The sequence below is a fragment of the Sphingomonas caseinilytica genome (assembly GCF_023516455.1).
GTDB lineage: Bacteria > Pseudomonadota > Alphaproteobacteria > Sphingomonadales > Sphingomonadaceae > Sphingomicrobium > Sphingomicrobium caseinilyticum.
Map to the genome: position 1 here is coordinate 272,501 of NZ_JAMGBA010000002.1, position 111,187 is coordinate 383,687.

Annotated in this window: 120 protein-coding genes and 1 tRNA gene (2 of these 121 cut by a window edge); 66 read left to right on the forward strand and 55 right to left on the reverse strand. The window is 63.3% G+C overall.

The features are described 5' to 3' along the window. From LZ496_RS07900 to aqpZ, 7 genes are all read right to left on the reverse strand, one after another. Positions 1-800 carry the 5' portion of a porin gene (locus tag LZ496_RS07900; protein WP_249904093.1) on the reverse strand. 793 nt of this gene lie to the left of the window's left edge, so the window shows 800 of its 1,593 coding nt (coding positions 1-800); the start codon lies at positions 798-800; the stop codon falls past the left edge of the window. 97 nt (positions 801-897) lie between these two features. Further along, positions 898-1,932 carry a substrate-binding domain-containing protein gene (locus tag LZ496_RS07905; RefSeq protein WP_249904094.1) on the reverse strand — a complete coding sequence of 345 codons (1,035 nt, stop codon included), beginning with the start codon at positions 1,930-1,932 and terminating at the stop codon, positions 898-900. A gap of 166 nt (positions 1,933-2,098) precedes the next feature. Then, positions 2,099-2,740: a DUF4167 domain-containing protein gene (locus LZ496_RS07910; protein WP_249904095.1), complete on the reverse strand. Its 642-nt coding sequence runs from the start codon at positions 2,738-2,740 to the stop codon at positions 2,099-2,101. A 266-nt stretch (positions 2,741-3,006) separates the two neighbouring features. Next, positions 3,007-3,831, reverse strand: coding sequence for a peptide chain release factor N(5)-glutamine methyltransferase (gene prmC, locus LZ496_RS07915; protein ID WP_249904096.1), 825 nt, complete (start codon positions 3,829-3,831; stop codon positions 3,007-3,009). Beyond that, positions 3,828-4,913, reverse strand: a complete 1,086-nt coding sequence (gene prfA / locus LZ496_RS07920; RefSeq protein ID WP_249904097.1) for a peptide chain release factor 1 — start codon at positions 4,911-4,913, stop codon at positions 3,828-3,830. Before prfA ends, prmC begins: the two co-directional genes overlap by 4 nt. After that, positions 4,910-6,118, reverse strand: coding sequence for a histidine--tRNA ligase (gene hisS / locus LZ496_RS07925; RefSeq protein WP_249904098.1), 1,209 nt, complete (start codon positions 6,116-6,118; stop codon positions 4,910-4,912). Before hisS ends, prfA begins: the two co-directional genes overlap by 4 nt. A 92-nt stretch (positions 6,119-6,210) precedes the next feature. Then, the gene (gene aqpZ / locus LZ496_RS07930) at positions 6,211-6,939 is read right to left on the reverse strand and encodes an aquaporin Z (RefSeq protein ID WP_249904099.1); all 729 of its coding nucleotides are present in this window, start codon (positions 6,937-6,939) and stop codon (positions 6,211-6,213) included. Between the two features lie 115 nt (positions 6,940-7,054). Here aqpZ and ppa point away from each other — a divergent pair, with 115 nt between their 5' ends. Further along, entirely contained in the window at positions 7,055-7,597 is a 543-nt protein-coding gene (gene ppa / locus LZ496_RS07935; protein WP_249904100.1) for an inorganic diphosphatase, read from the forward strand. Here the strand turns inward: ppa and LZ496_RS07940 are convergent. From LZ496_RS07940 to LZ496_RS07955, 4 genes are all read right to left on the reverse strand, one after another. Further along, a complete protein-coding gene (locus LZ496_RS07940; protein WP_249904101.1) occupies positions 7,594-10,212 on the reverse strand; it encodes a TonB-dependent receptor in 2,619 nt (872 codons plus the stop codon). The genes ppa and LZ496_RS07940 overlap by 4 nt on opposite strands. Positions 10,213-10,392: 180 nt before the next feature. After that, a complete protein-coding gene (locus tag LZ496_RS07945; protein WP_249904102.1) occupies positions 10,393-10,704 on the reverse strand; it encodes a hypothetical protein in 312 nt (103 codons plus the stop codon). A 146-nt stretch (positions 10,705-10,850) separates the two neighbouring features. Further along, positions 10,851-12,386, reverse strand: a complete 1,536-nt coding sequence (locus LZ496_RS07950) for a winged helix-turn-helix domain-containing protein (RefSeq protein ID WP_249904103.1) — start codon at positions 12,384-12,386, stop codon at positions 10,851-10,853. 103 nt (positions 12,387-12,489) lie between these two features. Next, positions 12,490-12,804 (reverse strand): DMT family transporter, encoded by a 315-nt coding sequence (locus LZ496_RS07955; RefSeq protein ID WP_249904104.1) that lies wholly within the window; start codon positions 12,802-12,804, stop codon positions 12,490-12,492. Positions 12,805-12,841: 37 nt separating this feature from the next. On the opposite strand from LZ496_RS07955, the gene LZ496_RS07960 reads away from it, so the two are divergent. Beyond that, on the forward strand, positions 12,842-13,486 hold the full coding sequence (locus tag LZ496_RS07960) for a DUF1345 domain-containing protein (protein ID WP_249904105.1): 645 nt from the start codon (positions 12,842-12,844) through the stop codon (positions 13,484-13,486). On the opposite strand, the gene LZ496_RS07965 is transcribed toward LZ496_RS07960, so the two are convergent. From LZ496_RS07965 to ispG, 3 genes are read right to left on the reverse strand one after another with little or no spacing between them, the layout of a single operon-like run. Then, the gene (locus LZ496_RS07965) at positions 13,483-14,385 is read right to left on the reverse strand and encodes a DMT family transporter (RefSeq protein WP_249904106.1); all 903 of its coding nucleotides are present in this window, start codon (positions 14,383-14,385) and stop codon (positions 13,483-13,485) included. The genes LZ496_RS07960 and LZ496_RS07965 overlap by 4 nt on opposite strands. Positions 14,386-14,430: 45 nt before the next feature. Beyond that, positions 14,431-14,688 (reverse strand): hypothetical protein, encoded by a 258-nt coding sequence (locus tag LZ496_RS07970; RefSeq protein WP_249904107.1) that lies wholly within the window; start codon positions 14,686-14,688, stop codon positions 14,431-14,433. Continuing rightward, the gene (gene ispG, locus LZ496_RS07975; protein ID WP_249904108.1) at positions 14,685-15,809 is read right to left on the reverse strand and encodes a flavodoxin-dependent (E)-4-hydroxy-3-methylbut-2-enyl-diphosphate synthase; all 1,125 of its coding nucleotides are present in this window, start codon (positions 15,807-15,809) and stop codon (positions 14,685-14,687) included. The genes LZ496_RS07970 and ispG overlap by 4 nt, the downstream gene beginning before the upstream one ends. 111 nt (positions 15,810-15,920) lie before the next feature. Here ispG and LZ496_RS07980 point away from each other — a divergent pair, with 111 nt between their 5' ends. The 3 genes from LZ496_RS07980 (at position 15,921) to LZ496_RS07990 (ending at position 19,514) form a co-directional block, all read left to right on the forward strand. Beyond that, entirely contained in the window at positions 15,921-18,071 is a 2,151-nt protein-coding gene (locus LZ496_RS07980) for a TIR domain-containing protein (protein WP_249904109.1), read from the forward strand. A gap of 23 nt (positions 18,072-18,094) precedes the next feature. Continuing rightward, positions 18,095-18,511 carry a hypothetical protein gene (locus tag LZ496_RS07985; protein WP_249904110.1) on the forward strand — a complete coding sequence of 139 codons (417 nt, stop codon included), beginning with the start codon at positions 18,095-18,097 and terminating at the stop codon, positions 18,509-18,511. Between the two features lie 112 nt (positions 18,512-18,623). After that, the gene (locus tag LZ496_RS07990; RefSeq protein ID WP_249904111.1) at positions 18,624-19,514 is read left to right on the forward strand and encodes a S1/P1 nuclease; all 891 of its coding nucleotides are present in this window, start codon (positions 18,624-18,626) and stop codon (positions 19,512-19,514) included. On the opposite strand, the gene LZ496_RS07995 is transcribed toward LZ496_RS07990, so the two are convergent. From LZ496_RS07995 to LZ496_RS08005, 3 genes are read right to left on the reverse strand one after another with little or no spacing between them, the layout of a single operon-like run. Beyond that, positions 19,511-19,759: a hypothetical protein gene (locus LZ496_RS07995; protein WP_249904112.1), complete on the reverse strand. Its 249-nt coding sequence runs from the start codon at positions 19,757-19,759 to the stop codon at positions 19,511-19,513. The genes LZ496_RS07990 and LZ496_RS07995 overlap by 4 nt on opposite strands. After that, positions 19,752-19,961 carry a type II toxin-antitoxin system antitoxin gene (locus LZ496_RS08000; protein WP_249904113.1) on the reverse strand — a complete coding sequence of 70 codons (210 nt, stop codon included), beginning with the start codon at positions 19,959-19,961 and terminating at the stop codon, positions 19,752-19,754. The genes LZ496_RS07995 and LZ496_RS08000 overlap by 8 nt, the downstream gene beginning before the upstream one ends. Positions 19,962-19,967: 6 nt before the next feature. Continuing rightward, a complete protein-coding gene (locus tag LZ496_RS08005; RefSeq protein ID WP_249904114.1) occupies positions 19,968-20,870 on the reverse strand; it encodes an SPFH domain-containing protein in 903 nt (300 codons plus the stop codon). A gap of 90 nt (positions 20,871-20,960) precedes the next feature. Between LZ496_RS08005 and LZ496_RS08010 the strand changes: the two genes are divergently transcribed. After that, positions 20,961-21,884 (forward strand): isoaspartyl peptidase/L-asparaginase family protein, encoded by a 924-nt coding sequence (locus LZ496_RS08010; RefSeq protein WP_249904115.1) that lies wholly within the window; start codon positions 20,961-20,963, stop codon positions 21,882-21,884. Here the strand turns inward: LZ496_RS08010 and LZ496_RS08015 are convergent. The 6 genes from LZ496_RS08015 to LZ496_RS08040 all read right to left on the reverse strand — a co-directional run bounded on the left by LZ496_RS08015 (position 21,860) and on the right by LZ496_RS08040 (position 25,905). After that, the gene (locus LZ496_RS08015) at positions 21,860-22,999 is read right to left on the reverse strand and encodes a GNAT family N-acetyltransferase (protein WP_249904921.1); all 1,140 of its coding nucleotides are present in this window, start codon (positions 22,997-22,999) and stop codon (positions 21,860-21,862) included. The genes LZ496_RS08010 and LZ496_RS08015 overlap by 25 nt on opposite strands. Then, complete coding sequence (locus LZ496_RS08020; RefSeq protein WP_249904116.1) at positions 22,980-23,657, reverse strand: glycerophosphodiester phosphodiesterase family protein; 678 nt, start codon at positions 23,655-23,657, stop codon at positions 22,980-22,982. The genes LZ496_RS08015 and LZ496_RS08020 overlap by 20 nt, the downstream gene beginning before the upstream one ends. Positions 23,658-23,676: 19 nt before the next feature. Then, positions 23,677-24,138 carry a RidA family protein gene (locus LZ496_RS08025; protein ID WP_249904117.1) on the reverse strand — a complete coding sequence of 154 codons (462 nt, stop codon included), beginning with the start codon at positions 24,136-24,138 and terminating at the stop codon, positions 23,677-23,679. A gap of 116 nt (positions 24,139-24,254) precedes the next feature. Continuing rightward, complete coding sequence (locus LZ496_RS08030; RefSeq protein ID WP_249904118.1) at positions 24,255-25,004, reverse strand: SDR family NAD(P)-dependent oxidoreductase; 750 nt, start codon at positions 25,002-25,004, stop codon at positions 24,255-24,257. Further along, complete coding sequence (locus tag LZ496_RS08035; RefSeq protein ID WP_249904119.1) at positions 25,001-25,627, reverse strand: HAD family hydrolase; 627 nt, start codon at positions 25,625-25,627, stop codon at positions 25,001-25,003. The genes LZ496_RS08030 and LZ496_RS08035 overlap by 4 nt, the downstream gene beginning before the upstream one ends. Beyond that, positions 25,627-25,905 carry a DUF3572 family protein gene (locus LZ496_RS08040; protein WP_249904120.1) on the reverse strand — a complete coding sequence of 93 codons (279 nt, stop codon included), beginning with the start codon at positions 25,903-25,905 and terminating at the stop codon, positions 25,627-25,629. Before LZ496_RS08040 ends, LZ496_RS08035 begins: the two co-directional genes overlap by 1 nt. A 50-nt stretch (positions 25,906-25,955) precedes the next feature. Here LZ496_RS08040 and LZ496_RS08045 point away from each other — a divergent pair, with 50 nt between their 5' ends. After that, entirely contained in the window at positions 25,956-26,348 is a 393-nt protein-coding gene (locus LZ496_RS08045) for a response regulator (protein ID WP_249904922.1), read from the forward strand. Here the strand turns inward: LZ496_RS08045 and LZ496_RS08050 are convergent. After that, complete coding sequence (locus LZ496_RS08050; RefSeq protein ID WP_249904121.1) at positions 26,246-26,830, reverse strand: SOS response-associated peptidase family protein; 585 nt, start codon at positions 26,828-26,830, stop codon at positions 26,246-26,248. The genes LZ496_RS08045 and LZ496_RS08050 overlap by 103 nt on opposite strands. Positions 26,831-26,847: 17 nt before the next feature. After that, the gene (locus LZ496_RS08055) at positions 26,848-27,780 is read right to left on the reverse strand and encodes a ribose-phosphate pyrophosphokinase (protein ID WP_249904122.1); all 933 of its coding nucleotides are present in this window, start codon (positions 27,778-27,780) and stop codon (positions 26,848-26,850) included. 101 nt (positions 27,781-27,881) lie between these two features. Here LZ496_RS08055 and LZ496_RS08060 point away from each other — a divergent pair, with 101 nt between their 5' ends. The 7 genes from LZ496_RS08060 to LZ496_RS08090 all read left to right on the forward strand — a co-directional run bounded on the left by LZ496_RS08060 (position 27,882) and on the right by LZ496_RS08090 (position 34,115). Next, complete coding sequence (locus LZ496_RS08060) at positions 27,882-29,543, forward strand: NAD+ synthase (RefSeq protein WP_249904123.1); 1,662 nt, start codon at positions 27,882-27,884, stop codon at positions 29,541-29,543. 13 nt (positions 29,544-29,556) lie between these two features. Beyond that, positions 29,557-30,009, forward strand: coding sequence for an META domain-containing protein (locus LZ496_RS08065; RefSeq protein WP_249904124.1), 453 nt, complete (start codon positions 29,557-29,559; stop codon positions 30,007-30,009). Positions 30,010-30,042: 33 nt separating this feature from the next. Then, the gene (gene gltX, locus LZ496_RS08070) at positions 30,043-31,362 is read left to right on the forward strand and encodes a glutamate--tRNA ligase (protein ID WP_249904125.1); all 1,320 of its coding nucleotides are present in this window, start codon (positions 30,043-30,045) and stop codon (positions 31,360-31,362) included. A 78-nt stretch (positions 31,363-31,440) separates the two neighbouring features. Next, entirely contained in the window at positions 31,441-32,112 is a 672-nt protein-coding gene (locus tag LZ496_RS08075) for an energy transducer TonB (RefSeq protein WP_249904126.1), read from the forward strand. Positions 32,113-32,198: 86 nt separating this feature from the next. After that, positions 32,199-32,522 (forward strand): hypothetical protein, encoded by a 324-nt coding sequence (locus LZ496_RS08080; protein ID WP_249904127.1) that lies wholly within the window; start codon positions 32,199-32,201, stop codon positions 32,520-32,522. 24 nt (positions 32,523-32,546) lie between these two features. Next, a complete protein-coding gene (ribD, locus tag LZ496_RS08085; RefSeq protein ID WP_249904923.1) occupies positions 32,547-33,497 on the forward strand; it encodes a bifunctional diaminohydroxyphosphoribosylaminopyrimidine deaminase/5-amino-6-(5-phosphoribosylamino)uracil reductase RibD in 951 nt (316 codons plus the stop codon). Between the two features lie 15 nt (positions 33,498-33,512). Next, positions 33,513-34,115 carry a riboflavin synthase gene (locus LZ496_RS08090; protein WP_249904128.1) on the forward strand — a complete coding sequence of 201 codons (603 nt, stop codon included), beginning with the start codon at positions 33,513-33,515 and terminating at the stop codon, positions 34,113-34,115. 5 nt (positions 34,116-34,120) lie between these two features. On the opposite strand, the gene LZ496_RS08095 is transcribed toward LZ496_RS08090, so the two are convergent. Beyond that, complete coding sequence (locus LZ496_RS08095) at positions 34,121-35,989, reverse strand: ABC-F family ATP-binding cassette domain-containing protein (RefSeq protein WP_249904129.1); 1,869 nt, start codon at positions 35,987-35,989, stop codon at positions 34,121-34,123. A 112-nt stretch (positions 35,990-36,101) separates the two neighbouring features. On the opposite strand from LZ496_RS08095, the gene LZ496_RS08100 reads away from it, so the two are divergent. The 3 genes from LZ496_RS08100 to ribH all read left to right on the forward strand — a co-directional run bounded on the left by LZ496_RS08100 (position 36,102) and on the right by ribH (position 38,347). After that, entirely contained in the window at positions 36,102-36,569 is a 468-nt protein-coding gene (locus tag LZ496_RS08100; protein ID WP_249904130.1) for a GreA/GreB family elongation factor, read from the forward strand. A gap of 70 nt (positions 36,570-36,639) precedes the next feature. Continuing rightward, entirely contained in the window at positions 36,640-37,926 is a 1,287-nt protein-coding gene (gene ribB, locus LZ496_RS08105) for a 3,4-dihydroxy-2-butanone-4-phosphate synthase (protein WP_249904131.1), read from the forward strand. Between the two features lies 1 nt (position 37,927). Continuing rightward, complete coding sequence (gene ribH / locus LZ496_RS08110) at positions 37,928-38,347, forward strand: 6,7-dimethyl-8-ribityllumazine synthase (RefSeq protein ID WP_249904132.1); 420 nt, start codon at positions 37,928-37,930, stop codon at positions 38,345-38,347. Here ribH and LZ496_RS08115 read toward each other — a convergent pair. Together LZ496_RS08115 and LZ496_RS08120 are read right to left on the reverse strand one after the other, a co-directional pair. Continuing rightward, the gene (locus tag LZ496_RS08115; protein ID WP_249904133.1) at positions 38,340-38,966 is read right to left on the reverse strand and encodes an SOUL family heme-binding protein; all 627 of its coding nucleotides are present in this window, start codon (positions 38,964-38,966) and stop codon (positions 38,340-38,342) included. The genes ribH and LZ496_RS08115 overlap by 8 nt on opposite strands. A gap of 32 nt (positions 38,967-38,998) precedes the next feature. Beyond that, on the reverse strand, positions 38,999-40,087 hold the full coding sequence (locus LZ496_RS08120; protein WP_249904134.1) for an alkene reductase: 1,089 nt from the start codon (positions 40,085-40,087) through the stop codon (positions 38,999-39,001). Positions 40,088-40,256: 169 nt separating this feature from the next. On the opposite strand from LZ496_RS08120, the gene LZ496_RS08125 reads away from it, so the two are divergent. From LZ496_RS08125 to ssb, 5 genes are read left to right on the forward strand one after another with little or no spacing between them, the layout of a single operon-like run. After that, positions 40,257-41,159 carry a DMT family transporter gene (locus LZ496_RS08125; protein ID WP_249904135.1) on the forward strand — a complete coding sequence of 301 codons (903 nt, stop codon included), beginning with the start codon at positions 40,257-40,259 and terminating at the stop codon, positions 41,157-41,159. A 5-nt stretch (positions 41,160-41,164) separates the two neighbouring features. Further along, positions 41,165-41,824, forward strand: a complete 660-nt coding sequence (locus LZ496_RS08130; protein ID WP_249904136.1) for a COQ9 family protein — start codon at positions 41,165-41,167, stop codon at positions 41,822-41,824. A 45-nt stretch (positions 41,825-41,869) separates the two neighbouring features. After that, a complete protein-coding gene (locus LZ496_RS08135; protein ID WP_249904137.1) occupies positions 41,870-42,127 on the forward strand; it encodes a FeoA family protein in 258 nt (85 codons plus the stop codon). Next, positions 42,124-43,974, forward strand: coding sequence for a ferrous iron transporter B (feoB, locus tag LZ496_RS08140; RefSeq protein WP_249904138.1), 1,851 nt, complete (start codon positions 42,124-42,126; stop codon positions 43,972-43,974). The genes LZ496_RS08135 and feoB overlap by 4 nt, the downstream gene beginning before the upstream one ends. A gap of 51 nt (positions 43,975-44,025) precedes the next feature. After that, complete coding sequence (ssb, locus tag LZ496_RS08145) at positions 44,026-44,520, forward strand: single-stranded DNA-binding protein (RefSeq protein WP_249904139.1); 495 nt, start codon at positions 44,026-44,028, stop codon at positions 44,518-44,520. 104 nt (positions 44,521-44,624) lie between these two features. Here ssb and LZ496_RS08150 read toward each other — a convergent pair whose 3' ends face one another. Together LZ496_RS08150 and LZ496_RS08155 are read right to left on the reverse strand one after the other, a co-directional pair. Then, positions 44,625-45,143: a YceD family protein gene (locus LZ496_RS08150; protein WP_249904140.1), complete on the reverse strand. Its 519-nt coding sequence runs from the start codon at positions 45,141-45,143 to the stop codon at positions 44,625-44,627. Continuing rightward, positions 45,140-45,655, reverse strand: coding sequence for a ubiquinol-cytochrome C chaperone family protein (locus LZ496_RS08155; RefSeq protein ID WP_249904141.1), 516 nt, complete (start codon positions 45,653-45,655; stop codon positions 45,140-45,142). Before LZ496_RS08155 ends, LZ496_RS08150 begins: the two co-directional genes overlap by 4 nt. Before the next feature lie 107 nt (positions 45,656-45,762). On the opposite strand from LZ496_RS08155, the gene LZ496_RS08160 reads away from it, so the two are divergent. From LZ496_RS08160 to LZ496_RS08170, 3 genes are all read left to right on the forward strand, one after another. Next, on the forward strand, positions 45,763-46,218 hold the full coding sequence (locus tag LZ496_RS08160) for an outer membrane protein assembly factor BamE (RefSeq protein ID WP_249904142.1): 456 nt from the start codon (positions 45,763-45,765) through the stop codon (positions 46,216-46,218). 134 nt (positions 46,219-46,352) lie between these two features. Further along, positions 46,353-47,120: a tryptophan 2,3-dioxygenase gene (locus LZ496_RS08165; protein WP_249904143.1), complete on the forward strand. Its 768-nt coding sequence runs from the start codon at positions 46,353-46,355 to the stop codon at positions 47,118-47,120. A 28-nt stretch (positions 47,121-47,148) separates the two neighbouring features. Continuing rightward, positions 47,149-48,300 (forward strand): aminotransferase class V-fold PLP-dependent enzyme, encoded by a 1,152-nt coding sequence (locus LZ496_RS08170; RefSeq protein WP_249904144.1) that lies wholly within the window; start codon positions 47,149-47,151, stop codon positions 48,298-48,300. Here the strand turns inward: LZ496_RS08170 and LZ496_RS08175 are convergent. After that, the gene (locus tag LZ496_RS08175) at positions 48,297-48,914 is read right to left on the reverse strand and encodes a TetR/AcrR family transcriptional regulator (RefSeq protein ID WP_249904145.1); all 618 of its coding nucleotides are present in this window, start codon (positions 48,912-48,914) and stop codon (positions 48,297-48,299) included. The genes LZ496_RS08170 and LZ496_RS08175 overlap by 4 nt on opposite strands. A 172-nt stretch (positions 48,915-49,086) precedes the next feature. Here LZ496_RS08175 and LZ496_RS08180 point away from each other — a divergent pair, with 172 nt between their 5' ends. The 12 genes from LZ496_RS08180 (at position 49,087) to LZ496_RS08235 (ending at position 64,541) form a co-directional block, all read left to right on the forward strand. Further along, entirely contained in the window at positions 49,087-51,579 is a 2,493-nt protein-coding gene (locus LZ496_RS08180) for a TonB-dependent receptor (protein WP_249904146.1), read from the forward strand. 28 nt (positions 51,580-51,607) lie between these two features. Then, entirely contained in the window at positions 51,608-52,477 is an 870-nt protein-coding gene (locus LZ496_RS08185) for an alpha/beta fold hydrolase (protein ID WP_249904147.1), read from the forward strand. A gap of 37 nt (positions 52,478-52,514) precedes the next feature. Beyond that, on the forward strand, positions 52,515-53,786 hold the full coding sequence (locus tag LZ496_RS08190; RefSeq protein ID WP_249904148.1) for a spinster family MFS transporter: 1,272 nt from the start codon (positions 52,515-52,517) through the stop codon (positions 53,784-53,786). An 85-nt stretch (positions 53,787-53,871) separates the two neighbouring features. Beyond that, the gene (locus tag LZ496_RS08195) at positions 53,872-55,263 is read left to right on the forward strand and encodes a hypothetical protein (protein WP_249904149.1); all 1,392 of its coding nucleotides are present in this window, start codon (positions 53,872-53,874) and stop codon (positions 55,261-55,263) included. 72 nt (positions 55,264-55,335) lie between these two features. Further along, positions 55,336-55,902 (forward strand): fasciclin domain-containing protein, encoded by a 567-nt coding sequence (locus tag LZ496_RS08200; protein WP_249904150.1) that lies wholly within the window; start codon positions 55,336-55,338, stop codon positions 55,900-55,902. A 147-nt stretch (positions 55,903-56,049) separates the two neighbouring features. Next, entirely contained in the window at positions 56,050-57,153 is a 1,104-nt protein-coding gene (dnaN, locus tag LZ496_RS08205) for a DNA polymerase III subunit beta (RefSeq protein WP_249904151.1), read from the forward strand. 25 nt (positions 57,154-57,178) lie between these two features. Then, positions 57,179-57,928 (forward strand): DUF2059 domain-containing protein, encoded by a 750-nt coding sequence (locus LZ496_RS08210; protein WP_249904152.1) that lies wholly within the window; start codon positions 57,179-57,181, stop codon positions 57,926-57,928. 7 nt (positions 57,929-57,935) lie between these two features. Then, positions 57,936-58,259, forward strand: coding sequence for an antibiotic biosynthesis monooxygenase family protein (locus LZ496_RS08215; RefSeq protein ID WP_249904153.1), 324 nt, complete (start codon positions 57,936-57,938; stop codon positions 58,257-58,259). Positions 58,260-58,271: 12 nt separating this feature from the next. Beyond that, positions 58,272-59,339, forward strand: coding sequence for a DNA replication/repair protein RecF (gene recF / locus LZ496_RS08220; protein WP_249904154.1), 1,068 nt, complete (start codon positions 58,272-58,274; stop codon positions 59,337-59,339). A 213-nt stretch (positions 59,340-59,552) separates the two neighbouring features. Beyond that, positions 59,553-61,151 (forward strand): DEAD/DEAH box helicase, encoded by a 1,599-nt coding sequence (locus LZ496_RS08225; protein ID WP_249904155.1) that lies wholly within the window; start codon positions 59,553-59,555, stop codon positions 61,149-61,151. An 89-nt stretch (positions 61,152-61,240) separates the two neighbouring features. Further along, complete coding sequence (gene gyrB / locus LZ496_RS08230; protein WP_249904156.1) at positions 61,241-63,736, forward strand: DNA topoisomerase (ATP-hydrolyzing) subunit B; 2,496 nt, start codon at positions 61,241-61,243, stop codon at positions 63,734-63,736. Positions 63,737-63,770: 34 nt separating this feature from the next. Then, positions 63,771-64,541 carry an endonuclease/exonuclease/phosphatase family protein gene (locus tag LZ496_RS08235; RefSeq protein WP_249904157.1) on the forward strand — a complete coding sequence of 257 codons (771 nt, stop codon included), beginning with the start codon at positions 63,771-63,773 and terminating at the stop codon, positions 64,539-64,541. An 80-nt stretch (positions 64,542-64,621) separates the two neighbouring features. On the opposite strand, the gene rpoN is transcribed toward LZ496_RS08235, so the two are convergent. From rpoN to LZ496_RS08260, 5 genes are read right to left on the reverse strand one after another with little or no spacing between them, the layout of a single operon-like run. Beyond that, positions 64,622-66,082 carry an RNA polymerase factor sigma-54 gene (gene rpoN / locus LZ496_RS08240; RefSeq protein ID WP_249904158.1) on the reverse strand — a complete coding sequence of 487 codons (1,461 nt, stop codon included), beginning with the start codon at positions 66,080-66,082 and terminating at the stop codon, positions 64,622-64,624. 18 nt (positions 66,083-66,100) lie between these two features. Then, positions 66,101-66,874, reverse strand: a complete 774-nt coding sequence (gene lptB, locus LZ496_RS08245) for an LPS export ABC transporter ATP-binding protein (RefSeq protein WP_249904159.1) — start codon at positions 66,872-66,874, stop codon at positions 66,101-66,103. Between the two features lie 2 nt (positions 66,875-66,876). Next, on the reverse strand, positions 66,877-67,407 hold the full coding sequence (locus tag LZ496_RS08250; RefSeq protein ID WP_249904160.1) for an LptA/OstA family protein: 531 nt from the start codon (positions 67,405-67,407) through the stop codon (positions 66,877-66,879). Positions 67,408-67,418: 11 nt separating this feature from the next. Beyond that, positions 67,419-68,057: an LPS export ABC transporter periplasmic protein LptC gene (lptC, locus tag LZ496_RS08255; RefSeq protein WP_249904161.1), complete on the reverse strand. Its 639-nt coding sequence runs from the start codon at positions 68,055-68,057 to the stop codon at positions 67,419-67,421. A 2-nt stretch (positions 68,058-68,059) separates the two neighbouring features. Continuing rightward, a complete protein-coding gene (locus tag LZ496_RS08260; RefSeq protein ID WP_249904162.1) occupies positions 68,060-68,686 on the reverse strand; it encodes a ribonuclease D in 627 nt (208 codons plus the stop codon). A 246-nt stretch (positions 68,687-68,932) separates the two neighbouring features. On the opposite strand from LZ496_RS08260, the gene LZ496_RS13935 reads away from it, so the two are divergent. Continuing rightward, complete coding sequence (locus LZ496_RS13935) at positions 68,933-69,748, forward strand: cold-shock protein (protein ID WP_283937985.1); 816 nt, start codon at positions 68,933-68,935, stop codon at positions 69,746-69,748. A gap of 64 nt (positions 69,749-69,812) precedes the next feature. Here LZ496_RS13935 and LZ496_RS08280 read toward each other — a convergent pair whose 3' ends face one another. Together LZ496_RS08280 and LZ496_RS08285 are read right to left on the reverse strand one after the other, a co-directional pair. Next, entirely contained in the window at positions 69,813-71,396 is a 1,584-nt protein-coding gene (locus tag LZ496_RS08280) for a cisplatin damage response ATP-dependent DNA ligase (protein ID WP_249904164.1), read from the reverse strand. Positions 71,397-71,432: 36 nt separating this feature from the next. Then, positions 71,433-71,759 carry a hypothetical protein gene (locus LZ496_RS08285; protein WP_249904165.1) on the reverse strand — a complete coding sequence of 109 codons (327 nt, stop codon included), beginning with the start codon at positions 71,757-71,759 and terminating at the stop codon, positions 71,433-71,435. Between the two features lie 171 nt (positions 71,760-71,930). Here LZ496_RS08285 and rpmG point away from each other — a divergent pair, with 171 nt between their 5' ends. Next, positions 71,931-72,098 (forward strand): 50S ribosomal protein L33, encoded by a 168-nt coding sequence (gene rpmG / locus LZ496_RS08290; protein ID WP_037498456.1) that lies wholly within the window; start codon positions 71,931-71,933, stop codon positions 72,096-72,098. A gap of 326 nt (positions 72,099-72,424) precedes the next feature. On the opposite strand, the gene LZ496_RS08295 is transcribed toward rpmG, so the two are convergent. Then, positions 72,425-72,499: transfer RNA gene (locus tag LZ496_RS08295), tRNA-Gly, on the reverse strand. 156 nt (positions 72,500-72,655) lie between these two features. Between LZ496_RS08295 and LZ496_RS08300 the strand changes: the two genes are divergently transcribed. Together LZ496_RS08300 and LZ496_RS08305 are read left to right on the forward strand one after the other, a co-directional pair. Further along, entirely contained in the window at positions 72,656-73,561 is a 906-nt protein-coding gene (locus LZ496_RS08300) for a tetratricopeptide repeat protein (RefSeq protein ID WP_249904166.1), read from the forward strand. Further along, positions 73,558-74,190 carry an LON peptidase substrate-binding domain-containing protein gene (locus LZ496_RS08305; protein ID WP_436286464.1) on the forward strand — a complete coding sequence of 211 codons (633 nt, stop codon included), beginning with the start codon at positions 73,558-73,560 and terminating at the stop codon, positions 74,188-74,190. The genes LZ496_RS08300 and LZ496_RS08305 overlap by 4 nt, the downstream gene beginning before the upstream one ends. Positions 74,191-74,291: 101 nt before the next feature. On the opposite strand, the gene LZ496_RS08310 is transcribed toward LZ496_RS08305, so the two are convergent. Beyond that, positions 74,292-75,509, reverse strand: coding sequence for an FAD-dependent monooxygenase (locus LZ496_RS08310; RefSeq protein ID WP_249904167.1), 1,218 nt, complete (start codon positions 75,507-75,509; stop codon positions 74,292-74,294). Between the two features lie 100 nt (positions 75,510-75,609). Between LZ496_RS08310 and LZ496_RS08315 the strand changes: the two genes are divergently transcribed. The 4 genes from LZ496_RS08315 (at position 75,610) to ribA (ending at position 80,722) form a co-directional block, all read left to right on the forward strand. Then, positions 75,610-77,949, forward strand: a complete 2,340-nt coding sequence (locus tag LZ496_RS08315; RefSeq protein ID WP_249904168.1) for an FtsK/SpoIIIE family DNA translocase — start codon at positions 75,610-75,612, stop codon at positions 77,947-77,949. 81 nt (positions 77,950-78,030) lie between these two features. After that, on the forward strand, positions 78,031-78,651 hold the full coding sequence (locus LZ496_RS08320) for a LolA family protein (RefSeq protein WP_249904169.1): 621 nt from the start codon (positions 78,031-78,033) through the stop codon (positions 78,649-78,651). Between the two features lie 185 nt (positions 78,652-78,836). Continuing rightward, the gene (xth, locus tag LZ496_RS08325; RefSeq protein WP_249904170.1) at positions 78,837-79,679 is read left to right on the forward strand and encodes an exodeoxyribonuclease III; all 843 of its coding nucleotides are present in this window, start codon (positions 78,837-78,839) and stop codon (positions 79,677-79,679) included. Further along, on the forward strand, positions 79,676-80,722 hold the full coding sequence (ribA, locus tag LZ496_RS08330; protein ID WP_249904171.1) for a GTP cyclohydrolase II: 1,047 nt from the start codon (positions 79,676-79,678) through the stop codon (positions 80,720-80,722). The genes xth and ribA overlap by 4 nt, the downstream gene beginning before the upstream one ends. Before the next feature lie 39 nt (positions 80,723-80,761). Here ribA and LZ496_RS08335 read toward each other — a convergent pair whose 3' ends face one another. After that, the gene (locus LZ496_RS08335) at positions 80,762-81,418 is read right to left on the reverse strand and encodes a YggS family pyridoxal phosphate-dependent enzyme (protein ID WP_249904172.1); all 657 of its coding nucleotides are present in this window, start codon (positions 81,416-81,418) and stop codon (positions 80,762-80,764) included. Positions 81,419-81,440: 22 nt separating this feature from the next. On the opposite strand from LZ496_RS08335, the gene LZ496_RS08340 reads away from it, so the two are divergent. Continuing rightward, positions 81,441-82,001, forward strand: coding sequence for a thiamine phosphate synthase (locus LZ496_RS08340; RefSeq protein WP_249904173.1), 561 nt, complete (start codon positions 81,441-81,443; stop codon positions 81,999-82,001). Between the two features lie 105 nt (positions 82,002-82,106). Here LZ496_RS08340 and LZ496_RS08345 read toward each other — a convergent pair whose 3' ends face one another. Continuing rightward, positions 82,107-82,757 carry a hypothetical protein gene (locus tag LZ496_RS08345; protein WP_249904174.1) on the reverse strand — a complete coding sequence of 217 codons (651 nt, stop codon included), beginning with the start codon at positions 82,755-82,757 and terminating at the stop codon, positions 82,107-82,109. Positions 82,758-83,016: 259 nt separating this feature from the next. Between LZ496_RS08345 and LZ496_RS08350 the strand changes: the two genes are divergently transcribed. Genes LZ496_RS08350 through holA form a run of 4 tightly spaced genes read left to right on the forward strand, consistent with a single transcriptional unit; the run spans position 83,017 to position 87,490 of the window. Further along, on the forward strand, positions 83,017-83,451 hold the full coding sequence (locus LZ496_RS08350; RefSeq protein WP_249904175.1) for a DUF3576 domain-containing protein: 435 nt from the start codon (positions 83,017-83,019) through the stop codon (positions 83,449-83,451). 12 nt (positions 83,452-83,463) lie between these two features. Continuing rightward, positions 83,464-85,986 carry a leucine--tRNA ligase gene (gene leuS / locus LZ496_RS08355; protein WP_249904176.1) on the forward strand — a complete coding sequence of 841 codons (2,523 nt, stop codon included), beginning with the start codon at positions 83,464-83,466 and terminating at the stop codon, positions 85,984-85,986. Next, the gene (gene lptE / locus LZ496_RS08360) at positions 85,983-86,474 is read left to right on the forward strand and encodes an LPS assembly lipoprotein LptE (protein ID WP_249904177.1); all 492 of its coding nucleotides are present in this window, start codon (positions 85,983-85,985) and stop codon (positions 86,472-86,474) included. Before leuS ends, lptE begins: the two co-directional genes overlap by 4 nt. After that, a complete protein-coding gene (gene holA / locus LZ496_RS08365; RefSeq protein ID WP_249904178.1) occupies positions 86,471-87,490 on the forward strand; it encodes a DNA polymerase III subunit delta in 1,020 nt (339 codons plus the stop codon). Before lptE ends, holA begins: the two co-directional genes overlap by 4 nt. On the opposite strand, the gene LZ496_RS08370 is transcribed toward holA, so the two are convergent. The 11 genes from LZ496_RS08370 to hemE all read right to left on the reverse strand — a co-directional run bounded on the left by LZ496_RS08370 (position 87,487) and on the right by hemE (position 97,857). Continuing rightward, entirely contained in the window at positions 87,487-88,368 is an 882-nt protein-coding gene (locus LZ496_RS08370; RefSeq protein WP_249904179.1) for a ParB/RepB/Spo0J family partition protein, read from the reverse strand. The genes holA and LZ496_RS08370 overlap by 4 nt on opposite strands. Further along, positions 88,365-89,150, reverse strand: a complete 786-nt coding sequence (locus LZ496_RS08375) for a ParA family protein (RefSeq protein WP_249904180.1) — start codon at positions 89,148-89,150, stop codon at positions 88,365-88,367. The genes LZ496_RS08370 and LZ496_RS08375 overlap by 4 nt, the downstream gene beginning before the upstream one ends. Next, a complete protein-coding gene (rsmG, locus tag LZ496_RS08380) occupies positions 89,147-89,788 on the reverse strand; it encodes a 16S rRNA (guanine(527)-N(7))-methyltransferase RsmG (RefSeq protein ID WP_249904181.1) in 642 nt (213 codons plus the stop codon). The genes LZ496_RS08375 and rsmG overlap by 4 nt, the downstream gene beginning before the upstream one ends. Then, positions 89,785-91,587, reverse strand: a complete 1,803-nt coding sequence (mnmG, locus tag LZ496_RS08385; RefSeq protein ID WP_249904182.1) for a tRNA uridine-5-carboxymethylaminomethyl(34) synthesis enzyme MnmG — start codon at positions 91,585-91,587, stop codon at positions 89,785-89,787. Before mnmG ends, rsmG begins: the two co-directional genes overlap by 4 nt. Before the next feature lie 68 nt (positions 91,588-91,655). Then, a complete protein-coding gene (mnmE, locus tag LZ496_RS08390) occupies positions 91,656-92,933 on the reverse strand; it encodes a tRNA uridine-5-carboxymethylaminomethyl(34) synthesis GTPase MnmE (protein ID WP_249904183.1) in 1,278 nt (425 codons plus the stop codon). Beyond that, on the reverse strand, positions 92,933-93,688 hold the full coding sequence (locus tag LZ496_RS08395) for a TerC family protein (RefSeq protein WP_436286473.1): 756 nt from the start codon (positions 93,686-93,688) through the stop codon (positions 92,933-92,935). The genes mnmE and LZ496_RS08395 overlap by 1 nt, the downstream gene beginning before the upstream one ends. Positions 93,689-93,721: 33 nt before the next feature. Next, a complete protein-coding gene (locus tag LZ496_RS08400; RefSeq protein ID WP_249904184.1) occupies positions 93,722-94,387 on the reverse strand; it encodes a YjbE family putative metal transport protein in 666 nt (221 codons plus the stop codon). A gap of 24 nt (positions 94,388-94,411) precedes the next feature. Further along, complete coding sequence (gene rho, locus LZ496_RS08405; protein ID WP_249904185.1) at positions 94,412-95,668, reverse strand: transcription termination factor Rho; 1,257 nt, start codon at positions 95,666-95,668, stop codon at positions 94,412-94,414. Between the two features lie 128 nt (positions 95,669-95,796). Beyond that, positions 95,797-96,342: a metal-dependent hydrolase gene (locus LZ496_RS08410; RefSeq protein ID WP_249904186.1), complete on the reverse strand. Its 546-nt coding sequence runs from the start codon at positions 96,340-96,342 to the stop codon at positions 95,797-95,799. 4 nt (positions 96,343-96,346) lie between these two features. After that, entirely contained in the window at positions 96,347-96,808 is a 462-nt protein-coding gene (locus tag LZ496_RS08415) for a CopD family protein (RefSeq protein WP_249904187.1), read from the reverse strand. Next, positions 96,808-97,857: a uroporphyrinogen decarboxylase gene (gene hemE / locus LZ496_RS08420; protein ID WP_366516712.1), complete on the reverse strand. Its 1,050-nt coding sequence runs from the start codon at positions 97,855-97,857 to the stop codon at positions 96,808-96,810. Before hemE ends, LZ496_RS08415 begins: the two co-directional genes overlap by 1 nt. Before the next feature lie 345 nt (positions 97,858-98,202). On the opposite strand from hemE, the gene LZ496_RS08425 reads away from it, so the two are divergent. The 10 genes from LZ496_RS08425 (at position 98,203) to LZ496_RS08470 (ending at position 104,225) form a co-directional block, all read left to right on the forward strand. Beyond that, entirely contained in the window at positions 98,203-98,742 is a 540-nt protein-coding gene (locus tag LZ496_RS08425) for a Maf family protein (RefSeq protein WP_249904188.1), read from the forward strand. Then, the gene (locus LZ496_RS08430; RefSeq protein WP_249904189.1) at positions 98,739-99,557 is read left to right on the forward strand and encodes a shikimate dehydrogenase family protein; all 819 of its coding nucleotides are present in this window, start codon (positions 98,739-98,741) and stop codon (positions 99,555-99,557) included. The genes LZ496_RS08425 and LZ496_RS08430 overlap by 4 nt, the downstream gene beginning before the upstream one ends. Further along, positions 99,554-100,147 (forward strand): dephospho-CoA kinase, encoded by a 594-nt coding sequence (gene coaE / locus LZ496_RS08435; protein WP_249904190.1) that lies wholly within the window; start codon positions 99,554-99,556, stop codon positions 100,145-100,147. Before LZ496_RS08430 ends, coaE begins: the two co-directional genes overlap by 4 nt. A 7-nt stretch (positions 100,148-100,154) precedes the next feature. Continuing rightward, complete coding sequence (gene dnaQ / locus LZ496_RS08440) at positions 100,155-100,874, forward strand: DNA polymerase III subunit epsilon (protein ID WP_249904191.1); 720 nt, start codon at positions 100,155-100,157, stop codon at positions 100,872-100,874. 46 nt (positions 100,875-100,920) lie between these two features. Beyond that, positions 100,921-101,490, forward strand: coding sequence for a ribosome hibernation-promoting factor, HPF/YfiA family (hpf, locus tag LZ496_RS08445; RefSeq protein ID WP_249904192.1), 570 nt, complete (start codon positions 100,921-100,923; stop codon positions 101,488-101,490). Between the two features lie 75 nt (positions 101,491-101,565). Next, positions 101,566-102,030 carry a PTS sugar transporter subunit IIA gene (locus tag LZ496_RS08450; RefSeq protein WP_249904193.1) on the forward strand — a complete coding sequence of 155 codons (465 nt, stop codon included), beginning with the start codon at positions 101,566-101,568 and terminating at the stop codon, positions 102,028-102,030. Continuing rightward, positions 102,020-102,493 carry a PaaI family thioesterase gene (locus LZ496_RS08455; protein ID WP_249904194.1) on the forward strand — a complete coding sequence of 158 codons (474 nt, stop codon included), beginning with the start codon at positions 102,020-102,022 and terminating at the stop codon, positions 102,491-102,493. Before LZ496_RS08450 ends, LZ496_RS08455 begins: the two co-directional genes overlap by 11 nt. Then, entirely contained in the window at positions 102,493-102,834 is a 342-nt protein-coding gene (locus LZ496_RS08460) for a DUF1491 family protein (protein WP_249904195.1), read from the forward strand. The genes LZ496_RS08455 and LZ496_RS08460 overlap by 1 nt, the downstream gene beginning before the upstream one ends. 170 nt (positions 102,835-103,004) lie before the next feature. Then, positions 103,005-103,634 carry a cell wall hydrolase gene (locus tag LZ496_RS08465; protein ID WP_249904196.1) on the forward strand — a complete coding sequence of 210 codons (630 nt, stop codon included), beginning with the start codon at positions 103,005-103,007 and terminating at the stop codon, positions 103,632-103,634. A gap of 105 nt (positions 103,635-103,739) precedes the next feature. Further along, entirely contained in the window at positions 103,740-104,225 is a 486-nt protein-coding gene (locus LZ496_RS08470) for an MmcB family DNA repair protein (protein WP_249904197.1), read from the forward strand. On the opposite strand, the gene LZ496_RS08475 is transcribed toward LZ496_RS08470, so the two are convergent. Further along, positions 104,222-104,839 carry an ankyrin repeat domain-containing protein gene (locus LZ496_RS08475; protein ID WP_249904198.1) on the reverse strand — a complete coding sequence of 206 codons (618 nt, stop codon included), beginning with the start codon at positions 104,837-104,839 and terminating at the stop codon, positions 104,222-104,224. The two genes, LZ496_RS08470 and LZ496_RS08475, sit on opposite strands and share 4 nt — an antisense overlap. Positions 104,840-104,894: 55 nt before the next feature. Here LZ496_RS08475 and LZ496_RS08480 point away from each other — a divergent pair, with 55 nt between their 5' ends. After that, positions 104,895-105,332 (forward strand): YcgN family cysteine cluster protein, encoded by a 438-nt coding sequence (locus LZ496_RS08480; RefSeq protein WP_249904199.1) that lies wholly within the window; start codon positions 104,895-104,897, stop codon positions 105,330-105,332. After that, the gene (locus LZ496_RS08485) at positions 105,289-106,038 is read left to right on the forward strand and encodes a M48 family metallopeptidase (protein WP_249904200.1); all 750 of its coding nucleotides are present in this window, start codon (positions 105,289-105,291) and stop codon (positions 106,036-106,038) included. The genes LZ496_RS08480 and LZ496_RS08485 overlap by 44 nt, the downstream gene beginning before the upstream one ends. Here LZ496_RS08485 and LZ496_RS08490 read toward each other — a convergent pair. Further along, on the reverse strand, positions 106,000-108,105 hold the full coding sequence (locus tag LZ496_RS08490) for a transglycosylase domain-containing protein (RefSeq protein ID WP_249904201.1): 2,106 nt from the start codon (positions 108,103-108,105) through the stop codon (positions 106,000-106,002). The two genes, LZ496_RS08485 and LZ496_RS08490, sit on opposite strands and share 39 nt — an antisense overlap. A 206-nt stretch (positions 108,106-108,311) precedes the next feature. Between LZ496_RS08490 and LZ496_RS08495 the strand changes: the two genes are divergently transcribed. The 4 genes from LZ496_RS08495 to LZ496_RS08510 form a co-directional block, all read left to right on the forward strand. Then, positions 108,312-108,776: a DUF4402 domain-containing protein gene (locus LZ496_RS08495; protein WP_249904202.1), complete on the forward strand. Its 465-nt coding sequence runs from the start codon at positions 108,312-108,314 to the stop codon at positions 108,774-108,776. A gap of 162 nt (positions 108,777-108,938) precedes the next feature. After that, on the forward strand, positions 108,939-109,445 hold the full coding sequence (locus LZ496_RS08500) for a DUF4402 domain-containing protein (protein WP_249904203.1): 507 nt from the start codon (positions 108,939-108,941) through the stop codon (positions 109,443-109,445). A 144-nt stretch (positions 109,446-109,589) separates the two neighbouring features. Further along, on the forward strand, positions 109,590-110,414 hold the full coding sequence (locus LZ496_RS08505; RefSeq protein WP_249904204.1) for a fimbrial biogenesis chaperone: 825 nt from the start codon (positions 109,590-109,592) through the stop codon (positions 110,412-110,414). A 36-nt stretch (positions 110,415-110,450) separates the two neighbouring features. Next, positions 110,451-111,187, forward strand: partial view of an MSCRAMM family protein gene (locus LZ496_RS08510; protein WP_249904205.1) — the 5' portion only. Its footprint extends 1,993 nt past the window's final position; the window shows 737 of its 2,730 coding nt (coding positions 1-737); its start codon is at positions 110,451-110,453; its stop codon lies beyond the right edge, outside the window.

Consider the following 111,187-nt stretch of genomic DNA (forward strand, 5'->3'; position numbering starts at 1 on the left):
CCGAAGTGCAGCTGATTACCGTCCATCAGCGGCGAGTAGACGACGCGCGCTGCGCCGATCCAGCCGTCGTTGTCGAGGCTGGCGTCAATGGAGTGGGCCGCCCAAAGGCCGGCCTTCGCCCGGAAATCGCCTGCGCTATTCACATAGCCGAGGTTGATGCCGAGGCGGCGCGTGTTGATGAACGCGTCGTCAAATGCTGCACGCTCGACAAAGCTGCTGAAACGCGAGCTGGTGATCTGCTCCAGGCCGTTGTTGGTTTCCTGGTTGCCGATGTCGACGCTGAACGGCTTGCCGGCCGGCGCATAGCTCATGATACAGTCGCCAAAGCCGGTCGTGCCGTTGGCGAAGTCCATTTCGCACTTGTAGCCGAAGCCGCCCGGAATGGTGCCCTCGCCGCCAAGGCGGATACGGCGCGCGCGGGCGTTGAAGCCCAGGTTGCGGGTGATGACGGCATCGTCCGGGTTGGAAACGAAGCCAACGTCATACTGGACGCGGCCGCGGACCTTGAAGCTCCATCCGGCTTCCTTGTCTTCCAGTTGTGGCGTGCCCTTCCATACCGGCGTGACCTTGGCCTGAGCGGCCTGGATCTGGGCGATCGATTCCTGCAGCGCCTCGACCTGGGCCTGGAGCAATTCGATCTTCGCTTGCGCATCGTCGAGCGCCTGGGCCTCGGCGATGGCCGCGTCGGCGGTCGCGTCGGACGTATCGGGCTGCGCCTCGGTCTCTTGCGCCAAGGCGCCGCTGCTCATGAACATGGCGCTACCGGCGAGCAGTGCGCGAACCAAATGACTACGCTTCATCTTATTCCCTTTCCCCCCAACCCCGCTGCTTATTTTGCGGGGTGGTTGCGCGCCGTCACCGACGGCACGCATGTTCCTTGCGTGACTTGAATTTCGACTATTTCAGCTCGGCGAACTTGACTGGGGTCAGCGTCCGCGCTGCCTGCTGGGCCTTTGCCCGGACCGGTCCCGGAGCGGCCACCAGGCCGCCGCTGCGCATGTAGCCGTTGGGCCCGATCGCGCTTTCCTTCGTCATCTCGGCAACGAATGCGCGGATGGCGGGGATCGCCTTCACATGCGCATTCTTGACGTAGATGTAGAGCGGGCGAGCGCCCGGATACTGGAAGGCCGCGATGGTCTGGTAGGTCGGCTGGACGCCGTTGATCGAGACGCCCTTCAGCTTGGCGGTGTTCTCTTCCAGGAAGCTGTAGCCGAAGATCCCAAGGGTGTTCGGGTTGGCCGCGAGCTTCTGGACAATCAGATTGTCATTTTCGCCGGCTTCGATGAAGGCGCCGTCCTCGCGGACCGCGGTGCAGACCGCCTTATGCTTGTCGGCATTGGCCTTCTTCAATGCGACCATGCCGGGGTTGGTTTCGCAACCGGCGGTCATGATCAGTTCGCCAAAGGCATCGCGCGTGCCGCTCGTCGGCGGCGGACCATAGACGCGGATCGGGATGGCCGGCAGCTTGCCGTTCACATCCTTCCAGGTCTTCGCCTTGTTCGGCTTACCGAACGGCGTCTTGGCCAATGCCATGTAGATGTCCTTGGTCGTCACTCCGCTCAGTGGCGTCGCCTTGGCGGTCGCAAACGCGATGCCGTCGATGCCGATCTGGATTTCGGTGACGTCCTTGACGCCGTTGCCGGCGCATTGCTTGGCTTCCGACGCCTTCATCCGGCGCGACGCATTGGAGATGTCCGGGAAGCGCTCGCCAACGCCCGAGCAGAACAGCTTGAAACCGGCGCCGGTGCCTGTCGACTCGATGATCGGAGTGCCAAGCTTCGGATTGGCGCGAGCGACTCGCTCAGCCGCCATCTTGGCGAAGGGGTAGACGGTCGAGCTGCCGACAGCGCGGAGGCTGCGGGCGTCGGCCATCGCTGGGATGGAGAGCATCGTCGCCGCCGCGGCGGCATAGAGAGAAACTTTGGAGGTCATGGTTCACGTCCCTTTGGGCGGACAAACGGGGCCGCCGACAGGGATGGAACTAGCCACGCGTCGAGACGCGATGGTGACGCTCCTGTTACAGTCTTGTTACGCCGGAAAAAGGAAAAGGCGGCGGATTCTCACCCGCCGCCTTTCATTTTTCCCCGTTTACCGCGGTTCAGGCGGCAGGAGCGATTTCCTCGTCACCTTCCTCGGCGCGGGGCTTGCGGGCCCGGCGGCGCGGCTTCGGCGCTTCCTGTTGCTCTTCAGCCTCACCGACGCCGATCGCCGGCGGAAGGACGCCAAGCGGAATGCGCTCGTCGACCTGAGCTTCGGATTCCTCATCGTCGGCCTGGGCCGGCGCATTGGTCCGGTACTGGGGTCGATCACGGCGCTCAAAGCGATCGCGTCCACGGTCCCGATCACGACCGCGCTCGCGGTTGCCGCGCTGACGGTCCTCGACTTCGACTTCGTCGTCGCCCGAGTCCGCCTCGGCGGTCAGTTCCTCATCTCCGTCCGAATCCGACTCATATTCATCATCATCGCGGCGCGGGCGGCGTTGCGCCTGCTGTTCTTCGAACCGCGACCGATTCTCTTCCAGGACCCGGAAATAATGATCCGCATATTGCAGATAATATTCGGTCTGGACCCGATCGCCGGCCAGCTGCGCGTCGCGCGCCAGCGTCTTGTATTTTTCAAGGAGCTGCGCCGCATTGCCGCGCTGGCGGTTATCCTGGCGGTTGCCGGCATTGCCGGACATGCCCTGAGGGCGCGGTCCACCGCGGCCACGACGACGGCCGCCCTGACGATTATTGATCAACTGGTTGTTTCCCTGTCGCACTGGCGCCGGTCTAACCGGTCGCCTTGGTCTTCCCTTCAACGGAAGTGTTGCCCCTGACGCCAGTGGATCGGCCCGCGCCCCTACGAAGCGCAAGTCGACCTCCCTTTGCCGTCAACCGCTTGCTGGGCGGGAGCGCGGCGATTTCGTCGGGGGTCGGTGGCGGGGGTGCGTCATTTTCGTGAGAGCAGCCCCGTCCCTGCGGACTGATGTAATGGCCGATGTCGAAAAATCCAAGTGTTTTTACATTAGCCCTTGATACAGAGCGCGCGCGGTCTTCCGCCGAGATCGCGGACAAGCGTTGCGTTATGCCCTTCCTGCTCAAGCAGCCCGGCTACCGCATCCGCCTGGTCGAATCCGATCTCGATACCCGCAATCCCGCCGGGCGCCAGCAATCCGCCGATGACGGGCGCCAACCTGCGATAATCGTCCAGCCCATCGGGTCCGGCGAACAGCGCCTCGTGCGGCTCATATTCGAGCACGCCGGCCCCCGTTTCGGCACCCTCTGCCACATAAGGCGGATTGCACAGGATGAGGTCGAATTTCTCTTCGATTCCGTCCGCCCAATCGCCGATCCGAAACTCCGCACGGCGGTACATTCCGAGCCGCTCGGCGTTCCGGCGCCCATAGGCCAGGGCCGCTTCCGAGGCATCCACGCCAAGCCCGGTCGCTTTCGGCCATTCGTCGAGCGCGGCAAGCAACAGCGTCCCCGGGCCAGTCCCAAGGTCGAGGACGCGCCTTGGCCCCGCAGTTCCGGAAAAATATTCAACGGCGAATGCGATCAGCGTTTCGCTGTCCGGCCTCGGCACCAGCGCGCCCGGGCCAACCTCCAGGTCGATCGTCCAGAAGGCCCGGTGACCGGTAATGTAGGCGATCGGTTCGCCCTTTGCCCGGCGCTCGACGAACTCGACAAAACCCGCGGGCGCTTCGCCGCGAGGATCATCGAGGATCAGCCGGTCCCGACCGATGCCCAGCGCGGCGGCCATCAGCAGTTCGGCATCAAGCCTCGGCGTGTCGCTGGACTTGCTGAGCTGTTCGGTGGCCCGGCTCAGCGCTCTTGGGATGCTGGTCACGCCTCTTCGAGGCCGGCAAGCCGTTCGGCCTCGTCCTCCGCAACCAGTGCATTGACGAGCTCGTTCAGGCCCGGCCCCTCGAGGATCGCATCGAGCTTATGGAGCGTCAGGTTGATGCGATGGTCCGTCACCCGTCCTTGCGGGAAATTATAGGTGCGGATCCGCTCCGACCGGTCGCCGGAGCCGACCATCGACTTGCGCGCGCCGGCCCGTTCCGAAGCCAGCCGTTCGCGCTCCATTTCGAACAGCCTCGTGCGCAGCACCTTCAGCGCCTTGGCCTTGTTCTTGTGCTGCGACTTCTCGTCCTGCTGGATGACGACCAGCCCCGTCGGCAAGTGCGTAATCCGAACCGCGCTGTCGGTCGTGTTGACCGACTGGCCGCCCGGACCGGACGAGCGATAGACGTCGATCCGGAGATCCTTGTCGTCGATCTGGACGTCGACATCCTCCGCCTCGGGAAGCACCGCAACGGTCGCCGCCGAGGTGTGGATGCGCCCGCCGCTCTCGGTCACCGGCACGCGCTGGACGCGGTGGACGCCGCTTTCGAATTTCAGCTTGGCGAAGACTCCGGCGCCGCTGATCGAGGCAACTGCTTCCTTATATCCGCCGACATCCGCCGACGACGCATTGATCAGCTCGAACTTCCAGCCCTGCTCCTCGGCATAGCGCTGGTACATGCGCAGGAGGTCCCCGGCGAACAGCGCTGCTTCGTCGCCACCCGTACCGGCCCGGACTTCGAGCATCGCCGCACGCTCGTCGGCCGCATCCTTGGGCAGCAATTTGACTGCAAGCGCGCGCTCGGCTTCCGGCAGCTTGTCCTTGATCTCCTCGGCCTCGACCGCGGCCATTTCCTTGAGCTCGGGCTCGGCGCTGCTGTCGGCGGCGAGGCCGGTCAGCACTTCCAGCTCCGCGCGCAGGCGACGGACCTCGCGGGCGGCGGCCGCAACCGGCTCTATCTGCGCATATTCCTTGGACAGCCGGACAAAGTCGTCGGGTGCAAGATTGGGCGAGGCCATGGCCTCCGCCAGCTCATGCTTCTTCGTCTCGATCGAGACGATCCGGTCGAGCGAAATACTCTTCACGCCAGCAACGCCTCCACCCGGGGCACATCGTTCGATTTCACGCGCCGGGTTACCTCGCCATCTGCAGCGCCGAGGACGATGATTTCCCTGGCGCCCTTCTTCACGGCGCGGTCGAACCGCTTGCGAGGGCTACCCGAGGCGACGATTTCGACCGACAGGCCGGCTTTGCGGAGCCGGGTCGCGGCAGCCCAGGCGCTGTCCATCGCGACATCGTCCTCGACTACAATCGCGGCGTCGATCAATTCGATCGCCGGCGCATCGATCATCATCGCCAGCCGCTCGATACCCGCTGCCCAGCCGACCGCCGGCGTATGCGGCCCGCCCAATTGCTCGACCAGCCCGTCGTACCGGCCGCCGGCGATGACCGTCCCCTGCGCACCCAGCTGATCGGTGACGAATTCGAACGCGGTGTGGCGATAATAGTCGAGCCCGCGCACCAGATGCGGGTCCAGCTCATAGGCCACGCCCGCTGCGTCCAGGCCCTGGCGCACCTTCCCGAAGAAATCCTCGGCCTCGGCGGACGGGGTCATCACCGGCGCCGTTTCCACGAACTTCCGGTCGCGCGGATCCTTGCTGTCGAGGATCCGCAGCGGGTTCTTCTCCAGCCGCTCCTGGCTATCCTCGGACAGTTCGCCCCGATGTGCCGCGAAATGCTCGACAAGCTGCGACCGCCAACTGTCCCGGCTCTCCGCATCGCCCAAGGTGTTGAGCTTCAGCGTTACCGCGCCGATCCCAAGCTCGGCCAGAAGCTGCGAGCCCAGCGCAAGCAGTTCGACATCGGCTTGAGGCTCGGCCGCGCCGATGATCTCCGCATCGAGCTGATGGAATTGCCGGTAGCGCCCCTTTTGCGGGCGTTCGTAGCGAAAGGCGGCGCCATGCGTCGCGACCTTCAATGGCACGAACCGCTGCCAGCCCTCGCTGAGATAAGCGCGGCAAATTCCGGCGGTGAATTCCGGCCGCAAGGTGATCGAATCGCCCGACCGATCGTCGAACGAATACATTTCCTTCGATACGACATCGGTGGTCTCGCCCATCGTCCGGGCAAACACCTGGGTCGGTTCGATCAGCGGCACCTCGACCCGCTTGAAGCCATAGAGCCGGCGCACGCGATCGAAGGCAGCGACCACTTCATGAAAGCGGTCTGCCTCTTCGCCAAGCAGGCTTTGGGCGCCCCTAATGGGCTGCGGTGTCTCGATCTTCGCCATCTTTGTCCGGCGCGATAGCGGCAAGCAGGGCGTTCGCCAACTGCCGGCCCGGTCCGGCGGGAAACCGGACCGGGAAGCATTCGTCGATCAGCTCAGTCGCCCTTGATGTCCGGACGCTCACCGGCTTCCGGCGAAAGCCAGCGATAAACGCCTCCGCCGATCACCGCGCCGACGATCGGCGCGACCCAGAAAATCCACAGCTGCTGCAAGGCGAGGCCACCGACGACCAGCGCAGGGCCGGTGCTTCGCGCCGGATTGACCGAGGTATTGGTGACCGGGATCGAAATCAGGTGGATCAAGGTGAGGCCGAGGCCGATCGCTAGCGGTGCAAACCCGGCCGGGGCGCGACTATGCGTCGATCCCATGATGATCAGCAGGAAGAAGCAGGTCATCACGATCTCGATGAGGACGCCGGCGAACATCGAGTAGCCGCCGGGAGAGTGAGACTCGACGCCGTTCACCGCTAGCCCGTTGGGCTCGAGTATATAGCCCGGCTGTCCGCTGGCGATGACGTAGAGCGTATAGGCTGCCGCGATTGCGCCGACGACTTGGGCGATGACGTAGACCGGGATATCCTTCGCATCGAACCTGCCGCCTGCCCATAGGCCGACCGTAACGGCCGGATTAAGATGGCAGCCGCTGATATGACCGATGGCATAGGCCATGGTGACGACGGTCAGGCCGAACGCTAGCGAGACGCCGACGAGGCCAATGCCGACCTCCGGAAAGGCGGCGGCAAGTACCGCGCTTCCGCACCCGCCAAGCACCAGCCAGTAAGTACCGATCAGTTCCGCAACCGCCTTGTTAACAGTGCTGCTCATGGTCCCACTCCCAAATCTAAGGGCACTAGGTTCGCAGGGCGATCGGACCCTGAACACCGGGACAATTGCTGAGGGGTGGTCATCGCCGGTCATCGCCGCTAGAGGCGCCGCCATCATGAATATCGAACTGATTCCCGCTGGGTCTGACGCCCCGCACAGCGTCAACGTGCTTATCGAAGTCCCGATCGGCGGCGAGCCGGTCAAATATGAATTCGACAAGAAAAGCGGCGCGATGGTCGTCGATCGCATCCTGCATACGCCGATGCGCTATCCGACCAACTATGGCTTCATTCCGCAGACGCTATGCGACGACGGCGATCCGCTCGACTGCCTGGTGATGACCCGCTGGACCCTGCAGCCCGGCGTCGTGATCGCCTGCCGACCGGTTGGAGTCCTCTACCTGGAAGACGAGGCTGGCGGCGACGAGAAGATCCTGGCGGTGCCGGTCACCAAGATCTCGCCTTATTACAAGGACGTCGCGAACTACACCGACCTGCCGCCGATCGTGGTCGAGCAGATCGAGCATTTCTTCACCCACTATAAGGACCTGGAACCCGAGAAGTGGGTGCGCGTCGGAACCTGGGGCGATGCCGCGGCGGCTCGTCAGGTCGTGCTTGATTCCATCGCCAAGGCGAACGCCGGAAAAGTCCCGGCCTAACTCGACGGCGTTTGTGCCCGCCGCTGGAAGAAGCGGCGGGGTATGAACAGTTTCCGGAAGGTGATCCCGACCGTCCGCCCGATCGGCTCCAGCAGGTCGGGCTGGTAGCTTAGCGGCGTCAACCCCGCCTCATCCCGAACCTTGGGCCGGTTGTTGAAGATGTTGTTGACGTCGAATCGAACCGACGTGCCGCGGAAGAAGGGGTGCTTGGACACCAGGTCGAAATTCTCGCTGAGGTTCGCGAACAACCTCAGGTCCAGGTCGAAATAGGGCGAGAATTTGAGGTCACCCGACGAACTGTCGACTTCCGTCCCGCTCCGCCAATTGCCCTGAAGACGGGCACCATAGCCATTGTTGTAATAGCCCGTTTCGAACTGGACCTCGTGCCTTGGCCGGCCGCCGGTCTGGCCAATCGGTTCCCCATGTAGATAGTCCAGTTCAGGAACGCCGTCCGCGATCGTCACTTCGTCGACCAGGTTGAGCTGGTGGGTGAGCGAGAAAGTCAGGCGCCCGCCTTGGCGGCCGCCGCCGAAACGCCCGCCGCCGAACCCGCGGGGACCGCCTTCGCCGCCGCCCGGTCCAGCCCCTGATGGCGGACCGCCCTCGGAAGGCGGGGGCGGCTGGTCGCCCTGTCCGCCGCGTTGACCGGCGAATCGCTCGCGGAAAGCGGCCCTTGCCGCTTCGGACGGCGGGCGGCTGGTCAGCGGCTTGGTGAAGTCGAACCCCCAGCGGAAGGTGTCGCGACGCGATTCCTGGAAGTTCACGGGACGAAGGTCGACCGCGACCAGGGTGCCGCTCTCGTCCCGGACGAAGCGGTCGGGGAATGCAGCCTCCAGCGTTTCGCTGGCTCCCGAGACATTGCCCTGCGGATCGTCGATCGTCTGGCGGACATATTCGGCGCGCAAACGAAGGTCGGTTTCTTCGAACGGTTTCCAGTTGCCGCCGATCTTCAGCACGTTGCGGGTATCGGCCAGTAAATCCGGATTGCCGCCGGTGAAGGTCGTTATCAGAACTGTCTCGCCGGTCGAGAAGTCGAAGAAGCTGACGTTCGGCGTTTCAATCAGCGGATCGCCGAGCTGCTGAAGGCTCGGCGGACCTTCTTCGCGATTCCAGCTGACGGTGAGGTTGAGCCGTTCCGCCGGTGCCCAGCTTAGCCCCGCGCCCACGGTGGTGATCGTACCGAAATCGCTGAGATGCGTCGCCGACCCATTGAGATTCGCCGTCAGCCGACCGATCGACGAGCTTCGCTTGGTGACCGGCAGATCGATATTGGCGGCGCCAAGCAAGGCCGATCGGCTGAGGTCGGATTCGGTAAAGAAGCCGTCGGTGGTGGCTTCGCTGTCGATCCCCGTATTGCCGACACTCGCCCGGAAGGTCGCCGTCGCATCGCCCGCGGGAAGCGACAGCAGGGGTCCGGTCGCGGTCCCGTCCAGCGCCAACGAATAGCGGTTCGACCGGCTTCGATCGCGCGGAAGGAGGCCGAAGGAGCCAAGGTCGCCGAGCGGATCAAAGGTGGGATCGGTATCGAGCAACGACTGCGCATTGCCAAGGTCGGGGCCATTGTCGGTGTTGCTGACGCTATGGCTGTAATCTGCACTGCCGGTCGACGACCAGCGCCACTTGCCGCTGTCCCAGTTGAGCGCCGTACCCAGGCTTAGCGATTCCGTTTTGGAATCGCGCGTTAGGGCTCCCAGTTCGGGAAATGCGCGGAGGATCTCATCCCCGTCGTCATCGAGCGTCGCTGTCGGAACGCCGAAGCGCGACTTGCCCGTCGTCCGCTCCGCCTCGCCGTTGATGGTGGCGGAGACGTCGCCAAGGATCGTGCGGTTATGGGTGGCAGTAAGGCGCAAGTCGTTGCTGGACCCAACCAGTGTTCGGAATGGGCGTGGATCGACCGGCTCCGGCTGGCTTTCGACGGGTTGCAACGCGATGTCACGCTCGTCTTCGAACAGGGAGGAGTTTCCTTCCGCCCTGAAGCTGATCGAGGTCCGACTGCCGTCGGCGACGATCAGGCGGCCAGTCTCTACCCGGCCATTCAGATAACCGCCTTCGGTCGCGGCCTGGCCGCGTAGTTCGACATTGGTCGAGTTGAAGCGGCGGCGAAGGACGATGTTCACCACCCGCTGGTCGGCGGAATAGCCGTACTTCAGCGCGACTTCCTCGGGCAGGATCTCCATCCGCTCGATCGCCTCGGGCGGAAGATCGCGGATTTCCCGGAAGCCGGAAATGCGCCTCCCGTTTAGCAGCGTTATTGGGCGGCCGGACGAGCGGCCGCGAGCGCTACCGATCTGCGACGCGAGGGAATCCAATAGCTCGTTGATGCTCGTCGCGCCGGTTGCCCGAATATCGCGAGGATCCAGCACATTTTCGGGCGGGATGTCGCCGACCACTGAGCCGCGCGGCTTCTGACCCATGACGACGATGTCCTCGCCGCCATATTCGTCGATCGTTTCGTCCGAAGCTTGGCCGTTGGTCGCTTCGGGTTCTTCGACCGTTGCAGCAGGTCCGGCCGTTTCCTCGTTCGACGGGTTGGGTTGCGCTTCCTGGGCGGAAAGCGCCCCGGGTAGGAAAGCAAATGCGATGGCAGTTCCCGAAAGCAGGGTCAGGCGAGACATTATTGCGTACAACTCCGCAGCACCAAATTCGTGCCTTTGCCTGCAAATCGCGCCTGAATGGCATATTGCCAACCGGAAAACTCTTCGACCAACGGCCGGCTGGGCCCGGCAGTCGGCGGCTGCGCGGGCCGAGGCGGGAAGCCTCCCCGGCCCGCTAGCTGCCCCTCGACAGCTCCCTCGTTACTCGTCGTTCAAATCCCGTCCGCGATTGGGATTACATGCAAACCCCGGGATCGGAACGAACGGCACGTCCGCATTGGGATCCAACGTGCTTGGATCCAAAGGGGTCAGCCGCACATTTTGACCGTATGATTGGGTCTTGAAGCCTGGATCGCGTGGATCTCCATCAAGGTCGTTCTGGCCAGAGAAAGCGCATTCCGACCGCCCATTGATCGTTATCGACTTGCCGTTGCCGGTGACTTCGCCGGCCTGGGCCGGATAGGCGATCGCCACCAGCGCGGTCGCAAGGGCGAGCTTCTTGAAGGTCTGCATGGATTGCTCCTGTAGATTGCGTCTGGAGCCCCCCAACGGGACGGGAGGGCGGCTCCTGTCCATTGTCGCGAGACCATGCGGCCAGGCGCCATGACCTTGGACTGACCAAATGCCGATTTTTTGCCGATGATTTCAACGGGGCCACTTCAGCGGCGGCGATAATCCGGCAGCTTCCCGGTCGAGCGCCAATATTGTTCGATCCCGATTCCCTCGAGGATTCGTCCGAACCTGACCTCGTTCCAGAGCGTCCGCGCCTGGGGCTGGAACAGCGGATGCGCGGCACCGCCGCTCGGATCGGCGGGCCTCTTCGAACCCCAGCTTCCAACACCGAGATAACATCCCTCAAGAACGTCGAGTGCGGTTTCCCGATCGCCTAGCATCGCGATCTGGAAGGCCTGCGGAACGGGAACATGGTCCTGCCTCGCATATTGCACCAGCCCCGCCAGCGCCTTGCCCACATCGTCCGGCGCCCTGCTGATTAGGGACGTGATAAACAGGCGCCAGCGCCTGAGTTGGTCGTCCGTCGTGCCGGCGGGCCGGACTGCCACGTCATTCAGGACCGCCAGCGCGGCTTGGGGCCGGCCGGTCATCGCCAGGAGCTTGATCTTGGTCTGCCAGATGGCGCTGTGCATCGACCAGCGGAGCGCATCGTCGATTTCATGTTCTGCGTCGCTGATGTGGCCCGCACTCCATAGAGCGACGGTAAGCTTGTACCGTATCATTGGCGAATGGGCGTTCCGGTCCTTGGCGGCTTGAAGCGCAACGATGGCATCTTTCCACCGGCCAACGTCCATCAGAAGGGTGCCAAGCAGGTAGTGGCCGACCGGATGCTTCGGATATTGCCTTGCGAGGTCGCGGTAGACTGGCTCCATGTCGGACCAACGTCCGAAATAACCTCCGCCGAGCCGCCGAGCGAATGCGGCATCGGCATTGCCTGGATCGTAACGGTCGGCCTGGCGAATGGCTTCCTGCATCCGGTCCGCATAGCCGGCGACCTCCGCGGGGTCGGCATCGACGCCCAATGCTCCGCGATAGGCAAAGGCAAGCGCGCCCCAGGCTTCGCCAAAGTCGGGCGCTATCCGGACCGCCTCGCGCAAATAGGCGATAACCTGCCGATTTTCGGCATCGGTTGATGAAATGCGAAGCCCAAGCGCGCGCTGATAAAGTTCTTCTGCCTGCGGTGGCCTCCGGTTGGAACCGAACATTTGCCAGGCCAATGTGCCGCCCGCTGCGACAACGGCGCCTGCCCCCACCAGCGACCCCATCAGCTTGCGGCGGCTAGCCCTGACGGGCCCGCCAGCCGGAACGCCATGGGCCGGGGCATCGCCATCTGCATGAAGCCGGTAGCCGACCTTGGTGATGGTCTCGACCGAAAAGCTATCTTGTCCGATCTCCGCAGCGATGTGCCGGATCCGCGAAAGCACCCGGTTGATCGCATCGTCGCCGACCACCCGGCCGTCCCAGCAGCGAGCGATCAGTTCTTCTCGCGTGACGATTGTTCCGGCCCGGAAAAGGGCCACCAGTACCTGCATGACGCGAGGTTCGATCGTCTCGCTGCGGCTCCCCGATTTCAGCTGCCGGGTCGCGGGCTCGACATCGAGGATGCCAAGGTGAAACGGCGGCTCGTGAGCAAGCTCGACCCTGCCCGGTACAGCCAGACCATCATGACCGATCGCCCCCAATTGGCGCTCCAGTCTGTTTCACCCGCCTCGACTATGCATGAAGAGGCGCGCCTGTCCATGCGCGCACGCCATTCGTATCAATTTGATGCGGGGGCCAAATCGATCATGCCGTCAGCTTCAGCGCCGCGATGCAGGCGACGATGCCAAGGATAAGCAGAATTCTGATGGTGGTGGTCGGCTCGTCGAAATAGGCCATTCCGACGATGACGGTACCCACCGCGCCGATCCCTCCCCAAACCGCATAGGCAGTGCCCATTGGAATGGTCCGTGCCGCATATTCCAGCAGCCCCATGCTGAGCGCCACGGATACCAGGAACGCCAGCGTCCATGGGATGTTGCGAAAGCCCTCGACATAGCGGAGCGCCGTGGTGAACCCGACTTCGAAGAAGCCTCCAAGGATGAGGTAGAACCAGGCCATGTTTCAAACTCCGCTCGAGCTGTTGTAGGCTCCCCTCATGGCCAAGGCGGCAGACAAGCTCAATCGGGTAGCGCCGTGGCGCTTCATTCTGTTCTTCGCATTGCTCGCTGCCGGCAGCTGGATCGGCGCGCTGCTGCTGGGCCTGGTGCCGGGGCTGCTGACCGGGTTCAACATTGCCGCGACGGTATTCCTCATCACCTGCATCCCGACGCTCCGGGACGAACCCGGCCAGATGCGGGAGCTTGCAGCGAAGAGCGACGCAAATCGCGTCGTCCTCCTGGTCGTCAGCGCGCTCCTGACCCTGGTCATCTTTGCCGCGATCGTTGCCGAGCTCGGCCTTCGCGACCAGTTGACCCTGATCGACAAGCTGTTGGTCGTCGCCAGCCTGATCCTCGTCTGGACCTTCGGGAACGCGGTCTACGCTTTCCACTATGCCCACCTTTTCTACACCAGCGACGCGCAGGGCCGCGATCAGGCCGGCCTGCTCTTCCCGGGCACCAAGGAGCCGGTGATGAGCGATTTCGCCTATTTCGCCTTCACGCTGGGCGTCGCGGTCCAGACGTCCGACGTGCAGGTCACGTCCCAGCACCTGAGGAAGCTGGTGACCATCCACTGCGTCATCGGTTTCTTCTTCAACCTTGGGGTTTTGGCGCTGACCATCAACGTGCTCGGCGCGGGCTAGGCGAGCGCTTCCATCTCCGGTTCGGGACGCGGCTTGTCGCGCGCGGCGAAAATGCAGCCGGCAACGATCATCGAGGCACCCAGCAGGGTGTAGGGCGAGACGGGCTCGGAGAAGATCAGCCACCCCAGCACCGCCGCCCAAATGAATCCCGAATATTCGGTCACGGCGAGATAGCTCGCCTCGCCCCGCGCATAGGCGACAGCGAACAGCAGGACGCCGGTGAACGACATCGCCGCGACGGCGAAGATCCCCGGCCAATGATCCCCGGGCCATGCCGGCAGACCGATTATCGGGATCGAGGCGACCATGAGGGTCGCGATTGTGACGTTCTGGAAGAAGCCGATCTCCAGCGGTTTCGCCGCAAGACTCTGCCGGCGCATCATGACGATGTTTACGGCGTAGCAGACGGCAGAACCGAGAATGGCGAACGTACCCACCAAGACGCCTTCGCCGAGCTCGTTGCGCACCTGACCGCCGACGATCACCAGCACTCCGGCGAACGCCAGCAGCGAGGCGCCAAGGGTACGGCGCCTGATATGTTCGCCCAAGGTCAATGAAGCGAGAAAAAGCGCGATCAGCGGCGCGATGAAAGTAAGCGCGATCGCTTGTGCCATCGGCACTCTGGCCAGGCCGAAGAAGAACAGCAGTCCCATGACGGTCACGACCGCGCCCCTCAGCACATGCAGCCGAACGACCTTAGGGGATGGCCATGCCCGGCGCTGCGGCAGGTACAGGACCGAAGACAGGCCGACGCCGACCAATGCCCGCCAGACGCTGGTGGCATAAAGGCCAATGGAAAGGACCAGCCCCTTCATCACGGCATCCATCACCGACAGGACGGCAACCGCCGCCAGGGCGACTGCAAAGGCCAGGACGGGTTGCTGTCGCGGCGGGCTCATCCGGCCCGCCTTTAACGGGTCAGACTTAATTGGGAACCATCTTGATTATTTCGCGGACTCGGCCGCGCCAGGCTTCAAGCCCGTATCGTCCAAAATGGTCACCCGCCCAACTTCAAGCTCGTCGATCCTGAGCTTGCGGATATGCGCCTTGCCGATCCACAGCCGCCCGACCGCCAATGCTCCAAGCGCGAAAGCGCCCAGTGCCAGCGCACCAAGTGCCGCCGATCCCATGATCGCGGTACCGGTTGCGGAAGCCCCCGTGGCTGCGGCCCCAGTCGCCGAAGTCCGGGCGACCTGTTTCATTCGGCCGCTTCCTTCGCAGCTTCAGCGGCCTCTAGCTCGGCGGCCTTCTCTTCGACCAGTCGGACGATATGGTCGATCATCTCTTCGTCGCGGACATGGTGGTCCGTGATCCCCGACAGATAGACCATATGCTTGCCCTGGCCGCCGCCGGTGATGCCGATATCCGTCTCCCGCGCTTCGCCGGGTCCGTTCACGACGCAGCCGAGGACCGATAGCGACATCGGCGTCTTGATATGCTGCAGCCGGTCTTCGAGGGTCTGGACGGTGCGGATGACGTCGAAGCCTTGCCGTGCGCAGCTTGGGCAGGAAACGACGCGGACACCACGATTGCGGATTCCGAGGCTCTTCAAAATCTCATAGCCAACCCGGACTTCTTCTTCCGGTTCGGCCGACAAGGACACACGGATCGTATCGCCGATCCCGGCCCAGAGCAGTGAACCGATCCCGATCGCGGACTTGACCGTCCCACCCAGAAGCCCGCCGGCTTCGGTGATGCCAAGGTGAAGTGGGCAATCGACCGCGTCGGCCAGCTGCTGATAGGCGGCAACGGCGAGGAACACGTCCGACGCCTTCACCGCCACCTTATATTCGCGAAAATCATGGTCCTCGAGCAGGCGAATATGATCGAGCGCGCTTTCGACCAGCGCCTCGGGGCAGGGCTCGCCATATTTTTCGAGCAGGTCCTTCTCCAGGCTCCCGGCATTGACCCCGATCCGGATCGCGCAGCCATTGGCCTTGGCGGCATTCACCACTTCGCGCACCCGATCGGCCGATCCGATGTTGCCGGGATTGATGCGAAGGCAGGCAGCGCCCGCGTCCGCCGCCTCAAGGGCTCGTTTATAGTGGAAATGGATGTCGGCGACGATCGGCACATTGGCCGCCCGGACAATTTCCCTCAGCGCCGCGGTCGATTCCACATCCGGGCAGGAAACCCGGATGATGTCCGCTCCGGCCTCTTCGCAGCGGCGGACCTGGTCGATCGTTGCCCTGGCGTCGGAGGTCGGCGTGTTGGTCATGGTCTGGACCGTTACGGGCGCGTCGCCGCCGACGGCGACATTGCCGACCATGATCTGGCGGGACTGGCGGCGCGTGATATCGCGCCACGGACGAATTGAGGACATGGACGCGCATATAGTCGCGGTCGGGATTTCGGCCAACCCAATGCGGGAGTCGCCGTAACCTCTCTGTCATGTTAAACGACAATTTAACGGGACTCGGGAACGGGGTGGGTGATGGCCGATCTTGCCCAACTGCCACGGTCGGTTCGCGGGGCGGTGCTTCGTGCGCGCCGGCCGTCTCCCCAACGATACATGGCGTTCCTCAGCTACAGCCATCAGGATTCGGCAATTGCCGATTGGCTTCACGAAACGCTCGAAGAATTCCGGGTTCCGCCGCAGCTGGTTGGAAGGCTGACCGACCAGGGGCCGGTACCCAAGAAGCTGTCGCCGATCTTCCGCGACCGGCAGGAACTGGCCGCTGCCGCCGATCTCAGCGACGAGATCGAAGATGCGATCGCCTGCTCGCGTTTCATGATCGTGCTGTGCTCGCCCGCAGCGGCGAAATCGCGTTGGATCGAAGAGGAGATCGGTTGCTTCAAGCGGGTTCATCGCGAAGATCGGATCCTGGCCGCGATCGTCGACGGAGAGCCGTTCGCGAGCGAAATTCCCGGCCGTGAACATGAGGAATGTTTCCCGGAAGCGCTTCGTTTCCATTTCGACAGTAGGGGAAGGCCGACCAAGCAGCAGGCCGAACCGATCGCGGCCGATCTGCGCGAGCATGGCGACGGCCGGAAAATGGGCATGCTCAAGCTCGCCGCCGGAATGCTTGGCGTCGGCCTGGACGATCTTGCGCAACGCGAGGCACAGCGCCGCCACCGTCGCCTTTATGCGGTCACGGCGGCCTCCGTCGCAGGCATGCTGTTCACCAGCGGACTGGCCTACACCGCAATCGATGCGCGGGACGAAGCACGCGATCAACGGCGTGAAGCGGAAGGCCTGATCGAATTCATGTTGGGCGACCTCCGCCAGAAGCTTCAACCGGTAGGAAGGCTCGACGTGCTCGACGCGGTGGGAGTGCGAGCGCTCGAATATTATGAGCATCAGGACAAGCAGAGCCTGACCGACGACGCGCTGGCGCAACGATCGAAAGCGCTGACTCTCATGGGCGAGATTTCGGCATCGCGCGGCAATCTGGATGGGGCGTTGCGGCGATATCGGGAAGCGCTGGCAAGTACCGCCGAATCGCTACGCCGGGCCCCGGATAATCCCCAACGCATGTTCGACCATGCGCAGAGCGTCTATTTTGTGGGTGAAACGGCCCGTCTTCGCGGTGACCTTAAAGAGGCCGGTGCCCGATTCCGGGAGTATCGCGAGCTCGCCGATCGAATGATCGCCACCGACCCTGAAAATCCGAAATGGCAGTTGGAAGGCGCATACTCATCAACGAACCTGGGACGGGTCGAGTTTGCGCAGGGCCGATACGCGGAATCCGCCGCCACGTTCCAGCGCCTGGTTAACGCCATAGATCCCTTGCTCGCGGCTCAGCCGGCCAACGCCGACTATCTCAACCTGCTGATTGAAGCCCTTGGCGATTACGCCGGTTCGCTGGAAGCGGCCGGCAGGCTTGGCGATGCCATCCGGCAGCGCGAGCGCCAGCTGAACCTGCTGGCGCCCTATCTGGCGCAAGACCGGCCGGATGCCGAGCTTCGCCAGAAGGCGATGATTGTTCACATGGCGCTGTCGTGGATGAGCTATTTGAAGGGAGAGACCCGGCCGGCGCTCGATCACGCCGCAACCGCCGCCGACATCGGCCGCCGCCTGGTCGAACTGGAACCAACCAATGCGGATTGGTTGGGTCGCAGCGCCTCGACCCAGCTTAATCAGGCTCAACTATTGCTGCTTGCAAACCGGACGGCCGAAGCTGGTGCGGTCGCCACCCAAGGCTGCGACAAATCGACCGCCTTGATCGCGCGCGACCCGACGGTAGTCGCGTGGCGGGACCTCGGAAGATTCTGCCTGCGGATGCGGGCCGGGCTGGCACTCGCCGCGGGCTCGGGAGGCGAAAGTCTGTTCATCGCGCGTCAGCTCCTTGATGCAGCCAGGGCCGACAAGGTCGTGCTGGCCAAGGATCGCTTCGCGCTTAGCCAGGCGCAGAAGCTGGTCGGCGACATTTTGTGGCGGACCGGAGATCGCGCCGGTGCCCGCGCCGCCTGGCAGGCGGGCCTCGCCGCCTGGCCCAAGGGAATCGCTGAAACTCCCCGCCAAATGGCGGAACGCGGCGAGATGCTGCGCGGAATTGGTGAGCGTGCCGAAGGAATGCGGATCGCATCGCAGCTCGGGGCGATGGGGTACCGCCAGTCACTCAGCAATCGTGCGAGAGTGTAAGCGCAAGAACGGGAGGAGTAATCATGGCTAACCTGAGACCATGGACGAGGACTTTGTATGTCGAAATCTCGCCAACGGCCAACCCGTGCAAACCGGATTTCAATCTGAGAGGCAGCAAGACCTTCAAGAATGACCACAAACCTGGATTTGTTCTTTATTTCGATATTGACGATCCGCAAAAAACCGGCTGCGTTTTCGATCAGAACGATCCACTCCGCGTTGATGGCACCAGCAATCCGCCGGTTTGCCCGCCCGCAACGCAAAGTTGGGACCAGTTCGTGGCCGTGGACGTGATCAATGACGGGACGACACTCATGGTCAGGAACAAGAACGTCACCCAAACGAAGTTTTCATTCATGTTCCGATTCCGTCGGCCGGGATGTCCGAACGTCATCACATTTGACCCAATCGGCAACAACGAGAACGGCCAGCAATACTAGGCTCGGCTTATCGGCGGCGCGCAGGAGTTCTCCCGATCCTGCGCACCGACGTCGCACCGAAGACTGATCGACAGTGAGCTATATTGTCGAAAAATTCCGCTAAGGGCGATTCATGCCGAATCGCCTCCTCGCCGCGCTATGCGGCTTCATCGCCTTGTTCAGCTTCGCTGCCCCAGCCCAGGCCTACTGGGAATATGGGCATGAGACGGTTGCCCGCATCGCCTGGCTGCAGATGCGGCCGGACACGCGTGCGAAGGTCGCCTCGCTGCTGCGCCAAGGAAAGTTGCTGGAAACGCCCGACTGCCCGGTGGCGACATTGGAGCAGGCAAGCGTCTGGGCCGATTGCATCAAGCCACTCGGCGAGCGGTTCAGCTATGCCTACAGCTGGCACTATCAGAACGTCGATGTGTGCAAGCCGTTCGACCTCAAGGCAGCGTGCAAGGACGGAAATTGCGTTTCCGCCCAGATCGATCGGGCAGCGAGACTGCTGGCCGACCGCACGGTCCCGGCCCGCGAGCGGCTGATGGCACTGGCATTCCTCACCCATTTCGTCGGTGACTTGCATCAGCCCATGCATGCCGGCGACCATGGCGACCTGGGCGGCAATCGGGTGGCGGCCAATTATGGCGTTGTCAGCGGACGGGCCAATCTCCACGGAATCTGGGACGGCTGGCTCGCCGAGCGGGCGATTTCCACGCCCCCTGCGGGCGCGGCATCGATACTGGCGCAGGTCCCTGAGGCCGATCGCAATCGCATTGCGGAGGGCACCGCCGAGGACTGGAGCCGCGAAATGTGGGAAAAGTCCCGAAGCCAGGCCTATCAGACATTGCTTGGCGATCCCTGCGCCGCGCCGCCGGCCGAGCGCCCGACCATGGACGAGACGGAAGTCAGGGCACTCATACCGCTGGTACGCGACAATGTGCTGAATGGAGGGATTCGGCTGGCCCGGCTGCTGGACGATGCGCTTGGACCGGAAGCCAAGGCGCCTGGCCAGAAGCGTTAATTCGGGTCGCCGCCCCGCCGCCAGCGCATCCCGCCCTTGGTCGTCCTGGCGGCAATGACCAGGTACAGGATGGTTGCCGGCAAGATGATCGACAGCAGGATGACCGGCCGCTTAGGGAAGAAATAGGCGCCCGCGATCACGACGAGGGCATAGATTGCGGTCACGGCCCAGCCCTGCCAGGCGATCGGAAAGGCAGTGCCATAGCCGTAACGCTTGGCCGAGAACCATTCGGGCCCGTTACTCATCATAATGCTCCTTCGGCGGCCGCCCGCGCTTGACCGGCTGCGGTGCGTCCATTTTCACTCCCCGCGCCTTCAGAGCTTCCCGGATCAGGCATTCGACCTGGGCGTTGACCGAGCGCAGGTCGGCAGCGGCGGTGCGCTCGACCGCCGCCCAAAGGGAGGGATCGACCCTTAGCGGGTAGGCCTTGCGATCCGCCGCCACCACCAGACCTTACTGGTAAAGTGTGCCGGTGTTGACGACGGGCTGGGTGTCGCGCTCTCCGCAGAGCACGACCATTAGATTCGACACCATGGCCGCGCGCCGCTCGTCATCGAGGTGGACGACATCCTTTTCGCTCAAGGAAGCGAGCGCCATCTCGACCATCCCGACCGCGCCATCGACCAGCGTCCGCCGCGCCGCGACGATAGCCTGGGCCTGCTGCCGGCGGAGCATCGCTCCGGCGATTTCCGTCGCATAGGCGAGGTGGGTGAAGCCGCACTCGTCGATGGTGATGCCGGCTACCGCGAGCCGTGCGATCAGCTCCTTGCGAAGCTCGGCGCCGACCTCGTCGTGGTTGCCGCGAAGCGTGACTTCGAGATGTTCGAAATCGTCATAGGGGTAGCGCGAACCGATCGTGCGGATCGCCGCCTCGACCTGGACCCGGACGAATTCCTTATAATCGTCGACGTCGAACAGGGCCTGCGCCGTGTCGACCACACGCCAGACGATCTGTGCCGCCATCTCGATCGGATTGCCGCGCAGGTCATTGACCTTGATCTTCTCGCTGATGAAATTGTTGGCGCGGACCGACAGCTTGCGGCGCATCAGCCAAGGCAGGACCCATCGCAGTCCGGTCGTCCGGTCGGTACCCTTATAATCACCGAACAATGTGATCGCGGCGGCCTGGTTGGGTTGCAACATGTAGAAGCCGCAGGAGACGAAGATCAGGACGATCGGCGCCACGATCACGGTCGTGATCTGGAGCAGTCCATTGTTGTCATTTGCAAGCTGCGCGACGCCCCAGACCTGCGCGAGGATCGATAGAAGCAACAGTGCGAGCATCATATAGCCGCTCATCGTCGATGCCAGCCTCTCGCGGTTCATGTTCAACGCAATGACGTTCGATTCGGTCATTACACCCTCCCTTTAATCTGATATCAGATTTATATCATTCACGGACAACGTCAACTGGAAACCGCTGCTCTGTCCGGCTAGGGCGAATCCATGAGCTGGAAATTGGTCATTCACGGCGGGTCGGGGTCAATGCGGCCCGGCGGACTTTCGAAGGAAATGGACGAACTCGGTAGAGCGGGCCTCAGCGCTGCGCTCGACGCTGGCGCGGCGATTCTTGAGGCCGGCGGCAGCGCGCTGGACGCGGTCGAGGCGACGGCGCGGGTGCTGGAGGAGGACGCCTGCTTCAATGCCGGCCGTGGCAGCGTGCTGGCCTATGACGGTCATGTTGAGCTGGACGCGGCAATCATGGACGGGCGCGACCGGCGCTGCGGCGCGGTTGCGGGATTGCGATCGACCAGAGCGCCGATCAGCGCCGCGCGGGCGGTCATGGAGCAAAGCCCCCATGTGCTGATGAGCTATGAAGGCGCCGACGATTTCGCCTGCGAGGCCGGGCTCGAGCAGGTTCCGAACCGCTGGTTCGTGACTCCCGAACGGAGACGGCAGTTAGACGAGCTCCTGGCACGTGGCAGTGAAGCGTTTGACGCTGACATCAAATATGGAACGATCGGGGCCGTCGCGGTCGATGTGCTGGGACATGTGGCATCGGCGACGTCGACTGGTGGCCTCACTGCCAAAAGGTGGGGGCGGATCGGCGATTCCCCGCTGGTCGGCGCGGGCACCTATGCCGACGACCGGGCAGCAGCCGTCAGCGCCACCGGCCTTGGCGAAGTCTTCATTCGGGCGGCTGGGGCGCACGAGCTTTGCGCCCGCGTCCGGCTTGGCGGCGAGGGGCTGCAGGAATCACTGGATGGCGTGCTGGAGGAAATCAAATCGCTTGGCGGCAATGGCGGCATGATCGCCGTTGCTCCGTCGGGCGAAGCTGCATGGGGCTTCACGACACCCGGAATGTACCGAGGTATCGCAGGGCCGGACGGGCGGCAGGTCGCGATCTACGACGAAGAGTCGGAACGATAGGGCAATGCCGCCCTCGCCCATTCCATTTCCAACCGAACCGCTTCCCGTTCCTGCACAAGGAAATCCGCCACCGCACCCCTGAAACCGGGATCGGGCAGGAAATGGGCCGACGCCGTAATCACCGGCTCATAGCCGCGCGAAAGCTTGTGCTCACCTTGCGCCCCGGCCTGGATCGTTTTCAGCCCGTGGGCGATCGCAAAGTCGATTGCCCGATAATAGCTCAATTCGAAATGCAGGAAGGGCCGATCCTCGATCGCGCCCCAATAGCGGCCATAAAGCGTGTCCCCGCCGACAAAATTAAGTGCACCGGCGATCGGGCGCCCGCCCGAAAGCGCGAGAAACATCAGCGCCGAGTTCCCCATCGCCTCACCGGCCTGATCGAAGAAGGCGCGGGTGAGATAGGGGCGGCCCCATTTGCGGGCGCCGGTATGCTGGTAGAAGGTCCACATCGCTTCCCAGTGCGCCGGTTCGATCCCGGCGCCACGCAGTTCGACGATCTCGATTCCCTCAGTCGCCGCGAGACGCTCCTTGCGGATTGCTTTCCGCTTGCGGCTTGCAAGAGCTCCAAGGAAATCATCGAAGTTTCCATAGGCGCGATTGAGCCAATGGAACTGCAGCCCGTCCCGCCGCAGCCACCCTCGCGCAACGGCAGCCTCAAGCTCTCTGTCTTCCAGGAAAGTGACGTGCGCGGATGACAGGCCGTTCTGGACCGTCACCGTTTCAAGCGCGGCGAGCAATGCGTTGGGGTCGTCCCCCAACAAACGCCTGCCGACGCAGGGGGTGAACGGCACCGAGACCTGCAACTTCGGATAATAATCGCCGCCCGCGCGCTGCCACGCATCGGCCCAGCCATGGTCGAACACATATTCGCCCTGGCTGTGCGTCTTGAGGTAGGCGGGCGCCGCGGCGGTGATGTGCTCGGCCCTTTCGACCATTACCGGAAGCGGAGTCCAGCCCGTGCCTTCGCCGACGCTTCCCGACTGCTCCAGCAGCGACAGGAACGCATGGCTGAGGAAGGGATCGCCGGCGGGGGCCAGCCTGTCCCAAATCTCGGACGGCAGGTCGGAAACGCCCCGCGCAATCCGAGCGACGATTTCAAGCTCCCGGTCGGCCATCGCCTTCCCAGATAAGCGCATCGGCGTGAACTTCACCTGTCCGGCCTTGGTCAGGCGAGCGGATTGTCCAGCTGTAGACCCAGCGCCCCCGTCGGGCTTTTTGTACCCATGTCCGGGTCAGGGCACCAAAATCGACCGCCAGGAAATGCGGTGAAGCCGATCGAATGGACCGCCAACGGTCGAAGGCTCCGGCGCGCCCGGAAATTACGAGCCCGCGCCGGACTTGCGGCTCGTGGCGCGCCAGCCAGCGCCCAACCGAAGGCTCGAAACTCATGACGCCTACTGGACCGGGATAGCCATTAAGCTGGGCAACGACGGCTGCAGTCACCTGCGCGGCATTGCCGCCCCGGCACTTTACCTCGACCAGCAGCGGCACCCGTCCTGCCACAAGGTCGAGCATCTCGCTCAGCCGGGGAATATGTTCACCGCTGTCGTACAGCTTTTGAGCGGCAAGGGTTGCGGCTGGCGTCGATTCGACGGCCAGCGCGGAAGCGCACAGCCGCCGCAGGTCATGATCGTGGAACACCATGACCTGGCCGTCGCCGGACAGGCGCACGTCGCATTCGATCCCAGCCCCAATGTCGAGCGCGGCACGGAAGGCCGCGAGGCTATTTTCGGGAACGCCGGGGCCGTGGAGCCCGCGGTGCGCGAACCCCATTGCCCCGGGATCTAGCGGATCAGGCTTTGACCTGAACGATCGCATCCACCTCGACCGCGACTCCAAGCGGCAAGACCGGAACGCCAACAGCCGAGCGGGCGTGACGGCCGATTTCCCCGAACACGTCCTGCATCAGTTCCGAGGCGCCATTGGCGACCTTCGGCTGGTCGGTGAAATCGCCATGGCTGTTGACGAAGACGCCGAGCTTCACGACCCGCTCGACACGGTCAAGCGAACCAAGCGCGGCCTTCATCTGGGCGACCAGCATGATCCCGCAGCGGCGAGCTGCAGCCTGTCCGGCCTCAAGGTCCATATTCTCGCCAAGCCGGCCTTTGATCAGGCTTCCGTCTTCGGCGAAGCTGATCTGGCCCGAGATGTGGAGGAGCCCGTTGGCCTCGACCGCGGGGACATAGGCAGCCACCGGAGCGGCCGGTTCGGGAAGGGTGATGCCGAGTTCGGCAAGGCGCTGTTCGATGCTCATGGTCGCCGTAAGCACTTGAACAATACGTAGGTCAACCCGCGCCGCGTCATTGCGAGCGGAGCGAAGCAATCCAGCAAAGTGGATTGCCGCGTCGCTATCGCTCCTCGCAATCACGGCTATTCGTTGCGGTGCACGGCAAAGCCGGCCCAGCTCTGGTTGGTCGGCATCAGCTCCAGTGTGTTGATGTTGACGTGCGGCGGCAAGGTCGCGACCCACCAGATGGTCCCGGCGAGGTCGTCCGCCGTCATCGGGTCCATATTCGCATAAAGGGCGTCGCTTGCCGCCTTGTCCCCGCCGGTTCGGACGATTGTGAATTCCGTTTCGATCATACCGGGTTCAATCGAAGTCACCCGAACGCCTGTGCCGTGAAGATCGCAGCGAAGCCCGAGCGAGAATTGGCGGACGAAAGCCTTGGTCCCGGCATAAACGCAGCCTCCCCGATAAGGGTATGTCGCCGCCACCGAGCAGAGGTTGATGACGGCGCCCTTGCGCTCGATCAGCCCCGGCAAAAGTATCCGGGTCAGGGCGACGAGGCCGGTGACATTGGTATCGATCGCGACATCGATCGGCCCTTGCTCGGCCTCCTGCAGGGTGCTCATTGGCGGCGCGAGCCCGGCATTGTTGAGCAGCAGGTCGATCTTTCGATAGCGTTCCGGCAGAGCCTCCAGCGCCGGCTGGAAATCGTCCGGGCAGCGCATGTCGAGCATGACGGGATGAAAAAAGTCGCCGAGCTCGGTCGCCAAAGCGTCGAGCCGGTCGCGGCGCCGTCCTGTTCCGACGACTTGCCATCCCTGACTGACGAACTGGCGCGCGGTGGCGGCTCCGATCCCGGCGGTCACACCAGTAATGAAGATGGTCTTGTTCATTCGCCTTTGAGCCTTTCCAAAATCCATGTCGCGGCCGTCGGCCAATCGTCTATCCTGATATGGGCATGTTCCGCCGGCGGAACGGCGGGGGCGAGCCTCGGCTCGGCCACCATATGGAGCCGATGCACCTCAGGCGCATGCTTGGCGACCGATGCATGATGGACCGGAAGGTCGTCGACAAAGACGGTCGAACCCGCGCCATAGCGATCGATGATCGCGCGCGCCGGGACGCCCTTGCCGCCGCTGTTGCAAACCACTTCGTGCCGGATCCCGTGCTTGGCCAGCTGGTCTACCCGCCACGGATGCGCCTCGTCGCCCAGGTTGGTGAGAATGACGATATCGGCAATCTCGCCAATTTGCCCAAGCGCCTCAACGGCGCCTGGAACGATGGTCTGGCGATGCATCTCCTGGCGGAAGAACTGGTCGAGCAGCGGCCAAACCTGTTCGCGCGGGACGAGGTTGCCGGTTGGATTGTGGGTCATTGCCTCGCCGAAATTGCCGGATTCGAAGGCAAAGCGGATGTCATGTGCCTCGCCCAGCCATGCGTCGAAATGCGAAACCATGTGCAGCAGCACCTCGTCGCAATCGGTGATGAGCAGCGGACGTTTGGTGGTTCCGGCCATCAGCGTTCGAGCTCCGCGCGGGCGGCAACCAGCCGCTCTGGCTTTACCCCGATTGCTGCCGCAACCTGCAACAAATCAGGTTCATGGGCCTCGAGAAACGCCAGTGTTGAGGCGAGAAGCCGCCTCTCTCCGGCACGATTGCGGAGTTCGTCCGCAGTCAAACCGGTGAGGTCAAGGAACCGCAAGGCCCGACGTTCGTCGGTGAGGGTTACGGCCAATGCGGCGAGGGCGAGCGCTTCGCAATCGCCGGGCGCTTCATTTGTCGAGTGGCTTAACATCGCCTATTCGCGTCAGGATCCAGGTTCGGGGGTAAGAAGGTTTGGCTAGAATATTGGTTGTCGAGGACAACGCCCTCAACATCAAGCTGTTCTGCGACCTGCTGAACGCGCACGGCCACGAGACCGAGCCGGTGACCGACAGCCGGGAGGCGCTGGACGCTGCGCGCAGCTTCAAGCCGGACCTCGTCATCACCGACATCCAGCTCCCTTACGTGACCGGCATTGAACTGATGGAGCTCCTCCGCGCTGACGAGGAGCTGAAGGATGTGCCGATCATGGCTGTCACCGCCTATGCCGCGGCCGGCGACGACGAGCGGATCCGCGCTGCCGGGGCGCAAGCCTATGTCTCCAAACCCATTTCGGTGATGCGTTTTGCCGAAACTGTGGACCAGTTGCTGGAGGGCGGAAGACTGGATGAAGGATCCAACCATTCCAGCCAGTGATCCGGCTTTGGCAGGATGATCTGCCGATGATGAAGCGTTGCAACTTCCGGTGAAGGTTCCCCGGTCAGCAGGCTGAACGCCTCGCCAACTTCGGGATGAGTCTGGGTTACGGCCGCAATGCCGATGAATTCCCCTTCGACCGGCGAGAAGAGCCATTTGTTCTTCCGCTTTGCCTTTGGGTCGTCGGGAGTTGTGAATTCGTAGAATCCGTCGGCGATCGCCAGGCAGCGCTTGGTGAATTTCCGCCCTTCGGACTTCAGGTTGAACACCGGCTTGCCATGCGTGCCCGGCCAGCTCCATCGGCGGATGATCAATTCGAGGCCGTTTTGACCCATGCGGACGATCGGCGCGGGATCGGTAATTCGGATGTCGGTCGGCTGAAGGTTGGGAATGCCTTCCGGGAAGTGCAGCTGGTGGCCCAGGCCTTCGAATATCTGCCGGATCGCGTCGGCGCCTTTGTGCAGTCGGTAAAGATTGCACATCGCCTCGCGCCTTTCCCTTAGTCGAACAGGCTCGAGACGCTGCTTTCGTCGGCAATTCGGTGGATCGCTTCGCCGAACAGCGGTGCAATGGTGAGACGCCGGATCTTGCCGTCTTCGCTGAGGCCCTCACGGAAGATTGAGTCGGTGACGACGAGCTCGGTCAATACGCTAGCCGCGACGCGAGCCTCGGCCGCACCGGACAGGACCCCGTGGCTGCAATAGGCCATGACCTCGGTCGCGCCCTGCTCCTTCAGCGCCGCCGCGGCGTTACAGAGCGTTCCGGCGCTATCGACGATGTCGTCGACGAGGACGCAGCAGTGACCCTCCACATCGCCGATGATATGCATCACCTCGGATTCGCCGGCGCGCTCGCGGCGCTTGTCGACGATGGCCAGCGGCGCGTTGTCCAGCCGCTTGGCGAGGCTTCGTGCACGGACCACGCCGCCGACGTCAGGTGAAACCACCATCAGCTTCTTGTTCTGGTACCGGGCCTGGATATCGGCCGCCATGACCGGTGCCGCCCAGAGATTGTCGGTCGGGATGTCGAAAAAGCCCTGAATCTGCCCAGCGTGCAGGTCCATCGTCAGGACGCGATCGGCGCCCGCAACCGTGATGATGTTGGCAACCAGCTTTGCAGAGATCGGTGTACGAGGCCCGGGCTTTCGGTCCTGACGCGCATAGCCGAAATAGGGGATGACCGCCGTGATCCGCTTTGCCGAAGCGCGCTTCAGCGCGTCGATGCAGATCAGCAACTCCATCAGATTGTCGTTGGTCGGGAAGCTGGTCGACTGGACCACGAACACGTCTTCGCCGCGGACATTTTCGTGGATTTCGACGAATACTTCCTCGTCCGCGAAGCGCCGGACGCTTGCCTGGGTCAACGGCAGCTCAAGATAATCCGCGATCGCGCGGGCGAGCGGCAGGTTCGAATTACCGGCAAGCAATTTCATTGTGACGATCCCGTGTCAGCTGGCCCTTATCGCGCCCCTTAGAAAGCATGTGCCGCAAGGGCAAGGTTGCGCTGGCGGCTGGCGGCATTAAATCCAGCAGCGTGACGACAAGCCTTCGCATCGCACTTGTGCAGCTGAGCCAGCGGATCGGCGATCTGGCCGGCAATGCCGAACGAATGCTGGAATGGCGCGCCAAGGCAGCCGCCCAAGGAGCCGAACTGGTTTTGGTGCCGGAATTGCAGCTGACCGGTTACCCGCCCGAGGACCTTGTCCTGAAACCTGAATTCGTGCGGCAGACGATGGAGACGGCGGAGCGGCTGGTCGATGCGACGGTCGACGGCGGACCCGCGCTCTTGTTCGGATCCATCCATTCCGAAGGCGGCGCCAATTATAATTGCGTGATCCTGGCGGAAGGCGGGAGGATCGTCGGACGGCGGTTGAAGCATGAACTGCCCAACTACGGCACCTTCGACGAAAAGCGCGTGTTCACGTCGGGTCCGCTTCCAGAGCCAATCCTGTTCAGGGGCGTGAAGCTGGGGGTTCCGATCTGCGAGGATATTTGGGCTGAGCGGGTCTGTTCGCATCTGGCCAAGCAAGGAGCCGAAATCCTGCTGTCACCCAATGGCAGCCCCTATGAGGTGGACAAGGATAGCCTCCGCCAGCGGCAGGTTCGCGAGCGGGTGATCGAAACTGGCCTGCCGCTCGTCTATCTCAATCGAGTGGGCGGCCAGGACGAGCTGGTGTTCGACGGATCGAGCTTCGTCACCAACGATGACGGGTCGATCGCGGTCCAGTTGCCGGACTTCGAGGAAGCGATGGAGCTGACCGATTGGGTGAGGACGCCTAACGGCTGGCGCTGCGAGTCTGGCCAGCGCGCCGCCCTCTCGCCCTATCCGGAGGACATGTACCGGGCGATGATGCTGGCTCTGCGCGACTATGTGGGAGCCAACGGTTTTCCGGGCGTGATCCTCGGCCTGTCGGGCGGAATCGACAGCGCATTGTCGGCGGCGGTGGCGGTGGATGCGCTTGGCGCCGACAAGGTTTGGTGCGTGATGCTGCCTTCCAAATATACCAGCGATGAGAGTCTCGAGGACGCAGAGGCGTGTGCGAGGCTGCTCGGAGTACGTCATGACGTCATTCCCATTGTTGCCGGTGTCGGTGCGCTGGACGAGATGCTGGCCAAGGCATTTGACGGATCCCAGGCGGGTCTCGCCGAGGAGAATATCCAGTCGCGCCTGCGCATGGTGACCCTGATGGCGCTCAGCAACCGCTTCGGCCACATGCTTCTGACGACCGGGAACAAGAGCGAAATGTCGGTGGGCTATGCGACGCTTTATGGCGACATGGCGGGCGGTTATTCGGTGTTGAAGGACGCCTATAAGACGACCTGCTTTGCGCTATCGAGATGGCGCAATTCCGTGCAGCCGGAGGGAGCGTTCGGGCCGGCCGGGCCGGTGATGCCGCAGAGAGTGATCGACAAGCCGCCGACCGCGGAGCTCCGTCCCAACCAGAAGGACGAGGACAGCCTTCCGTCCTATGAGCTGCTCGACCGAATCCTCGAAGCGCTGGTCGAAAAGGAAATGTCGGTGAAGGAAGCGGCGGCAGCTACAAATGCCGACATCGCCATCGTCGCGGATATCGAGCGGAAGCTGCTTCGGGCAGAATATAAGCGCCGGCAGGCGCCCCCTGGCGTAAAGCTCGGCACACGAAACTTCGGGCGCGATCGGCGTTACCCGATCACCAACGCCTTCCACACCAGCTGATAGGATCGACCCTATGACCCGCATATTGGCCGCGGCCGCCCTGCTCCTCGTCGCCGCTTGCGGCCAGCATGAGGGCCATGATGTTGCCGCCAACGAAGCTGCCGAGGCGCCTGCCGCACCGGCGGCGGCCGACAGCGTTCCTTCGCTCGACGGCGATTGGAGCGTCGCTTCTATCGATGGAAAGCCCGTCGGATCGGGATCGATGACGGCCAGCTTTTCGGGCGGCAAGGCCAACATCGCTTCGGGCTGCGTTCGCCGCGGTTTGACCTATACGCAAAAGCGCAATGTCGTTTCGTTCGCCGTCGATCCCGGCGGAAGCGCCAATTGCGAGGGTCGGGGGACCAGCGCGGAGCATGAGGCCGCCTATGCCGCCTTGCAGGGTGCGACGATCGCCATCTTCGGGAAGGAAGGCAAAGAGGCCAATCTGTCCGGCACCGGGGGCAACCTGGCGCTTGAGCGCCGCTAGCCATTTCCGACAGGCGAGTGCTAGGGGCGCGCCATGACCGTTGTTACCCGCTTCGCACCTTCGCCGACCGGCCGCCTTCATGTCGGAAATATCCGGACCGCGCTCCATAACTTCCTGTTCTCCAGGAAGCATGGTGGGCGGTTCCTGCTGAGGATCGACGATACCGACCTTGAGCGGAGTCGCGAAGAATATGTCGAGGCGATCGTCGACGACCTCAGCTGGCTGGGGCTCAAGACTGACGCCATGGTTCGCCAGTCGGAGCGATTTGCCCTCTACGAGCGCGAGTTTGAGCGGCTCAAAACTGCCGGCCGGGTCTATGCCTGTTACGAAACGCCGGAAGAGCTGGAGCTGAGGCGCAAGGTGCTGCTCGGTCGCGGCCTTCCGCCGGTCTATGAGCGGAAGGCGGAAGGTTCACCCGTACCCGAGGACGTCGCACCGCACTGGCGGTTCAAGCTGGACCACGATCATCCAATCGAATGGGACGACCTTATTCGCGGCCACCAGAAGTTCGACCCCAAGCTGATCAGCGATCCGGTGATCCGCCGCGCCGACGGAAGCTGGCTTTACCTGCTGCCCAGCGTCATCGACGACATCGACCTTGAGATCACCAACATCGTCCGCGGCGAAGACCATGTGTCGAACAGCGCAGTCCAGTTGCAGATGTTCGCGGCGCTGGGAGCCGAGCCGCCCAAGCTGGCCCATGAAGCGCTGCTGGTCGCGGCGGAGGGCAAGCTGTCGAAGCGGCTCGGATCCTATGGCGCGGAGCATCTGCGCGAGGAAGGCGTCGAGCCGATGGCGCTGCTTTCGCTGCTGGCGCGTATCGGTACTTCGGAGCCGGTCGAAGCCGTGCCCAGTCTCGACGGCCTGGCCGCGACATTCGACTTTGCGCATTTCGGCCGGGCGCCGGCCCATTTCGATCCTCATGACGTCGAATTGCTCAACGCCAAGCTGCTCCACCATCTGGACCATAAGGACGTCTCCGATCGCCTGCCCGATGGCGTTGGCGAGGAAGAATGGCTCGTACTCCGCGGCAACCTCGGCCATCTCGCCGAAGCGGCCGAGTGGATCCCTGTCCTGAGCGGAGAGATAGACGCGGCGGAAGTCGTGCAAGACGACAAGCCGCTGCTGGACGAAGCTGCAAGGCTTGCCACGTCCCTCGACTGGTCGGACGACCCCTGGCATGCGCTGACCGACCAGCTGAAGGCATCGAGCGGCCGGAAAGGCCGTGCCCTGTTCCGGCCGCTGAGGCTGGCGATCACTGGCCGCGAGTCCGGTCCGGAAATGGCGCCGCTGGTCAGGCTGATCGGCAAGGAGCGGACAGTGCAGCGGCTTCAAAAATCAGCATTGGCGTGAAATCCAGCCGTTAAATTGCCTCTTGCCGAAGCAATGTAATGATGTAACATCGCAATTATCAACGGCAGGAGATTTGCGATGCTCGCTTACGCCGCCAACAGCCGCCGGGTTGCCGGCCGCTCCAACTCCCCAAGCGCCCTGGTGCTCATCGTGGCCGGACATGCCGCAGCGATTGCAGCAGTGATGGCAGCCAAGATGGATATCGTGACGATTCCGCGTATCGATCCGACGGAGCTGATCGAGATTCCGGTCGCTCCGCCGCCGCCGCCTTCCCCGAGTCCTCCCTACAAATCCAGGCCGGCCGAACAGGTCACTCAGCCAACGTTCATCGACCGAACGGATAGTATCGTCGACATGAACGCGCCGCTTTCATCCAGCCTCGCGCAAGGAACGGCCATCGAGGATATCGGTGCGGTCATCGGCTCCGACTTCTCCTTCGTCGACCCGCCCAAGCCGGCGCCGGTTCGCGTAGCCGCCCGCTTCAACACGCCGGCAAGCGCACTGAAGCCGCCATACCCCAACGACAAGTTGCGCCTGGAGGAAGAGGCGACACTAAGGCTCAAGTTGACGATCGATGCCCGAGGGCGCGTGACATCGGTCGAGCCGGTGGGCGCGGCCGATCCCAGCTTCCTGGAGGCGGCACGACGTCACATCATCCGGGCCTGGCGCTACAAGCCCGCGACCGAGGACGGCGTCGCGGTCGGATCTTCGACAGTGATCAATCTTTCCTTCCGGTTGGAGGAGGTGTGAGCATCGCGGTGGCACGGGGCTGGCACTACGCCTCGTGCACTGATGGGGGCTGGCCCCGAGGGCCAGGGGGCCCTACATACGCGGCCATGGCGATCCTACCCCCGATGGTCGGCCCACGTGCCGCCTTGCGTGACCTGGCCGCGTTCATGCGGCAGCGCAGCCGCGACCAGGTGATCGGAGCAATGCTGGCGGTTCTGGTGACGATTATCATCGTCATCGTTTTCATCGTCGATTCGTCGATCAACACAGCCCCGCCGCCGCAGATCGTCTATGTCGAGAATTATGGGCCGGACCGTACCGACGCCGACATTATTCGTGACCAGAAGAAAGCATCCGAGGACCGGAAGAAGGCCGAGGAAGCGCGCCGCAAGGAGTTTGAGAAACTCCAAAAAGAACTGGGCATCGAGTAGCGCGCATTGAGCGACCGGCGCTTCATGCTCGAAGCGGCGCGGCTCGGCGAAGCCGCCCGTGGCCGCACCGCCCCAAACCCCAATGTCGGCTGCCTGATCGTCAAAGACGGCGAGGTCGTCGGCCGAGGAGCGACCGCTCCCGGTGGCCGGCCGCACGCCGAAGCGGTGGCGCTGGCCGATGCAGGTACCAAGGCAAAGGGCGCTACCCTCTATACGACCCTGGAGCCCTGCGCCCACGCCAGCGAGCGCGGGCCGACCTGCTCAACCCTGATCCCCGAGGCCGGAATCGCCCGGGTGGTGATCGGCATCAAGGATCCCGACCCGCGAACGGCCGGGCAAGGCATCAAGCTGCTGAAAGCCGCCGGGATCGAAGTGAAGACGGGCGTCGGCCGGGAGTTCTCCAAGGACAGCATGTCCGGCTATCTGAGCCGGGTCGAGCGGGGCCGGCCGCGCATCACGTTGAAGCTTGCACTGTCGATCGACGGCAAGATCGCGCTTCCTTCTGGCGAATCCAAATGGATCACGGGCGAGGATGCGCGCGCGCATGTCCATCTGGAACGGGCGTCGAGCGACATGATCCTGGTTGGGCGCGGGACATATATGGCCGATCAGCCCAAGCTGGACGTGCGCCTGCCGGGGTTGGAACAATGGTCGCCGAGACGCGCGCTGTTGACCCGCGGCGAAGCGGTCAAGGGATGGGAAATCCTTTCTTCTCCGAAGGATGTCTATCGACTTCATGACGTCAACGACCTTCTGGTCGAGGGCGGTTCGGCCACTGCGACCGCATTCCTGGCGGCCGACCTGGTCGACCGGATCCTGATCTACCGGGCGCCGATCTTGGTCGGCGAGGGCAAGTCGAGCGTCGGCTACATCGGGCTGGACGCAATTGCTGACGCCCATGGCCGGTGGAAAGCCGGGGACGGCTCGCGGCTTGGCATCGACCGGCTCGAAGTCTACGAGCGCGTTCGCAATTAGGAGAGCGGACCGCCCATGTTCACCGGCATCATCACCGACATCGGCACTGTCCGCAAAGCCGAGCAGAAGGGCGACCTGCGCCTCACCATCGGTTGCGAATATGACCTGGATACCGTCGACCTGGGCGCATCGATCGCCTGTTCCGGCGCCTGCCTGACCGTGGTCGACAAGGGCCAGGACTGGTTCGCGGTCGACATCAGCCAGGAGACTGTGTCCAAGACCGCGCCGGGACTTTGGACCGAAGGTGCGCGCCTCAATCTGGAGCGGGCGCTGAGGGTCGGCGACGAATTGGGCGGCCATATCGTTACCGGGCATGTTGACGCGGTCGCCACCGTGACTCGCGCCGAAGAGGTTGGCGGTAGCATCGACATCAGCATCGAGGCGCCGCGCGCGCTTGGCGGCGGCATCGCGCCCAAGGGATCGATCGCGCTCGACGGCGTTTCGCTGACCGTCAACGAAGTTGAAGATGCGGGCGATGCCACCAGCTTCACGATCAACCTGATCCCGCACACCGCCGAGCACACTACGTTCGGCGGGATCGCGGCGGGGCGGAAGCTGAACCTCGAGATCGACGTGCTGGCGCGTTACCTCAAGCGGATGACCGACGCGCGCGGCTAACGCCATCAGGCCGCGAGCCGATCCAGCTGCTCGCTGATTTCCATCCAAAGCGCCTCGGCTTCTTGCAGTTCCGCGGCTGCCTTCGCGCGGCGGCGGCCAAGTTCGGCCATGGACAATGAGGCGAGCGCCGGCTCGGCGGCGGCCGGATCCGCCATCGCCTGATCGATGGAAGTGCACAGCGCCGCGAGGCGGATACTGGCCGCCTCGGCATCCGTCGCGGCCTTCTTGAGCGCTCGCGAGTCATCGCGGGCCCTATATTCGGCCTTGCGTTCAGCCTTTGAGGCTTTCGGCTTCTTCTCGCCCTTGGGCTGGTTCCTGCCGAGGACGAAGTCGATGTAATCGTCGATGCTGCCGGCATAGTCGACCGCCATGCCATGTTCGACCAGCACCAGCCGATCGGCGGTCAGCTCGACCATATGGCGATCGTGGCTGATGAGGATGACGGCGCCGTCATAGCCATTGAGCGCCTGGACCAATGCTTCGCGGGCATCGACGTCGAGGTGGTTGGTCGGCTCGTCGAGGATCAACAGGTGGGGCGCATCGCGGGTGATGAGCGCCAGGGCGAGACGGGCGCGCTCGCCGCCGGACAGCTTTCCGACCAGCGTAGTCGCCTTTTCGCCCGAGAAGCCAAACCGGCCAAGCTGCGCGCGGACCGCGCCGGGCGTCTTGCCTTCCATCGCGCGGGTCATGTGCTGGAGCGGGGTTTCGTCGCCGTGGAGTTCCTCCACCTGATATTGAGTGAAGTAGCCGACCCGCATCTTGCCGGAAGAGGTGACCGTGCCCGCCATCGGGCTTAGCTGCGCCGCGAGCAATCGGGCCAGCGTGGTCTTGCCGTTGCCGTTGCGGCCGAGCAGCGCGACGCGGTCGTCGGGATCGATGCGCAGGTTAAGCTGCTGCAAGACCGGCGAGTCTTCCGCATAACCTACCGACGCCATGTCGAGGGTGATCAGCGGCGGCCTCAGTTCCGTCGGACTTGGGAAATCGAAGCTCAGGCTCGGATCTTCCGCAAGCGCAGCGATGGGCTGCATCTTCGCTAGCATCTTTGCGCGCGACTGGGCCTGCTTGGCGGTCGATGCGCGGGCGCTGTTCCGGGCGATATAATCCTGCAGCCGGGCACGCTGGGCTTCCTGGGCAGCGCTGGCGGCGGCGATCTGCGCAGCGCGTTCGGCGCGTTGCCGTTCAAAGCCGTCATAATTGCCGGAATAAAGGCTGATCTTGCCGCGTTCGAGATGAAGGATGGTATCGACGACGTTATTCAGCAGGTCGCGTTCGTGGCTGATGACAACGAGCGTCCCCGAATAACCTTTGAGGAAATTCTCCAGCCACAATGTCGCTTCGAGATCGAGGTGGTTCGAAGGTTCATCGAGCAGAAGCACGTCCGGCGCCGAAAACAGGAGCGCGGCGAGCGCAACGCGCATCTTCCAGCCGCCGGAATAGCTGTCGAGCGGAAGGCCCTGCATCTCCTCATCGAAGCCGAGGCCGAGGAGAATGCGGCCCGCCCGCGCGGGAGCGCTGTAGGCGTCGATCGCCAGCAGCCGGTCGTGGATATCGCCGAGGCGATGGGGGTCGGTGCAATGCTCCGCCTCATCGAGCAGCGATGCGCGCTCGATATCGGCGGCCAGTACCGCTTCGAAAGGGGTTTGTGTGCCGCTTGGTGCTTCCTGCGCGATATAGCCGAGCCTGGTGCGGCGCGGCATTTCAATCTCGCCCTCGTCGGCTTCGAGTTGCCCGACGATGACCTTCATCAGGGTCGACTTTCCCGCGCCATTACGGCCGATCAGCCCGACCTTGCTTCCAGGCGTGATCGCCGCGGTCGCGCGGTCGAGGATCGCGCGCCCGCCAAGGCGCACCGTGATTCCATTGATGGTCAGCATGGAGGGGCCCCTAGCCGCCAATCGTGGCAAACCCAAGACGCAGAATTTCGCCAATCTGCGCTTTTCGTATCGACCGTGCTAGAAGCCGCATCATGTCCAAGGCAGTCAAATCATGAGCGTCGCCTTCCGCCGGGAAAGCGATGAAGAACATCTCGAGCCGAAGTTTGAGCTGCCGATCCCCCCTGGGCCGAATTTGGTAACGCCGCGCGGTTTCGAGTTGATCAGGGCGCGCAACGAGGAGCTGGAAGCCAAGCTTGAGAGCCAGATGTCCGAAGAGGAACGCAAGTCCGTGCTGCGCGATGCCAAATACTGGCGCCAGCGGCTGGCAAGCGCGGAGCTTGCGCCACCTGCGGATGGCAGCGAAGTCGCGCTGGGGACACGTGTCACTTTCGTGCGCAATGGCCAAACACAGACGCTGGACGTGGTCGGGCATGACGAAAGCGAACCGTCCGCCAACCGCGTCGCTTTCACTGCCCCGCTGGTTCGTGCGCTGATGGGTGCGGAAATCGGCGACGAAGTCGAGTTTGCGTCGGATGACGAACCCATTTTGATCTTGGCCGTTACGGCATCAAGCGTATAATGTGATACAGAGTCTGAACTGGGTCGTTTTTCCCTAGATTATCACATTATGGTGTGATAGCGGCCCCGCCATGTCCACGACTCTGATTGAGCGGCTGACCGCGCTGGTAGACAGCGGCGAAGCTAGCCGCAGCGGGCTGGCGCGTGCCGCCGGACTTCACCCCAATTCCCTGCGCAAGCTGGGCGCCACCGACTGGAACCCGACGGCCGATACGCTGGTGCGGCTGGAGAAGCTGATCGACGGCGGAGTCCAGGACGTTCTGGTCGGGGCCGAAGCGATCATCAACGAAGCGCGCAACGGACGCATGTTCATCCTGGTCGACGACGACGACCGGGAGAATGAGGGCGACCTGGTCATCCCCGCGCAGATGGCGACACCCGATGCGATCAATTTCATGGCCCGGCACGGCCGCGGCCTCATCTGCCTGGCGCTGGGCAAGGAACGGGTCGACCAGCTGGGCCTGGAGCCGATGGCGCGGGTCAACGGGACGAGCATGGAGACGGCCTTCACCGTCTCGATCGAGGCCCGCGAAGGAGTGACGACGGGGATCAGCGCCGCCGACCGGGCGCGGACCATCGCGGTCGCGATCGACGCGGGCAAGGGGCCGGACGCGATCGTTTCGCCGGGTCATGTCTTCCCGCTGGTCGCCCGTCCGGGCGGCGTGCTGGTGAGGGCCGGCCATACTGAGGCGGCGGTCGACGTATCGCGGCTTGCCGGCCTCAATCCCAGCGGTGTGATCTGCGAGATCATGCGCGAGGACGGGACGATGGCCCGGCTCGACGATTTGATGGAGTTCGCCAAGATCCACGGCCTCAAGATCGGGACGATCCGCGACCTCATCGCCTATCGGCTGAAAAAGGATCATATGGTGGAGCGGGTTGCCGAGACCCGCTTCACCTCCCGGTCCGGGGCGAGCTGGAACGCCGAGGTTTTCCGCGACAAGGCGAGCGGTGAGGAGCAGCTCGCGCTGGTTCATGGGGCGATCGACCCGGGCCAGCCAACGCTGGTCAGGATGCATTCGATCGACCTGTTCGCCGATGTGCTGGGCGAGAAGTCCCAGCGCGCCGGGCTGCTCGACGGCGCCATGGCGATGATCGAGGCGGAAGGATCGGGGGTAATCGTTGCGCTGCATGCGGCGGCGCCGGGATCGCTGTCGCTGTCGGCCAACCTCCGATCCGGCAAGCCAGCCGAGAGCAGCCAGGCGCTGAGGAGTTATGGGATCGGAGCACAGATCCTGGCCGCGCTCGGAATCCACGACATGATCCTCTTGTCCAATACGCGGCATTCGCCGGTCGGCCTGTCCGCCTATGGGCTGGCGATCGTCGAAGAGCGCTGCATCCAGACTCCGGAGAAATAGCTTGGCCCATGTGCTGATTGCCGAGGCGCGATTCTACGCGCATCTCAACGACATGCTGCTGGATGGAGCGCGGGGCGCGATCGAGGCGGCCGGACACAGCCACGAGACGATCACCGTTCCGGGAGCGCTCGAGCTTCCCGGCGCGGTCGCACTGGCGGCGGAGAGCGGAAACTATGACGCCTTTGTCGCGCTGGGCGTCGTCATCCGCGGCGAAACCTATCATTTCGAAATCGTCGCCGGTGAAAGCGCGCGCGGGCTGATGGCGCTGACCATGGACGGGCTGGCCGTCGGCAACGGCATCTTGACCGTGGAAAATGAAGCGCAGGCGATCGCTCGCGCCAACCCGAAGCACGCCAACAAGGGCGGAGGCGCGGCTGAGGCTGCCCTGGCGTTGCTGGAGCTGAAGTCGAAACTTAGCTGAGGGCGAGCCAGAGTTCGTTTCGGCGTAGCGGCCCGGGGACCATGGGCGAGTTGTAGAAGGCATATTCGGGCTCGCCCCGCGACGTCACGCCGCGTTTGGATAGCCAGCCGCGCAGGCGATCCTCCTGCTCCCGCAACAGAGCATCGGTCCATCGCCCGGAGAAACTGACGACCGCGACCTTCCGCGCCGGAAGCTCGACGAGCTCGACTCCCTCCGGCGGATCAGGGAGCTCATCGGCGCCGAGGCCCAACGGCATGACCACGCGGGTCCGCCAAGCGCCTTCCAGATCATCGTCGAACAGGGGCGGATCGCTGGCCATGGGCGCGCCTGAATCCTGGATCACCGGATTGAGCATCGGCAATTCGTCGCCGTCCCGGGACTTGGCGGCGAGGAAGTCGGCAAGGACCCGATGGCCCTCGTCCAATGCCTCGCGGCGCGGCCCGTTGACCACCGTTTCGGCAACGATCAGCGCCGGATAGTCACGGATCTGGTGATCGCCGTCGCTTTCCAGTGCCCGGAAATCGGGCTCCTCTTGGGCACGTTCACGGAAATAATAATAGGCCGCACCGCCGAGCAGAGCTGCGCCGACGGCCGCACCCGCCATCACGTCCTTGCGCATATCGTCCTCCCTTTGCGAAAGGGAGGAACCGGTCAGGCCGCTTCCTGTTCCCCAAGCGCTGGATAATCGACATAGCCTTCGGGGCCGCCGGAGTAGAATGTGCGCGGATCGCCCGGGTTGAGCGGCGCATCGATGGCGATGCGCTTCACCAGGTCCGGGTTGGCGATGAACAGACGGCCGATGCTGACCGCGTCGGCGGTGCCCGCGGCGATACGAACCCGCGCGTCGATCCAATCATGGTCGCTGTTGATCACGATCTTGCCGGAATAATGTTGGCGCATGGCCGGGCTGACCGGCTCGGTCGGTACCGACCCGGCCGATGTGGCCTTATAAGGTTCGCGAAGCTCAATCCACGGAACGCGGAGCTCCTCAAGCAGCTTGGCCAGCTCCGTGAAGAGCGCGATCGGGTCACTGTCCTCGACACCCTGCACGAGGATGTTGGGCGAAAAGCGGATTCCGACGCGGTCCATGCCGATAGCGCCGCCGACTGCTTCCAGCACCTGCCGGACGAAGCGGAGACGATTGTCGATCGAGCCGCCGTAGGCGTCGTCCCGGTGATTGTCGGAATCGCGGAGGAACTGGTCGACCAGATAGCCATTGGCGCCGTGGATCTGGACGCCATCGAATCCTGCCTCGATCGCGTTGCGTGCCGCCGTCACATAGTCGCCGATGATCCGGTCGATGTCGGCCTGTGTGGCGGCCCGCGCCTCTTCATAAGGCTTCTTGCCTTCATAGGTGTGGGCAAAGTCGGGCGCTGTCGTGGCGGAGGAAGAAACCGGCTTACCGCCACCGAGGTCCGAATGGACGAGGCGGCCCATGTGCCACAGCTGGGCGACGATCCGCCCGCCGGCCCGGTGGACCTCCTGCGTTACGGTTTTCCACCCATCGACCTGCGCCTCGCTCCAAAGGCCCGGGGCATTCGGCCAGCCAAGTCCTTCGCGGGAAATTCCCGTCGCTTCGGAAATGATAAGGCCGGCACCGGCGCGCTGGGCATAGTAACGAGCCATCAATTCGTTAGGCACGCCTTCCCGGCCGGCGCGGGCGCGGGTCAAGGGCGCCATGAAGATCCGGTTGGGGAGATCGATCGATCCAAGCTGGAGCGGGTTGAATAGGCTAGGCATCAAAGTCCTTTCACGAACATGCGAGGCGTTCCCCAGCGCCGCGGCGGAAGATAGTTTCGACGGAAAACCGGTTCAATCGCGGAATCGCTGGGCATCCATAAATAGAACTTATGGGACCGAAGGTCGGTTATCGCTTCCGCTCTTGCCCAATTCCCCCTAGTGGGCGCGGGTGAGCAAACAGAAGTCCCAATCGCTTGCGTTTATCGCACTGCTGGTCGGCAATTTGGCGCTTGCCTGCGGCCCCTTCCTGGTTCGAACCAGCGGAGTCGGCCCAGTTGCGGCGGGATTCTGGCGGCTTGCGCTCGCGCTTCCATTCCTTTGGGCGATTGCCTGGATGTTCCGCCAGCCGGTGCATTGGCCGCGCGCTAAGCTGACCATCGCGGTGCTGGCTGCGGCCTTCTTCTTCGCCGCCGACCTGGCCGCGTGGCATGCCGGAATCCTGCTCACCAAGCTCGGCAACGCCACCTTGTTCGGCAATATCTCCAGCTTCTTCTTCGCGGCCTGGGGACTTTGGCTCGCCCGTAAATGGCCCACGTCGATCCAGGCGCTTGCGCTAAGCCTTGCCGCGCTAGGGTGCGGCCTCCTCATGTGGGGCAGCGCGGAGCTGTCGGCGGAGAATCTTCGCGGAGACTTGCTCGCCGCCTTGGCCGGCCTGCTCTACACCGGCTATCTGATCCTGGTCGAACGGACGCGGGGAGAGCTCCAACCTCTGCCTCTGCTGTTCCTGGCCAGCCTGTTCGGTGCTGCAATGTTGCTCCCGGCCGCGATCACCGCCGGCGAACAGATATTTCCCGAAAATTGGGCGGGCCTGTTCGCGCTTGCGCTGTGCAGCCAGGTCATCGGCCAGGGACTGCTGGTCTATGCGCTGGGACATGTGCCGCCCTTGGTCGTGGGCGTTGCGATGCTGACCCAGCCCGCGCTCTCAGCCCTGCTTGGCTGGATCTATTATGGTGAGACACTGACCGGCCGTGACTTCGCCGGAGCCGCGATGATTGTCGCTGCGCTGATCCTGGTTCGCCTGAAGCAGAAAGGCGGAGCCGCCTTGCACGAACCGGCGGTGGCGCCCAATTAGCGCGCATGGACGAAGCGACTCCGACTCCGCTTGAACGCATCCGCCTGAAGCTCGCACTGGCCGTTGGAGAGAATGCGGCATTCGACGGCTGGAGCCTGAAGGCGGTTGAGAGCGCGGCAGAGCAAACCGGTATCGATCCGGCGCAGGCGCGGCTCGCCTTTCCAAAGCAGCCGGCACAAATGTTCGACGCCTATATCCATGGGATCGACGCCGCACTGGAAGCGCATTTCACGCCGGAGCGGATCGACGCGATGAAGATTCGCGATCGGATCCGAGCCCTTATCTGGCACCGGCTGGAATTGATGGCGCCGGCACGCGAGGCTGTTCGGACGGGCCTTTCGATCTTCGCCATGCCGCTGAATATTCCGCTGGCGCTGGCCGCTGGCTGGCGTTCGGCCGACCTGATGTGGCGATTGGCCGGCGATACAGCGACCGATTACAATCATTACACCAAGCGGCTGATCCTTTCGGGCGTCTATGGCTCCACGCTTCTGGTCTGGCTGGACGACCAGAGTGAGGGTTTGATGGAAACGGGCGCTTTCCTCGACCGGAGGCTGGCCGACGTGATGCGGTTCGAAAAATGGAAGGCAAACTGGAAAGGCAATGAGCTCCACCGGCCGAGCCTGACGCGCTTCCTGGGCCGCTTGCGCTACCCGGCTAGGTAGATTCCACACTTCCCACCAGCCATTGTTATTGATAATCGATTGCAAATGACCGGCCCGATCATCCCGCTCGACCAGCTTAAGCTGGGTATCCGCGCGCGAATCGCGGCCATCGATTGGTCTGCATTGGGCGAAAAGGAGGCTTCGCGCCTTCGCCATTTCGGCTTTGACGAGGGCGTGACCGTCGAGCCGTTGCATCTTGGACCATTCGGGCGCGATCCGCTCGCGATCCGCGTTGGCAGGATGACCGTCGCCATTCGCCGGTCGCACGCCCGAGCTGTCAAAGTCGCGACAGAGGACGCATGAACCCGATCCCGCTGGTGGCGGTTGCCGGCAATCCGAATGCCGGCAAAAGCGCCTTGTTCAATGCCCTGACCGGCGCCCGGCAGAAGGTTGGCAATTACCCCGGCGTCACCGTCGAACGGCATGTCGGCAAGGCCAGCCTTCCGGACGGATCGCCTATCGAGCTTGTCGACCTGCCCGGCGCCTATGGCCTGGACCCGACCAGTCCCGATGAAGAGGTTACGCGCGACGTCCTGCTCGGCAAGCAGAAGGGCGAGCGGCTTCCCAATGCGCTGCTGATCGTGGTCGACGCGTCCAACCTCGATAATCACCTACGCTTCGCATTGCAGCTGATCGACCTTGGCCTGCCGACCGTCGTGGCGCTCAACATGGTCGACCTCGCCAAGCGCGACGGATTGGAGCTGGACGCGGCGAAGCTTCAGGAGGAGCTGGGCGTTCCGGTCGTCGAGACAGTCGCCGTCCGCAAGCGCGGCATGGCCGAAATCATGGACCAGTTGCAGTCACTCCTCCTACAGCCGCGCAAGGTCCGCGCCGGCGAGGGCCCGGGCGAGGATCTGCTCCACCTGCAGCGGCGCGCGCGCGAAATCGCGATGGGCGCGATCGTTCGGGAAACGCCGGTGCGGCGGATCACGCACCAGCTCGATGGAATTCTCCTCCATCCGGTCGGCGGGCCGCTGATCCTTGCCGCGATCCTGTTCCTGATGTTCCAGGCGGTCTTTTCCTGGTCGGCGGTTCCGGCCGATGCATTGGAAGCGCTCACGCTCGATGCAGGCCAGGCGATCGGCAATGCCCTTCCCGATGGCTGGTTCCGTTCAATGATCGTGGATGGCATCTTCGCGGGCGTCGGAGCGGTGATCGTATTCCTTCCGCAGATCCTGATCCTGTTCCTGTTCATCCTGGTCCTGGAATCGACCGGCTATATGGTCCGTGCCGCCTTCATCATGGACCGGCTGATGAGCAGCGCCGGTCTTTCGGGCCGTGCCTTCATTCCGCTTCTGTCCAGCTTCGCCTGCGCCGTTCCGGGGATCATGGCGACCCGCACGATCGAGGATCCCAAGGACCGGCTGACGACCATATTGGTCGCGCCGCTGATGACCTGTTCAGCGCGGCTGCCGGTCTACACGCTGATCATCGCAGCCTTCATTCCTGCGATCACGGTCGGTCCGGGTATCGGCTTGCAGGGGCTGGTACTGTTCGGCCTCTATATTTCCGGAATCGTTGGCGCACTGCTTGCTTCGCTGGTCCTCAGGAAAACAGTCGTGAAGGGAGGCGGCGGCCATTTCATGATGGAGCTGCCCAAATATCAGCTTCCTCGCCTTTCCGACGTCGCCATCGGCCTCTGGCAGCGCGCCGCCATCTTCCTGAAGCGCGCCGGTACGATCATCCTGGCCACCACCATCGTCCTCTGGGCGCTCGCCAGCTTCCCGCAGGCTGGGCCGGGCGAAAAGCAGTCCGACGTGTCGATCGCCGGCTATATCGCCGACGGCATCCACACGGTGGTCGCTCCGATCGGTTTCAACAAGGACATCAGCATGGCCTTGCTCCCGGCAATGGCCGCGCGAGAAGTCGCCGTGGCGGCAATCGGCACCGTTTATTCGCTCGATGCGGAAAATGAGCAGGGCTTGCAGACTCTCGAGCAGAGGCTCCACGGGCGCTGGAGCCTCGCAACCGCGCTCGCCTTCCTCGCCTGGTTCATCTTCGCGCCCCAGTGCATCTCGACCATTGCCGTGACCCGCCGCGAAACCAATGGCTGGAAGTGGCCGATGTTCATGGTCGGCTACCTGTTCGTCGTGGCCTATATCGTCGCCGGCGCAACTTATTGGACAGCGGTCGCCTTCGGTCTTGGCTAATGCTCAAGCCCGTCCTAACGCTAATCCGACAAGCGAATATGGGAGAGTGAGATGGCGGGCGTGAACAAGGTGATTTTGGTCGGCAATCTTGGCGCCGACCCCGAGTCCCGCTCGCTCAACAATGGCGGCGAAGTCGTCAACATGCGCATCGCCACGTCGGAAAGCTGGAAGGACCGCGACGGAAACCGCCAGGAGCGGACCGAGTGGCACAATGTGGTGATCTTCAACGAGAATCTGGGCCGGGTCGCCAAGAGCTACCTGCGCAAGGGCAGCAAGGTCTATCTTGAAGGCCAGCTGCAGACCCGCAAATGGACCGACCAGAACGGCAACGACAAATATACGACCGAGGTGGTGCTGCAGCGTTTCCGCGGCGAACTCGTCCTGCTCGATAGTCGCGAGGGTAGCTCGGGCGGAGGCTATGGCGGCGGTGGCGGCGGCAGCTATGGCGACGATTTCGGCGGCGGCGGTGGCGGCGGATCCAAGCCGCAACAGCGCCCGCAGCCTGCGGCGTTCGACACCGACCTGGACGACGACGTTCCGTTTTAAAGGACGCCCAAACGTCTCCCTGAACGTGTTTCAGGGTCCATTTTCGAGCGCCCGCGGATTTCTCCGGTGTGGATGCTGAAACAGGTTCAGCATGACGCCGCTTCTTACTTCCCTAGCTTTTCCTTGAGCGCGGCCAGCGCGGCGAAGGGGCTTGCTTCCTCTTCGCTCATCACGCCTGCTTCCTTGAGCGCTGCGTCCGCACCCGCGCTGCGGGGGTAAGGATCGAGCGAAAGCGAAAGCGTATCGGCAATGGCGCTGCCAAGGTCGATCGCCGAACCATCGTGAAAGACGGTGTCCAGTTCGCCTGCCCCCAGCTCGATCTCATCGTCCGCACCGCCGCCCTTGGGTTCGGGGACGAACAGCAGGTCGAACGGCTCATCGACATGTGCCGGAACCGGATCGCCGGTCGCAACGCAGCTTTGATCGAGCGCAGCCTTCAGTCGCCCATTGGCCCTGACCTTCTGCCCGTCACGCGTCAGGACGGCGTGCGCTTCGAACCGGTCGAGATTCAACAGTCCCAGTCGGTCGGCGACCGCGGCGCGCTCTTCATCGTCGGCGACGATATCCAGCCGGTCGCCGTCGCGAATCTGATCGAGCGCAAGCCGATGGGCAAAATCGCTCAATCGATGCGGCCCTGCATGATTTCCCGGTCGGACTTCCCGTCCAGCCCTTCGTTGAAGCGCCGCAGCGCCTCCGAACAAAATGTCACCGGCGGTTCCATAACGGGCGGATCGTCGCGATAGATGCTGAGGCGAACTGCGTCTCCCCAATCCAACTCGCCCGCCCGTGCACGCCGCCACCAGTCGACTCGGCTGGCCAGCGCACCGACCATGAAGCGGACCTGCTTTCCGATCGACGGGTCGCCGAAACCGTTCTGGCGCATTTGGGCGTCCATGTCGGAAATGAAGCTTTCCGTCAGTGCAACCGAATGGCGCACCGCGTCCTCTTCGCCGTCCTCGAGCCGGAGGATGGTGATTGCAGCCAGGCTGGAGAGTACCGCGAATCGGCCGTCGAGGCTGTCCTCGACTCCGCCCTCCCGATACCAGGCGGGGCGCCGGGCCTCGTTGACCACCGAGCCATAGAGCGCTCCGGCATCGGGCGCCTTGGGCCTCAGTTTTGCCATCAACGAGCGCATCTCCATTCTCCTTATGCGGTCAGCGACTTGCGCCAGCCCTGCCGCTCCGCATATTGAGCCTCGACGCGCTGTTGGACAAGCGCGATCGATTGGAGACGAGATTCAAAATGGCGAAGCGCAGTCTAGTTGCGGCTATCAGTATGGCGCTTGCGCTGTCGGCCTGTGCCGGTTCACGCGATCACAAGGGCTTCGTGCTCGACCCGACCCTGGTCGATTCGATCCAGGCGGGCGTGGACAATAAGGAATCGGTTACCCGCACGATCGGCCGTCCGACCTATACCAGCCAGTGGGACCCGAACGACTGGTACTATGTGTCGCGCAACACCGCGCAGCTGGCATTCCGCGATCCGAAGGTCACCGAGCAGACCGTGCTTCGGGTGAAGTTCGACGCCGCCGGCAACGTCGTGTCGGTCGAAAAGACGGGCAAGGAGACGATCGCTCAAGTCGATCCGTCGGGCGACAAGACCCCGACCCTCGGCCGCAAGCGGAGCTTCTTCGAAGAACTGTTCGGCAATATCGGGACGATCTCGCAACCGGGACTTCCGGGCGCCAGCCAGCAGTAGTCGCCGATTTTCATTGAGCATCATGCTCGCCTCCCTGCGTCGGCGTGCCCCCGGCACGCCATACTAGGGAGCTCCCCCGGAAAGGCTGCGCGTGCTGCTTGTCGACATCCGCTATGCCGCCTAAGCGTTCGCGCATGACCGCGACGCCCGCCGGCATGACCTATGCCGATTATCTGAAGCTCGATACTTTGCTGTCCGCCCAGCAGCCGCTGAGCGACCTGCATGACGAGATGCTGTTCGTCATCATCCACCAGACCAAGGAACTGTGGATGAAGCAGATGCTGCACGAGGTGCAGCTGGCGATCTCGCTGATCGGCGAGGATCGTTTCGCCGAAGCCTATAAGGCGATGGCGCGGATCAGCCGGATCCAGTCGGTGATGACCTTGTCCTGGGACGTCCTTTCGACGCTGACCCCGGTCGATTATCTGAAGTTCCGCGATGTGCTGGGGACATCGTCCGGCTTCCAGTCTTCGCAATTCCGCGAAATCGAGTTTCGCCTCGGGCTCAAGGAACCGAACTTCATCAATCATTATGCCGAGGGCAGCGAAGATCAGGCGAAGCTCCGCCGCGCGCTGGCGGAACCGAGCCTACGGGAAGCCGCGCACGGGGCGTTGCAGCGCGCGGGGTTCGATCTTGGCGACGGCTCGACCGAGGCTGTCGCCGCGGCCTGGCTGCAGGTCTATCGCGATGCGGACCGCTGGTTCGACCTATACGAACTGGCGGAAAAGCTGGTGGACATCGATGACGCGCTTGCGGCGTGGCGGCACAAGCATGTGCTGACCGTCGAGCGGATCATCGGCAATCGTCCGGGCACGGGCGGGTCGGCGGGCGCGCCTTATCTTCGCAAGACGCTTGAGAAGCGGGTCTTCCCCGAGCTTTGGTCGCTCAGGACGGAATTGTGAGAGGGCTTGGACTTTGAGCTTCAAGCCGATGTTCGCGAAGAGCCTGGGCGCGGACCCGGCGCGGCTGCATTTCGCGGCGCATAGCCATCACCTCTGGCCCGACGCCTCCTTCGAAGGCCAGGTGCAATGTTGGGAGGACGCAGCTGCACTCGCCGACAACAAGTGGGACAAGGTGATGGGCGAGGTTTGGCCCGAGGCGCAGGCGCATGTCGCGAAGGAACTTGGGTCGGGCGATCCTTCGGCGATCGTCTTTGCGTCCAACACCCACGACCACATCATCCGCCTGGTTGCCGCGTGCCCGAGACAGGAAGGCAAGCCACTTCGGGTCCTCACAAGCGACGGCGAATTCCACTCGGCGCGGCGGCAGATGGCGCGTTGGGCGGAAGGTGGCGAGATCAGCCTTTCAAAGGTTGCGGCCGAACCGTTCGACGATTTCTCCGAGCGATTCCTGGGCGAGGCGCGGAACGGAAAGCATGACCTGATCATGGTCAGCCAGGTGCTGTTCAACAGCGGCCGGCTGTACGATCTTATCCGCGAATTGGCCGAACTGGCGCGAACCGAAGGCCCGTGGGTTGTAGTGGACGGCTATCACGCCTTCATGGCGGTCGAAGCCCCGATCGATGCGGCCGTGGCGTCGTCCATCTTCTACCTCGGAGGTGGCTATAAATATGCCATGGCCGGAGAGGGCATGGGCTTCATGCATTGCCCGCCGGGCTTCGGCCCGCGCCCGCCGATCACTGGCTGGTATGCGGAGTTCGGCGACCTCACGGCGCCGCCGGGAAGCCAGGTCGGTTATACCAGGGACGCCATGCGTTTCATGGGCGCGACCTTCGATCCGTCGGCGCTTTATCGGTTCAACGCAATCCGGCGGACGCTGGAGGAGAATGGAATCAGCACCGGCCGGGTCGCCGCGCGAGTGGCGGGATTGCAGGCGTTGATGCTCGATTTGGTCCGCGACACGGCGCTCGGCGAGGCAGAGCTTCTCAATCCATTGGATAACAAGCCGCACGCCCGCTTCTTCGCCCTCCGCGATTCCCGGGCGCAGCGGTGGTGCGCAGACCTGATGGCGCGAGGATGCGTCACCGACGTTCGCGGCGACGTGCTGCGCATCGGCTTTGGCCTTTATCATGACGAAGAGGATGTGGCGGCCTTCGCCGCGCTGGCGGGCGAGCTGAGCTAGGGCTTGAGGCCGCGCGCGATCAGTTCGTTCGCGTGGGCCGCGACAAGCTCCGCATCCTGCCGGCCCCAGACGCCGAAACGCAGACCCAGGAAGACGTTCATCCCCATGATCGCCCACGCGCGAACCTCGGTGGCGAGCGCCCCGTCGTCGCGCATCTGTCCCTTTGCGGTCGCCTCCTCGAGGCGGGCGGCAATGCGCGCGGCTGCCGTTTCATAGTGGGTTCTAAAGCCTGCCGGGTCGACGAATTCGGCTTCGTCGATGATACGGTAGACTTCCTTATGATCGAATACGAAGCGGAGGTAGGAGGCCAGCGCGAGCCGTTCCCGATCGATCTCGTCGGCTACGCCCTCGATGTCCGGAGCGACATGATCGCGCACCTGCCGGGACATATCGCGGACCAGTGCGGCGAATACTGCCTCCTTGCTGTCGAAATAGGTGTAGAAGGTCCCGAGCGCGACTTTTGCCCGGCCGGTAATGCCGACGATCGAACTGTCGTGGAATCCGCGCTGACCGAACTCGAGCAATGCGGCATCAAGGATTTTACGGAGAGTCTTCTCGCCGCGCGCCGTTCGCGGCGCCTTGCCCTTGCTGGCCGGAGAAGTCGTTCGCCCCACGGAACCATCCGCTAACCGCTGACCCCTACGCTTGTCCACTGCCACCCCCAAATGCATAGCCATGATTTCATAAGTTGAAAGCCGGTTCAACTTTCATTATGCATTGCCTCAAGGCCGTCGATCGGGAACGCCCGGCAAGGCCAGTATCAGGGACCCAAGGGGAGGAATTTTCATGTCTTACCGGACCGTCAGTGCCGCGCGCGCCATTCTGCTCGCGGGATCTGCCGCCATCGTTGCCATCCCGACGCAGGCGCTTGCGCAAGATGCCGAACAGGTTGCCGCCGAAGCCAATGAACAGGCTGACGAAGCCGCGGCAGATTCGGGCGAGATCGTCGTAACGGCGCGGCGCCGCGCGGAAGCGCTGCAGGACGTTCCCATCGCCGTTACCGCCTATTCGGGTGCGCAGCTCGAGCGCGAGGGCGCCATCGATATCACCGATATCGGCGACACCACTCCGAACGTTACGCTGGAAACTTCACGCGGCACGAACACCACCCTTACGGCCTTCATCCGCGGCGTAGGTCAGCAGGATCCGGTCGCCGGGTTCGAGCAGGGCGTGGGCATCTATTTGGACGATGTCTATCTCAACCGTCCGCAAGGCGCGGTGCTCGACATTTACGACGTGGAGCGGATCGAAGTGCTGCGCGGCCCACAAGGCACACTTTACGGCCGCAACACGATCGGCGGCGCGGTCAAATATGTCACGCGCGGCCTTCCCGACGATCCAGAATTGAAGGTGCGCGCCAACGTCGGAACCTATGGCCAGGCCGACCTGGTCGTGTCGGCCGGCGGAGCGTTGACCGAGGGCTTCCGCATCGGCGGATCGGCCGCCCGCCTGTCCCGCGAAGGGTTCGGCAAGAACCTCACGACCGGCGATGAAAATTACAACAAGGACATCTGGGCGATCCGCGGGACCATGGAAATGGAGCCGGTGGACGCCATCTCAGTCCGCGTTTCCGGCGACTACACCTGGGACGATAGCGAGGCGCGCGGCGGACATCGGTTGATCCCCAGCCTGTGCGACGCCCTGTGCGGACATACGAGCTATCCGGTGCTCGACGACGAGTTCGATACCAGGGGCGGGCTCACTGATCCCGAGCAGAAGGTTCGCGGCGGCGGCATTGCCGGCCACCTGACCTGGGACATCGCCGACGGCTATACCTTCAAGTCCATCTCGGCCTGGCGGCACAACAAGAGCCATACACCGATCGACTTCGAGTCGCTGCCTGAGATCGACGTCGACGTCCCGGCAATCTACGAGGACGATCAGTTCAGTCAGGAAGTGCAGCTGGAGATCGACCGCGGTCCGTTCGCCGGTATCGTCGGCGCCTATTATCTGGACGCCAACGCCAACAACATCTTCGATGTCCGCCTCTACACCACTTGTCCGACCGTTCCCCGGCCGGGATGCGTGATTGCACTGCCGGGTCTGTCGGCCGTTACCCAAGGCGATGTCGATACCAAGACCTGGGCGATCTTCGGCGACTTCACCTACGACATCACCGACCAGTGGAGCGTGTCGCTGGGCGGCCGTTACACCAGCGACAAGCGGCACGCGACGGTGTTCCGCGCCAACTATGTCTTCGGTGGCCAACCCGGCCTCGGCGGCGTTCCGCCCTTCGGCGATGGCGTACAACTCGGCGCTGCGACTTCCGATTTCGACGGCAAGCGCAAGGACACGGATTTCACCCCGCGTGCGTCCATCAGCTTCAAGCCCAACGAAGATCACAATATCTATCTGAGCTATTCGGAAGGCTTCAAGGGCGGCGGGTTCGACCCGCGTGGCCTGACGACTGCCACCCCGCGGTCGAGCCCGACCGTCCCGCCGACCGAAGAAGAGATTTACGAGTTCATGGCGTTCGAGCCCGAGACGGTCAGAAGCTATGAACTGGGTTGGAAGGGAGCGCTGTTCGACAAGCGGCTGAGAATGGCCGTCGCCCTGTTCCGCGCCAACTATAAGGACGTCCAGGTCCCGGGTTCGGCCGGCGGCGTGACCGCGGGCGGCGTTCCGACCTTCGTCGGAATCACCACCAACGCCGGCAAGGCGCGCTTCCAGGGTGTCGAAGTCGAAGCCAATTGGGCCGTCGCGGAAGACCTTGCGACTAGTGGCGACCGCCTGAACCTGGCCGGCACGGTCGGCTTCCTCGACGCCGAGTATCGGGAATTCCTGACCGTCGTGAACCGTAACGAAGCCGGTGCGCCGATCGCCCCGATCGAAGTCGACATGGCTGACTTCCGCGAAGTGCAGAACACACCCAAGTGGACGTTGAGCGGTAGCGTCAATTATGACACCCCGCTCGCCAGCGGCCGACTGAACTTCAATAGCTCGCTGTCCTATCGCAGCAGCAGCCAGCAGTTCGAGATTGCCACGCCAGGTATCGACGAAAACGGCTTCGCACTCCTCGACGCCAGCCTCGTGTGGCGGTCCGCCGGAGATCGCTGGTCGATCGGGCTGCACGGGAAGAATCTGACCGACACCAAGTACATCACTGCCGGATACAACTTCCTGCTGCAGAATCCGTACACGGGCGACTTCATCCAAGCGAGCGGAGCGCCGGCGACGACCCCATCGCAGCTTGTCCCGGCCTTGGGACGGGAAGGCGTGCTGAACGCGTTCTACGGAAACCCGCGGCAGGTATTCCTGTCCTTTGGCGCGAAGTTCTAGCGGGGGCTCAGGACCGGAAAGCCGGACCATGTCCGCCTATCAGGAACGCCGCTGGACATCTCGCGACGGCCTCACCCTCTTTGCTCGCGACTATCCGGCCGCGGGCGAAGGGGGGCGGCTGCCGGTCATCTGCCTCCACGGGCTGACGCGAAACTCGAAGGATTTCGAGGAGATTGCCCCGGTCATTGCCGGTTGGGGACGTCGGGTCATTGTCGCCGACGTCCGCGGCCGCGGCCAGTCGGGGTGGGATCCCAACCCGAAGAATTACAAGCCGCCCGTCTACGCCCGTGACGTGGTGGAAATGATGGCCGCTCTGGATATCGAACGGGCCATCTTCCTCGGCACGTCGATGGGCGGGCTCATCACCATGACCCTGATGGCGGTCCGGCCCAGGGCGATCGCGGCTGCAGTCCTGAACGATGTGGGTCCCGCCGTTTCCCCGGAGGGCATTGCACGCATCCTCGGCTACGCCGGCAAGAAGACGGCGATCAACGATTGGAACGACGCCGCCAATTATGTGCGGCAGACGCAAGGCGTCGCATTCCCGGACTTCCAGGACGAGGACTGGCATCGCTTCGCCCAACGGACATTCCGCCAGGGACCGGATGGGCCTGAGCTGGACTATGACCCGGCAATTGCGTCTCCTTTGTCGAAGCCGCCTTCGAAGCTTGCGCCGTGGATCGCGGGCTTTCTGTTCCGGCGCCTGGCGCGAAAAAGGCCCACCTTGCTGATCCGGGGCGGGATTTCCGACTTGATCAGTAGCGACATCGCCGATCGGATGCAGCGCCAGGCCCCAGGCATGAAACGCGTCGACGTGCCCAATGTCGGACATGCGCCAATGCTGACCGAACCGGCCGCTGTTGACGCCATCGACAAATTCCTGCGAACGGTACCGTGAACAGCGGCGATCGGCCGACAATCTGAAAGGTGAGGGGATGAGTAAGGAGTCGGGCGCCGTCCCAGCACCCCGGGCCAATGCGGTGCTCGCGCTGCTGCTTTTGGCCTATATCTTCAACTTCCTCGACCGGCAGATCCTGGGAATCCTGGCCGGCCCGATCATAACCGAACTGAAGCTGACTGACGCCGAGTTCGGCGCGATCGGCGGGCTCGCTTTCGCGCTGCTCTATTCGGTTCTAGGAGTGCCATTGGCGATGCTGGCCGACCGGACAAGCCGGAGCAAGGTCATCGCCGGTGCCGTTGCCGTCTGGAGCGCTTTCACGGCGCTATGCGGGACCGCCGCGAATTTCGGCCAGCTATTCCTCTATCGACTTGGCGTCGGCGTCGGCGAGGCCGGTGGCGTCGCCCCGGCCTATGCGCTGATCGCCGACTATTTTCCTCCGCATCGGCGAGCCCGGGCCCTGGCCATATTCTCGCTCGGCATTCCGCTTGGCCTTGCCAGCGGAACCTTGATCGGCGCCTACCTCGCATCTTGGGTAAGCTGGCGTGCAGCCTTCATCGTGATGGGCGTTGCGGGACTCATCCTTGCCCCGATCATGCTGATCTTCGTTCGCGACCTGCCGAGGCCGAAGGTTGCCGTGGCCGATCAAGTTCCGCTGTCGCGTGCATTCCCGATCATCGCCAAGAAGCCGACGTTCTGGCTGATGGCATCGGCGGCATCGTGCAGCTCGCTGGCAGGCTATGGATTGGCCCTCTGGGTTCCCTCGGTTTTGGAGCGCAGCTTCGGATTCGGATTGCTGGAGCGCGGCCACTTCCTGGCCTCGATCTTCCTTATCGGCGGCACCGCAGGCGTATTCCTCGGCGGCTGGCTGGCCGATCGGCTTGGTCAGAGCGATCGCCGCTGGTACGGGCGCCTTCCGGCAATTGCCTGGCTGATCACCGCGCCGACCTTTGCGATCGGGCTGATGTCGCCGGATCCGTGGCTGGCCTGGCCTCTGCTGCTCATTCCCAACGCGCTAAACATCCTTTGGCTGGGACCGGTGACCACGGCGGTCCAGCACCTCGTGCCGCAGCCGATGCGCTCGACCGCCTCGGCGAGTTTCCTGCTGATCAACAACCTTATCGGTCTTGGCGTCGGGCCGACCCTGATCGGTGCCTTGTCGGTGATGTTCAAGGAAAGCTACGGCACCGAAGCGCTTCGTTACGCTGCCGTCAGCGTCGTCGGTTTCTACGTCATCGCAGCTATCCTCATGTTTTTCGCAGTCCGGCGCCTGCGAGAGGACTGGGTGGACGATTCAGCCGCAGCCTGACCCGCTCGCGAATCTGAACGCCAGCTAAACGATCGGGGAACGCGCTCCCTTTTGGGCCGTTTTTTGGGCTTGAAGGAGAGATTCCATGTTGAAATGGATGCTTGCTGCCGGCGCAGCGGCGCTGGCGATCGCCGCTCCGTCGGCCGCCGAGCGCGGCGGCGGACAGGGCGGCCAAAAGGATCATTCCGCCCATGGCCAGAAGGCCGATCGTGGCGGCGGCGGCCAGAAGGCACGCGCCCAGCGTGGCGGCGATCGTCAGGTCAATGCCAATCGCAGTGGCGACCGCCAGCGGTCCCACCAGACGCGCTCGGCTCAGAATGACGACCGGCGCGGACGCGGCGGCGATAAGGTTCGCTCAGGCAATCCCGACAGCGATGGCGGCCGTAACCAGGCGAGGTTCGCAAATCGCCAGGGCGACAACCATCAGGGCAATCAGGGAAATCGCAGGTTCGAGGATCGCCAGGGCGACAATCTCCAGGGCAGCCAGGGCAACCGGCGGTTCGAGAATGGCAATTGGGACCGCTCGAATGTTCGAACGGTCAAGGTCGACCGCGACCTGAATCGCGGTAATGGCAAGGGCCGGTTCGCTGTTGTCGATGGCAATGACATCGTCCGGGTTCGCGACTTTAATCGCGGGGTCGTGCGCGTGCACGACATCGACCGCGACGATGTGTTCGTGCGCAGGCTCGGCTTCGGTGCCGGTGGCTGCCCGCCGGGATTGGCCAAGAAGGCGGTAGCCTGCATGCCTCCGGGTCAGGCTGCAAAGCTGATCGGACAGCCGTTGGTTGTGGCCGATCGATACGGAGCGCTTGCGCCGGTTCCCTTGGCGATGCGCAACTTCTACTATGACGATGACGATTATTATTACCGCTACGGCGGCGGATATATGTATCGCGTCGACCGGGGCGATAACCTTATCGCTTCGATGATACCGCTGTTCGGGGCCGCACTGATCGGCCAGCCGCTGCAGCCGAGCTACGTCAACAGCTATTACCAGCCGTCATACTTCAATTCATTCTACCCGAACTCGCCCTACGATTGTTATCGGAACGGCTACGGCTACGTTTATGAAACGGACTGTATGACCGGCATGGTCGAGAACGTCATCCCGAACTACGGCTACGGCTATGGTGTCGGGCAGATGCTGCCGTCCAGCTACGGCTATTACAATTTGCCCTATACCTATCGCAGCTACTTCAACGATAATGACGATTATTATTACCGATACGCGCCGGGCGCCATTTACCAGGTTGACCGCGAAACGGCGCTGATCTCGTCGGTGGCGGCGTTGCTGACCAACGGGCTTTCCGTCGGACAGCCCCTGCCGGTGGGTTACGGCGCCTATAATGTGCCGATGGCCTATCGGGCGAATTATTACGACACGCCGGACGTCATGTACCGCTACGACAATGGCTATATTTACGCCGTCGACCCAAGCACCCGAATGGTGAACTCGGTCGCCTATGCCATTGTGTAAAAATCCAACTGACAGTGAATGGCCTCGGCGGTGATCGCCGGGGCCGCTGATGAGAATATGGGAGTAAAGCAAATGACCAGAAGCAAGCTTACGCTGGTCCTCGCGATGGGCCTGTGCGCAGCTTCGGCCTGCAGCAAGAATGAAACGTCCGACACCGCAGCCAAGGGCGCAGCGGCGGTCAAGGAGGCCGGCAACACGACGATTGCCGCAGGGCTCAATCAGAAGGGCGAATTCTACACATTGGCCAAGGCCGCGGGGCTCGACGCCACGCTGGCCGGACCTGGGCCCTACACGGTGTTCGTTCCTGAGGACGCTGCTTTTGCCAAGCTTCCGGCCGGAACTGTGGACAGCTGGTCGAAACCCGAAGCGCGGACGGACCTTACGCGGACGCTGACCTACCACATCCTGCCGGGCACGGTGCTTGCCGACGATATCGGCAAGGCCATCGACAGCGCCAACGGCAAGGCTGAACTCGCGACCATGGGCGGCCAGGTCCTGACGGCGACGAAAGAGGACGGAAAGATCGTGATCTCCGATGCCGCCGGCGGAAAGGCGGTAATTACGAAGGCCGACGAAACCCGCGCCAACGGCGTCGTACACGAGACCAACGCCGTGCTGATGCCGTCGACGGCGACTTAAGTATCAATGACAGGTGATGCCCGCTGGCATCACCAATTGGTCGAGCTCGACATGGTGCTGTCCCCGCAGAACCATTTCGCTCATTTCCCCTTTCGTGCGGCTTGTCGCTCGCTATAACGAGGTGACAAGACGCGCGAAGGGGCGAAAATGAAGGCGACGATCGAACGGGCGACCCTCCTCAAGAGCCTGGGCCATGTCCAGTCGGTGGTCGAGCGCCGCAACACCATCCCCATCCTCAGCAACGTGCTCATCGAAGCCAAGGACGACGGCTCGCTGCGGCTGATGGCGACCGATCTCGACCTGCAGGTCGACGAGAGCGTACCGGCGCAGGTCGGACAGGCCGGCGCGATCACCGTTTCGGCCCACACATTCTTCGACATCGTCCGCAAGCTGCCCGAGGGAAGCCAGGTCGAACTGACCGCGGCCGACGGCAAGATGCAGGTCATCGCAGGCCGTTCGCGCTTCAATCTTTCAACACTGCCTCGCGACGATTTCCCGGTCATTGCCGAAGGCGAATTGCCGACCCGGTTTGAGCTTCCGGCCCAGACGCTTCGCCAGATCATCGACAAGACGCGCTTTGCGATCTCCAGCGAAGAGACGCGCTATTATCTGATGGGTATCTTCCTTCACGTCGCGGACGAAAAACTGAAGGCCGCGGCAACCGACGGCCATCGCCTGGCCCGCGTCACCGTCGACAAGCCGGAAGGCGCGGATGGAATGCCGGACGTGATCATTCCCAAGAAGTGCGTCGGCGAGCTCCGCAAATTGCTGGAAGAAGTCGAGGGTACGGTCGAAGTGTCGCTGTCTCCGACCAAGGTTCGCTTCGGCCTGGGCAATGCCGTCCTGACCAGCAAGCTGATCGACGGGACTTTCCCCGACTACAACCGGGTTATTCCGACCGGAAACGACAAGCTTCTGAAGCTTGATCCCAAGAGCTTCATGGAGGGTGTCGACCGCGTCGCGACAATCGCCAGCGAGAAGACGCGAGCAGTGAAGATCCACGTCGACCGCGACAAGGTGACCCTTTCGGTTACCTCGCCCGAAAGCGGCACGGCGACTGAGGAGCTGCCGGCGGATTATGGCGCAGACGGGATCGAGATCGGCTTCAATGCGCGCTACCTCATGGACATATTGCATGAGATCGAGGGCGAGACCGTCGAAGTCCATCTCGCGGACGCAGCGGCCCCGACCCTGCTTCGCGAAAACGACAAAAGCTCGGCGCTTTACGTCCTGATGCCGATGCGCGTCTGATCAAGGGCGAACGGGGGCGATTTCAATGCGTAGTCTGATTGCTTTGGGCGTGGCGTTGATGATCGCCGCGCCGGTTGGGGCAATGGCGTCGTCCGACGCTGTCCCGCCGACAGCGCAAGCATCGCCCGCGGAAGCAATCGCGCTGGCGCAGTTGATGAGCCCGCGCGACCTTCTGATCGACATGGAAGTTCGCGAATTCGACAAGCATTTCGTGCCCAGCCTGGGCGCGGACCCGGAAATGAAGGCGCTGGAGGATCAGTATCCCGGCCTGTTCGAAGCGATGCACAAGGCCAGCCGCGGCCTGGTTGTGGAAGCGACGGGACGGAGCGTCGGCAAGATCCATGTTTCCGTCGCCAAACTGATCCAAAGCAATTTTACGCCGGCGGACATCGTTGAACTTTCGGATTTTTACAGATCACCCGTCGGCCAGAAAACGCTCCGGCAAATGGCCGCGGCCGCCGACGCCGGCCAAGTCTACCAGCGCGCCGTCGCCGAGACCGACTTCAAGCTGACCGAAGACCAGATCGCAGCCCAACTGCACGACAGCGCGCAGAAGACGGCGCAGAGCTTCACGCCGGAAGAACAGACGGCAATGCTGCTATTCATGGCCAAGCCCTCGTTCGGCAAACTGGCCAGGACGCAGCCGCAGATTCAGAAATTGCTCGCCGACGAGTTCAACGCGCCCGATCCCGATTTCGACCGGCAGGTTGAGCAGGCGATAAGCGCCGCAATCGAGCAGCATATTGCATCGTTCGAGAAACCCGGCGGGCAGTGAGCGCGCAATGATCTGCCGATTGTGGCGCGGCTGGACGACACCGGAAAATGCCGATGCATATGAACGCGTGGTTCGTGGCGAAGTGATTCCGGGGATCGAGGCCCGCGATATTCCAGGCTTTCGGCACATCGACCTCATGCGCCGCGACCTGGGCGACGAGGTGGAATTCCAGACCTTGATGTGGTTCGATAGTCTGGATTCGATCATCGCGTTCATGGGCGAGGATCATGCGATCAGCCATGTGCCGCCGCAGGCCCAGGCGGTGCTGAAGCGGTTCGACGATCGCGCTGCCCATTTCGAAGTCATCGACCGGCGCGGGCAGGATGGGTAAGCCGGGCGGCCGATGACCGCCGTTACCCGCCTTTCGCTTACTGATTTTCGCAATTATCGCGACGAGCGGATCGAGGCCGCCGATGGTTTCGTTCTGCTGAGCGGACCGAATGGCGCCGGCAAGACCAATGTGCTGGAGGCCGTGTCGCTGCTGACGCCCGGCCGGGGCCTTCGGCAGGTGCCGATCGCCGAAATGTCGCGGACCGACGGACCCGGCGGCTTCGCGGTCGCCGCTCAACTGGCCGACCTTACGGAGATCGGGACCGGAACGGTTGCAGCCGCACCTGAGCGGCGGCAGGTCCGCATCAATGGCGCGCCTGCCGCAGTCAATTCGCTGGGCGAGCGGCTGGCGGTCCTGTGGCTCACGCCGGCGATGGATCGCCTGTTTACCGAAAGCGCTGGCGGGAGGCGGCGCTTCCTTGATCGCCTGACTCTGGCCTTGGAACCCGGTCACGCCCACCACGCCGCCCGTTACGAAGCGGCAATGCGCTCGCGAAACAAGCTGCTTGGCGATCCTCGGACCGCTGACGGCACATGGCTAACCGCTCTCGAAGTTCAAATGGCCGAGCATGGCATAGCGCTGAGCTCAGCTCGCCACCGAACCGTCGCGGCGCTGAGCGGCGCTATTGCCGGGCTACCAAGCGACGATTTCCCGCGAGCGGCACTAGCGCTGGACGGATGGTTGTCCGGAGATCTGGCTCGCTCCCTTCACGCCAATCGAAATCGCGATGCGGCCGCCGGGCGAACCACCGAAGGCCCGCATCGCCAGGACTTGCAGGTTACCCACCTGGCGAAGTCCCTGCCCGCCGCGCGCGGATCGACCGGCGAGCAAAAGGCGCTGCTGCTGGGTATTGTCCTTGCCCATGCCGAACTGGTGGCGGAAAGGCGCGACTCTGGTCCGATCCTGCTGCTGGATGAAGTTGCTGCCCACCTCGATCCTGCCCGCCGCGAAGCTCTATTCTCCCGCCTCGATGGCCGTGGGCAGGTGTGGATGACCGCGACCGAAGCGGCGCTGTTCACCGGGATTAGCGGCAAAGCATCAGCCTTTCATGTCGAGGCAGGAACGATTTCCGCCGCCTGACTGGACTTTTTCAACTTTCTCTCTATATTGCACTGCAACACGAGGCGCCTTGCAAGCGGCGTGATCGGTCTCTCAGCCACGATGGCACAGAGGTCCCGGCCCGCGTCTCGACCCAGCTTTCATGCTCTCCTTTTCACGCGGGGTGCTCAACCAACCCCGGCGGGTCCGTGCCAATCATGGTGCGGACGTTCGCCTTGCATATTGGAAATTCAATTGACCAAATTCACCGACCTTGGCCTGTCCAAGCCGCTTATCGATGCGCTTGCCGCCAAGAATTATGATGTCCCGACGCCGATCCAGGCGCAGGCCATTCCGATCGTCCTGTCGGGCCGCGACCTGTTGGGCATCGCCCAGACAGGTACCGGCAAGACGGCGGCGTTCATGCTGCCGTCGCTAGACCGGCTGGTTGCAGCGTCGCGCAACCGCCCGGCGCCGGGCCGTGCCCGCATGCTGGTACTAGCCCCGACCCGCGAGCTTGCGGCGCAGATCGCCGACAGCGCTCGTACCTATGCCAAGGGTCAGCACCTCAGCGTCGGCGTGATCTTCGGCGGCGTGCCCGTTCCGCGCTCGATCCGAGAAGTTTCGCGCGGGCTCGACGTGCTGGTTGCAACGCCGGGCCGCCTGCTCGACCTGGTCGATCAACGCGTGCTCGACCTGTCGGCGCTGGAAATCCTCGTCCTCGACGAGGCCGACCAGATGCTCGACCTCGGCTTCATCCATGCGCTGAAGCGCATCGTCCAGCTGATCCCGAAGCAGCGGCAGACCCTGTTCTTTTCGGCCACCATGCCGAAGAGCATCCGCCAGCTGGCCGACGCCTATCTGACCAACCCGGCCGAAGTGGCTGTGACTCCGGTCGCATCCACCGCCGAGCGGGTTTCGCAGACCGTCACCTTCGTCAACCAGGCGGAGAAGCAGGCGCTTCTGACCCTATTTTTCCAGGCGACCCAGATCGACCGGAGCCTGGTGTTCAGCCGCACCAAGCATGGCGCCGACAAGATCGTCCGCTTCCTTTCCGCCAGCGGCATCGACGCCAATGCGATCCACGGTAACAAGAGCCAGGCACAGCGCGAACGCGCCCTTGGCCTGTTCCGTTCGGGCGAGGTTCCGATCCTGGTCGCGACCGATATCGCAGCGCGCGGGATCGACATTCCTGGTGTCAGCCATGTCGTCAATTTCGACCTGCCCGATGTCCCGGAGCAATATGTCCACCGCATCGGCCGCACTGCACGCGCCGGCGCGGAAGGCGAAGCGATCGCCTTCTGTTCGCCCGACGAGCGGATCAACCTTCGCGACATCGAGAAGCTGGTTCGCATGAAGCTGGCGGATCGCCCGCTTCCGGAAGGATTCATGGCCGCCGTCGAGGCGATCAAGCGCCTGAAGCCCGCGCCGCGTCGCGACGATGTGCGCGAGCGCCAGCCGCATAGCGGCCGCCGCTTCAAGCCGACCGCATCGATCAAGGCCGATCGCCGTGAAGACGGCCGCCGCCGCGAAGACCGCAACGAGCGGCAACAGCAGCAGCGTGCCGAAGGCGGACAGCGCCGTGACGAGCGGAATGAACGCCAGGGTCAGCAGCAGCGCCCACAGCGTCACCCGCATCGCACCGACGGGCCTTCCGCCCATCGCGCCGATGGCGGGCAACGCCGCGATGGCCGCAACGAGCGGCAAGGTGAGCAGCAGGGCGCACGCAATCACGGGCAGCAGCGCCACCCGCATCGCGCCGATGGCCATCCCGGACATCGTCAGGGCGGTCGGCCGAAGCGGCCGTTCCATGGCCGTGGTCGTGGGCCCAACAACAACCGGGCCCAGGGCTAGTTTTCTCTCTTAGTCACGCGCGTGCGCACATGCGCATGCGTTACGCGCACGCGCGTGACTTCCGCCGCTGACTCCCTATATGGAATTGCATGGCAACCGATCCCAATCAGAATGAGTATGGCGCCGACAGCATCAAGGTCCTGAAAGGACTGGATGCGGTGCGCAAGCGCCCCGGCATGTACATCGGCGATACCGACGACGGGTCGGGCCTCCACCACATGGTGTTCGAGGTCAGCGACAATGCGATCGACGAGGCGCTGGCGGGCCACTGCGACCGGATTCTCATCACGCTGAATCCCGACGGGTCGGTCAGCGTCGAAGACAATGGGCGCGGCATCCCGACCGGGATCCACGCCGAAGAGGGCGTGTCGGCGGCCGAGGTCATCATGACCCAGCTTCACGCCGGCGGTAAGTTCGAGAATACCAGCGACGAGAACGCCTATAAGGTGTCCGGCGGCCTGCACGGCGTCGGCGTATCGGTAGTCAATGCGCTTAGCGAACATCTCGACCTCACCATCTGGCGCGACGGCGAAGAGCATTTCATGCGCTTCCGCCACGGCGATGCCGAAGCCCCGCTGAAGGTCGTCGGCAAGGCGCCCGAAGGGAAGAAGGGGACGCGCGTCACCTTCTTGCCGAGCCCCGAAACTTTCAAGATCACCGAGTTCGATTTCGAACGGCTGGAGCATCGCTATCGCGAGCTCGCCTTCCTCAACTCCGGTGTGCGCCTGGTCCTGGTCGACGCTCGACACGCCGACCGGGTGGAGCATGAGCTGTTCTACGAGGGCGGAATCGCCGCTTTCGTCAAATATCTCGACCGAGCCAAGACCCCGCTGTTCCCGGATCCGATCGCGATCCATGGGCAGCGCGACGACATCGGCATCGATGTCGCTCTGGAGTGGAACGACAGCTATTACGAAAACGTCCTCTGCTTCACGAACAACATCCCGCAGCGCGACGGCGGCACCCACCTGGCCGCGTTCCGTGCGGCGCTGACCCGCACGCTCAACAATTATTCCGAGAAGTCGGGCATCCTGAAGCGCGAGAAGATCAACCTTACCGGTGAGGATATGCGCGAAGGCCTGACCGCGATCGTTTCGGTCAAGCTGCCAGACCCCAAATTCTCGTCGCAGACCAAGGACAAGCTGGTCAGCAGCGAGGTTCGCCAGCCGCTGGAAAGCCTGATGGCCGACAAGCTGGCCGAATGGCTGGAGGAAAATCCGGCGCATAGCCGTGCGATCGTCCAGAAGATCATCGATGCCGCCGCGGCGCGCGAAGCCGCCCGCAAGGCGCGCGAGGCCAGCCGCAAGTCGGTGATGGGCATCGCCTCGCTTCCGGGTAAGCTGCACGACTGCGCAGAGAAGGATCCGGCGCTTTCGGAGCTATTCCTGGTCGAGGGCGACTCCGCAGGCGGATCGGCCAAGCAAGGCCGCGACAGCAAATATCAGGCGATCCTGCCCTTGCGCGGTAAGATCCTGAACGTTGAGCGCGCCCGCTTCGACCGGATGCTGTCGTCGAAGGAAATCGGAACGATCATCCAGGCGCTTGGCACCGGCATCGGCCGCGAGGAATTCAACGCCGAGAAGCTGCGCTATCACAAGATCGTGATCATGACGGACGCCGACGTCGACGGCGCCCATATCCGCACGCTGCTCCTGACCTTCTTCTACCGGCAGATGCCGGAGCTGATCGAGAAGGGGCACCTCTACATCGCCCAGCCGCCGCTCTATAAAGTCGCGCGCGGCAGATCCGAGGTCTACCTCAAGGATGATGGCGCCCTTGACGATTATCTCGAGGAAGCCGGCCTTGAAGGAATGGTCCTCGATACCGCCGAAGGCCAGCGGTCCGGACGCGACCTCAAGACATTGGTCGACCATGCCCGGCGAATCCGCACGCTGATGCGCTATGCGCCCAAGCGGTACGACCCGGCGATGCTGGAAGCGCTGGCCATCAACGGCGCGCTGGACCCGACGCTCGACCAACCGAAGCGGGCGCAAGCGGTGTCCTGGGTGGCCGAATGGCTCGGCCGCGGGGATCCGGAAGGCCAGTGGAGCGGCGAGCTGTCCGCCGAGGGCGGCTATATGCTGAAGCGCTTGTGGCGCGGCGTGACCGACGCCTTCATCATCGAGCCGTCGTTCATTGCCTCGACCGAAGCGCGCAAGCTGCATGCGCTGGCCGCCGAACAGGCGACCACCTATGCCGTGCCGACGCAGCTCAGGGTCGTGAAGCAGGCGGCGGGCCAGGAAGCTTCGGCCGAAGACGGTGAAGAGGGCGCGGAGGCTTCAGAGGAGCAGGAAGTTAAGGGCAAGACCATCCAGGTCACCCGGCCTTCCGAGCTTCTCGATGCCATCCTCGCCGCTGGCCGAAAGGGCCTGAAGTTCCAGCGTTACAAAGGTCTTGGCGAAATGAATGCCGAGCAATTGTGGGAAACGACGCTGGATCCGTCCAACCGTTCGCTGCTTCGGGTCGAAGCCGACCAGGCCGATGTCGCCGACGAGATCTTCACCCGGCTGATGGGCGACGTGGTCGAACCGCGCCGCGAATTCATCCAGGAGAATGCGCTGTCGGTCGCCAACCTGGACGTTTGAGGAACCGGCACATGCGGCGCGGGTTGGCAGGACGATGACCACCGTCCCGACCATCACCGTCGCCAGCTATAATATGCGCAAGGCGATCGGGACCGACCGGCGACGGCGGCCCGACCGGGTTCTGCATGTACTTCAGGAAATCGACGCCGACGTCGTCGCGCTACAGGAAGCCGACAAAAGGATCGGCGGGCGCGGCGCAGCGGTTCCACATGAGCTGATCGACGACCATGGCCTGTACAAGCCGGTGCCATTCCGGGTTCGCCACCGGCGGACGCTGGAAGGACTGCCGGGCGGCAAGCACGCCGAGCGGCTGCTCAAGATCAACACGCGCAATTTGGGCTGGCATGGCAATGCGCTGCTGGTGAAGCGCCATGTCGAGATCATGGACGTCGCGGCACTGGAACTGCCGACCCTAGAGCCGCGTGGAGCTGTCATGGCCGAGCTGCTCATCGGTGACCGGCCAGTGAGGGTCGTGGGCATGCACCTCGACCTTTCCGGCCTATGGCGTCGGCGGCAGATGCGGGCGATCCTCGAGGCCATTCAGGTGCGGCCGCAAAAAATGCCGACCATCCTGATGGGCGACACCAATGAATGGCGCGATGCGGGGGCATGCCTCAAGGAGTTGAACGGCAGCTATCGCGTGGCGCCCTGCGGCCCGAGCTTCCATTCTCGCCGGCCGATCGCGGCACTCGACCGTATCATCGTCGACCAGAGCCTCGCGATCGAAGCCGCCGGAGTTCATGCCAGCGTGGAAGCGCGCCGGGCCAGCGACCATCTGCCGATCTGGGCAAGAGTAGCGCTGTAGGAAGCTGTCATTGCGAGGAGCCGCAGGCGACGTGGCAATCCAGGATGGATTGCTTCGCTTTGCTCGCAATGACGGAACAACTAGCCCGCCACCATCTTTCGCTGCCGGCGGCGCTGGATCGACGAGCCAATCCCCATTGCCTCGCGGTATTTGACGACAGTCCGGCGGGCGACATCCATGCCGCGATCCTTGAGCATTCCGGCGATCGCATCGTCGCTGAGAATGTCTGATTCGCTGTCGATCAGCGCCTTGATAGCCGCCTTGACTGCCTCCGCCGCGGCGCCCTCCCCTCCTTCCGAAGCGACGCCGGAGCCGAAGAAATATTTGAGTTCGAGCATGCCCCGGTCGCAGGCCAGATATTTGTTGGAAGTAACCCGGCTGACGGTCGATTCATGCATTTCGATCGCCTCGGCTACCTTGGCGAGGGTGAGTGGCTTGAGCGCCGAAACACCCTGTTCGAAGAAGCCCTGCTGCTGCTTCACGATTTCGGTTGCGACCTTGACGATCGTCCTCGCGCGCTGGTCGAGGGCCTTCACCAGCCAATTGGCCTCGGCCATGCATTCGGTGAGCCATGCCTTCGACTTCTTGTCCTGTGGGCCGGCCTTCAATTCGGCATAGTAGCGGCGGTTGACGAGTACCTTGGGCAGCGCAGCGGTATTAAGCTCGACCAGCCAGCCGCCCCTGGATTTACGCACGAACACGTCGGGCGTGATGGCTTCGGGTTCCTTGGTGACGAAACGGCATCCAGGCTTGGGGTCATAGGCCCGAAGTTCCCGCACCATGTCGGCAAGGTCTTCCTCGTCGACTCCGCAGATCCGGCGGAGGTCCGCCATCCGCCCCTTGGCAAGAAGGTCGAGGTTGGCAATCAGCCGGGCCATTGCAGGATCATAGCGGTCAGCGGCTTTGGCCTGCAGCGCGATGCATTCCTCGAGGCTTCGGGCGGCGACGCCGGGAGGATCTAGCGACTGGACAAGTTCAAGTGCTTGTTCCGCTTCCTCCAGCCTCGCTTCGCATTCTTCCGCGATGAGGCGGAGTTGCGTTTCGAGATAACCGGTTTCCTCCAGCTCATGGACGATGGCCTCGGCGATCCGTCCGATGGTTCCGCCTGTGCCCTGCAATTGCGCGAGGAGATGCTCCGCCAATCCGGTCTCGCCGCCTTCAAGCCGATCGAAGTCGAACGCGTCTTCCGATCCCAAACCGCTGCCGACGTCCACGAAGCTGTCGACCTCCAGCGCCGCTTCACGCCAGTCCATGTCGACCGGGCTGTCGTCCGCGCCGCCAAGCTTGGCGATCAGCTCGTCGGATCCGGTCGGATCGGTGGCTTCGTCGCCGAATTCTGAATCCTGGCGAACGATGACCGCCTCGCCTGCTGCCCCTTCACCTGGCCGCGCCTCGAGCAGCGGATTCTTCGCCAGTTCCTCGGCGATAACGGCTTCGATTTCGAGATTGGACAGCGCGAGCAGCTTGATCGCCTGCTGCAGCTGCTGGGTCATCACCAGCTGCTGCGAAACGCGAAGGTCGATACGCGGGCCGAGCCCCATGGCCGTTACATCTCCGCGCTAGAGCGCAAAACTTTCGCCCAGATAGAGCCGCCGGACATTCTCGTCGGCGACCAACGCCTGGGGGGTGCCTTCGAACAGCACCTGGCCGTCATAGATGATGCAGGCCCGGTCGACGATGTCGAGCGTCTCGCGGACATTATGGTCGGTGATGAGAACGCCGATGTCGCGCTTCTTCAATTCGCAGACGAGGTCGCGGATGTCGGCGATGGAGATGGGGTCGATGCCGGCGAACGGTTCGTCGAGCAGCATGATCGACGGCTCGGCCGCCAGCGACCGGGCGATCTCGCAGCGGCGGCGCTCGCCTCCGGACAAGGCCATCGCCGGGGAATCGCGCAAATGGGTGAGGCCGAATTCCTGAAGCAGTTTTTCGAGGCGCGCGGCACGGGCAACATCATCAGGCTCGGCGACCTCAAGGACCGACCTGATATTCTGTTCGACTGTAAGGCCGCGGAAGATGGAGGTTTCCTGCGGCAGATAGCCAAGGCCAAGGATTGCCCGGCGATACATTGGCAGATGGGTGATATCCCGGCCGTCCAGGTAGATCCGCCCCGCGTCGGGCCGGACCAGACCCATCACCGAATAGAAGCTGGTGGTCTTGCCCGCGCCATTGGGACCGAGCAGGCCGACGACTTCGCCCCGCTCGACATGCAGCGACACGTCGTGGAGGACGGCGCGCTTGTCATAGCTTTTGGCGATCGAGCGCACTTCGAGGCCCCGCACCGGAGCGCCGAGGCTGCCCAGCTGGCTATCGATCAGTGCGGCCTCGTTCATGATTAGCTGCCGCCACGGCGCGGCACCGTGAAACGCCCGGTGACACGGCCTCCGCCGTCCTGGTTCACGCCGCGCAAACCGCCGTCCATGACCGCACGGCCGCTGTCGAGGTCGATCGTCAGCCGCCCGCCGCTCAGATAGGAACCGCCCCGTTCCAGCCGGACATTGCCGACCATGGTGATCAGTCCGTCCTCCAGGTCGTAGACCGCGAAATCCCCTTTGGCCGTCTCGCTTGGGGAGGTCACGGTCACCCCGCCGCTGGCGTCGATGCGGTTGATGTCTATCCCGTTCTGGTTCGCATAGGCGAGCGTCAACCGCGCGGTACGCAGCGTAAGACTTCCCTGGCGAACGATCACATTGCCGGCGAAGATCGCCCGGTCGACCCGGTCCTGCGCCTCGGCCCGATCAGCCGAAAGGTCGATCGGCGCCTTGCTGTCGTGGCCCTTGAGCGCCGAGATGTTGTTCTGCGCCGAAGCCAGCCCCGCCCCAAGGGACATGGCGGCAAGGGCAGCGAGCGCGATCATCGGCCTCATTCTCATAAGCCTCATCTGACCGCCCCCTGTTCAATTTTCAAGCGCACGCCGCCGTCCAGGCTCACGGTTCTTTCGTCGAGATCGGCCTTGAGACTGCCCGCCTGGAACTGGCCGAGGGGCATATGGCCGCTGACCGGACCGCTCGATTGCATCATCCTGCTATCGAAATTGACCGTCACGTCGCGCGTCGCGAGCCGATAGCCGTCGGGTGCGACGACTTGGATCGGGCCATTCACGCGAACGATTTCCTGTTCAAGATCATATTGTCCACGAAGCGCGGCGATGCTGAGCGGACCGCGCGCCATGTTCAGCCGTGCGCGCATGCCCTGGATCGTGACGATCGGCACGTTGCTTGATTGCTGGACCGCGCTGTCCGCGACGATCAGGAACTTCTGCCCCTTATTATCCTCACCGGAATATTGCGCCTTCTCGACCCGCATCCGCTCGCGAGCCTGCTCCACCTCATTCTTGTCGAGGATGAAGCTGACGTCGCCGCGCTGCTCGAACGGAGAGATGGCCAGCATGATCACCAGGCCTACGATCAGCGCGGGCAGGCCATATTTGACCACGCGCACGACCGCATCGTGCCGGCTGCCCGGTTCGGCCCAATGACGCTTGACCGCCTGCTTCCGGTCGGCAGCTTCAGACATGATCAGCCGTCATGTGCAAAAATATCCACGTCGGCCCAACCGGCGAGGTCGAGCAGGGCCCGCGCGGGAATGAAGTCGAAACAGGCTTCGGCAAGCTCCACCCGATTCTCGCGAGCCAAGCGAACGTCGAGCTGTTCCTTCAACCGGTGCAGGTAGCGAACGTCGCTGGCGGCATATTCGCGCTGCGCATCGTTGATTTCCGCGGCTCCCCAGTCGCTGGTCTGCTGCTGTTTCGAAAGGTCCGTGCCCAACAATTCCTTGACCAGGTCCTTCAGGCCGTGCCGGTCGGTATAGGTGCGGATGAGGCGCGATGCCGTGCGGGTGCAATAGAGCGGCGCGGCGATGATTCCGAGATAGGCGCGCATGATCGCCACGTCGAACCGGGCGAAGTGATAGAGCTTCAGCCGGTCGGCGTCGGCCAGCAGCGCCTTTAGGTTGGGCGCGTTATAATCGCTCTCGGGTCCGAAGCGCACCAGATGCTCGTCGCCCGATCCGTCGCTGAGCTGAACGAGACAAAGCCGGTCGCGGCCAGGTATCAGACCCATGGCTTCGGTATCGACCGCAATCGCCGCGTCCGCCGCAAAAAGGTCAATCGAAGGAATATCTTCTTCGTGGAAATGGATCGCCATGATGGTCCCAATATTATAGGCCGGGACAGCCTGAACAGGCAGTGACGGCCGCTGCTTATCATTCCCTCTAGTCTCAGCAGGGGGGCGCTTGCCAGCCCTTAACCATGGAGTCTCTAGGAGAGCCGCCATTTTTCCTGTAGAGACGGCTCCGTGCGCGCAGATCGATTCTGTGCGTTCGGCCGGTTGCGCCTATGGCCCAGCGCGTTGGTTTTAAAGATTACGGGGCACAAGAGAGTTTGGAATTCCATGGGTTTCGATCGAGGGCGTAAGGGTGACCGCGGTGGTCGCGGCCGTGACAAGCGCGACAGTTTCGGTGGAGATGAAAGCAGCAGCTTCGGCGGTGGCTTCGGTGATCGCGGTGGCTTCGGCGACCGTGGCGGCTTCGGCGATCGTGGCGGCTTCGGTGGCGGCGGCGGCGGTGGATACCGTGGCGGCGGCGGCGGCGGCTTCGGCGGCGGCGGCGGCGGCGGTGGTTTCCGCGGCGGCGGCGGTGGCGGCGGCTTTCGTGGTGGCGGCGGTGGCGGTGGCGGAATGCCCCCCCAGGTCGTCGGCGAAGGCAAGGGCGTCGTAAAGTTCTTCAACCCGCAAAAGGGTTTCGGCTTCATTGTTCGTGACGATGGCGGCGAGGATGTGTTCGTTCACATCTCGGCAGTCGAGCAGGCCGGCCTGACCGACCTCGCCGACGGACAGCCGCTGGACTTCACGCTCGTCGATCGCGGCGGACGCATTTCGGCGACCGACCTCAAGATCGAAGGCGAACCGATGGAAGTCGTCCGCTCCTCCGCGCCGCGCGAAGGCGGCCGTGAAGGCGGCGGTTTCGGCGGCGGGCCGCAGCGCCAGCTGACCGGCGAGAAGGCCCAGGGCACCGTCAAGTTCTTCAATGCAATGAAGGGCTTCGGCTTCATCAGCCGCGACGATGGCCAGCCGGACGCATTCGTCCATATTTCGGCGGTCGAGCGCGCCGGCCTGCCCACGATCAACGAGGGCGACCGGTTCGAATTCGACATCGAGGTCGATCGGCGCGGCAAGTACGCGGCCGTGAACCTTCAGCCGCTGAGCTAATTCCGCTTACAAGAGCGGGGACGAAAGGCCCGTCCGGAGCGATCCGGGCGGGCCTTTTCGTTGGTCAGGTTGCCATGGCCAGTAGCGTTTCGATCCTGTCGGCTTCATGCGGCGGCTTGTCGGTCCGGATACGACTGACCCGCGGAAAGCGCATCGCGAGCCCGGACTTGTGGCGGTTCGACTTGTGGATCGAGTCAAAGGCCACCTCGAGCACCAGGCTGCGGTCCAGTTCGCGGACCGGGCCGAAGCGATTGACCGTATGTTGGCGGACATAACGGTCGAGCCATTTCAGTTCCTCGTCGGTGAAGCCGAAATAGGCCTTGCCCACCGGCAGCAGCTCGCCGCCCTCTGACCAGCATCCAAACGTATAGTCGCTGTAGTAGCTGGACCGCTTCCCCGAGCCGCGCTGAGCGTACATCAGGACGCAGTCGGCGGTCAGCGGATCGCGCTTCCATTTGTACCAAAGACCCGACCGGCGCCCCGCCACATATGGAGAATCGCGCCGCTTCAGCATGATCCCCTCGACCCCCTCGTCGCGCGCGGCGATGCGCAGTTCTTCCAGCTGCTCGAAACGGTCGGCAGCGATTAGCTCCGACAGGTCGAACCGGTGGGGGTCCAGGCGGGGCATAAACGCTTCCAGCCGCTCCCTGCGGTCTGACCATGGGAGAGACCGCACGTCTTCCGGGCCGTCGAACAAAATGTCGTAGAGGCGCACGAACGCCGGAAACTGGTCCCGCATCTTCGCGCTGACGCTTTTGCGGCCGAGCCTCTGCTGGAGTGCGTTGAAGCTGGCTGCGGCTCCGCCTTGAGCCTCGCCGCGAACCAGCAGTTCCCCGTCGAGCACGGCGGTTGCCGCAAAGGCCGACGCAATGTCGGGAAAGCTGCCCGAAATGTCGTCGCCGGTCCGGCTATAGAGCCGGGTTTCGCCGCCGGCATGGACCAGCTGGATGCGGATCCCGTCCCATTTCCATTCCGCCGCATAGTCGTCGAGCGAAACGCGTGTTTCCTCCAGCGGGTGGGCCAGCATGAAGGGGCGAAACAGCGGTACGTCCTTGGCTGTCGGTTGAGGGCCGCGGCCTTCGCCCCAGGCGAACAGCTCATGATAAGGCGGTTTCAGGCCGTGCCAGACCTCTTCGACGGCATCGACGTCTAGCCCGAAGGCATCGGCCAGCGCCTGCTTGGCGAGCCGGGCGGAAATGCCGACGCGCAAGGCCCCCGTCGCCAGCTTCAAGAGCGCGAATCGGCCCGATGCATCGAGATGATCGAGCATTTCGCCAAGCACTCGAGGTGCGTCCGAGCGACTGACCAGCCGCAACTGCTCAATGACGTTAGAAAGGCGCAAGGTGCCGTCGTCGATCTCGCAAGTTTCGCCGTCCCCGCTCGACCAAAGTAGCGACACGGTCTCGGCCATGTCACCGACATAGTCTCGGCTCATGTACAGCAGGACGGGATCGACCCGTTCCTCCGCCATGGCACGAACCTGCGCCGGTTTGACCGCCGGGATATCGAGCGTGCCGGTCAAAGCAGCGAGTGCGATGCCGCGATCGGGATCGGGCGTTTGCCTAAGATAATCGCCGATCAGCTTCAGCTTCGAATTCCGCGATCTCGTATAGACCAGGTCATCCAGGAGCTGGGAAAAGGCGCGCATGGTCCCGCGATAATGCGCGAAACCGGGCGAAAGTGCCTAGTGCAGGCGGACGGCGAGGGCGGCGAGGATCGATTCGCGGTCGTGAGCGGCGTCCTCGCTCATCAACGCCTCTTCCATATGTTCGAGGCAGGCGCGGGTCGCGGCGACATGGCCAGGCATCAAGGCGTGGTGAGCGCCATAGTCCGCCAGGCCTTCCAGCGCCGACATTCCATGCTCTGCGGCCATGGTTCGGATGGCCTCCATCTTGGCGCAGATGTCGATCGGCTTCAGCCGAGCGACACGGTCTTCGATCTCGGCAATGCGCGCGCCGATACGAGAGCGGACGATATTGAGCGAATCGCCAATGATGTTCTGGCCAGCCATGACTGATTCTCCGTTCACCCGGAAAAGCTCGCCGAAAATGGTTAACGGGGCGTCAAAGGGCGGCGCGGACCCCTTTTGCTTGACAGAATCGGCCATGGTCGCCATGGAGCCGCGGTTCGGGCGGCGCCTGTTGGCCCGCCTTCATTTTTTTAGCGCAACAGGATTTTCGCGATGGCCAAGCCGGCAACCGTCAAGATTAAGCTCGTCAGCACGGCTGACACGGGCTTTTTCTATGTGACCAAGAAGAACCCGCGCAACCAGACCGAGAAGATGTCGTTCCGCAAGTACGACCCGGTCGCGCGCAAGCATGTCGAGTTCAAGGAAGCCAAGATCAAGTAACCGCCAACGCGGTCTTGCCAGGCTTTACTATTGGGGCGGTTCCGCTGGTCGGGGCCGCCCCAATGCTTTTGGGGCAAGGGAGGCCGCGCCCTTAACGTCGCAAAGCCTTTAACGTCGCAAAAGTCTCAAGGTGCGGCGCCAATTCGTGCGACCTTAGTGACCTTATGCCCGCTGATGTCCTGGTTGATTCTCGGCTGCGAGGAATGTCGCCCCTCTGCTGCGCTTCGGGCGCTCCCGATTTCGCCATGCCCTAGATTGATTAGGTATTTGTCGCCCCGTCTGCGACAGGCGCTCCATGCTCGCCAGTCCCCCGGACTGGCTGCGCGTGGAGCGGGCGAAGGGATTCGAACCCTCGACCCCAACCTTGGCAAGGTTGTGCTCTACCCCTGAGCTACGCCCGCTCGAATGGCGGACCGGAAGGATGTCCCGGTCGGGTGATGCGGGCGCCTAGCAACTCAACTGGGGGCGCGCAACCCCCTGTTGCCCGCGCTGGGCGTGGTCTTGCCCGCTTTGAGTGCTAAGCCCATATGCGGCTTCCACTGGCGAAGGAGTGAGGCGTGGCGACACTGGGCATGACCGAGGCTGAACGCGCGTCGATCGAGCGTTTCCAGCACGACGTCATCGAACCGTCGATGTCCAGCCTCGTGATCCTCGATTTCTGGGCGGACTGGTGCGGGCCCTGCAAGCAGTTCGCCCCGGTGCTGGAGAAGGTCGCAGCGGACTATGCCGACAAGGGCGTCGTGCTGGCCAAGATCGACATCGAACAGGACAAGCTGATCGCATCGCAGTTCCGCATCCAGTCGATCCCGACCGTTTATGCGCTGTTTCAGGGCCAGCCGGTCGCCGACCTCACCAATTACCGCACCGAAGGCCAGCTGAAGCGGGTCATCGACCAGCTTCTCGGTCAGCTACCCGTTCAAGGGGCTGCGCAGGACCTCGCCGCGCAGATCGAGCCACTGATCGCCATGGTCGAAGAGATACTAAGGGAGGGTGACGGGCCGCGCGCCGAATCGATCTTTTCCCAGATCCGGGAGATGGATCCGGACAATCCCGCGGTCATTGGCGGGCTCGCCCGGGCGATGATCGCCAGCGACAGGAAAGACGAAGCGCGCGCGCTGCTCGATTCGGTCGGCGAAGAGACGGCGAAGCACCCCGCGATCGCCCGCGCGAGGGCCGCACTGGAAGTAGCAGCGGCACCGGTGGCCGATGTTTCGGCCGAGGAAGCCCGGCTGGCCGCGAATCCCGACGATCATGAAGCTCGCTTCGCCATCGCCCAGGCGCGCCTTGCGTCCGGCGACCGCGATCGGGCCGCGGACGAGCTGTTGGAGATCATCGCCCGCGACAAGGAATGGAATGAGGGGGCGGCCCGGCAGCGCTTCCTGCAGCTGCTGGAGGCCGCGGGCCTCGAGGATCCTTGGGCGCGCGGCCAGCGGCGCCGACTGTCGGCGCTGCTGTTCACATGATGGGCTCCAAACCCGCGCGCATTCCGCTGTTCCCGTTGGCGGGAGCGATTCTCCTGCCTCGCGCGCAGCTGCCGCTGCATATTTTCGAACCGCGTTACCGCGAGATGGTTCGCGACGCGCTGGCTGGACCCGGCCGCATCGGAATGATCCAGCCGTCGGGTGCGGGCGATCCGCCGCCCCTATTCCATACCGGCTGCGTTGGGGAAATCGTCGGCGCCGAGGAGCTCGACGATGGGCGGTTCAACATCGTGCTGCACGGATCGAACCGGTTCCGGCTGATCGCCGAACGTGACCTTGGCACGTCCTACCGGCAGGCGGATGTCGACCTGGCTGCCTACGATGACGAGGAGCCGGAGCCGCTGAGCCTCATCCAGCGTGCGGATGTCGAGCGCGAAGCGCGCCGGTTCGGCGATGCACTGGGGCTGGCGGTCGACTGGTCAGCCGTCGGCCAGCTCGATGATGAGATGCTGGTCAACGCCATCGCCCAGGTGGCGCCATTCGATGTGGGAGCAAAGCAGGCACTGCTCGAAGAGCCGACACTGGCCGGACGGGCCGATCTGGTCGTCCAGCTGATGCAGTTCCAGCGCCTTGCGCCGGGCGGAGCCGATGTGGGGCAGACGCTTCAATAATTCCTCTCTCCTTTAGGGGAGGGGTAAGGGGTGGGGCTCATTCACTTCCCCCGCCCCTTCACCGCTTCGCGGCTCTTCCCCGCCCCTGAAAGGGGCCGGGATTAGATCGGCAGGCCTCTCAACAGCAGCGGCAAGTCGCCGCTGGTGCCGCGCGCTTCGGCCATCAGCCGATCCTTCACCGGGCCGATGCGATTGATGAGACCCATTCCGAAACGGCGGACCTTTGACGCGGTCTGGCCGGGAATGCCGTAGATGCGCGTGAGGCTGTCGGTGGCGAGGCTGACCATGAAGGTGTCGAGGCTGCGCCAGCGCTGATAACGGGTCAGCAGCTGCTGGTCGCCGAGATCGAGGCCGAGCCTTGCCCCTTCAACCAGTACCTGGGCCAGCGCCGCCGCATCGCGATATCCGACATTGACACCCTGCCCCGCAATCGGATGCATGCCGTGCGCGGCATCGCCGACCAGCGCCATCCGGTGATCGGTGATCCGAGCCGCATGGTGGAAACCGAGCGGATAGGTCGACCGCGGCGCCAGCAATCCGATCTTGCCCAAGAAGCCGCCCATCGCGGCCTCGGCTTCCGCGGCGAAATCATCGTCGCTCAGCGACAGGAAGCCGGGCGCATCCTCACCCTTCACCGACCAGACGATGGCGGACCGGTGCCCGCCTTCATCATCAGTCATCGGCAGCAGCGCGAACGGCCCGTCGGGATAGAAAATTTCATAGGCGACATGATCGTGCGGCCGTTCGTGACGAAGCGTCGAAACGATCGCGCTATGGTCATATTTCCAGCGGGCGCAGCGAATTCCGGCGGCCTCACGCATCGGCGAATTGCGCCCCTCAGCGGCGATCAGCAGCGGCGAGCCGACGACGCGGCCATCCTCGAGCCGAACGGTCACGCCATGTTCGCTGCGCTCGACCGATGCCGGCTTGGCCTGCCACATCAGCCAGATGTTCTTGCCCGCTTCGGCCCGCGCCAGAAGGGCGGCGCGCAGGTGGCGGTTCTCATGCATCCAACCAAGCGGTTCCTCGTCATCGCCCGGATCGAAGGCCAGCCCGCCCGGATCCAGCCCATCGGCAACCTCGATCCGGCGGATCGGGCAACCGGGTTCCGGGAAATGGTCGCTGATCCCGATCGTGTCGAACATGCGCTTCGACGAAGAGGAAACCGCGCTGGTCCGGCCGTCGAATGCCTGGGTCATGCGCCCTGCGGGATTGGCCGGATCGATGACGATCGCGCTGAGACCGCTGGAGTCCAGCGCCGCAGCAAGCGCCAGTCCGACCAGGCCTCCGCCCAGGATGATCACGTCCGCCCGATCCATGGCACATCACTAGTCGTCGCATCCGCGAGATGGAAGCCTTGCCCCCGAGTCCGGCGAAAGGCACAATGGAGGAAGTAACAAGGCCGGGGGAAGTGACGTCATGGCGACTGCCGCGCAGCGCGCGCAGAAGAAGGATCTTGGGCCGGACTGGCGAGAGACGCTGGCGGCTTCGATCCGTGGGTTCGTGCGCAAGACGTTCGGCCTGGCCTTGATCGGCCTGTCGGTGGCGCTTGCGGTCGCGCTCGTCACCCATTCCAGCACCGATCCCAGCTTGTCGACCGCTGCGGGCGGGCCGCCGACCAATTGGCTTGGAGCATTCGGCGCCTATTCCAGCGATGCCCTGCTGTTCCTTTTCGGCCCGGCATCGGCGCTGTTCCTGCCGCTCGTCGCGCTGGCCGGCCTTCGCCTTGTTCGCGGGGTCGATACCGGCCCGGTTCGCCGCGCCATGCTGGTGGCGGCAATTGGCGTGACGCTGATCGGCGTCGCGCTCGGCCTATACGCCGGCTCCGCTGTTTCCGGCCTTCCGGCAGGCTATGGCGGGGCGCTGGGCCTGGCCGGAGCCTATGGCGTCGATGCGGCGGTGAAGCTGATCGGCAATCCATCGATCGAGGGACCGCTGCGGCTTTCGCTAATGGCCATCCTCGCCCTCGCCGGCCTGGTGGTCGGCTGGCTGGCGCTGGGCATCCGGCCGGAAGAGAAGCAATGGGCCGCCGACCGATTCCGGCGTGATCCGGCAGCGCCGTTGCCGAGGCCTCGCAGGACTCGCGAAGAACTGTCGGGCGACGAGGAGGGGGTCGCCGCCCCGCCCCGGTCCCGTCCTGCCGTCGCGGTTGCCGATCCGGCCAAGCCGATCGCGCCGGCCGCCAAGGCCAATCCGAAGAAGGGCAAGGGAAGCGCGCCGGGACAGGCGAGTCTGGCGCTTGGCGACAATTACCAGCTTCCGTCGATCGAGCTGCTAACCGCAGCACCGGAGAAGTCGAAGGGCCAGATCGACCGGGCAGGTCTGGAGCGCAACGCAAGGCTTCTCGAAAGCGTGCTCGAGGATTTCCACGTCCGCGGCGACATCGTCGAGGTGCGGCCTGGGCCGGTGGTCACCATGTATGAACTGGAACCGGCGAGCGGCATCAAGGCCAGCCGTGTGATCCAGCTGGCCGACGACATTGCGCGCAACATGTCGGCCCTGTCGGCGCGCGTCGCCACCATTCCCGGCCGAAGCGTGATCGGGATCGAGCTGCCCAACCAGAAGCGCGAGACGGTTTCCTTGAGTGAGCTCATCGGAAGCCAGGCGTTCGAGGACCAGAACATGGCCCTGCCGCTGATCCTGGGGAAGAATATCTCCGGCGATCCGGTCATCGCCGACCTGGCGCCGATGCCCCATTTGCTGGTGGCCGGCACCACCGGTTCGGGCAAGTCGGTCGGCCTCAACTGCATGATCCTGTCGCTGCTGTACCGGATGAGCCCCGACGAATGCCGGCTGATCATGATCGATCCGAAGATGCTGGAACTCAGCATCTACGACGACATCCCGCATCTGCTGGCACCGGTCGTGACCGAGCCGGGCAAGGCGATCCGAGCATTGAAATGGACCGTCGAGCAGATGGAAGAGCGCTACCGGATGATGGCTAGCCTCGGCGTCCGCCAGCTTGCCAGCTTCAACCAGAAGGTGCGCGACGCGAAGGCCAAGGGCTCGCGGCTCGGCCGGCGGGTGCAGACCGGTTACGACGCCGACACCGGCCAGCCCGTCTATGAGACGGAAGAGCTGGAATATGAGGTGCTGCCGCAGATCGTGGTGGTGGTCGACGAGCTTGCCGACCTGATGATGACCGCGGGCAAGGAGGTCGAGTTCCTGATCCAGCGGCTGGCGCAGAAGGCACGGGCCGCCGGCATCCACCTGATCATGGCCACCCAGCGGCCATCGGTCGACGTCATCACCGGCGTCATCAAAGCCAATCTTCCGACCCGGATCAGCTTCCAGGTGACCAGCAAGATCGACAGTCGCACGATCCTTGGCGAACAGGGCGCCGAGCAGCTGCTGGGCAAGGGCGACATGCTCTACATGCCGGGCGGAAAGCAGATCATCCGCGTGCACGGGCCATTCGTTTCGGACGAGGAAGTGCGCCTGGTTGCCGAGCATTGGCGCAGGCAGGGCGTTCCCGACTATATCCAGGCGGTCACCGAGGAGCCCGAGGACGGCGGCTATCTGTTCGATGGCCAGCCGGTCGGCGACGACGATCCGGAGACCCAACTCTATCGCAAGGCGATCCAGATCGTCGCTGAAAGCCAGAAGGCGTCGACCAGCTATCTGCAGCGCCAGCTGCGCGTCGGCTACAACAGCGCGGCGAGGCTGATCGAGCGGATGGAGAAGGACGGACTGGTCGGCCAGCCGGACCATGTCGGGCGGCGCGAGGTGTTGATCGACACCGACGGGCATCCGATCTAGCTGAACGAAACGGAACCTCGGGGTTCAGGACGCATTCAAACCCCAAACGCCATATCGGGCGCAAATTTCGGGAGTTTTGTAATGAATTTTGTCAGCAATTTCGCGCGTGCGCTGGTTCCGGTTGCGATTGTCGCGACCGCCGCCGCTGCGCCGGCTGCAACTTCGGGAGAGCTGAAGGCGGTCGAATCCAGCCTTGCGGCGACCCAGTCGATGACCGCCAATTTCCTGCAGACCGACGGCAAGAACCGGCAGATGGCGGGCACGCTCAGCCTGAAGCGGCCCGGCAAGATCCGCTTCGCCTATGGCGGCGGGGTCAACATGCTGCTGGTTGCGAACGGGTCGACCTTGAACTTCATCGACTATGACGTCGGACAGAAGTCGAGCTGGCCGATCGCCAAGTCACCCCTCGCCGTCCTGTTGGCCCCTAATCCGGACCTCGGCAGGATCGCGCGGATCATTCCGAGCGAGCATAAGAATGTCGTCGTCGTTCGCGCCCGCGACGCCCGGCGTCCGGAGTTCGGAACACTGATCCTGGCGTTCCAGCGCGACGGGTCCGCGCCCGGCGGCCTGAAGCTGGAAGGCTGGACGGCAATCGATGCGCAGAACAAGCGGACGACGGTCCGCCTGTCGAACCAGCGCTACAACGTCGGCGTTCCGGACAGCGCCTTCACCTTTGCCGAACCGAAACGGAAAAAAGCGTAGCAAAGTGCAACTGTTCAGGTTGGCGACAGCTTTCCCAATATATACATTACACTAGATCGTTGCATCGCCGGGGTTTCCCCCTGTTACCCGGGTTAGGTAGCGATCGCCTTGCGTGACAACGCTTGGTCGGCCCTTGCTCCATGCCCCCGGAGCAAGGGCCTTTTGCTTGGCAGCCGGGGGCTGCCATGCAAAAGGCCCTCCTTGAACCTTTATTCAAGGCCACAGACATACCGCCCGTGACCAAGCTCAAGATCGCATCCTGGAACATCAATTCGGTGCGCGCTCGCGCGCCCATCGTCGAACGCTTCCTCGACGAGGAGCAGCCGGACATCCTCTGCCTCCAGGAAACCAAGGCGATGGACAATGTCTTTCCGGCCGAGCTGTTTCATTCGCGCGGCTATGTCCATCACGAGCTCAACGGGCAGAAGATGCACCATGGCGTCGCGATCCTCAGCCGGTTGAAACTGCAGGATTCGGGCCGCCATGATTGGCAAGACAATGGCGAGGCACGGCATGTCGGTGCCCGTCTCGACTGCGGAATCCGGCTGGAGAATGTCTATATCCCCGCCGGCGGCGATGTTCCCGACCGGACGGTGAATCCCAAGTTCGGCCAGAAGCTGGACTTCATCGAGCGGATGACACGCTGGTCCGAAAAGTTGGCTGAGCCGACTTTGATCGTCGGCGATTTCAACATCGCGCCGCTGGAATGCGATGTCTGGAACCACAAAGCCCTGCTCGACGTCGTCAGCCATACCCCGATCGAGGTCGAGACGCTGGAGCGGCTGCAGCAGGCTCACGACTGGGTCGATATGGGCCGCAAGTTCATCCCCGCGCCGGAACGCTGCTTCACATGGTGGAGCTATCGCGCGCAGGATTGGGCGGCGAGCGACCGCGGACGCCGGCTCGACCATATGTGGTGCTCGCCGAGCCTCGCACCCCAGGCGACCGCGCATCGGGTCCTTGAGCCTTGCCGCGGCTGGGAGCGGCCTTCAGACCATGTGCCCTTGATCCTGGAGCTCGACGTTTGAGCGACGCCCCGGCTCTCGATCGCGCGATTGCCGCATTGAGGGCTGGCCGCACGGTCCGCGTCGGTGGCCTCACCATCCTTTCGGTCGAGACGGGTACGCAGGCGATCCTCGACCTCATCGATCCCAAGGGCAATGCGCCGTTGTTGCTGAGCGGGCCCCGCGCCATGGCACTGGGCCTCGGCAATGCCCACGACGCCGCCGGCGAAACGGCACCGGTGGAGGTCCGGCATTGCGATTGGCTCGATCGAGAGGCCGCCCGCGCGCTTGCTGACCCGTCCCGCGATTTCGACCGGGGGCCGATCGGTCCGCTCAACGCAATTCCGGTCGAAAGGCCCGACTGCGCCAAGGCGGCGCTAACCCTTGCGCGGCTGGCGGGCCTGCTTCCGGCATTATGGCTGGTCGAGGACGAGCCGGTCGTTGCGATCGAAACATCGGCCGTCGCGGAAGCGGCGTATGCCAAGTCCGCGACGATCGTTGCCAGGGCGAAGCTGCCGATCGACGACCTGCCCCCCAGCCAGATGGTCGCCTTCCGCGACCCGGCGAGCGGGGAGGAGCATGTCGCGCTGGTGGTGGGTGCCTTCGGCGGACAGCCGCCTCTTGTCCGGTTGCACAGCGAATGCCTGACCGGCGATGTGTTCGGCAGCCTCAAATGCGATTGCGGTCCCCAGCTCAAGGAGGCGCTGCATATTATCGGCGCATCTGGTGGAGGCATCCTCCTTTACTTGCGCCAGGAAGGGCGCGGGATCGGCCTCGCCAACAAGCTGCGCGCCTATGCCCTGCAGGATCGCGGCCTTGATACAGTCGATGCCAACCGAAGACTTGGCTTTGCCGACGACGAGCGGGGCTATGGCATGGCAGCCGCAATGCTGAGGGCATTGGGCATCGATGCCGTTAGGGTGCTGACCAACAATCCGGCCAAGGTTGCCGGGTTGGAACGGGAAGGCATCAGAGTGGTGGAGCGGGTCGCGCACCATATGCCGACCAACCCGCACAACGCCGACTATATCGCCACCAAGAAGAAGCGCAGCGGACACCTCGACTAGCTTTCAGTGCTCGCCATGCCCCCAGCATGGCTGCGCTCTTCAATCCTCGAATAGTGCTGATCCTATGCGGACCGCCGTCGCGCCCAGCATGACCGCAGTTGGATAGTCCGCCGACATGCCCATGCTGAGACCGCCGACGCCATGACGTCGTGCCAACTCCGCCAGAAGCGCGAAATAGGGCCCGGCCTGCTGGCCTAGCGGCGGCATGGTCATCAATCCTTCCAGCCGAAGGGTCGAGGCGCGGACCCGATCGAGGAAATCCGGCAGCTCCTCGATTGAAACGCCGCCTTTCTGGTCTTCGCCGCCGATGTTCACCTGGACATAAACGCCGGGCGTGCGGCCGGTCTTTTCCGCCGCCGCGACCAGGGCCGCGAGCAGCGATGGGCGATCGAGCGAATGAATCAGGTCGAACTGCCGAACCGCATCCTCCGCCTTGTTGGATTGCAACTGCCCGATCATGTGCAATTTGAGGCCGGGGTGGGTTGCCCGGAGGTTCGGCCATTTCTCGGCGGCTTCGGCGACCCGATTCTCGGCAAAGTCGGTGACCCCCGCAGCAATGAGCGGTTCGACCTCCGCCAGGCTTCGCTGCTTGGTGACAGCGATCAACGTTACGTCGGCAGGGTCGCGCTTCGCCGACTTCGCGGCGCGCGCGATATCGTCGCGAACACGAGACAGACGGGTTGCGGTTTCGGTCATGCCCCGCGCTATAGGAATAGCGATGGCAGCGAACCAGCCCTCTTGGCCTCGCGAATGGCTGATGACGGACGAGCGAATTGGGGAACATCTGTGGGAGGCGATCGATCGGCTGCCCGAAGGTGCCGGCGTCGTCTTTCGCCACTATGCCACTCCAAAGGCCCAGCGAGCGGCGCTTGCGCATCAGGTTGCGGAGCGTTGCTTGGAGCGCGGCCTTATCCTGGGGATTGCCCAAGATGTTGCACTGGCCAGCTCGTTGAACGCAGCGCTTGTTCACAATGCGGATGGCGATCCGGCGGGATTGCCGACGTCGCGCTCAGCGCATTCGGTGGAAGAGGCGCGGTTTGCGATCGAGGCTGGAGCGGCCCTTATCTTTCTCTCGCCGCTGTTCACGACCCGGTCCCATCCGGGGAGAGAATCATTGTCTCACGAGCTTGCGCGACGGATCGTCGTCGCCTGTCCCGTGCCGGTGATCGCGCTTGGAGGAATGAATCGGGCGCGGTTCGAGGAACTCAGCTCGGATGGATTCTATGGTTGGGCGGGGATTGATGCGTGGTTGGAAGAGGGGCGGGCCGTCACGGAGTAAATCCGTGACGTCAGTCGCTGCTTCGCGCGCTGGCCGGCCAGCGTCAGGTCTTCGCGCTGCTCCGGCGACGCTTCGCGTCGGCGTCGCTACGCTCGCTGACTTGGCTTAGAACCGAACGGCCGTACCGACGTAGACAGCCTTGCTGTCGCGATGATCCTCGGCCAGCGCCGGAATCTCGTCGCGCTCGATCTTGTAACGAACGCCGCCGGTCAGCGCGATATTGCGGCTGATATTGTAGGAACCGCCGAGATCGACCGACATGCTGTCCGGACGGGCAAGGTTCGCGATGCGGCTGTCGTTACGCTCGCCGCCGACCGCTACGCGACCGGTGAATTTCTTGAGGTTGTAGCTGACCCCGACGATCGCCGTTTCGCGCGTTCCGATCACCGGATCCGGGCTGCTGGTGCGACCGACATCGCCCGAAACGCCGAAGCGCTTCCAGCCGACTGCCACGCCGAGATCATATTGCGCCGGCGCTAGGCTGCTGATCGGCGAAGCCACGGCAACCTCGACCGGGCGTGCCGGAGTCGCCGGTCCGCGTGCACGAACCGCGACTCGGACCTGCGACGGACGGCCCTTGGCGGCCGCCGGCGTGAATTTGAAATCGCTGCCCGCTGATGCATTTCGGCCACCGAAAATGGCAGCTAACCGCGGATCTGCGCCGGCCGGCGTGAATCCGGAAATCTTGTCGAAACTCAATGAGATGACAGGCGGGCGCTGCTTCGCGGCAGCGGCCAATCCGATGGCTGGCGTCAAGACGAGCGCCGACGCTGCGAGCAGTAACGCCGCGCGTCCCGATGTCATGGCCACCCTGTTGAACACGAGTAAACAGACTCCCGTTGAGTCTCGGATATAAGCCTTCCAAACTGACTCTTCCATGACTCAATTCGATTCGAGCAACGGCTGTGGCATGGAGTCCACAAGAGTGTCCCGAGGCGGGCCAAGATTCTCGCGCTTGCCGAGAATCGACCAGCATCTATAACGCCCTTTGAAAGACCTTCGCGAAGAGAGAACCATGTCCCGCTTCACGCTTCCCCTTGTTGCCTTGATTGTCGTCGGAACCGTTGCTTCCGGCTGTTCGAAGAACCGGGATATCCCGACCGAACTCGCTCCATCGCGAATGACGCAGATCGGCGTCAACAGCTACCTGTGGCGGGCGGCGGTCGACACGCTTTCCTTCGCACCGCTGGTGACAGCCGATTCCAACGGGGGCGTCATCGTCACCGACTGGTACGTCAATCCGACGACGCCTACCGAGCGCGTGAAGCTCACTGTTTCGATCATCGACCAGGACCTGCGCGCCGACGCGCTGAAGGTCGCTGCCAGCCGCCAGGTCAACCAGGGCGGTGTCTGGGTCGATGCACCGGTCGCCGCTGCGACCGTCCAGAAGCTTGAGGACATCATCCTCACCCGCGCCCGCGACCTTCGCCGTACGACCGTCGGCGGGTAAGGCTATCGCACAGTGACAGACCGCTTCGACCCGGCGGTTGCCGACCGGCGCTGGCAGCAGCGCTGGGAGGAAGCGCAAAGTTTTCGTGCCGACAGCAATTCGCCGAAGCCCAAATCCTATGTCCTCGAGATGTTTCCCTATCCTTCGGGACGCATCCACATGGGGCATGTCCGCAACTATACGATGGGCGACGTGCTTGCCCGCTTCCGTCGGATGCAGGGCTTCGAGGTGCTTCATCCGATGGGCTGGGACGCCTTCGGGATGCCGGCCGAAAATGCGGCGATGGAGAAGAAGGTCCATCCCGGCGCCTGGACCCGTGAGAATATCGCGACCATGCGCCGGCAGCTGCAGCGCATCGGCTTTGCGCTCGACTGGAGCCGCGAACTCGCTACCTGCGAGCCTGACTACTACGGCCATGAACAGGCGCTGTTCCTGGACCTGATGGAAGCCGGCCTCGTCACCCGCAAGGAGAGCGAGGTCAATTGGGACCCGGTCGACATGACCGTGCTTGCCAACGAACAGGTGATCGACGGGCGCGGCTGGCGTTCCGGCGCTGTCGTCGAGCGCAAGAAGCTCTCCCAATGGTTCCTGAAGATCACCGATTTCGCCGAGGAGCTGCTGGACGGCCTCGGGTCGCTGGACAATTGGCCCGACAAGGTCCGCCTGATGCAGGAAAACTGGATCGGGAAGAGCCAAGGCCTGCAGTTCTGCTTCCGGCTGGCGACCAGCATGCCCGGCGGCACCTGCGACATTGAAGTGTTCACGACCCGGCCCGACACGATTTTTGGGGCGAGCTTCGTCGCAATCTCGCCAGGTCATCCGATTGCCGAGGAACTGGCGGCCGGCCGGCCTGAAGTCGCGGAGTTCATCGCCAGGGCTCGTGCTGGCGGGACCAGCGCAGCGGAGATCGAAACGGCCGAAAAGCTGGGCTTCGACACCGGACTGGAGGTCGTTCACCCGTTCGACGACAATTGGCGTCTCCCGGTCTGGATCGCCAACTTCGTGCTGATGGATTACGGTACCGGCGCTCTCTACGGCGTACCCGGCCACGACATTCGCGACTATGAGTTCGCACGCAAATATCGGCTGCCTGTGCTTCGTGTCGTTGCCGATACAACCGCCGGCGCATCAGCCCCTGTAACGGAAGCGGACACGGCGCCGGGCGTTGCTGTCAATTCGCGATTCCTCGACGGCATGCCAACCAGTGATGCGACGGCTGAGGTCATCCGCCGCGCTGAAACGGCCGGTTGGGGCACAGGTAAGACCCAGTATCGCCTTCGTGACTGGGGCGTATCTCGCCAGCGCTATTGGGGGACGCCGATCCCCGTCATCCATTGCGATTCATGCGGGCCGGTCGGCGTTCCACGCGACCAACTGCCCGTTGTCCTGCCGGACGACGTAAGCTTCGATATTCCGGGCAATCCACTCGATCGCCATCCGACCTGGTCAAAGGTGGACTGCCCGAGCTGCGGCGGTCCGGCGCGCCGCGAGACGGATACGCTGGATACGTTCGTTGATTCCTCCTGGTACTTCATCCGGTTCGCAAGCCAGCCCGGCAACCAGCCGTTCGACCGCGCGGAGGCGGAGAAATGGCTTCCCGTCGGCCAATATATCGGCGGCGTGGAGCATGCGATTCTTCATCTGCTTTATGCACGGTTCTGGACTCGCGCCCTCGAGCGGATGGGCAAGCTGTCGGTCAAGGAACCGTTCGAAGGCCTGTTCACCCAGGGCATGGTGACGCACGAAACCTATGAGAGCGCGGACGGGCGCTGGCTCAATCCCGACGAGATCGAGATTCGAGAAGGTGGGGTGCTGGTGGAGCGCGCCACCGGGGCTAACGTCCGCCGCGGGCGCGTCGAGAAGATGTCCAAATCGAAGAAGAATACGGTCGACCCGGAGCCGATCCTCGATCGGTACGGCGCGGATGCGGTTCGCTGGTTCATGCTGTCCGATTCTCCGCCCGAGCGCGATCTCGAATGGTCGGAAGGCGGGATCGAAGGCGCGGCGCGGTTCGTCCAGCGCGTTTGGCGTCTCGCCCAATCGCCGACCGGAAACGAAGGCGAGGACAAGGCTCTTGCCCGAAAGGTGCATCGGACCGTTGCCGCCGTCGGCGAGGCGATCGAAGGCCTGCAGTTCAACAAGTCGGTGGCCGCGCTTTACGAGCTGACCAGCGCGATCGAGCGGGCGCAGCCGTCGGCAAGCCGCGACGAAGCTATTCGCACGCTGCTGTTGCTGGTTGCGCCAGGCGCTCCGCACCTTGCGGAGGAAGCCTGGGCCAGCCGTAGCGAGGACGGAATGATCGCGGATGCCGGGTGGCCTTCCTTTGATCCGGCGATGCTCATCGACGACGAGGTAACGATTGCCGTGCAGGTGAATGGGAAGCTTCGCGATACGTTGGTTGCACCGCGCGGTACCAGCCGCGAGGATGCCGAGGCATTGGCGCTCGCACTGCCGAAGATCCAGGCGCAGCTCGGCGGGAACGATCCGCGCAAGGTGATTGTGGTTCCGGACCGGTTGGTGAATATCGTCGCATGACGCGCGGCCTCGCCCTTGCCCTTTGCCTGCTCCTCGCAGCTTGTGGGCTAAGACCGATGTATGCCGGCGGTTCGTCGGGCGGTGTCGCTGCCGGACTTGGAACGGTCCAGGTTGCACCCATTCCGGAGCGGGCCGGCTGGCTGGTCCGCAATGCACTGGTGGACAAGCTCGGTGGCGAAGCGGGCAATCCCGCCTATCGGCTCGAAGTCGATCTCGATGATGACCTGACCGCCTTTGGCATCCGCGGAGACTCGGCGGTAACTCGGGAGCGGAGGACATTGCGGGCACGCTACCGCCTCGTCGATCTCAAGACCGGGGAAGTTGTCCTGGATGCCACGGCCGGTTCGGATGCCGGCATCGATATCGTCAGTTCGGAATATGCGACGGTCGCTGCCGAGCAAACCGCGCAGGAGAGGCTGGCAGGAGTCGTGGCCGACCAGATGGTGGCGAGGCTGGCCTTGTTCATGAGCCGGGCCAAGCCGCAATGAAGATCCCCAAGGGCGGCCTGGCGCAAGCGCTGGACCGGCCCGACCAGGACGTTCGCTTCTACCTGTTTCACGGTGCGGACGAGGCCGGATCGCGAGGCCTTGCGGAGCGGCTTTTGAAGGGACTCGGTGCGGAGAAGTCTCCGTTAACCGGCCAGGCCGTCAAAGCCGATCCCGCGATGCTTGCCGACGAGGCTGGCGCCATTTCTCTGTTCGGTGGAAAGCGGGCCATCTGGGTCGAGCCTGCCGGTGACGAAATTGCCGAGGGGGTGACGGCCCTGTTCGAGCTGCCCGCCTCGGAAAGCCCGGTGATTGCTGTCGCCGGTACGCTGCGGAAGACGTCCGCGCTGTTGAAGCTTGCCGAGGCCCATTCGGCCGCCCTCTCGCACATCGGCTATGTGCCCGAGGGGCGGGACCTGGAGCGGCTTGTGGTCGACCTTGGCCGGGATGTCGGGCTGCGGGTCACGCCGGAACTGGCGCAGCGTGTCGCATCTGCCTCGGGTGGGAATCAGGCGGTTGCGCTACAGGAACTATCCAAGTTCGCCCTCTATCTCGGAGCGGAAAGAGAGAATCCCAAGGAGTTGGATCCGGAAACGGTAGACCTGCTTGGCGCCGATTGCGCGGAGGCCGACCTGATGCGGCTCGGCGATTTGGCGCTGTTGGGACGGATGAGGGAGTTGCTCGACGAGTTGGGGCGGCTTCCGCACGGAAGTTCGGAAGCCATTCCCGTGCTTCGGGCCCTGCAGCGGCGCTTGCTGATGCTGGCTCCGCTTCGCTCCCGGATCGAGCGCGGAGACAGCGTTGACGGTGTCATGACGTCAATGGGTAAGGCATTGTTCTGGAAGGATAAGCCGTTGATCCAGCGACTACTTTCGACCTGGTCGTCGGAGCGGCTTGCGGAGGCGGCATCCCGGGTTGCCCAGCTCGAGCGACAGATCATGCTCCGTCCGCTTGCGGACGACGCTGCACTGGGGGAAACGTTGGTGACCCTGGCGCGAGCGGCGGGCCGGGGGCGCTAGATCTGTTCGCCGGAAAGCCGCTGGCAGATAAGGTCCAGCTGATCGAGCGTGCTGTAGTGAACGCTGACGTTGCCGCCACCCTTGCCATGGCTGACCTTGACCCGGAGACCGAGCAAATCGCCCAACTGGCGTTCCAGCGCCTCCAAATCTGCATCGACGGCACGGCGCGCCGTCCGTTCTGAAGCTCTTCCGATGTCATGGCCTGGCCCAGGCCGAACTTTTTTCGCCAGATGCTCAGCCTGACGGACCGACAGATCGCCCTCGACGATCTCGTTGGCGAGTTCCTCCGGATTCGGGGAGGTCAGGATAGCTCTTGCGTGCCCCATGCTGATATCGCCTCGCATGAGCATTAAGCGTACCGAATCGGGCAGATCGAGGAGCCGCAGCAAGTTGGCTACATGGCTGCGGGATTTGCCCACCAGCTTGCCGACCACTTCCTGGCTATGGCCGTAGCGATCCATCAGTTGCCGAAAGGCTGTCGCTTCCTCAATGGCATTCAGGTCTTCGCGCTGAATATTCTCGATAATTGCAACTTCAGCGCTGGATTCTTCGTCAAAATCCCGAATAATTGCTGGAATTTCATGAAGTTGCGCCTTCTGCGCAGCGCGCCAGCGTCGCTCACCGGCAACCAGCTCGAAACCATCTTCCACTGCGCGCACAATGATGGGTTGAAGCACGCCGCGTTCAGCAATGGACGCTGCGAGCTCCTCGATCGGTCCTTCATCAAAAACTTGTCGAGGTTGTGAAGGATTGGGACGGATACGCGCGATCTCGATCGTTCTCACGCCGCCTCCGGCGACTGAATCCGAACGGGGAACGGGCGGCGCTTCGCCGATCAGCGCGCTGAGACCCCTCCCCAGCCCCGTTGCCTTCTTCATGCAGCCTCCGCCGTCGGCTGCGGCAGCCGCGCCATGATTTCCCTGGCGAGGCGAACATAAGCCTCTGAGCCCGGGCATTTGAGATCGTAGATGAGCGCCGGCAGGCCGTGGCTCGGTGCCTCTGACAGGCGGACGTTGCGAGGAACGACGGTTTCGAACACCGATGTGCCCAGGCAGGCGCGCACATCTTCGGCAACCTGCTGCGAAAGATTGTTGCGGCGATCGAACATGGTCAGTGCAACGCCAAGGATCGAAAGCTGCGGATTGTAGGCTAGCCGGATCCGCTCGACCGTCTGCAGCAACTGGCTCAGCCCCTCGAGGGCAAAGAATTCGCACTGCAGCGGCACCAGCAGCTGACGTGAAGCGACCAGCGCGTTAACCGTCAGCAAGCCGAGAGATGGCGGGCAATCGAGGAGGCAGATGTCCCAGCGTCCCACGGGAGTTTCATCGAATGCCTGGGCCAGGCGATGCGTCCGGTCTTCCATCCCGACCATTTCGACTTCTGCGCCGGAAAGGTCGACAGTGGCAGGCAGAATGTCGAGGCGCGGGACCTTGGTCGCGATAGCGGCTTGGGCAACGGTCGCTTCACCCATCAGCACGTCATAAGTGGACAGCTCGCGGGCAGCGCGGCCTACGCCGAGCCCCGTGGAAGCATTCCCTTGGGGATCCAGGTCGACGAGCAGGACGCGCCAGCCGATGGCCGCAAGGGCGGTCGCCAGGTTGATGGCAGTCGTGGTCTTGCCCACTCCGCCTTTTTGATTGGCGACTGCGACACGAATCATCGCTTCCCCCTCCGCTGGACATGATCGGCGACAACTATTGCCGATGCCGGGTGCGTCCGGCTCGGAACCAGACGAAAGCTACCCTGCCATGAGCCACGCGCTTCTACCAGTTCCGATTGCGCCTTTTCGCCTTTCGGAAGGACCCATTTCGTGTCGCTGTGGGCCAGATGACACGCCATGCCGAAAAGCTTGTCGAGCCGGGCGACAGCGCGAGCCGTGATGAAATCGAATTTCCCTTCCAGGCGCTCCACCTTGCACTCCGCAATATTCACATAGTCGAGGCGCAATGCGGCGACCGCGCGGCGAAGGAAATCGGCCCTGAGCTTCCGCGGCTCATTCAGGGTCATCGGGCGGCCGCCGAGTATGGCAATGACTAGCCCGGGCAACCCTGGCCCGGAGCCAATGTCGCACCAACTCCCTTGCCCCTCGGCAAGCCCCAGAAGCTGGGCGCCATCGACGATGTGCCGGGTCCACAGTTCGGGGATGCTGGCCGCCGCTACTAGATTTTGGCTCTGATTTTCCTCGACGAGCATCGCAGCAAAGCTGTCGAGCTGCTCCAATGTTTCACGTGAAACACTTTCGCGACGCGGGTCGGGCAAGCATGACAGGACTGCGTCCCACCGTGACGCGTCGGTCATGCGGCCGCACGAACCAGGGCAAAATGTAGCGCGGAAAGCGCCGCCGGCGTCACACCAGACACTCTCGACGCCTGATCTAGATCAGCGGGGCCAGCAACCTCCAGCCGCTCCCTCATCTCGTTGGAGAGACCAGGCACGACGCCGAAATTAAAATCCGCCGGGATGGACAGCCCCCTGTCCCTCGTTCGGGAAGCCAACTCATTTCGTGCGCGCTCCAGATAGGGAGCGTAAATTGCATCGTCGATGGCGCCGTTGGCCGCATCGCTCTGGGGCATTCGTGCGCGAACGGCGACTAGGGCATCATCCCGCCGCGCCCATTCGGCCAATGGACGACGTGCCACATCGCTCACTCCGACATCCGTCCCTGTTACCGCTTCCTTGAGGTGAAGCTCCGCTTCCGACTTGGCTTGAAGATAAGTTTCGACGCGCTGCTTCTGGTCCGCGCCGAGGATGCCCAGATCCAAGGCCATTGGGCCCAGACGCGACACCGCGTTGTCTGCACGCAAGTAGAGGCGATATTCCGAACGCGCAGTCAGCATACGATAGGGCTCGCTCACGCCTTGAAGGGTCAAGTCGTCGACCATCACACCGGTATAGCTGGTGCCTCGGTCGAACCGGGCCACTGCGAGGTTCAAGGCGACGGCGGCCGCGTTCAAGCCGGCAACTAGTCCCTGAGCCGCAGCCTCCTCATATCCGGTTGTGCCGTTAATTTGGCCCGCCAGGAAAAGGCCCGCAACATCGCGATGCTGCAGGGTTGGTTCCAGCCGTCGTGGATCGGCATAGGCATACTCAACCGCATATCCCGGCTGGACAATCTCGGCCCGTTCCATGCCCTCAATGCTTCGAACCAGGTCGAGCTGAACATCGGTCGGCAGGGACGTAGAAATGCCGTTGGGATATACCAGGGTTGTGCCCAGACCTTCCGGCTCCAGGAAAATCTGATGACCGTCACGATCGCCGAAGCGATGCACCTTGTCCTCTATCGACGGGCAATAGCGCGGCCCCCGGCCCTCGATCGCACCGGCAAACAATGGCGAACGCCCTAGACCGGCTCGAATGACGTCATGACTTCGTTCATTGGTCCGAGTGATGGCGCAGCTCAGCTGGGGTTGCTGAGCTGGATTTGGCGCAAGAGCCATGGTCCAGGCCGTGCCGTCGCTTGGCTGGGCAGCTGTCCGCGACCAATCGATCGTCCGCCCATCAATCCTTGGCGGCGTTCCCGTCTTAAGCCTTGTACTTGCGAGACCAAGCTCTTTCACCTGCGCGGCCAGGCTACCGGCCGACTGACCGCCCAGCCGTCCACCAGCCCAACGCTCCTCCCCTCGAAACATCACTGCCCCAAGGAAAGTGCCGGTAGTAAGAACTACGGCGCTCGATTGAATGGGCGTCCCACAAGCCAATGTTACACCGCGCACGGCGTTCCCAGACATAATGAGCGAAGCAACCTCGCCTTCGATCACCTCGACACCGGCTTCGGCCACTAACTTTTGCACGACGCGCCGGTAGAGGCTGCGATCAGCCTGGACGCGCGGCCCCCGAACGGCGCTTCCCTTGCTGGCATTGAGCATTCGCCGGTGAATCGCGGCGCGATCTGCCGCAATGGCCATGATCCCGCCGAGCGCATCCACTTCCCTGACCAGATGACCCTTCCCGACGCCGCCGATCGAAGGGTTGCAGCTCATCTGGCCAAGATCGTCGGCGCGAAATGTCACCAGCGCGACGCGCGCGCCACGGCGCGCCGCAGCACATGCTGCTTCGCATCCGGCGTGTCCGCCACCGATGACCAGGACGTCAAACATTGATGCGCCCATACATGGCGGAGCCGCGCCCTTCAACGAGCAGCGTTCCACGTGAAACACTTCCAGGCCTATTTGCCCAGGCAGAAGCGCCCGAATAATGCGTCAAGCAGGTCTTCAACCCCTGCACGCCCGGAAATTCGATCAACCGCCAAGCGGGCGTTACGAAGCTCCTCAGCAACAAGAACGGGGTCATCCAATTGTGCGCCACGCTGGAGCGCTTCTTGTGCCTCCGCGAGCAAATCATGCTGTCGACGGTCCAAGGTCAGCTCGTCCGCCTTAGGGAGGAGAGCACCTGCGCGACCGACCAAGGCTTGCATTAATTCGGTAAGCCCCGCGCCCGACACAGCGGAAACCGCCATCCCTTCGCCGGCCATACCCAGATCTGACTTTGCAGCTATCCGAATCAAATCGGGATGTTCGATGGGATCCTCTGCTCCCAACCACAGCAATATGTCAGCCCGCTCCGCCTCTTCCTTGGCCCGGCCGACCCCGATCGCCTCAACGACATCGTGCGATTCCCGAAGTCCCGCCGTGTCGACGAGCACGAACGGGATTCCGTCGATTGCGATCGGGACTTCGATGACGTCCCGCGTGGTTCCCGCGATGTGCGTGACGATCGCCTTCTCGCTTTGGGCCAAGGCATTGACAAGGCTAGACTTTCCAGCGTTCGGTGGGCCCGCCACCACGACCCTGATTCCGTCGCGGAGGGGTTCAACACGGGGAGCATCGACGAGCTCGGTCAGATCTGCCGCAAGCCGTTCGATCGGATGCTTCAGGTCTGGCGCCGAACCTCCGTCATCTTCGTCGGAATAGTCGATTGCGACTTCCGCCTGGGCCGAGAGCGCCAGCAATTGATCGCGCCATCCGTCCAGCCGCTTGCGAAGTGCGCCGCCTGCCCTAGCGATGGCAGAACGCCGCTGAAGCTCCGTTTCCGCCATCAGCAGTTCGGAAAGCCCCTCGGCCTCTGTCAGGTCGATCCGCCCATTGGCCAAGGCGCGCCGGGTGAACTCGCCCGGCTCCGCAACCCGGAGCCCGGGACAGGAAAGAAGCGCGCCGGTCAGCGCATCGACCGTAGCTCGACCTCCATGACATTGATATTCAACGATATTCTCTCCGGTTGCGCTGTCAGGAGCATCAAACCGGAGGAGCAATGCCTCGTCGATCAAGGACCCGTCGCGAGGATCGATGAGCCGCCGGAGAGATGCCTGCCGCTGGTCTGGAAGTTTCCCAGCCAGTCGCGCTGCTGCTTCAAGCGCGGCAGGTCCACTGGTTCGAACGACGGCGATGGCGGCAGGCGGGCGTCCGCTGGACAGCGCGACGATCGTATCGCCGCTCGCCCTGCTCATCATCCCCCGAACAGCCGGCCGAGACCCACGTGGGGGTCGACCCAGCCTTCATAGAGCATCTTGACCGAAACATAGACGATCACCGCGAGGCCCAGATAAGCGATCCAACGGAAGCGCTCGATATATTTGGCGATGATGTTGGCAGCGACACCCATCAGCGCGACGGCGAAGATCAATCCAACGATCAGGATGCCGGGATGCTCGCGGGCCGCGCCGGCGACGGCGAGGACGTTATCGAGGCTCATGCTGACGTCGGCGATGGCAACCGCCCAGGCCGCCCGTGTGAAGCTCTTGGCGGGCTTCAGGCCCGAATGCTCGTCACCATAAACTTCAGGGGATCCATGGCTCTCGCCGGCATGGCGCAGGTCGCGCCACATGCGCCAGGAAACCCAGAGAAGGAGCAGGCCGCCGACCAGGATAAGGCCGATGATCTGCATCAGTTGCGTGACGATGAGGGCGAACAGGATGCGCAGCACCAGAGCAGCCATCACGCCGATGAAGATGACCTTCTTGCGCTGCTCAGCCGGAAGGCCGGCGGCCAGCGCGCCAACGACGATCGCATTGTCGCCGGCAAGAACGAGGTCGATCATCAGCACCTGGATGAAGGCGGCAAATGCCGACGGCTCGGTGATGTTCGAGAAATCCTTGACGATCGAGGCCCAGATGTCGGCTGGCGTGCCGAACCCGGCCGCCACGGCTGCAAGGCTGACGAGCAAAAGATTGATCACTTCAAACCCCTGTTCCTGCGGAACCATCTCGGCAGACGCAAAGCTCATCGACATCCCGGATTACCCAAGCTGGAGTGCGGTTCGAAGGCCTAGCACATGATCGCCGCCAACCCATCCCTCGTAGATCATGTTGAGGGAAACGTAGAGGATGACCGCAAGGCCGATGTAATTGATCCAATGGTGCCGCTGGATCAGGCGAGCCACATAATTCGCGGCAAAACCCATGAACAGGACGGAGAAGGTTAGGCCGATGACCAGCAGTGCCGGATTTTCGCGCGCGATCGAGGCAACCAGCAGGACATTGTCCAGGCTCATGCTGAGATCGGCGATCGCAATCTGGATCGCGGCCTGAAGGAAGGTCTTGGTTGGGGGCGGTCCCTCGACGCTCTCCGTCTCCGGATCGTCGGCCACCACCACCTTGGCCGGATGAAGCTCCTGCCACATGTTGTATGCAACCCAAAGCAGCAGGAGGCCGCCGGCGAAAACCAGGCCGGTGATCTGCAGCAGCTTGGTCGCAAGCACCGCGAAGGTGATGAGGAAGGCCAGCGCCATGCCGACGCCAAGCATCAACACACGGCGGCGGTCGCGCTCCGGAAGGCCAGACGCCAGCGATCCCATGATGACGACATTGTCCCCAGCCATGGTCAGGTCGCCGACGATGATCTGCCCGAGCTTTGCCAGCCCCGTGGTCGTGAAGACAGCTGAGAAGTTGAGGCTGGCGAGCACGGGGGGCTGAACGTCTGTCGGCGACTACTGGTTCATCGAAGCGAAGAAATCCTCGTTCGACTTGGCGTCCTTCATCTTGTCTAGCAGGAACTGCATCGCATCGACGGTACCCATCTGCATCAAGATGCGGCGAAGCACCCACATCTTCGACAGGACGGCCTGGTCGACCAGCAGCTCTTCCTTGCGCGTACCGGACTTGCCGACGTCGAGCGACGGGAAGATGCGCTTGTCGGAGACCTTGCGGTCGAGGACGATTTCGCTGTTGCCGGTACCCTTGAACTCTTCGAAAATGACTTCGTCCATCTTCGAACCGGTGTCGATCAGAGCGGTGGCGATGATGGAAAGCGAGCCGCCTTCCTCGATGTTGCGCGCTGCACCGAAGAAGCGCTTCGGCCGCTGAAGCGCGTTGGCGTCGACGCCGCCGGTCAGCACCTTGCCCGACGAAGGAACGACCGTGTTGTAGGCGCGGCCCAGGCGGGTGATGGAGTCGAGGAGGATGACGACATCCTTCTTGTGCTCAACCAGGCGCTTGGCCTTTTCGATCACCATTTCGGCGACCTGGACGTGACGCGAGGCCGGCTCGTCAAAGGTCGAGCTGATCACTTCGCCGTTCACGCTGCGCTGCATGTCGGTGACTTCTTCCGGCCGCTCGTCGATCAGAAGGACGATCAGGAAAACTTCCGGATTATTGTCGGTGATCGCGCGGGCGATGTTCTGCAGCAGCACGGTCTTGCCGGTCCGCGGCGGAGCAACGATCAGTGCGCGCTGGCCCTTGCCGAGCGGCGAGACGATGTCGATCACGCGGGCGCTCTTGTCCTTGATGGTCGGATCGAGCGTGTCGAGCTTCAGCTTCTCGTCGGGATAGAGCGGTGTGAGGTTGTCGAAGTTGACCCGGTGACGCACGGCGTCCGGATCGTCGTAGTTGATCTGGTTGACCTTGGTCAGCGCGAAATAACGTTCGCCATCCTTGGGGGCCCGGATCTCGCCTTCGACCGTATCGCCCGTACGAAGACCGAAGCGGCGGACGACGTTGGGCGCGACGTAAATATCGTCGGGGCCGGCGAGGTAATTGGCCTCGGGCGAACGGAGGAAGCCGAAACCGTCGTTCAGCACTTCGATCGTGCCTTGTCCGTTGATTTCGGCGCCGCTTTCCGCGCGCACCTTGAGGATGGAGAACATCAGGTCCTGCTTGCGCATCGTCGATGCGCCTTCGATCCCCATCTCCTCAGCCTGTGCGACGAGGTCGGCGGGGGTTTTTTTCTTCAGGTCCTTGAGATGCATTTAGAGTGTCTTTCGAACGAAAATCAGATTGGAATGTCTACGCCCGCGGCAGGACGCCGCGAAAGGGATGGGACCGCACCGGCATGAGCTAGGAGAGTCGGGCGATGCAGCCGTCTTGGCTGACGGCGTTAAGATTGGCCCTTGTCCAAGTCAATATGGGGAGGAACCAGGATGCGGACAAGAAGCGCCACCAGCAAGGCGGGCGCAATCAGCCAAATCAGCTCGGAGAGCAGGACCAGCGGCAGCTTGCCGTTCTCGAACCCGCGCAGGAGAATCGGCGAGACCTCGATCGGCCGGAATGGCGCGAACAATCGCTCGTCCGATATCGGCCACCAGAGGGCGATGCCCTTGCCGCCGTCGGTCAACATGTCGGTCAGGCCATGCGAAAGAGCCGACAGGAACAGGCACGGCAGGCTGACTTGCCAGCGGTAACGGCCCGCCAACAAGGCGCCGCCGAAGATTGCAATCAGGGCTGCCGCGGCAATCGAATGGCTGATTCCGCGATGACCAAGCAGAGATTCAGAAGAAATGCCGAACGCCCGGCCCGCAACGTCCAGGTCGGGAATGACCGCCGCGACGGCGCAGGCGATCACCAGCCCGCGTGAACTACGTCCCCTACCGACCGCCATCGCTGCAATCACCGGCAGTGCGGCATGGGTCAGGACGGTCGGCACTTTGCTAGAAGGGCTTAACGATCACGAAGACGACGATGAAGGCGGTGAGGATGCCCGGCAATTCGTTCATCAGCCGCAGCTTCTTGTCCTCGAGCTCGCGATGCCCGCCGGCCAGTTTCTTGCCATATGCGCCGATCCAGCCCTGATAACCGGTCAGGATGACGACGAGCAGCAGTTTGGCCGTGAACCACAGCTGGCCAAAGACATTGAGATGTACCGCCAGCATCAAGCCGAGCACCCAGACGATCAGCATCGCCGGAGTCAGGATGATGGTCCGTGCCTTGTCCTCCCGCTCGATCCAGGCGCGGTCCTCGGCGGATCCGGGCGTCGTCGCCTGGTGGTGGATATAATAGCGCGGAACGATAAACAGTCCGGCGATCCAGAAGATGACGAAAGTGACGTGAGCCGCCTTCACCCACAGGTAGGCCGCGCCCAGAAATCCCTGATACTCTGACAGGAACGACATCAATCCCCCTGGCGCTTCACCAGCGCAACCAGCTGTTCGACATTGGCGATTGGGGTGGTCTGCTGGATCCCATGGCCCAGGTTGAAGATGTGGGGCCGGTCGGCAAATGCGTCAAGGATTCGACGCGTCGCCGAGTTTAGTGCCTCGCCACCCGCGATCAACGCCAGTGGATCGAGATTGCCCTGCACAGGCAGGCCAGCCGGAAGTTCCCTCGCCGCCCAGGCGGGATCGACCGTCTCATCGATTCCGACCGCATCCACGCCAGTTTCATCGGCATAGGCGCGAAGTTTACCGCCGGCGCCCTTTGGAAAGCCGATGATCGGCGTTTCCGGATGGCGGCGCCTCAGTTCGCTGACGATCCAGGCCGTGCGGCGGATGACCAGATTCTCGAACTGCGCCGGTGACAGGCTTCCGGACCAGCTGTCGAACAGCTGGACAGCGTCGACGCCGGCTTCGATCTGGCCCGACAGATAGTCGACCGTGATCCGCGACACGATGTCGAGAATGGAATCCATCTTGGCGGGATCGAGATAGGCAAGCTGGCGGGCCTCGGCCTGTTCGCGGCTGCCCTGCCCGGCAATCATGTAGGTGGCGACCGTCCATGGCGACCCGGCAAAGCCCAGGAAAGTCGTCTGGGGCGACAACTCAGCCTTAACCCGCCTCACCGTTTCATAAATGGGATCGAGGCGCTCCAGGGCCGGTTCAAGGTCGTCCAGGCGTGCATCGCATAGCGGTGGAGCAAGCCTTGGACCTTCACCCACGACGAAGGTCAGATCCATGCCCATCGCGTGCGGGACGACGAGAATGTCGGAAAAGAGGATGGCGCCATCGAACGGAAACCGCCGGAGCGGTTGCAGCGTGATCTCCGCCGCGGTCTCCGGATCATAGGCCATGTCGAGGAATCCGCCCTTCTTCGCCCGGAGTTCGCGATACTCGGGCAAATAGCGGCCGGCCTGACGCATCAGCCACATGGGCGGGGGATCGCGACGCTCACCGCGAAGCACGGCTAGCAAAGGCTTGTCGACGGATACGGGAACGGGCGAGGCCACCCTCTATTCTCCCTTATATATAAGATAAGTAGATTGATGATGATGATGGGGCGTTGGCAGCGGGATTTAAGGGAGCCTCCCAGCTTTGCCAACAGGTCGCGATTCGGCGCGAATCGTGGGCTTTTGGCGAGTCGCCCCCAGTCACTCCCATGATTCACAGTCTGTGGATGATGATTTTCCCCTGTGGATGGAGTCCTGAATCCGCCGACAGGGCAAAATGGCGAATCCCGGCCATTGGGTCATCCCCGACTTCGCGCTAGGAGATCAGGGAGACTTTTCCACAGACTTCTCCACCGGAGCGCTATGTCGTTGATATTGGCCAGCAACAGCCAAATTCGAAGGGCGATGCTTGAGCAGGCGGGTCTCGAGTTCGAGGTCCGCTCGCCTGAATTTGATGAGGAGGAGGTTAAGCGTGCCTTCGAAGGCGACAGCGAAATCCTTGCCCGGACATTGGCGGCGGGCAAGGCCGCGTCGCTCGCGGCGAATTCCGGCGATTGGGTCATCGGAAGCGACAGCACGGTGACGGTTGACGGCGTTCGCTATTCCAAACCAGGCGATCGGGATGAGGCCGCTACCCATCTTCGTTCCTTTTCAGGGCGCACAATGCTGCTTTCCAGCGCCGTTGCACTGGCCAGGAAGGGCAATGTGGAATGGGTTCATACCGAAACGGCGAAGCTGCACTGGCGATCGCTGAGCGAGCAGTTCATCAATGCCTATCTGGACCAGGAATGGCCGGAGGTCAGCTATTGCGTGGGCGTATTCCGGATGGAGGGACGCGGTGTGACTTTGTTCGATCGTGTCGAGGGTAGCCACTTCACAATCCTTGGAATGCCGCTCCTTCCACTTCTTGGAGCCCTGCGCGATCGCGGGCAGATGCCGTCATGACGTCAAAACCCTATGCCGAAGTGATTGGCGATCCGATCGTGCAGAGCCTGTCGCCGACCATTCACGGATTTTGGCTTGAAGCTCTCGGGATCGACGCCAGCTACGGCCGTCGCCAGGTAAGCCGCGCCGACTTCCCGGCCTATCTGGAAGAACGGCGAGCCGACACGAACTGGCGCGGATCCAACGTCACCATGCCGCTTAAGCTCGATGCGGCCGCGATGGCCGACGAAGTCACCGATCGCGCCGTCGCGGCCGGCGCCGCCAACGTACTGATGATGCGCGAAAGCCGGCTGGCGGCTGCCAACACCGATGTCGGCGCAATCGCGATCCTGCTCACTCGCCTCTACGAATCCAAGGCGCGAATGGGCAGCGTTACCTTGCTCGGTAACGGTGGCGCCGCCAGGGCCGCGCTGGTTGCGCTCAAGCTGGTCGGCATATCCGCGGTTCGAATCCAGGCGCGGGATCTTTCCGAGGCTGTAAAGCTTGCGGTCGAGTTCGGATTGGAGGTCGAACCTGCTCTCTTCACTGCTCCAATTGCAACTGACGGCCTGATCAATGCAACGCCGCTCGGGATGCCCGGTCGCGATTGTCTCAACTGTGAACTGAATCGGATGCCACCCGACGGATGGGTGATGGACATGGTCACCGATCCGCCGGTCACGCCGCTCATAGCGGCAGCGCGCGAACAAGGACTAAAGACGGCGGGCGGCCTCGACATGCTGGTCGAACAGGCAGCAACCAGCTTCAAACTGTTCTTCGATGCCGATGCGCCGCGTGACCGCGACGAGCAACTCTGGCAATTACTGAAGCGATGATCACCCTCGCGCTCACCGGTTCGATCGGCATGGGGAAATCGACTGTCGCGGCGATGTTCGCAGACGAAGCTATTCCAATTTTCGATGCCGACGCGGTCGTCCGCCAACTGCAGGGTCAGGGCGGACGCCTGGTGCCGCAGATCGAAGCCCGTTTTCCCAATACGACTCGCGATGGAGCGGTCGATCGCGATGCACTTTCGGCAGCCGTGCTTGGGAATCGCGACGAATTGGCTGCGCTTGAGGCCATCGTCCATCCGGCCGTTCATCATGAGCGCACCCGATTCATCGTCGAGCATGGCGATTCGCCGGCGCTTCTGTTCGACATCCCACTCTTGTTCGAAACGGGCGGCGCCGAGGCCTTCGACAAGGTGATCGTCGTTTCCGCCGGTGAAAAGCTTCAGCGGGAGAGAGTCCTCGCCCGGCCGGGCATGACTCGGGAGAAGTTCGAGCAAATTCTGGGTCGGCAAATGCCGGACGCGGAAAAGCGCGCCCGCGCGGACTTTATCGTCGATACTTCCGGCAGTCTGGATGAAACCCGCGCCCAGGTGCGCCATATCCTAGCTTGTCTCGGCCTCAAGACGGGTGTTTAAGGAAGCCATGCGTGAAATCGTCTTCGACACGGAGACCACGGGACTCTCTCCCGCGGCCGGCGACCGCATGGTCGAAATCGGATGTATCGAAATGGTCGGCCGGGTCGAGACGGGCCGGCACTTCCATTGCTACTTCAATCCCGAACGCTCGATGCCGAGCGAGGCCGAGGCGGTCCATGGTCTCAGCGACATCTTCCTGTCCGACAAGCCGCGCTTCGCCGACAAGGCCGAAGAGCTGCTGGAGTTTATCGGCGATGCGCCGCTCGTCGCTCACAACGCCAGCTTCGACTTCGGATTCCTGAACAACGAACTTGAGCGCTGCGGCCGCGGCAATGTCTGCATGACCCGAATGGTCGACACGCTGGTGCTGGCCCGGTCGCGTCATCCAGGCGCAAAACATAGCCTGGATGCGCTTTGCACACGCTACGGCGTCGACCGTTCGCAGCGCGTGAAGCATGGCGCATTGCTCGATGCGCAGCTGCTGGCGCAGGTCTATATCGAGCTGACCGGCGGACGGCAGATCGGCCTTGGACTGGTCGCAGAAGCACCTAGCAGCGTGACGATTTCAGTGACGAATTTGGGACCGGCGACGGGCGCCGTCCGGGAAGCGCGGCCACATGCCGCAACGCCGGAAGAACTAGCCCGACATCGGACTTTTGTGGCGAAGATCGCCAATCCCTTGTGGGACCGCTTTATCGATCCCACTTCGGAACGCGGCGCTGCCTAACACCGTTGGGCGTCAAGCGCCGCGATGAGATGAAAGGAGAGCCAGCATGGATATTCGGGTCGCAGGTCATCAGGTCGATACCGGCGAGGCGCTCCGTTCCCATGTCTCCGATCGGCTGTCGGCCATTGCCGACCGCTATTTTTCTAGGGCTGTCGCGGCCAATGTGACGTTTGGACGCGGTCCCTACGAGGATTTCACCTGCGACATCGTCGCCCCGGTCAATCAGGGCGTTGTCCTGAAGTCCTCCAATCGCGCCAACGATGCGCACATCGCCTTCGACGGCGCCGCGGACAAGATCGAGAAACAGCTCAAGCGCTATATGGATCGTCTGCGCGAGCGTCGCAGCGAGGCGGATGGCGCCGGCGTCCCGCAGGATGCCGCCTACACGGTGTTCGCGGCCCCCGCCGACGAAGAGGAACCGATTCCGCCCGCGCCGCCGATCGTCGCCGAAACGCGGGTCGACATCCCGGATGCAAGCGTATCGGATGCGGTGATGATGCTCGACCTCAGGAACACGACGGCGCTGATGTTCCGCAACTCGAAGAGCGGCGAATTCAACATGGTCTATCGCCGGGACGATGGAACGATCGGCTGGGTCGAACCGTCTGCCAAGTGACAAAGACCGTTTCGCTCGGCTAACGGCGTTGCCGAAGTTGGCGCGTATATGCGTGGCCCGTGAAAGTATCAGTGAATGCAGCTTGCCCAGTTCCTCGATTTCGAAGCGATCCGCATTGACCTGGCGACAGGAAACAAGCGCCAGTTGTTGAACCAGCTGGCGCAGATCGCCGGGGCTCGCCTGTCGATCGATCCATCGAAGATCGCCGATTCGATCGGTGAGCGCGAACGGCTTGGGTCGACCGGTTTCGGCGGAGGTGTCGCGATCCCGCACGGCAAGCTGCCTGGCCTGGAACGAGTCTATGCGCTGGTTGCCCGCCTTGCCTCGCCGATGGATTACAAGGCTGTCGATGGCCAGCCGGTCGACCTCGTGTTCCTGCTGCTATCTCCGCCCGACGCTGGGGCCGAGCATTTGAAGGCGCTGGCGGCAGTCAGCCGCTTGGTGCGCCATGCCGGAATCGTCGAGAAGCTGCGCGGAGCGCGCAGCCGGGACGCGATGGCCGCCGTCTTGATGGGCGCAGAGGAACGCGATGCCGCCTGAGGCGGTCGACCTTCGACCGACCGGAGAAGAAGCGCATCTGCGGGCGCTTGAATCTCTTTATGATTCGGCACCGATCAATCAGCTTTTCCGGTCGAAACTCGTTCTTCCCGATGCTGGCCGAAGCGAGATAAGGTTCGCGGTCTCGGACGAAAGCTTTCACGCGGCCGGGGCGGCCCATGGAACGCTGTATTTCAAGATGCTGGACGATGCGGCTTTCTATGCAGCCAACGGCCTGGTCAGCGACCGTTTCCTTTTGACGACGGCCTTCAACCTTCACTTCACCAAGCCGATGCGTTCGGGCGAAGCGCGGGCCGAGGGCCGCTGGATATCCGGCAAGCGAAGGGTGTTCGTCGCTGAAGCGCGAATCGTCGATTCCGAAGGCGAGGAATGCGCACGCGGCACCGGGACGTTCATGCGCTCGCACATCTCCCTCTCCAGCCTCGACGGATATCGCACGCGTTGATGGCCGAGCGGTTGCCCGCGCATCTCGAAGCGGCCGGCTTTATCCGCCAGGCGGAGGCCGAAGGCGGCTTCGGTACGATCATCAAGCGCGGGGACGCTGACCGCGGGGCGCTGATCCTGTTGATCGCCAGTAGGGGCCAACACCAGGCCTGCCTCGAGAGGGCGCTTGGCCCCGACGGAATTTATGGTTGGCAAAGGTCCGGTCCGCCGGTCGGCGCCGACAGCCAAAGTTTGGCGGATTGGAGCGAAAAACGGCTCCGGTTTGATGAAGATTCATGGTTAATTGAACTGGACATCCCGGACCCGCAACGACTCATCGTGGAAATGGGCGCTAAAGGTTGACCCCCCGGAACCAATCCGAAATCACGGCCCCGGAGTTAAACGCGGGGGGTATCCGCATATCGGCGATGTAGGCCGAACTAGATACCACGCAGTCGGGGAACCACCCTCGGCGATGCTGACTTGAGGTCGGCTCGCCAACGGGCCGGTTCACCGCCCAAGTAACGGTTTGCATGTTCGTGTCGCTTCGTACCGCCTTCATGGTGATCGCCGCTTTGACCGGTTCGTCGGTCGCTCCGGCCCAGGTAACCCCTGCAACGGAACCGCTGATCTCTGAAGGCCCGGTTCCGGCTTCCATGAAAGTGATTCCGCTCCCGGCAGCGGAAGCTCCGGATCCTCTCTCGCCACTGGGCGAAGAGGTCGTACAGCCGGAAGATACCATCGACCCGCAAGCAACCTTGGCCGAAGCCGTGGCCAGCATGCGCAGCTCCGATCCCGGCAGCCGTGAACTGGAATGCCTTGCGGTCGGCATCTATTACGAGGCGAAGAGCGAGAGCCTGAAGGGCCAGCTGGCCGTCGGCCACGTCATCGCCAACCGCGCCGAATCCGGCCGGTTCCCGTCCAGCTATTGCGGCGTGCTGTTCCAGCGCAGCCAGTTCAGCTTCATTCGCGGACGCTCGCTGCCGTCCGTCCCGCGCGCCAGCCAGGATTGGCAGGATGCAGTGGCGATCGCCAAGATCGTCGACCAGGAACTTCAACCTTCGCCGATGGGCAAGGCGCTGTTCTTCCACGCGCGCCGGGTCTCGCCGGGCTGGCGTCTGACTCGCGTCGGCACGCTCGGCAATCACGTTTTCTACCGCTGATCGTCGTCGTTCCTGACTAAGGGGCCGCCTTTGCTGGCGGCCTCAAAGGGGTACTCGCCAAACTCCCAGATTGGCTGCGTGCCCCTTTTGTTCTAACAGTCGGTGATGGCTTCGAGTCCGATTCCCGATTGTTTTGTCGATGGCCCGCCGATCGCAGCGGAGGTCGCGCGGGGCGTTACCCGGCTGTTTTGCAGGCATGACCTGTTCGCAATGTGCGAAGTGCCGCTGCCGAATGGACGGCGCGCAGACCTGATGGCGATCGGGCCGAAAGGCGAGCTGACCATCGTTGAGATCAAGGTCAGCCGCGCGGATCTTTTGTCGGACCAGAAATGGACGGACTATCTCGATTATTGCGATCGTTTCTTCTGGGCGGTGCCGCAGCTGCTGGCGCCGATTCTGGAGGACGCGCGCTTCCTGCCGGATCATGCCGGATTGCTGGTCGCCGACCGTTATGATGCCGCGGTCATGCGCGAGCCGTCGACCAGGCCGCTCGCACCTGCACGACGGAAGGCGGAAACACTCAGATTCGCGCGCCGCGCCGCACGCCGGTTGTCGGCGCAGATCGACCCGTCGCTCGGCGACAGCTTCTAGTTGATCTTGGGGCCGGTGACGGCCTTCTTGCCCGCCGGCTTGATGGTTTCGATCAGCTTCAGCAGTTGCGGGTTACGCGTATCGCGCTTGGCATAATCGCGCGGCGTATAGCCGGTGACATGATCGCCCTTGTCGGGGTTGGCGCCCGCTTTCAGCAATTGCTCGACCATTCTCGGCTGCCGTTGCTGCACCGCGACCGCAAGCGCTGTTTCCCCGCGGCGATTGACCCCGTCGATCCTCGCTCCGCGCCGAATCAGCTGGGCGGCCGCTTCCTCGAACCCAATCTCCGCGGCAATGGTCAACGGTATGTCGCCCTTGCCGTCGGCGATGTTGGGATCGGCGCCTCGGGTCAGCAAGAAACCGACCCAGTCCAGTTCGCGCTTGCGAAGGACGATGTTGAGCGGGGTTTCACCGCTATATCCGCGATAGTTGACGACACGGGCTCCGGGCTGGCCGGCAAGTTCGACTGCCTTGTTGGCATCATCGTCCTTGATCGCCTTCAGGAAGGCTTCGCCGTCCGACGCGTTGAGGCCCAGTCCTTGCGCGAAAATCGGTGCCGGCGATGCGGCGAGCGACAGGGCGATGATCGCTGCCAGGCTTCTCTTCAACGTCACTCTTTTCTTCCCTGTCTTGATCTCATTGCCTTGGGCGACCAAGGCTGACCGCGGAATGAATAGCGCAAAACCCTTTTGGGAAAAGCCTTTGTCGTCGCTCGATCGCGGCGAGTGGGAAGCTCTGTGTGACGGCTGCGGCCGCTGCTGCCTGCACAAGCTCGAGGATGAGGATACCGGCGAGCTGTTCCCGACCAATGTCGCTTGCAAATTGCTCGACCGGCGAATGGGGCAGTGCACCGACTATCCCAATCGCAAGAAGCTGGTGTCGGATTGCGTGAAGCTGGATCCGCACAAGCTGGATGAGCTGGAATGGCTTCCGGCAACCTGTGCTTACCGTCTCCGGTATGAAGGCAAGCCCCTCTTCGATTGGCACTATTTGATTTCGGGTAGCCGGGAGACGGTGCATGAGGCCGGCCAGTCGACCCGGGGCTGGACGATCAGCGAGGTCGATGCCGGGGACCTTGAATGGCACCTCGTTGATAAGCCTCTTTAGCAAGGGATCGGAAACACTGAACCTGCCCGGACTCGCCTGGCCGGTCGAGCTTCGCCCCCACCCCCGCGCACGGTCGGTTCGTCTTCGGCTCGATGAAGGGCGCAGTAGATTGCTTTTGACCTATCCCCGAAAGATGAGCCGACGGGCCGCGCTCGATTGGGCCAGCAAGCAATCGGATTGGGTCGACGCGCAGCTTACAAAGATCCAGCCTGCCGAGCCGTTCATCCCTGGTGTGACCATAGCGGTCGAAGGCACCCCGGTCCGGTTGCACTGGGACGCCACCCTGCCCAGGACGCCTCGACTGGCCGACGGGGTGTTGAGCTGCGGCGGTCCCGCAGATTCATTTGCGGGAAGGATAGAGCGCTTCCTGCGTGACCTGGCCCGCAGCCGGCTCAGCGACGCTTCCGCCGATGCGGCGCGCCGGGCCGGGGTTTCGATCCGATCGGTGTCGGTAGGCGATGCCGCAAGCAGATGGGGCAGTTGCTCGGCCAACGGCGCGCTCCGTTACAGCTGGCGGATCATCCTTGCGCCGCCGCATCTCCTGAATTGGCTAGTGGCGCACGAAGTCGCGCATCGTCGCCACATGAACCACGGCCCCGAATTCCGGGCGCTAGAGGCGGAGCTCTACGGCGCCAATGTCGCATCGGCGCGGGCGGAGTTGCGCTCACTAGGGCCTAGGCTGAAGCGGATCGGTCGGCTGCTCTGACGGCTGGCGCGGCGGCTGGTTTCGGACCGGCGGCACCTGCTGTGGTTGAGGCTGGGGGACCTGTTGGCCCGGTTGAGGCCGATTGTCTGGATTGCGGCGCAACACCTCATCCAGCCATTGCTGGTCGACCTGCTCCGTTCCCGGTTGGGGCGCCAGCGGGTCCACCGGCTGATTGGGCAGTGGATTGCCGTCGGCATCCACCAGCGGCTCGGAATCGACATAGTTCATGCCCCATGCCTCTTCGTCCGGTTCAAGCTGCCAGTCCGGCATTGGGGCCTGGGTTTCGAACTGCTCGACCGGGCGCTTGGCGACGGCGACTTTCATGAATTCGGCGAAGGCACGGGCAGGGGCCGTGCCGCCCTGAAGGCCTGCGACCCTCTTGGCATCGTCGCGGCCCATCCACACGCCAGTGGTGATGCCGCTGGAAAAGCCGACGAACCAGCCGTCCTTGTTGGATGAGGTGGTGCCGGTCTTGCCGGCGACGGGCCGGCCGATCTGAGCGGCGCGGCCGGTGCCTGACAGGACCGCCGACTGGAGCAGGTCGGTCATCCCCGCCGCGACCCAGGGCGCGACCAGCACGCGCTGTTCTTCGGCCTGGTGCTGGTACAGCAGTTGCCCGTCCGCCGTGACAACTTTTCGAACGGCATAGGGAACGACGCCAATCCCGCGATTCTGAACCGAGGCGAATGCCCGTGTCATGTCGATCAAGCGAACGTCGCTGGTGCCAAGCACCATCGAGGGGAAGGTCGAGATGTTGCCGGATATGCCGAACCGGTGAGCCATCGAGGCAATGGTCCCGAAGCCGATCGATTCGCCGATCTTGGCGCTGACCGTGTTGATCGACCGCGCGAATGCCTCGCGCAGGGTCACCGGCCCAAGGTGGGTGCGGGTCGAGTTCCGCGGAGTCCAGCCGTCGATGGTCACCGGTTCGTCGACGATCGTGTCGCTTGGCTTCAATCCGGATTCGAGCGCGGACAGATAGACGAACAGCTTGAAGGCGGACCCCGGCTGTCGTTCGGCCTGCGTCGCTCGATTGTAGATGGAATCAACATAGTCGCGGCCGCCGACCATCGCCTTCACCGCGCCGTCGCGGTCGAGCGCAACCAGTGCTCCTTGCGCGCCTGCCGGCGTAAATCCGTTGATTGCGCTGTCGGCCGCGGCCTGCATGCCCGGATCCAGCGTGGTGAACACATCGATCGGCTCGCTGGTCTCGTCGATCAGCATGTCGAGCTGCGGCAGGGCCCAGTCGGTGAAATATCGAACACTGTTCTGCTTCGGTGCGGGCTGGACCTTGATGTCGGCAGGATCGACCCCGACTGCCAGGCCCGGAGCCAGGAATCCATTCTCGACCATGGAATTGAGGACAACCCCGGCGCGGCCTCGCGCGGCCTCGACGTCGGCGGTCGGCGAATAGTTGGATGGAGCCTTGACCAGGCCGGCGATGATCGCCGCCTCGCCGAGGCCCAGCCGCTCCGCGCCATGGCCGAAGAAGGTCCGGCTGGCCGCGTCGATGCCATAGGCCCCGCCGCCGAAATAGACGCGATTGAGATAAAGCTCGAGGATCTGGTCCTTGGAGAATTTCCGTTCCAGGGCTAGCGCCAGCACGCCTTCCTTGACCTTGCGGCCGAAGGTCCGGCTGTTGGTAAGGAAGATGTTGCGGGCCAGCTGCTGCGTGATCGTCGATCCGCCCTGCTTCCACCGGCCGCTTTCCAGCCGCACCTTGAAGGATCGGGCAACGCCGATCGGATCGACGCCCGGATGGCTGCGGAAGCGCTTGTCCTCGACCGCAATCATGGCCGCCCGCATCGTCGGCGGGATCTCGTCATAGCCGAGCCAGCGGCCGAAGCTCGGCCCCAACGACACCAGCAACGTCCCGTCGGCGGCACGGACCCGAACCATCTGGCCAAGGTCGGAACGCCGGCGAAGTTGGTCGTAATCGGGAAGGGAGGCGACCGCGACGGCAACCGCCACGACCAGGCCGATCAGGCCCACAAGAGCGATGCCGCCGCCCCATTTCAGGGCGGATATGAAGATTCCCTTTGCGCGGGAGGGGTTGGAACCAGCCATTAGGGATGAATCCCTATTGGGTAAGATTGATCCCGACAAGCGCGCCGCTCGAAACCCTCACACAAGTCGGCGCAAGTTCAATGCGCATGATGAAGTTGATGTTAACCTTGTTTCAACGCTGTACTCATAGCGTAGCGCTCATGTTGGGCCGTTGCCCCCTGTTAGCCATCCTCGCGCTAGCCGCGTCTGGATTTGCCACGCCTGCCTTGACGCAGGACGTGCAGGCGCCTTGTCGCCTCTGCGACCTGGCCGCCAATGCCATGGACGACAAACCCGCCGCACCGATCAGTCTCGATGTCGAAGCTTCGCTGGACTTCGACCGGTTGATTCTCGCCGGTGCGGGGTCCGGATCGGCCGAGCTCGGCCCGGACGGCTCCCGTATTGCCAGTGGCACAGTGACCGCAATCAGCGCTCGGGCGATGCTCGGCGAAGTCGTCATTCGCGGCGAACCCGGCCGAACGGTCCGTGTCGACCTGCCACGGAACATCGAACTTTGGGGTTTCAACGGCGGAACGATCCAAATCGATTCGATTCGCTCGGACTTGCCAGCGATGCCGCGGCTCGATTCGAACGGGAAGCTCAGCTTCCGGTTGGGCGGCATTGTTCGCGTGTCAGGCGACGCCGACGGGCAGTTCCGCGGCGACCTTCGGATCGACGTCGAGTATCTCTGAGCGTCGTCTGAAGATTCCAATCCGAACCGGAGCAATTCTTAACGCTACGGAAACCATATCGTTGAGCAAAACCGTAAGTGGGCAAGGTTAATAGGAGCATCACGGATGGGCGGCTTTGGCTCGACCAACCGCCAATTTTCGGACCAAGTGGGGAATATAGTCATGATCAAGATCGTTCGTCTGGCGGCGCTTGCTGCCGTTGCTACCGCTGCCGCGACGCCGGCGGGCGCCCAGGTTTCCGCCAATCCGCCGGCACGGGCGCATGTCAATGTCACCAAGCCGCTGATCCTCGAAGCGGAAGAAGACCTGCAGTTCGGCTCTGTTGCCGTTTACGGTCCAGGCACGATCACCGTGCCTGCGGACAATAGCGCGCCGACATGCGGCCCGGTAGCGGAAATGACCTGCGACTTCACTGGTGCGCAGCGCGCTGAATATACGGTTCGGGGTGCCAACAATGCGATTGTGACCGTCAATGTGACGCCTTCGACGCTTGACGGGCTCGTGAGCGGCGACACCGTGGCTTTCCGGCCGCTTGCTCAAGCAACGCTGCAGCTGAACAACTCCGGCTCGGCCGGCACGACGCTCTATGTCGGCGGCGAAGTCGATGTTGACGAAACCACGGCCGAAGACAGCTATTCGGGCGACATCGAAGTTACCGTTGAATATTAATCGCTGACCGGACGTTCCTCGGAACGAAGGAAGGGCTGCCGAGCGATCGGCGGCCCTTTTTTCATGTGCGGATTATCGCACATGGTTAGCTGATTAATAACCATTTTAGACCAAACCTCCTCCGAACCATTTCGGAGGAAATTCATGTCTCGCATTTCGCTCGGCACGGCCGCCAGAATCGCGCTCGTCGCTCCGGCTGTCATCGTCGCCAATCCTGCCCAAGCCGGAATGGGCGATCTGCTCGTCGCGCCGACCCGGGTCGTGCTCAACGGCAGTCGCGGGACAGAGGTTATCCTCAACAATATCGGCGATGGCGTCGCCACATACCGCATTTCCGCCGAGCTTCGGCGAATGACTCCGGACGGCAAGCTGGTCGATGTCGAGCTTCCCAATGACAAGGAGAAGGCTGCGCAGGGAATGGTGCTTTACGCACCGCGCAAGGTGACCCTTCCACCGAATCAGCCGCAGGCGATCCGCCTGTCGGCTCGCGCTCCGGAAGGACTTCCGGACGGCGAATATCGGGTGCACATGCTGTTCCGCGCTATTCCCGCACCGCAACCGGCGGCGGCACCGCTGAAAAAGGCCGAGGGCGTCTCGTTTCAGCTTCGACCGATTTACGGAGTCACCATCCCAGTCATCGTTCGCCTGGGCAATCTGGAAGCCAAGGCGGCGCTCAGCAATGTCCACAAGGTGAGCGAGGACGGCAAGCCGGCGATCGCCGTCGACATCAGCCGGACCGGAAGCCGTTCGACCTTCGGCGAAGTTCGCGTTCTGAAAGCCGGCGTCGAAAAGCCCATCGCGATGGTTAGCGGCGTCGCCGTTTATACGGAGATCGGACAGCGTACGCTGAAGCTCCCGGTCGATCCGACGTTGACCGCCTACGCCACCGGTCAGGTTACCGTCCAATATGTCGAGCCGACCGACACCGGTCCGGTCACCCTCGCCGAAACCAGCGCGGTCCTGAATTAAGGCCCGGCGGCAGGCGAGGTCGGAGAGCCGATTTTGATGCAGCGGCCAACCCGCTGGATGAGCCGTGCCTTCGCGCACGCGGCGCTGGCCTTGGCCGGCGCCGTTGCTGCATGGGCGGCCTCGCCGGTGGGAACGGCCTGGACGGCCGATCCGGACGAACAGTTCCTGCTCGACGTCAATATCCGGCAGCTGCGCCTGGGCGATGGAGTTCGCGCCTATCAGACGCCGGAAGGCACCTGCGTCGTCTTCGGCGATTTCCTGACTGCGCTCGACCTGCCGATGAAGATCGACCTGGGAACCAAGCGGGCATCTGGCTGGGCGTTCAAGGAAGAACATAAGATTGACATCGACCTTGCGGCTGGTGTCGCGCGCTTTTCCGGCGGCGAGGAAAGGCTCGCCGACGGTGTCGTGCGCGAAACGCCGGAAGGCTGGTGCGTCGATTCGGCAGCGCTCAGCCGCTGGTTCAGCCTTGGGGTGAAGGCGTCGACCGGCGGGTCGCTTCTGATTCTCGAATCCGAAGACAAGCTTCCCGTCGAACTGGCGATCGAGCGCGAAAATCGCGCCGCGCGGATAAAGCCTGCTGCAATGCCCTTGGACGGACTTCCGCAGGTTCGCCTGCCATATCGCTTGTGGCGCGCTCCGGCGCTCGATTTCGTGGTGAGCGCTGGCGTCACCTATGATGCCAAGTCCGGAGCGCGGGTCGACCGCCAGGCCTCGGTCATGGCGGCCGGCGAAATCGCCAAGCTTTCCTACGACGCCATGCTTGCAACTGA

Coding starts and splice junctions, on each gene's coding strand:
- LZ496_RS07905 (WP_249904094.1), bottom strand. CDS start 1,932: ATGACCTCCAAAGTTTCTCTCTATGCCGCCGCGGCGGCGACGATGCTC.
- hisS (WP_249904098.1), bottom strand. CDS start 6,118: ATGGCGAAGATCGAGACACCGCAGCCCATTAGGGGCGCCCAAAGCCTG.
- aqpZ (WP_249904099.1), bottom strand. CDS start 6,939: ATGAGCAGCACTGTTAACAAGGCGGTTGCGGAACTGATCGGTACTTAC.
- ppa (WP_249904100.1), top strand. CDS start 7,055: ATGAATATCGAACTGATTCCCGCTGGGTCTGACGCCCCGCACAGCGTC.
- LZ496_RS07940 (WP_249904101.1), bottom strand. CDS start 10,212: ATGTCTCGCCTGACCCTGCTTTCGGGAACTGCCATCGCATTTGCTTTC.
- LZ496_RS07945 (WP_249904102.1), bottom strand. CDS start 10,704: ATGCAGACCTTCAAGAAGCTCGCCCTTGCGACCGCGCTGGTGGCGATC.
- LZ496_RS07955 (WP_249904104.1), bottom strand. CDS start 12,804: ATGGCCTGGTTCTACCTCATCCTTGGAGGCTTCTTCGAAGTCGGGTTC.
- LZ496_RS07960 (WP_249904105.1), top strand. CDS start 12,842: ATGGCCAAGGCGGCAGACAAGCTCAATCGGGTAGCGCCGTGGCGCTTC.
- LZ496_RS07965 (WP_249904106.1), bottom strand. CDS start 14,385: ATGAGCCCGCCGCGACAGCAACCCGTCCTGGCCTTTGCAGTCGCCCTG.
- LZ496_RS07970 (WP_249904107.1), bottom strand. CDS start 14,688: ATGAAACAGGTCGCCCGGACTTCGGCGACTGGGGCCGCAGCCACGGGG.
- ispG (WP_249904108.1), bottom strand. CDS start 15,809: ATGTCCTCAATTCGTCCGTGGCGCGATATCACGCGCCGCCAGTCCCGC.
- LZ496_RS07980 (WP_249904109.1), top strand. CDS start 15,921: ATGGCCGATCTTGCCCAACTGCCACGGTCGGTTCGCGGGGCGGTGCTT.
- LZ496_RS07985 (WP_249904110.1), top strand. CDS start 18,095: ATGGCTAACCTGAGACCATGGACGAGGACTTTGTATGTCGAAATCTCG.
- LZ496_RS07990 (WP_249904111.1), top strand. CDS start 18,624: ATGCCGAATCGCCTCCTCGCCGCGCTATGCGGCTTCATCGCCTTGTTC.
- LZ496_RS07995 (WP_249904112.1), bottom strand. CDS start 19,759: ATGAGTAACGGGCCCGAATGGTTCTCGGCCAAGCGTTACGGCTATGGC.
- LZ496_RS08005 (WP_249904114.1), bottom strand. CDS start 20,870: ATGACCGAATCGAACGTCATTGCGTTGAACATGAACCGCGAGAGGCTG.
- LZ496_RS08010 (WP_249904115.1), top strand. CDS start 20,961: ATGAGCTGGAAATTGGTCATTCACGGCGGGTCGGGGTCAATGCGGCCC.
- LZ496_RS08015 (WP_249904921.1), bottom strand. CDS start 22,999: ATGGCCGACCGGGAGCTTGAAATCGTCGCTCGGATTGCGCGGGGCGTT.
- LZ496_RS08020 (WP_249904116.1), bottom strand. CDS start 23,657: ATGGGGTTCGCGCACCGCGGGCTCCACGGCCCCGGCGTTCCCGAAAAT.
- LZ496_RS08025 (WP_249904117.1), bottom strand. CDS start 24,138: ATGAGCATCGAACAGCGCCTTGCCGAACTCGGCATCACCCTTCCCGAA.
- LZ496_RS08030 (WP_249904118.1), bottom strand. CDS start 25,004: ATGAACAAGACCATCTTCATTACTGGTGTGACCGCCGGGATCGGAGCC.
- LZ496_RS08035 (WP_249904119.1), bottom strand. CDS start 25,627: ATGGCCGGAACCACCAAACGTCCGCTGCTCATCACCGATTGCGACGAG.
- LZ496_RS08040 (WP_249904120.1), bottom strand. CDS start 25,905: ATGTTAAGCCACTCGACAAATGAAGCGCCCGGCGATTGCGAAGCGCTC.
- LZ496_RS08050 (WP_249904121.1), bottom strand. CDS start 26,830: ATGTGCAATCTTTACCGACTGCACAAAGGCGCCGACGCGATCCGGCAG.
- LZ496_RS08055 (WP_249904122.1), bottom strand. CDS start 27,780: ATGAAATTGCTTGCCGGTAATTCGAACCTGCCGCTCGCCCGCGCGATC.
- LZ496_RS08065 (WP_249904124.1), top strand. CDS start 29,557: ATGACCCGCATATTGGCCGCGGCCGCCCTGCTCCTCGTCGCCGCTTGC.
- gltX (WP_249904125.1), top strand. CDS start 30,043: ATGACCGTTGTTACCCGCTTCGCACCTTCGCCGACCGGCCGCCTTCAT.
- LZ496_RS08075 (WP_249904126.1), top strand. CDS start 31,441: ATGCTCGCTTACGCCGCCAACAGCCGCCGGGTTGCCGGCCGCTCCAAC.
- LZ496_RS08080 (WP_249904127.1), top strand. CDS start 32,199: ATGGCGATCCTACCCCCGATGGTCGGCCCACGTGCCGCCTTGCGTGAC.
- ribD (WP_249904923.1), top strand. CDS start 32,547: ATGCTCGAAGCGGCGCGGCTCGGCGAAGCCGCCCGTGGCCGCACCGCC.
- LZ496_RS08090 (WP_249904128.1), top strand. CDS start 33,513: ATGTTCACCGGCATCATCACCGACATCGGCACTGTCCGCAAAGCCGAG.
- LZ496_RS08095 (WP_249904129.1), bottom strand. CDS start 35,989: ATGCTGACCATCAATGGAATCACGGTGCGCCTTGGCGGGCGCGCGATC.
- LZ496_RS08100 (WP_249904130.1), top strand. CDS start 36,102: ATGAGCGTCGCCTTCCGCCGGGAAAGCGATGAAGAACATCTCGAGCCG.
- ribB (WP_249904131.1), top strand. CDS start 36,640: ATGTCCACGACTCTGATTGAGCGGCTGACCGCGCTGGTAGACAGCGGC.
- LZ496_RS08115 (WP_249904133.1), bottom strand. CDS start 38,966: ATGCGCAAGGACGTGATGGCGGGTGCGGCCGTCGGCGCAGCTCTGCTC.
- LZ496_RS08120 (WP_249904134.1), bottom strand. CDS start 40,087: ATGCCTAGCCTATTCAACCCGCTCCAGCTTGGATCGATCGATCTCCCC.
- LZ496_RS08130 (WP_249904136.1), top strand. CDS start 41,165: ATGGACGAAGCGACTCCGACTCCGCTTGAACGCATCCGCCTGAAGCTC.
- LZ496_RS08135 (WP_249904137.1), top strand. CDS start 41,870: ATGACCGGCCCGATCATCCCGCTCGACCAGCTTAAGCTGGGTATCCGC.
- feoB (WP_249904138.1), top strand. CDS start 42,124: ATGAACCCGATCCCGCTGGTGGCGGTTGCCGGCAATCCGAATGCCGGC.
- ssb (WP_249904139.1), top strand. CDS start 44,026: ATGGCGGGCGTGAACAAGGTGATTTTGGTCGGCAATCTTGGCGCCGAC.
- LZ496_RS08155 (WP_249904141.1), bottom strand. CDS start 45,655: ATGCGCTCGTTGATGGCAAAACTGAGGCCCAAGGCGCCCGATGCCGGA.
- LZ496_RS08160 (WP_249904142.1), top strand. CDS start 45,763: ATGGCGAAGCGCAGTCTAGTTGCGGCTATCAGTATGGCGCTTGCGCTG.
- LZ496_RS08165 (WP_249904143.1), top strand. CDS start 46,353: ATGACCGCGACGCCCGCCGGCATGACCTATGCCGATTATCTGAAGCTC.
- LZ496_RS08170 (WP_249904144.1), top strand. CDS start 47,149: ATGTTCGCGAAGAGCCTGGGCGCGGACCCGGCGCGGCTGCATTTCGCG.
- LZ496_RS08180 (WP_249904146.1), top strand. CDS start 49,087: ATGTCTTACCGGACCGTCAGTGCCGCGCGCGCCATTCTGCTCGCGGGA.
- LZ496_RS08185 (WP_249904147.1), top strand. CDS start 51,608: ATGTCCGCCTATCAGGAACGCCGCTGGACATCTCGCGACGGCCTCACC.
- LZ496_RS08190 (WP_249904148.1), top strand. CDS start 52,515: ATGAGTAAGGAGTCGGGCGCCGTCCCAGCACCCCGGGCCAATGCGGTG.
- LZ496_RS08195 (WP_249904149.1), top strand. CDS start 53,872: ATGTTGAAATGGATGCTTGCTGCCGGCGCAGCGGCGCTGGCGATCGCC.
- LZ496_RS08200 (WP_249904150.1), top strand. CDS start 55,336: ATGACCAGAAGCAAGCTTACGCTGGTCCTCGCGATGGGCCTGTGCGCA.
- dnaN (WP_249904151.1), top strand. CDS start 56,050: ATGAAGGCGACGATCGAACGGGCGACCCTCCTCAAGAGCCTGGGCCAT.
- LZ496_RS08210 (WP_249904152.1), top strand. CDS start 57,179: ATGCGTAGTCTGATTGCTTTGGGCGTGGCGTTGATGATCGCCGCGCCG.
- LZ496_RS08215 (WP_249904153.1), top strand. CDS start 57,936: ATGATCTGCCGATTGTGGCGCGGCTGGACGACACCGGAAAATGCCGAT.
- recF (WP_249904154.1), top strand. CDS start 58,272: ATGACCGCCGTTACCCGCCTTTCGCTTACTGATTTTCGCAATTATCGC.
- gyrB (WP_249904156.1), top strand. CDS start 61,241: ATGGCAACCGATCCCAATCAGAATGAGTATGGCGCCGACAGCATCAAG.
- LZ496_RS08235 (WP_249904157.1), top strand. CDS start 63,771: ATGACCACCGTCCCGACCATCACCGTCGCCAGCTATAATATGCGCAAG.
- rpoN (WP_249904158.1), bottom strand. CDS start 66,082: ATGGGGCTCGGCCCGCGTATCGACCTTCGCGTTTCGCAGCAGCTGGTG.
- lptB (WP_249904159.1), bottom strand. CDS start 66,874: ATGAACGAGGCCGCACTGATCGATAGCCAGCTGGGCAGCCTCGGCGCT.
- LZ496_RS08250 (WP_249904160.1), bottom strand. CDS start 67,407: ATGAGGCCGATGATCGCGCTCGCTGCCCTTGCCGCCATGTCCCTTGGG.
- lptC (WP_249904161.1), bottom strand. CDS start 68,057: ATGTCTGAAGCTGCCGACCGGAAGCAGGCGGTCAAGCGTCATTGGGCC.
- LZ496_RS08260 (WP_249904162.1), bottom strand. CDS start 68,686: ATGGCGATCCATTTCCACGAAGAAGATATTCCTTCGATTGACCTTTTT.
- LZ496_RS13935 (WP_283937985.1), top strand. CDS start 68,933: ATGGGTTTCGATCGAGGGCGTAAGGGTGACCGCGGTGGTCGCGGCCGT.
- LZ496_RS08280 (WP_249904164.1), bottom strand. CDS start 71,396: ATGCGCGCCTTTTCCCAGCTCCTGGATGACCTGGTCTATACGAGATCG.
- LZ496_RS08285 (WP_249904165.1), bottom strand. CDS start 71,759: ATGGCTGGCCAGAACATCATTGGCGATTCGCTCAATATCGTCCGCTCT.
- rpmG (WP_037498456.1), top strand. CDS start 71,931: ATGGCCAAGCCGGCAACCGTCAAGATTAAGCTCGTCAGCACGGCTGAC.
- LZ496_RS08305 (WP_436286464.1), top strand. CDS start 73,558: ATGATGGGCTCCAAACCCGCGCGCATTCCGCTGTTCCCGTTGGCGGGA.
- LZ496_RS08310 (WP_249904167.1), bottom strand. CDS start 75,509: ATGGATCGGGCGGACGTGATCATCCTGGGCGGAGGCCTGGTCGGACTG.
- LZ496_RS08315 (WP_249904168.1), top strand. CDS start 75,610: ATGGCGACTGCCGCGCAGCGCGCGCAGAAGAAGGATCTTGGGCCGGAC.
- LZ496_RS08320 (WP_249904169.1), top strand. CDS start 78,031: ATGAATTTTGTCAGCAATTTCGCGCGTGCGCTGGTTCCGGTTGCGATT.
- xth (WP_249904170.1), top strand. CDS start 78,837: ATGCAAAAGGCCCTCCTTGAACCTTTATTCAAGGCCACAGACATACCG.
- LZ496_RS08335 (WP_249904172.1), bottom strand. CDS start 81,418: ATGACCGAAACCGCAACCCGTCTGTCTCGTGTTCGCGACGATATCGCG.
- LZ496_RS08340 (WP_249904173.1), top strand. CDS start 81,441: ATGGCAGCGAACCAGCCCTCTTGGCCTCGCGAATGGCTGATGACGGAC.
- LZ496_RS08350 (WP_249904175.1), top strand. CDS start 83,017: ATGTCCCGCTTCACGCTTCCCCTTGTTGCCTTGATTGTCGTCGGAACC.
- lptE (WP_249904177.1), top strand. CDS start 85,983: ATGACGCGCGGCCTCGCCCTTGCCCTTTGCCTGCTCCTCGCAGCTTGT.
- holA (WP_249904178.1), top strand. CDS start 86,471: ATGAAGATCCCCAAGGGCGGCCTGGCGCAAGCGCTGGACCGGCCCGAC.
- LZ496_RS08370 (WP_249904179.1), bottom strand. CDS start 88,368: ATGAAGAAGGCAACGGGGCTGGGGAGGGGTCTCAGCGCGCTGATCGGC.
- LZ496_RS08375 (WP_249904180.1), bottom strand. CDS start 89,150: ATGATTCGTGTCGCAGTCGCCAATCAAAAAGGCGGAGTGGGCAAGACC.
- rsmG (WP_249904181.1), bottom strand. CDS start 89,788: ATGACCGACGCGTCACGGTGGGACGCAGTCCTGTCATGCTTGCCCGAC.
- mnmG (WP_249904182.1), bottom strand. CDS start 91,587: ATGTTTGACGTCCTGGTCATCGGTGGCGGACACGCCGGATGCGAAGCA.
- mnmE (WP_249904183.1), bottom strand. CDS start 92,933: ATGAGCAGGGCGAGCGGCGATACGATCGTCGCGCTGTCCAGCGGACGC.
- LZ496_RS08395 (WP_436286473.1), bottom strand. CDS start 93,688: ATGGTTCCGCAGGAACAGGGGTTTGAAGTGATCAATCTTTTGCTCGTC.
- rho (WP_249904185.1), bottom strand. CDS start 95,668: ATGCATCTCAAGGACCTGAAGAAAAAAACCCCCGCCGACCTCGTCGCA.
- LZ496_RS08415 (WP_249904187.1), bottom strand. CDS start 96,808: ATGTCGTTCCTGTCAGAGTATCAGGGATTTCTGGGCGCGGCCTACCTG.
- LZ496_RS08425 (WP_249904188.1), top strand. CDS start 98,203: ATGCTTGAGCAGGCGGGTCTCGAGTTCGAGGTCCGCTCGCCTGAATTT.
- LZ496_RS08430 (WP_249904189.1), top strand. CDS start 98,739: ATGACGTCAAAACCCTATGCCGAAGTGATTGGCGATCCGATCGTGCAG.
- coaE (WP_249904190.1), top strand. CDS start 99,554: ATGATCACCCTCGCGCTCACCGGTTCGATCGGCATGGGGAAATCGACT.
- dnaQ (WP_249904191.1), top strand. CDS start 100,155: ATGCGTGAAATCGTCTTCGACACGGAGACCACGGGACTCTCTCCCGCG.
- hpf (WP_249904192.1), top strand. CDS start 100,921: ATGGATATTCGGGTCGCAGGTCATCAGGTCGATACCGGCGAGGCGCTC.
- LZ496_RS08450 (WP_249904193.1), top strand. CDS start 101,566: ATGCAGCTTGCCCAGTTCCTCGATTTCGAAGCGATCCGCATTGACCTG.
- LZ496_RS08455 (WP_249904194.1), top strand. CDS start 102,020: ATGCCGCCTGAGGCGGTCGACCTTCGACCGACCGGAGAAGAAGCGCAT.
- LZ496_RS08460 (WP_249904195.1), top strand. CDS start 102,493: ATGGCCGAGCGGTTGCCCGCGCATCTCGAAGCGGCCGGCTTTATCCGC.
- LZ496_RS08465 (WP_249904196.1), top strand. CDS start 103,005: ATGTTCGTGTCGCTTCGTACCGCCTTCATGGTGATCGCCGCTTTGACC.
- LZ496_RS08470 (WP_249904197.1), top strand. CDS start 103,740: ATGGCTTCGAGTCCGATTCCCGATTGTTTTGTCGATGGCCCGCCGATC.
- LZ496_RS08480 (WP_249904199.1), top strand. CDS start 104,895: ATGAATAGCGCAAAACCCTTTTGGGAAAAGCCTTTGTCGTCGCTCGAT.
- LZ496_RS08485 (WP_249904200.1), top strand. CDS start 105,289: ATGCCGGGGACCTTGAATGGCACCTCGTTGATAAGCCTCTTTAGCAAG.
- LZ496_RS08490 (WP_249904201.1), bottom strand. CDS start 108,105: ATGGCTGGTTCCAACCCCTCCCGCGCAAAGGGAATCTTCATATCCGCC.
- LZ496_RS08500 (WP_249904203.1), top strand. CDS start 108,939: ATGATCAAGATCGTTCGTCTGGCGGCGCTTGCTGCCGTTGCTACCGCT.
- LZ496_RS08505 (WP_249904204.1), top strand. CDS start 109,590: ATGTCTCGCATTTCGCTCGGCACGGCCGCCAGAATCGCGCTCGTCGCT.